The sequence below is a fragment of the Kitasatospora sp. NPDC048239 genome (genome assembly GCF_043202015.1).
Lineage (GTDB): Bacteria > Actinomycetota > Actinomycetes > Streptomycetales > Streptomycetaceae > Kitasatospora.
In genome coordinates, this window is the sequence record NZ_JBICZP010000005.1 from 64,015 (window position 1) to 178,497 (window position 114,483).

General features: G+C 71.5%; 98 protein-coding genes and 1 pseudogene (1 of these 99 only partly in view). 56 read left to right on the forward strand and 43 right to left on the reverse strand.

The annotated features are described in order from the left end of the window. Positions 1-297: 297 nt before the first annotated feature. Positions 298-660 (forward strand): YciI family protein, encoded by a 363-nt coding sequence (locus tag ACGFZP_RS15040; protein WP_392932358.1) that lies wholly within the window; start codon positions 298-300, stop codon positions 658-660. Positions 661-794: 134 nt separating this feature from the next. On the opposite strand, the gene ACGFZP_RS15045 is transcribed toward ACGFZP_RS15040, so the two are convergent. The 3 genes from ACGFZP_RS15045 to ACGFZP_RS15055 all read right to left on the reverse strand — a co-directional run bounded on the left by ACGFZP_RS15045 (position 795) and on the right by ACGFZP_RS15055 (position 4,404). Continuing rightward, positions 795-1,814, reverse strand: coding sequence for an alcohol dehydrogenase catalytic domain-containing protein (locus tag ACGFZP_RS15045; protein ID WP_392932360.1), 1,020 nt, complete (start codon positions 1,812-1,814; stop codon positions 795-797). A gap of 21 nt (positions 1,815-1,835) precedes the next feature. Further along, a complete protein-coding gene (locus ACGFZP_RS15050; RefSeq protein WP_392932362.1) occupies positions 1,836-3,068 on the reverse strand; it encodes a cytochrome P450 in 1,233 nt (410 codons plus the stop codon). Between the two features lie 157 nt (positions 3,069-3,225). Further along, positions 3,226-4,404, reverse strand: coding sequence for an acyl-CoA dehydrogenase family protein (locus tag ACGFZP_RS15055; RefSeq protein WP_392932364.1), 1,179 nt, complete (start codon positions 4,402-4,404; stop codon positions 3,226-3,228). Positions 4,405-4,658: 254 nt separating this feature from the next. On the opposite strand from ACGFZP_RS15055, the gene ACGFZP_RS15060 reads away from it, so the two are divergent. The 12 genes from ACGFZP_RS15060 to ACGFZP_RS15115 all read left to right on the forward strand — a co-directional run bounded on the left by ACGFZP_RS15060 (position 4,659) and on the right by ACGFZP_RS15115 (position 18,674). After that, positions 4,659-5,087 (forward strand): SgcJ/EcaC family oxidoreductase, encoded by a 429-nt coding sequence (locus ACGFZP_RS15060; protein ID WP_392932365.1) that lies wholly within the window; start codon positions 4,659-4,661, stop codon positions 5,085-5,087. 28 nt (positions 5,088-5,115) lie between these two features. Continuing rightward, positions 5,116-6,507 (forward strand): NAD(P)/FAD-dependent oxidoreductase, encoded by a 1,392-nt coding sequence (locus ACGFZP_RS15065; RefSeq protein ID WP_392932366.1) that lies wholly within the window; start codon positions 5,116-5,118, stop codon positions 6,505-6,507. 13 nt (positions 6,508-6,520) lie between these two features. Next, entirely contained in the window at positions 6,521-7,678 is a 1,158-nt protein-coding gene (locus tag ACGFZP_RS15070) for an epoxide hydrolase family protein (RefSeq protein ID WP_392932368.1), read from the forward strand. Positions 7,679-8,034: 356 nt separating this feature from the next. Further along, a complete protein-coding gene (locus tag ACGFZP_RS15075) occupies positions 8,035-9,543 on the forward strand; it encodes a PQQ-binding-like beta-propeller repeat protein (RefSeq protein ID WP_392932370.1) in 1,509 nt (502 codons plus the stop codon). An 808-nt stretch (positions 9,544-10,351) separates the two neighbouring features. Next, a complete protein-coding gene (locus ACGFZP_RS15080) occupies positions 10,352-11,623 on the forward strand; it encodes a PQQ-dependent sugar dehydrogenase (RefSeq protein ID WP_392932372.1) in 1,272 nt (423 codons plus the stop codon). A gap of 40 nt (positions 11,624-11,663) precedes the next feature. Further along, positions 11,664-12,827, forward strand: a complete 1,164-nt coding sequence (locus ACGFZP_RS15085) for an inositol-3-phosphate synthase (RefSeq protein ID WP_392932374.1) — start codon at positions 11,664-11,666, stop codon at positions 12,825-12,827. Then, entirely contained in the window at positions 12,824-13,708 is an 885-nt protein-coding gene (locus ACGFZP_RS15090) for an SCO3242 family prenyltransferase (protein ID WP_392932376.1), read from the forward strand. Before ACGFZP_RS15085 ends, ACGFZP_RS15090 begins: the two co-directional genes overlap by 4 nt. Further along, on the forward strand, positions 13,705-14,598 hold the full coding sequence (locus ACGFZP_RS15095) for a sugar phosphate isomerase/epimerase family protein (RefSeq protein WP_392932378.1): 894 nt from the start codon (positions 13,705-13,707) through the stop codon (positions 14,596-14,598). The genes ACGFZP_RS15090 and ACGFZP_RS15095 overlap by 4 nt, the downstream gene beginning before the upstream one ends. 2 nt (positions 14,599-14,600) lie before the next feature. Then, positions 14,601-15,308, forward strand: a complete 708-nt coding sequence (locus ACGFZP_RS15100) for an EboA domain-containing protein (RefSeq protein WP_392932380.1) — start codon at positions 14,601-14,603, stop codon at positions 15,306-15,308. Beyond that, positions 15,305-16,162 carry a TatD family hydrolase gene (locus ACGFZP_RS15105; RefSeq protein ID WP_392932382.1) on the forward strand — a complete coding sequence of 286 codons (858 nt, stop codon included), beginning with the start codon at positions 15,305-15,307 and terminating at the stop codon, positions 16,160-16,162. Before ACGFZP_RS15100 ends, ACGFZP_RS15105 begins: the two co-directional genes overlap by 4 nt. After that, positions 16,159-17,289 carry a metabolite traffic protein EboE gene (gene eboE, locus ACGFZP_RS15110; protein WP_392932384.1) on the forward strand — a complete coding sequence of 377 codons (1,131 nt, stop codon included), beginning with the start codon at positions 16,159-16,161 and terminating at the stop codon, positions 17,287-17,289. The genes ACGFZP_RS15105 and eboE overlap by 4 nt, the downstream gene beginning before the upstream one ends. Continuing rightward, positions 17,286-18,674, forward strand: coding sequence for an alkaline phosphatase family protein (locus ACGFZP_RS15115; protein ID WP_392932386.1), 1,389 nt, complete (start codon positions 17,286-17,288; stop codon positions 18,672-18,674). Before eboE ends, ACGFZP_RS15115 begins: the two co-directional genes overlap by 4 nt. Positions 18,675-18,755: 81 nt before the next feature. Here ACGFZP_RS15115 and ACGFZP_RS15120 read toward each other — a convergent pair whose 3' ends face one another. Together ACGFZP_RS15120 and ACGFZP_RS15125 are read right to left on the reverse strand one after the other, a co-directional pair. Then, positions 18,756-19,127: a cupin domain-containing protein gene (locus ACGFZP_RS15120; RefSeq protein ID WP_392932387.1), complete on the reverse strand. Its 372-nt coding sequence runs from the start codon at positions 19,125-19,127 to the stop codon at positions 18,756-18,758. Positions 19,128-19,200: 73 nt separating this feature from the next. Continuing rightward, a complete protein-coding gene (locus ACGFZP_RS15125; RefSeq protein WP_392932389.1) occupies positions 19,201-20,736 on the reverse strand; it encodes an AMP-binding protein in 1,536 nt (511 codons plus the stop codon). Positions 20,737-21,023: 287 nt separating this feature from the next. Between ACGFZP_RS15125 and ACGFZP_RS15130 the strand changes: the two genes are divergently transcribed. The 5 genes from ACGFZP_RS15130 (at position 21,024) to ACGFZP_RS15150 (ending at position 25,855) form a co-directional block, all read left to right on the forward strand. Further along, positions 21,024-22,298, forward strand: coding sequence for an MFS transporter (locus ACGFZP_RS15130; RefSeq protein WP_392932391.1), 1,275 nt, complete (start codon positions 21,024-21,026; stop codon positions 22,296-22,298). 149 nt (positions 22,299-22,447) lie between these two features. Then, positions 22,448-23,386, forward strand: a complete 939-nt coding sequence (locus ACGFZP_RS15135; RefSeq protein ID WP_392932393.1) for a TauD/TfdA family dioxygenase — start codon at positions 22,448-22,450, stop codon at positions 23,384-23,386. A gap of 21 nt (positions 23,387-23,407) precedes the next feature. Next, on the forward strand, positions 23,408-24,394 hold the full coding sequence (locus ACGFZP_RS15140; protein ID WP_392932395.1) for a class I SAM-dependent methyltransferase: 987 nt from the start codon (positions 23,408-23,410) through the stop codon (positions 24,392-24,394). 71 nt (positions 24,395-24,465) lie between these two features. After that, positions 24,466-25,182, forward strand: a complete 717-nt coding sequence (locus tag ACGFZP_RS15145; protein WP_392933457.1) for an FAD/NAD(P)-binding protein — start codon at positions 24,466-24,468, stop codon at positions 25,180-25,182. Between the two features lie 79 nt (positions 25,183-25,261). Then, positions 25,262-25,855 carry an alpha/beta hydrolase gene (locus ACGFZP_RS15150; protein ID WP_392932397.1) on the forward strand — a complete coding sequence of 198 codons (594 nt, stop codon included), beginning with the start codon at positions 25,262-25,264 and terminating at the stop codon, positions 25,853-25,855. A 186-nt stretch (positions 25,856-26,041) separates the two neighbouring features. Here ACGFZP_RS15150 and ACGFZP_RS15155 read toward each other — a convergent pair whose 3' ends face one another. Both ACGFZP_RS15155 and ACGFZP_RS15160 read right to left on the reverse strand, forming a co-directional pair. Then, complete coding sequence (locus tag ACGFZP_RS15155; protein WP_392932399.1) at positions 26,042-26,581, reverse strand: GNAT family N-acetyltransferase; 540 nt, start codon at positions 26,579-26,581, stop codon at positions 26,042-26,044. Between the two features lie 297 nt (positions 26,582-26,878). Next, positions 26,879-27,553 carry a sulfotransferase family protein gene (locus ACGFZP_RS15160; protein WP_392932401.1) on the reverse strand — a complete coding sequence of 225 codons (675 nt, stop codon included), beginning with the start codon at positions 27,551-27,553 and terminating at the stop codon, positions 26,879-26,881. A gap of 271 nt (positions 27,554-27,824) precedes the next feature. On the opposite strand from ACGFZP_RS15160, the gene ACGFZP_RS15165 reads away from it, so the two are divergent. The 15 genes from ACGFZP_RS15165 to ACGFZP_RS15235 all read left to right on the forward strand — a co-directional run bounded on the left by ACGFZP_RS15165 (position 27,825) and on the right by ACGFZP_RS15235 (position 43,648). Then, positions 27,825-28,085: an acyl carrier protein gene (locus ACGFZP_RS15165; RefSeq protein ID WP_392932402.1), complete on the forward strand. Its 261-nt coding sequence runs from the start codon at positions 27,825-27,827 to the stop codon at positions 28,083-28,085. Between the two features lie 3 nt (positions 28,086-28,088). Continuing rightward, positions 28,089-29,405, forward strand: coding sequence for a condensation domain-containing protein (locus ACGFZP_RS15170; RefSeq protein ID WP_392932403.1), 1,317 nt, complete (start codon positions 28,089-28,091; stop codon positions 29,403-29,405). Positions 29,406-29,509: 104 nt separating this feature from the next. Beyond that, on the forward strand, positions 29,510-30,412 hold the full coding sequence (locus ACGFZP_RS15175) for a phenylalanine 4-monooxygenase (RefSeq protein ID WP_392932405.1): 903 nt from the start codon (positions 29,510-29,512) through the stop codon (positions 30,410-30,412). 16 nt (positions 30,413-30,428) lie between these two features. Continuing rightward, complete coding sequence (locus tag ACGFZP_RS15180) at positions 30,429-31,361, forward strand: zinc-binding dehydrogenase (protein ID WP_392932407.1); 933 nt, start codon at positions 30,429-30,431, stop codon at positions 31,359-31,361. Positions 31,362-31,480: 119 nt separating this feature from the next. Beyond that, positions 31,481-32,752 (forward strand): ATP-grasp domain-containing protein, encoded by a 1,272-nt coding sequence (locus ACGFZP_RS15185; protein WP_392932409.1) that lies wholly within the window; start codon positions 31,481-31,483, stop codon positions 32,750-32,752. Further along, entirely contained in the window at positions 32,749-34,041 is a 1,293-nt protein-coding gene (locus ACGFZP_RS15190; RefSeq protein ID WP_392932410.1) for a type III PLP-dependent enzyme, read from the forward strand. Before ACGFZP_RS15185 ends, ACGFZP_RS15190 begins: the two co-directional genes overlap by 4 nt. Next, entirely contained in the window at positions 34,038-34,298 is a 261-nt protein-coding gene (locus ACGFZP_RS15195) for an acyl carrier protein (RefSeq protein WP_392932412.1), read from the forward strand. Before ACGFZP_RS15190 ends, ACGFZP_RS15195 begins: the two co-directional genes overlap by 4 nt. 88 nt (positions 34,299-34,386) lie before the next feature. Beyond that, positions 34,387-34,779, forward strand: coding sequence for a holo-ACP synthase (gene acpS, locus ACGFZP_RS15200; protein WP_392932414.1), 393 nt, complete (start codon positions 34,387-34,389; stop codon positions 34,777-34,779). Positions 34,780-34,858: 79 nt separating this feature from the next. Continuing rightward, entirely contained in the window at positions 34,859-35,698 is an 840-nt protein-coding gene (locus tag ACGFZP_RS15205) for a cupin-like domain-containing protein (RefSeq protein WP_392932416.1), read from the forward strand. Between the two features lie 1,045 nt (positions 35,699-36,743). After that, entirely contained in the window at positions 36,744-37,841 is a 1,098-nt protein-coding gene (locus ACGFZP_RS15210; protein ID WP_392932418.1) for a hypothetical protein, read from the forward strand. Positions 37,842-38,037: 196 nt separating this feature from the next. Continuing rightward, a complete protein-coding gene (locus tag ACGFZP_RS15215) occupies positions 38,038-38,814 on the forward strand; it encodes a hypothetical protein (protein WP_392932420.1) in 777 nt (258 codons plus the stop codon). 104 nt (positions 38,815-38,918) lie between these two features. Then, positions 38,919-39,719, forward strand: a complete 801-nt coding sequence (locus ACGFZP_RS15220; RefSeq protein ID WP_392932421.1) for an endonuclease/exonuclease/phosphatase family protein — start codon at positions 38,919-38,921, stop codon at positions 39,717-39,719. A 385-nt stretch (positions 39,720-40,104) separates the two neighbouring features. Further along, the gene (locus tag ACGFZP_RS15225; RefSeq protein ID WP_392932423.1) at positions 40,105-41,385 is read left to right on the forward strand and encodes an aspartate aminotransferase family protein; all 1,281 of its coding nucleotides are present in this window, start codon (positions 40,105-40,107) and stop codon (positions 41,383-41,385) included. 106 nt (positions 41,386-41,491) lie between these two features. Further along, complete coding sequence (locus ACGFZP_RS15230) at positions 41,492-42,190, forward strand: hypothetical protein (RefSeq protein WP_392932425.1); 699 nt, start codon at positions 41,492-41,494, stop codon at positions 42,188-42,190. A 141-nt stretch (positions 42,191-42,331) separates the two neighbouring features. Next, entirely contained in the window at positions 42,332-43,648 is a 1,317-nt protein-coding gene (locus ACGFZP_RS15235; RefSeq protein ID WP_392932426.1) for a hypothetical protein, read from the forward strand. Positions 43,649-43,678: 30 nt separating this feature from the next. Here ACGFZP_RS15235 and ACGFZP_RS15240 read toward each other — a convergent pair whose 3' ends face one another. Beyond that, a complete protein-coding gene (locus ACGFZP_RS15240; protein WP_392932428.1) occupies positions 43,679-45,010 on the reverse strand; it encodes an FAD-binding oxidoreductase in 1,332 nt (443 codons plus the stop codon). Between the two features lie 434 nt (positions 45,011-45,444). On the opposite strand from ACGFZP_RS15240, the gene ACGFZP_RS15245 reads away from it, so the two are divergent. From ACGFZP_RS15245 to ACGFZP_RS15265, 5 genes are all read left to right on the forward strand, one after another. After that, the gene (locus tag ACGFZP_RS15245; protein ID WP_392932430.1) at positions 45,445-46,452 is read left to right on the forward strand and encodes an Acg family FMN-binding oxidoreductase; all 1,008 of its coding nucleotides are present in this window, start codon (positions 45,445-45,447) and stop codon (positions 46,450-46,452) included. A gap of 491 nt (positions 46,453-46,943) precedes the next feature. Next, positions 46,944-48,317 (forward strand): NUDIX domain-containing protein, encoded by a 1,374-nt coding sequence (locus ACGFZP_RS15250; protein ID WP_392932432.1) that lies wholly within the window; start codon positions 46,944-46,946, stop codon positions 48,315-48,317. After that, positions 48,314-48,793: an NUDIX domain-containing protein gene (locus ACGFZP_RS15255; protein ID WP_392932434.1), complete on the forward strand. Its 480-nt coding sequence runs from the start codon at positions 48,314-48,316 to the stop codon at positions 48,791-48,793. Before ACGFZP_RS15250 ends, ACGFZP_RS15255 begins: the two co-directional genes overlap by 4 nt. A gap of 122 nt (positions 48,794-48,915) precedes the next feature. After that, a complete protein-coding gene (locus ACGFZP_RS15260; RefSeq protein ID WP_392932436.1) occupies positions 48,916-49,401 on the forward strand; it encodes an NUDIX domain-containing protein in 486 nt (161 codons plus the stop codon). A gap of 302 nt (positions 49,402-49,703) precedes the next feature. Continuing rightward, positions 49,704-50,267: a GNAT family N-acetyltransferase gene (locus ACGFZP_RS15265; protein ID WP_392932438.1), complete on the forward strand. Its 564-nt coding sequence runs from the start codon at positions 49,704-49,706 to the stop codon at positions 50,265-50,267. Here ACGFZP_RS15265 and ACGFZP_RS15270 read toward each other — a convergent pair. Beyond that, a complete protein-coding gene (locus tag ACGFZP_RS15270) occupies positions 50,227-50,442 on the reverse strand; it encodes a hypothetical protein (protein WP_392932440.1) in 216 nt (71 codons plus the stop codon). The genes ACGFZP_RS15265 and ACGFZP_RS15270 overlap by 41 nt on opposite strands. 104 nt (positions 50,443-50,546) lie before the next feature. Here ACGFZP_RS15270 and ACGFZP_RS15275 point away from each other — a divergent pair, with 104 nt between their 5' ends. From ACGFZP_RS15275 to ACGFZP_RS15290, 4 genes are all read left to right on the forward strand, one after another. After that, entirely contained in the window at positions 50,547-51,329 is a 783-nt protein-coding gene (locus tag ACGFZP_RS15275; RefSeq protein ID WP_392932442.1) for a PIG-L deacetylase family protein, read from the forward strand. Between the two features lie 226 nt (positions 51,330-51,555). Next, positions 51,556-52,317 carry a MerR family transcriptional regulator gene (locus ACGFZP_RS15280; RefSeq protein ID WP_392932444.1) on the forward strand — a complete coding sequence of 254 codons (762 nt, stop codon included), beginning with the start codon at positions 51,556-51,558 and terminating at the stop codon, positions 52,315-52,317. 303 nt (positions 52,318-52,620) lie between these two features. Then, a complete protein-coding gene (locus ACGFZP_RS15285) occupies positions 52,621-53,367 on the forward strand; it encodes a hypothetical protein (protein ID WP_392932446.1) in 747 nt (248 codons plus the stop codon). A 527-nt stretch (positions 53,368-53,894) separates the two neighbouring features. Next, complete coding sequence (locus ACGFZP_RS15290) at positions 53,895-55,409, forward strand: SulP family inorganic anion transporter (protein ID WP_392932448.1); 1,515 nt, start codon at positions 53,895-53,897, stop codon at positions 55,407-55,409. Between the two features lie 238 nt (positions 55,410-55,647). On the opposite strand, the gene ACGFZP_RS15295 is transcribed toward ACGFZP_RS15290, so the two are convergent. Genes ACGFZP_RS15295 through ACGFZP_RS15305 form a run of 3 tightly spaced genes read right to left on the reverse strand, consistent with a single transcriptional unit; the run spans position 55,648 to position 57,260 of the window. Next, complete coding sequence (locus ACGFZP_RS15295; RefSeq protein WP_392932449.1) at positions 55,648-56,067, reverse strand: arsenate reductase ArsC; 420 nt, start codon at positions 56,065-56,067, stop codon at positions 55,648-55,650. A gap of 45 nt (positions 56,068-56,112) precedes the next feature. After that, positions 56,113-56,886 (reverse strand): aquaporin, encoded by a 774-nt coding sequence (locus tag ACGFZP_RS15300; RefSeq protein ID WP_392932451.1) that lies wholly within the window; start codon positions 56,884-56,886, stop codon positions 56,113-56,115. Beyond that, positions 56,883-57,260: an ArsR/SmtB family transcription factor gene (locus ACGFZP_RS15305; protein ID WP_392932453.1), complete on the reverse strand. Its 378-nt coding sequence runs from the start codon at positions 57,258-57,260 to the stop codon at positions 56,883-56,885. The genes ACGFZP_RS15300 and ACGFZP_RS15305 overlap by 4 nt, the downstream gene beginning before the upstream one ends. Before the next feature lie 89 nt (positions 57,261-57,349). On the opposite strand from ACGFZP_RS15305, the gene ACGFZP_RS15310 reads away from it, so the two are divergent. Beyond that, positions 57,350-57,856, forward strand: a complete 507-nt coding sequence (locus ACGFZP_RS15310; protein WP_392932455.1) for an ArsI/CadI family heavy metal resistance metalloenzyme — start codon at positions 57,350-57,352, stop codon at positions 57,854-57,856. Positions 57,857-57,986: 130 nt separating this feature from the next. On the opposite strand, the gene ACGFZP_RS15315 is transcribed toward ACGFZP_RS15310, so the two are convergent. The 5 genes from ACGFZP_RS15315 to ACGFZP_RS15335 all read right to left on the reverse strand — a co-directional run bounded on the left by ACGFZP_RS15315 (position 57,987) and on the right by ACGFZP_RS15335 (position 64,303). Further along, positions 57,987-58,823: a hypothetical protein gene (locus tag ACGFZP_RS15315; RefSeq protein ID WP_392932457.1), complete on the reverse strand. Its 837-nt coding sequence runs from the start codon at positions 58,821-58,823 to the stop codon at positions 57,987-57,989. Positions 58,824-59,050: 227 nt separating this feature from the next. Further along, positions 59,051-61,372 (reverse strand): bifunctional polysaccharide deacetylase/glycosyltransferase family 2 protein, encoded by a 2,322-nt coding sequence (locus ACGFZP_RS15320; protein ID WP_392932459.1) that lies wholly within the window; start codon positions 61,370-61,372, stop codon positions 59,051-59,053. Between the two features lie 35 nt (positions 61,373-61,407). Next, positions 61,408-62,085, reverse strand: a complete 678-nt coding sequence (locus ACGFZP_RS15325; RefSeq protein WP_392932461.1) for a hypothetical protein — start codon at positions 62,083-62,085, stop codon at positions 61,408-61,410. Between the two features lie 605 nt (positions 62,086-62,690). After that, positions 62,691-63,140 (reverse strand): DUF3237 domain-containing protein, encoded by a 450-nt coding sequence (locus ACGFZP_RS15330; RefSeq protein WP_392932463.1) that lies wholly within the window; start codon positions 63,138-63,140, stop codon positions 62,691-62,693. Then, entirely contained in the window at positions 63,137-64,303 is a 1,167-nt protein-coding gene (locus tag ACGFZP_RS15335; RefSeq protein WP_392932464.1) for a flavin-dependent oxidoreductase, read from the reverse strand. Before ACGFZP_RS15335 ends, ACGFZP_RS15330 begins: the two co-directional genes overlap by 4 nt. A gap of 85 nt (positions 64,304-64,388) precedes the next feature. On the opposite strand from ACGFZP_RS15335, the gene ACGFZP_RS15340 reads away from it, so the two are divergent. Further along, on the forward strand, positions 64,389-64,892 hold the full coding sequence (locus ACGFZP_RS15340; RefSeq protein WP_392932466.1) for a MarR family winged helix-turn-helix transcriptional regulator: 504 nt from the start codon (positions 64,389-64,391) through the stop codon (positions 64,890-64,892). A gap of 122 nt (positions 64,893-65,014) precedes the next feature. After that, complete coding sequence (locus ACGFZP_RS15345; protein ID WP_392932468.1) at positions 65,015-66,568, forward strand: serine/threonine-protein kinase; 1,554 nt, start codon at positions 65,015-65,017, stop codon at positions 66,566-66,568. Between the two features lie 206 nt (positions 66,569-66,774). On the opposite strand, the gene ACGFZP_RS15350 is transcribed toward ACGFZP_RS15345, so the two are convergent. After that, positions 66,775-66,915 carry a hypothetical protein gene (locus tag ACGFZP_RS15350; RefSeq protein ID WP_392932470.1) on the reverse strand — a complete coding sequence of 47 codons (141 nt, stop codon included), beginning with the start codon at positions 66,913-66,915 and terminating at the stop codon, positions 66,775-66,777. 19 nt (positions 66,916-66,934) lie between these two features. Then, complete coding sequence (locus tag ACGFZP_RS15355; protein WP_352378985.1) at positions 66,935-67,552, reverse strand: recombinase family protein; 618 nt, start codon at positions 67,550-67,552, stop codon at positions 66,935-66,937. Positions 67,553-68,671: 1,119 nt separating this feature from the next. On the opposite strand from ACGFZP_RS15355, the gene ACGFZP_RS15360 reads away from it, so the two are divergent. Continuing rightward, complete coding sequence (locus ACGFZP_RS15360; RefSeq protein WP_392932472.1) at positions 68,672-71,296, forward strand: right-handed parallel beta-helix repeat-containing protein; 2,625 nt, start codon at positions 68,672-68,674, stop codon at positions 71,294-71,296. A gap of 765 nt (positions 71,297-72,061) precedes the next feature. On the opposite strand, the pseudogene ACGFZP_RS15365 reads toward ACGFZP_RS15360, so the two are convergent. Both ACGFZP_RS15365 and ACGFZP_RS15370 read right to left on the reverse strand, forming a co-directional pair. Further along, positions 72,062-75,185: pseudogene (locus ACGFZP_RS15365) on the reverse strand (Tn3 family transposase). Then, the gene (locus ACGFZP_RS15370) at positions 75,070-75,699 is read right to left on the reverse strand and encodes an NAD(P)H-binding protein (protein WP_392932474.1); all 630 of its coding nucleotides are present in this window, start codon (positions 75,697-75,699) and stop codon (positions 75,070-75,072) included. Before ACGFZP_RS15370 ends, ACGFZP_RS15365 begins: the two are co-directional and overlap by 116 nt. Before the next feature lie 125 nt (positions 75,700-75,824). Here ACGFZP_RS15370 and cpt point away from each other — a divergent pair, with 125 nt between their 5' ends. Then, a complete protein-coding gene (cpt, locus tag ACGFZP_RS15375) occupies positions 75,825-76,355 on the forward strand; it encodes a chloramphenicol phosphotransferase CPT (protein WP_392933460.1) in 531 nt (176 codons plus the stop codon). 152 nt (positions 76,356-76,507) lie between these two features. On the opposite strand, the gene ACGFZP_RS15380 is transcribed toward cpt, so the two are convergent. The 4 genes from ACGFZP_RS15380 to ACGFZP_RS15395 form a co-directional block, all read right to left on the reverse strand. Beyond that, positions 76,508-77,005: a GNAT family N-acetyltransferase gene (locus ACGFZP_RS15380; protein WP_392932477.1), complete on the reverse strand. Its 498-nt coding sequence runs from the start codon at positions 77,003-77,005 to the stop codon at positions 76,508-76,510. Then, the gene (locus tag ACGFZP_RS15385) at positions 77,002-78,327 is read right to left on the reverse strand and encodes a DUF6271 family protein (protein ID WP_392932478.1); all 1,326 of its coding nucleotides are present in this window, start codon (positions 78,325-78,327) and stop codon (positions 77,002-77,004) included. The genes ACGFZP_RS15380 and ACGFZP_RS15385 overlap by 4 nt, the downstream gene beginning before the upstream one ends. A gap of 487 nt (positions 78,328-78,814) precedes the next feature. Beyond that, positions 78,815-79,516: an aspartate/glutamate racemase family protein gene (locus ACGFZP_RS15390; RefSeq protein ID WP_392932480.1), complete on the reverse strand. Its 702-nt coding sequence runs from the start codon at positions 79,514-79,516 to the stop codon at positions 78,815-78,817. 263 nt (positions 79,517-79,779) lie between these two features. Further along, the gene (locus ACGFZP_RS15395; RefSeq protein ID WP_392932482.1) at positions 79,780-80,295 is read right to left on the reverse strand and encodes a ricin-type beta-trefoil lectin domain protein; all 516 of its coding nucleotides are present in this window, start codon (positions 80,293-80,295) and stop codon (positions 79,780-79,782) included. A 272-nt stretch (positions 80,296-80,567) separates the two neighbouring features. Here ACGFZP_RS15395 and ACGFZP_RS15400 point away from each other — a divergent pair, with 272 nt between their 5' ends. Together ACGFZP_RS15400 and ACGFZP_RS15405 are read left to right on the forward strand one after the other, a co-directional pair. Then, positions 80,568-81,476, forward strand: a complete 909-nt coding sequence (locus ACGFZP_RS15400; protein WP_392932484.1) for a hypothetical protein — start codon at positions 80,568-80,570, stop codon at positions 81,474-81,476. Positions 81,477-81,809: 333 nt separating this feature from the next. Next, the gene (locus ACGFZP_RS15405) at positions 81,810-83,675 is read left to right on the forward strand and encodes a hypothetical protein (protein ID WP_392932485.1); all 1,866 of its coding nucleotides are present in this window, start codon (positions 81,810-81,812) and stop codon (positions 83,673-83,675) included. 270 nt (positions 83,676-83,945) lie between these two features. Here ACGFZP_RS15405 and ACGFZP_RS15410 read toward each other — a convergent pair whose 3' ends face one another. From ACGFZP_RS15410 to ACGFZP_RS15450, 9 genes are all read right to left on the reverse strand, one after another. Then, positions 83,946-86,081, reverse strand: coding sequence for a SpoIIE family protein phosphatase (locus ACGFZP_RS15410; RefSeq protein ID WP_392932486.1), 2,136 nt, complete (start codon positions 86,079-86,081; stop codon positions 83,946-83,948). A gap of 341 nt (positions 86,082-86,422) precedes the next feature. After that, positions 86,423-87,640, reverse strand: a complete 1,218-nt coding sequence (locus ACGFZP_RS15415) for a M6 family metalloprotease domain-containing protein (RefSeq protein WP_392932488.1) — start codon at positions 87,638-87,640, stop codon at positions 86,423-86,425. A 161-nt stretch (positions 87,641-87,801) separates the two neighbouring features. After that, the gene (locus ACGFZP_RS15420) at positions 87,802-88,977 is read right to left on the reverse strand and encodes a M6 family metalloprotease domain-containing protein (protein ID WP_392932490.1); all 1,176 of its coding nucleotides are present in this window, start codon (positions 88,975-88,977) and stop codon (positions 87,802-87,804) included. A 25-nt stretch (positions 88,978-89,002) separates the two neighbouring features. Continuing rightward, the gene (locus ACGFZP_RS15425) at positions 89,003-90,277 is read right to left on the reverse strand and encodes an alpha/beta fold hydrolase (protein ID WP_392933462.1); all 1,275 of its coding nucleotides are present in this window, start codon (positions 90,275-90,277) and stop codon (positions 89,003-89,005) included. 2 nt (positions 90,278-90,279) lie between these two features. Beyond that, positions 90,280-91,293: an ABC transporter ATP-binding protein gene (locus ACGFZP_RS15430; RefSeq protein ID WP_392932492.1), complete on the reverse strand. Its 1,014-nt coding sequence runs from the start codon at positions 91,291-91,293 to the stop codon at positions 90,280-90,282. Then, positions 91,290-92,105 (reverse strand): ABC transporter ATP-binding protein, encoded by an 816-nt coding sequence (locus ACGFZP_RS15435; protein ID WP_392932494.1) that lies wholly within the window; start codon positions 92,103-92,105, stop codon positions 91,290-91,292. Before ACGFZP_RS15435 ends, ACGFZP_RS15430 begins: the two co-directional genes overlap by 4 nt. Beyond that, positions 92,102-93,094, reverse strand: a complete 993-nt coding sequence (locus tag ACGFZP_RS15440; protein WP_392932496.1) for an ABC transporter permease — start codon at positions 93,092-93,094, stop codon at positions 92,102-92,104. Before ACGFZP_RS15440 ends, ACGFZP_RS15435 begins: the two co-directional genes overlap by 4 nt. After that, positions 93,091-93,972 carry an ABC transporter permease gene (locus ACGFZP_RS15445; RefSeq protein ID WP_392932498.1) on the reverse strand — a complete coding sequence of 294 codons (882 nt, stop codon included), beginning with the start codon at positions 93,970-93,972 and terminating at the stop codon, positions 93,091-93,093. Before ACGFZP_RS15445 ends, ACGFZP_RS15440 begins: the two co-directional genes overlap by 4 nt. Then, positions 93,969-95,654, reverse strand: a complete 1,686-nt coding sequence (locus ACGFZP_RS15450) for an ABC transporter substrate-binding protein (RefSeq protein WP_392932500.1) — start codon at positions 95,652-95,654, stop codon at positions 93,969-93,971. Before ACGFZP_RS15450 ends, ACGFZP_RS15445 begins: the two co-directional genes overlap by 4 nt. 98 nt (positions 95,655-95,752) lie before the next feature. On the opposite strand from ACGFZP_RS15450, the gene ACGFZP_RS15455 reads away from it, so the two are divergent. Beyond that, positions 95,753-96,724: a LysR substrate-binding domain-containing protein gene (locus ACGFZP_RS15455; RefSeq protein ID WP_392932502.1), complete on the forward strand. Its 972-nt coding sequence runs from the start codon at positions 95,753-95,755 to the stop codon at positions 96,722-96,724. A 260-nt stretch (positions 96,725-96,984) separates the two neighbouring features. Here the strand turns inward: ACGFZP_RS15455 and ACGFZP_RS15460 are convergent, their stop codons facing one another. Next, complete coding sequence (locus ACGFZP_RS15460; protein ID WP_392932504.1) at positions 96,985-97,317, reverse strand: hypothetical protein; 333 nt, start codon at positions 97,315-97,317, stop codon at positions 96,985-96,987. Positions 97,318-97,861: 544 nt separating this feature from the next. Next, complete coding sequence (locus ACGFZP_RS15465; protein WP_392932506.1) at positions 97,862-98,668, reverse strand: exodeoxyribonuclease III; 807 nt, start codon at positions 98,666-98,668, stop codon at positions 97,862-97,864. A 291-nt stretch (positions 98,669-98,959) separates the two neighbouring features. Between ACGFZP_RS15465 and ACGFZP_RS15470 the strand changes: the two genes are divergently transcribed. Further along, a complete protein-coding gene (locus tag ACGFZP_RS15470) occupies positions 98,960-99,733 on the forward strand; it encodes a GntR family transcriptional regulator (protein WP_392933464.1) in 774 nt (257 codons plus the stop codon). A gap of 108 nt (positions 99,734-99,841) precedes the next feature. Here the strand turns inward: ACGFZP_RS15470 and ACGFZP_RS15475 are convergent, their stop codons facing one another. Then, positions 99,842-101,023, reverse strand: coding sequence for an ROK family protein (locus tag ACGFZP_RS15475; protein WP_392932508.1), 1,182 nt, complete (start codon positions 101,021-101,023; stop codon positions 99,842-99,844). A 500-nt stretch (positions 101,024-101,523) separates the two neighbouring features. On the opposite strand from ACGFZP_RS15475, the gene ACGFZP_RS15480 reads away from it, so the two are divergent. Both ACGFZP_RS15480 and ACGFZP_RS15485 read left to right on the forward strand, forming a co-directional pair. Next, positions 101,524-102,102, forward strand: coding sequence for a class I SAM-dependent methyltransferase (locus tag ACGFZP_RS15480; protein ID WP_392932510.1), 579 nt, complete (start codon positions 101,524-101,526; stop codon positions 102,100-102,102). Between the two features lie 253 nt (positions 102,103-102,355). Next, the gene (locus ACGFZP_RS15485) at positions 102,356-102,793 is read left to right on the forward strand and encodes a GNAT family N-acetyltransferase (RefSeq protein ID WP_392932511.1); all 438 of its coding nucleotides are present in this window, start codon (positions 102,356-102,358) and stop codon (positions 102,791-102,793) included. Between the two features lie 109 nt (positions 102,794-102,902). Here ACGFZP_RS15485 and ACGFZP_RS15490 read toward each other — a convergent pair whose 3' ends face one another. Then, a complete protein-coding gene (locus ACGFZP_RS15490; RefSeq protein ID WP_392932513.1) occupies positions 102,903-104,123 on the reverse strand; it encodes an LLM class flavin-dependent oxidoreductase in 1,221 nt (406 codons plus the stop codon). Further along, positions 104,120-105,466, reverse strand: a complete 1,347-nt coding sequence (locus ACGFZP_RS15495) for an NtaA/DmoA family FMN-dependent monooxygenase (protein WP_392932515.1) — start codon at positions 105,464-105,466, stop codon at positions 104,120-104,122. The genes ACGFZP_RS15490 and ACGFZP_RS15495 overlap by 4 nt, the downstream gene beginning before the upstream one ends. A 362-nt stretch (positions 105,467-105,828) precedes the next feature. Between ACGFZP_RS15495 and ACGFZP_RS15500 the strand changes: the two genes are divergently transcribed. Beyond that, on the forward strand, positions 105,829-106,422 hold the full coding sequence (locus ACGFZP_RS15500; protein WP_392932517.1) for a hypothetical protein: 594 nt from the start codon (positions 105,829-105,831) through the stop codon (positions 106,420-106,422). A gap of 110 nt (positions 106,423-106,532) precedes the next feature. Here the strand turns inward: ACGFZP_RS15500 and bioD are convergent, their stop codons facing one another. Genes bioD through bioB form a run of 3 tightly spaced genes read right to left on the reverse strand, consistent with a single transcriptional unit; the run spans position 106,533 to position 109,811 of the window. Further along, positions 106,533-107,270, reverse strand: a complete 738-nt coding sequence (gene bioD, locus ACGFZP_RS15505; RefSeq protein WP_392932519.1) for a dethiobiotin synthase — start codon at positions 107,268-107,270, stop codon at positions 106,533-106,535. After that, a complete protein-coding gene (locus tag ACGFZP_RS15510) occupies positions 107,267-108,568 on the reverse strand; it encodes an adenosylmethionine--8-amino-7-oxononanoate transaminase (RefSeq protein ID WP_392932521.1) in 1,302 nt (433 codons plus the stop codon). Before ACGFZP_RS15510 ends, bioD begins: the two co-directional genes overlap by 4 nt. Before the next feature lie 19 nt (positions 108,569-108,587). Beyond that, positions 108,588-109,811 carry a biotin synthase BioB gene (gene bioB / locus ACGFZP_RS15515; RefSeq protein WP_392932523.1) on the reverse strand — a complete coding sequence of 408 codons (1,224 nt, stop codon included), beginning with the start codon at positions 109,809-109,811 and terminating at the stop codon, positions 108,588-108,590. Between the two features lie 214 nt (positions 109,812-110,025). Between bioB and ACGFZP_RS15520 the strand changes: the two genes are divergently transcribed. Then, a complete protein-coding gene (locus tag ACGFZP_RS15520; RefSeq protein ID WP_392932525.1) occupies positions 110,026-110,850 on the forward strand; it encodes a hypothetical protein in 825 nt (274 codons plus the stop codon). Between the two features lie 168 nt (positions 110,851-111,018). On the opposite strand, the gene ACGFZP_RS15525 is transcribed toward ACGFZP_RS15520, so the two are convergent. Next, positions 111,019-113,511: a DEAD/DEAH box helicase gene (locus ACGFZP_RS15525; protein ID WP_392933466.1), complete on the reverse strand. Its 2,493-nt coding sequence runs from the start codon at positions 113,509-113,511 to the stop codon at positions 111,019-111,021. Between the two features lie 751 nt (positions 113,512-114,262). Here ACGFZP_RS15525 and ACGFZP_RS15530 point away from each other — a divergent pair. Next, positions 114,263-114,483 carry the 5' end (the start) of an 8-amino-7-oxononanoate synthase gene (locus ACGFZP_RS15530; protein WP_392932527.1) on the forward strand. It continues 976 nt past the right edge of the window, so the window shows 221 of its 1,197 coding nt (coding positions 1-221); it begins with the start codon at positions 114,263-114,265; its stop codon lies beyond the right edge, outside the window.

The following is a 114,483-nucleotide window of genomic DNA, read 5'->3' on the forward strand; positions in this document are numbered from 1 at the left end:
GTACCCCGGGGGGGGCCGCGGGGGGGGGGGGGGGCGCCCCGCCCCCCGCCCCCCCGGGGGGCCCCGCCCCCCCCGGGCGGGGGGGGGGGGGGGGGGGCCCCCCCGGCCCGGCCGCGCGCTTTCGTTCCCGGGCCCTTCCGCTCTCCCGCACCTGATCGCATGCCGGGCCCGGGCGGCCGGAGAGATTTCCCGGAAGTCCGCGGCCCGTGATGTCGAGGGCGGGCCGCCGGCTCCGACGTCTCCTGTGCAGGGCCCCGAAAGCGCCCCGGGGCGTCACGGCCGCAAGGAGTAGGAATCATGAAGTACATGCTGGTCATGCACATGAACCCGGTGCTCTGGAACGGCCTTTCCGAGGACGAGCAGCAGGCGGTCTACTCCGGTCACGGCGAGTACACCAGGATGCTGCGCGAGTCGGGCGAGCTGGTCACCACCCAGGCGCTGGCGGAGCCGGTGCAGAGCACGACCGTCAAGGTGCGCGACGGGGCCCAGGTGCTGAGCGAGGGCCCGTACCTGGAGCACAAGGAGTTCGTCTGCGGCTTCTACCTGGTGGACGTCGAGACCAGGGAGCGGGCGATCGAACTGGCCGCGCTGCTGCCGGACGCCCGGCACACCGGCGTCGAGGTCCGCCAGGTGATGTTCGAGCAGGGCCTGGAGATGTGACCTTGGCGGCCACCGCGAACACGGCGGCGGTGGGCCGGGCTGGAGGACAGCCCGACCCACCGCCGTGTACGGGTGTTCAGTCGGCGACCGCCGCAGGGCGGAGCCCCGGGCGCGAGAGCGCGGCCGACGGACCGTCAGACATAGCTGACGACCGCGCGGAACCGCGCCTCACCCCGGTCGACCCGGTCGAACGCCTCGGCGACCCGCTCCTTGGGATAGCTCTCGACCAGGGGCGTGACCGCCCCGGAGGCCGCCAGGTCCAGTGCCTCGGTGAGCAGGCCGAGGCCGTTGTGGGTGGCACCGACGACCTGCTGGCGCTGCGCCCAGAACGGGCTGCCGGGCGGGATGGTGAAGGAGTTGACCGGGTCGATGGAGGCCAGCACGATCCGCCCGTGCGGGCGCAGGCCCGGCAGGGTCTCGCTCGCCGTCCGGTAGGAGGTGCCGGTCACCAGGATGACGTCGGCGCCGCCGGCCTCCTTCAGCTGCTCGCCGTCGGCGACCACGTGGTCCGCGCCGAGGGTCCGGGCCAGCGGGTGCTTGTCCGCCGAGCGGGTGACGGCGACGGTCTCGAAGCCGCAGGCACGGGAGAACTGCAGGGCCAGGTGGCCGAGTCCGCCGATGCCGAGGACGGCCACCCGCTCGTGCGGCTTGGGGTCGGCGGCCCGCAGCGCGCTCCACGCGGTGTACCCGGCGCACAGCATCGGGGCGGCGACCTCGTACGACACGGCGTCCGGCAGCAGCACCGTGCTCCCGGCCGACACCGCGACGTACTCCGCGTGGCCGCCCTGGACGGTGAGGCCGGTCATCACCGACTCCGGGCAGTTCATCCCGGACTGCCCGGTGAGCGGGAGGTTGAGCCGGCAGTAGTCGCACCGGCCGCAGGTCGACTGCACCCAGGTGGTGCCGACCCGGTCGCCGACCCGGCGGGTGGTCACCCCGGGGCCGACCTCGACGACCTCCCCGGCGGCCTCGTGCCCGAGGACCACCGGGTCGAGCGGCGGGAAGGGGAAGACCCCCTGGCTGACCCAGAGGTCGTTGTGGCAGAGACCGCAGGCATGGACCCGGACCAGCACCTGGCCGGGCCCGGCCTTCGGGGTGGGGATCTCGCTGAGCTCCCAGCGGGCCTTCATCGAGGGGACGACTGCTGCCTTCATTCGCGCATCCACCCTTTCCACTCAGCGGGCCTGCGGCGTCAGCCGGACCGGCAGGGTCTGGACGCCGTTCATGATGAAGGTCACCTGCGGCGCCAACTCGTCGCCGGGCACAGCGAGTTCGATGTCGGGGAACCGCTCGAACAGCGCCGAGAGGGTGATCTCGGCCTCCATCCGGGCCAGCGGCATGCCGATGCAGCGGTAGATGCCGTGGCCGAAGGAGAGGTGCTCCTTGTTCGGCCGGGCGGCGTCGAAGGCGTCCGCGCTCTCGCCGTGCACGGTCCGGTCGCGGCCCACCGCCGCGAAGTTGATCAGCACCGGATCGCCCTTGGCGATGGTGACCCCGCCGAGCTCGACGTCCTCCACCGCGAAGCGGAACGGGAGATGGGCGACGGGGGCCTCGGCGCGGAGCGTCTCCTCGATCACGTCCGACCAGGAGACCGCGCCGCTCTTGAGCAGGGCGAGCTGGGTGGGGTGGGTGAGCAGCGCCCGGGCCGCGTTGGCGAGCAGGTTCATCACCGGCTCCGTCCCGGTGGCGAGCAACAGGTGCAGGGTGCCGACCAGTTCGGAGTCGGTCAGCCGGGAGCCGTCCTCCTCCTGGGCCTGGACCAGGTCGCTGGTGAGGTCGTCGCCGGGGTTGCGGCGCTTGGCGTCGACGAACTCCTCCATCTCCCGGTGCCACTGTGCGACGTTGGCGGCCGACTCCTCCGGGGTGATGGTGGTGTCGATGTTCACCTCGCCACCGCGCAGCAACTGGGCGCGCTCCTCGGCCGGCACCCCGAACAGGTCGCAGATCACCCGGGCCGGGACCGGACGGGCGAACCGCGTCTTGAGGTCCACCACCTCGCCGGGCTCGCAGGTGTCGAGCTCGTCCAGCAGGTCGGCGACGGCCTTCTCGACGCTGGCCCGCATGGCCTCGACCCGGCGCGGGGTGAAGGCGCTGGAGGTCAGCCGGCGCAGCCGGGTGTGGTCGGGGCCGTAGCTGGTGGTCAGGTTGTCCATCAGGACCCAGCCGATCAGCGGGAAGTCCTCGCCGATCCGGCCCTCGGCGAAGTCGGTCCAGTGCTTGCGCGGATCCTTGGAGAAGCGGTGGTCGGCCAGGGCCTGCCGGGCGAGTGCGTGGTCGGTGATCGACCAGGCGAGGGTGCCGCCGGGCAGTTCGATCCGGGACACCGGGCCGTTCGCCCGGATCCGGGCGGCCTCGGCGTGGATGTCGCATCCAGCGCGGTCGATGACGACGGGGGCATGGGGTTCCACGGGTGTCCTCCGGGGGGGCGGGCGGATACGGATACGGATACGAGTGCTGGTGCGAGCGCGAGAACGAGCGCAAGTACGAGTGCGAGTGCGAATACGGGTGCGGGCAGGCGGGTGGGCAGGGCCGGCCGGGGCGCGGCCCTGCCCACGCAGGTGCCTTCTACAGGTAGAGCGTGTTGGGTTCGAGCCCGCAGGCGATCCGCCCGTAGAGCTCGAGGTTGGTGTTGGGGTGCAGGATGGCGTGCAGGTTGAGCGTCTGGACGTCCCGCTCGATGCGCTGGATCGGCACCGTGGTGTAGATCGAGGAGCCGCCGCTGGCGGTGTTGAGGATGTCCACCGCCTCCTTGGCGCGCCGGCAGACCGCGCCGAGGTCGAGCCGGATCCGGGCGCGCTCCTCCAGCGTCCAGGCCTCGCCGGTCGGGCCCTTGGTGTCCAGCAGGGCGGCCGCGCGGTGGGCGTGGAACTCCGCCTCGTCGATCCTGGTCACCGCGTCGGCCACCTGGAGGTGCGTCAGCGGGGCCTCGGCCTGGCTCTCGTAGGAGGTGTAGCTGATCTTCCGGCCGGGGAGCCGCTCGAAGAACGCCTGCTTGGCCGCCTTGGCCAGCCCGAGCGCGGGAGCGCTGATGGTGGCGCAGGCGGTGGGCATGAACGGCGCCCGGTAGATCGGGGAGTCGGCGTTGGCCAGGGAGCGGTGCTGCCCCATCAGGACGGGCACCATCGGAAGCACCCGGGCCTCGGGGACGAACAGGTCGGCGGCGACGGTGGTCACGCTACCGGAGCCGCGGAGGCCGGTGGTGTGCCAGTCGTCGATGATCTCCAGATCGGCCAGCGGGATCGCCACCATGATCGGCTGCGGTCCTTCCGGCGTCATCAGCACCGCCGCGTTGGTGTTCCAGGAGCTCTGCAGAGCACCGGAGTTGAACGACCACTTGCCGTTCAGCACGACACCGCCCTCGGCGGGGACGGCGACCGCGGTCGGGCTCAGGATACCGCTCACCCGCACGTTGGGGGCGGCGAAGATCTCGTCCTGGACGGCGTCCGGGAACAGCCCGGCCATCCAGGAGCTGATCGCCCAGACCGACATCACCCAGGCCGTGGATCCGTCGCCACGGCCCAGTTCGGAGATCACGTCGACCACCGTGCGCATGTCGGACTCGTAACCGCCGTAGCGGGTGGGGACCCGGAGCTTGAGCAGTCCGGACTCCTCCAGCGCCGCTACGGTCTCCGGGGACAGTCGGCGGTGCCGCTCGTGCCAGTGCGCGTTCTTCTCCAGAACCGGCACCAACTCGACGGCCCGGTTGACGAGTTCTTCCCTCGACGGGGATTCCTTGGACGTCATCGGGGCTCCTCGGGAACGGGTGGCCCGGCAGTGCGGCCGACCGTCCGGGCCGCAGTCATTGATCGGCCCTGTCGAGGCTGGCAGCCGCGTGCGGCGACCGCATCTCCGGGATTGCGGCGTGGCCCGGTTCGCTCCGCCGGCCCGCCGGTCCAGCGCAATCGGGGAGATGCAGCGTGCGGGGAGCCGGTGTGAGGCTGTGCGTCATCTGGCCACGGCCATCCGCGGCCGTGGACCGCCGGATAAGGAGAAAAGCCATGTCCGCCACTCCCTCGTCCTCCTCGTCCCCCTCGCCGAGCACCGTCGAAGCCCTGCGCGCCGTCCCCGAACTCATCGTCGCCGCCTGGGCGGAGCACGATGCCGACCGGTTCGCCGAGACCTTCACCGAGGACGGGACGCTGATCCTCCCCGGGGACGTCTTCCTCACCGGCCGCGAGGAGATCCGCGGCTTCATGGCCCGCGCGTTCGCCGGCCCCTTCAAGGGCACCCGGGTCACCGGCCGGCCGGTCTCGCTCCGGACGCTGGCCGACGGGGTGGCCCTGGTGGTCACCCGGGGCGGCGTGCTGGCCCCCGGCGACACCGAGGTGTCGGCCGAGCGGGCGATCCGGGCGACCTGGGTGCTGGCCAAGGAGGGCGGCGACTGGCGGATCGCGTCCTACCAGAACACCCCCATCGCCGCCGCCTGATTCCGAGTCACGAGAGGAGGTGCCGGCGATGGGTACCCACGTCGGAGACCGTGCGGTCGTCCTCGGCGGCAGCATGGCGGGGCTGCTGGCCGCCACCGTGCTCGCCGAGTCGTTCGCGGAGGTCCTGGTCGTCGACCGGGACGAGCTGAGCGGGGTCGCCGGCCCCCGGCGTGGCGTCCCGCACGGCCGGCACGCGCACGGCCTGGTGGCCCGCGGCCAGCAGGTCCTGGAGGGCCTGTACCCCGGCCTGACCGAGGAGTTGCGGACGGCGGGCGTCCGGCCGGGCGACTTCAGCAGCGACATCCGCTGGTACTTCAACGGCTACCGGCTGGCCTCCGGCCACACCGGACTGCTGTCCGTCCCGGCGACCCGTCCGGTGCTGGAGTACCACGTCCGCGGCCGGGTCCAGGCGATACCCGGGATCACCTTCCTGGAGCAGTACGACATCCTCGGACTGGAGACCACCGCCGACCGGCGCCGGGTGACCGGCGCCCGGGTCCAGCGCCAGGGCTCCGGCTCGCCCGAGGTGCTGCACGCGGACCTGGTCCTCGACATCACCGGGCGCGGCTCGCGCACCCCGGTCTGGCTGGAGGAACTGGGCTACCCGCGCCCGGAGGAGACCAGGGTCAAGATCGACCTGGCCTACACCACCCGGCACTTCCAGCTGGACTCCGACCCGTTCGGCGACGACCTGGCGATCATTCCGGTGGCCACCCCGGCGCACCCGCGCGGAGCCTTCTTCTACCGGCTGCCCGGCGAGGACAACCGGGTCGAGCTGTCGCTCACCGGCGTCCTCGGCGACCACCCGCCCACCGACCCCGAGGGCTTCCTGGCGTACACGCGGTCGCTGCCGGTCCCGGACATCTACGAGGCGATCCGGGACGCCAAGCCGATCGACGACGCGGTGATGTTCAAGTACCCGGCCAGCGTGCGGCGCCACTACGAGCGGCTGCCGCGGTTCCCCGACGGGTTCCTGGTGATGGGCGACGCGGTGTGCAGCTTCAACCCGGTCTACGGCCAGGGGATGACCGTCGCCGGCCTCGAAGCGCTCGCCCTGCGCGACCGGCTGCGCCGCGGCGCGCTGCCGGACGCCCGGCAGTTCTTCACCGAGATCGCCACCGTCATCGACGCCCCCTGGGACTTCGCGGCCGGAGCCGACCTCGGCTACCGCGGGGTCGAGGGCCGCCGGACTCCCAAGATCCGCATGGCCAACGCCTATGTGAACCGGCTGCACCACGCGGCCACCCATGACGCCGAACTGACCGCGGCCTTCATCCGGGCCGCCGGGCTGGTCGACGCGCCCGAGTCGCTGATGCGGCCGGGCACCCTGCTGCGAGTCCTGCGGCACTCGCTGCGCCGCCCGGTCGGCGCACCGTCCGCCGCCCCGGCGCCGGCCCGGTCCGGCGAACTGTCCAGCTGAGAGGAATCGGCATATGCGTCCCTTCCGTATCGATGTTCCACAGGAAGCCCTCGACGACCTGGACCGCAGGCTCGCGGCCACCCGGTGGCCGGGCGAACTCCCCGGCACCGGCTGGCAGCGCGGTGTCCCGCAGGGCTATCTCAAGGAGCTGGCGGAGTACTGGCGCACCGGGTTCGACTGGCGCAAGACCGAGGAACACCTCAACTCCTTCCCGCAGTTCCTCACCGAGATCGACGGGGTGGACATCCACTTCGTGCACGTGCGCTCACCCGAGCCGGACGCCGTGCCGTTGATCCTCACCCACGGCTGGCCGGGATCATTCGTCGAATTCCTCGACGTGATAGGCCCGTTGACCGATCCGCGGGCCCACGGCGGCGATCCCGCCGACGCGTTCCACGTGGTCATCCCCTCGCTGCCGGGCTACGGGTTCTCCGGCCGTCCGCAGGAGACCGGCTGGGACACCGCCCGGGTCGCCCGCGCCTGGGCCGAGCTGATGCACCAGCTCGGCTACGGGCGGTACGTGGTGCAGGGCGGCGACTGGGGCATGCCGATCTCCCTGCAGCTCGGTCTGGCCGATCCGGTGCATGTCGCGGGCGTGCACGTCAACATGCTCGCCACCTTCCCGCCGCAGGACGAGGCCGCCTTCGCGCAGCTGGACGAGGCGGACCACGCCCGGCTGGCGTTCGCCATGCACTTCGAGCAGGACGGGGCCGGCTGGCGGAAGATCCAGTCCACCCGGCCGCAGACCCTCTCCTACGGTCTGACCGACTCGCCTGTTGGTCAACTTGCCTGGATCGTGGAGAAGTTCAAGGAGTGGTCGGCGGCGGAGTCGAGTCCCGAGGACGTGGTGAGCCGGGACCGGCTGCTGACCAACGTCGCGCTCTACTGGTTCACCGCCTCGGCCGGGTCCAGCGCCCAGCTCTACTACGAGTCCAACCGCCTCGACTCCGAGTTCGTCCAGACCTGGGCCGGCCCCTGGCCGCTCGCCGCGCCGGTCGGGGTCGCGGTGTTCCCCGAGGACGCCGTCCGGCCGGTTCGCCGGTGGGCCGAGGAGATCCTCCCGACGCTCGCCCACTGGTCGGAGTTCGACCGCGGCGGGCACTTCGCCGCGCTGGAGCAGCCCGAGCTGTTCGTCGGCGACGTCCGGGCCTTCGCCCGGCTGGTGCGCTGATCCCTGACCAGAGCCGACCCGACCCGATCGGACCCGACCTGTACCGGTCGGGTCCGGTCGGGTCCGACGGGTGGGCGTCCGTGGGGTGCGTGCAGTGCGTGCAGCTCGTGCGGTGAGCGCGGTGCTTGCCCTGCGCGCGGTGTGCGCGGTGTGCGCGGCGCGTGACCCCCCGACCGGCGCCCGCCCGTGGGCCCGGGCCCCTGTGCCCCGGGCCGGTGCCACCTTTCCCGACAGCCCGGCGCCGACCGGCGGCACAGGGCGGAAACGGAGTTGATGTGATCGTCAGCAGGTTCTCGAACAGCCGGTCGCGGGTGCGGCGCAAACGGCTCACACCCCGCCGCATCGGGCTCACGGCCGTGGCCGTGTTCTCCCTGGTGATCGGCCCCGCCCTCGCCGATGCACGCCCGTCGACCGCCTCGGCCGCGGACACCGCCGAACTGGGGAGGAGCCGGCACGACTGGGCCCTGTCCAACGGCGACCTGGCCAACACCAGGGCCACCACCCGGACCCCGATCAACTCCCACAACGTCAAGGACCTCAAGGTCAAGTGGCGGCTGCCGCTGGACGGCAAGCCCACCTTCGCCGGCCGGATGGCCTCCAACCCGATCGTGGTCGGCGACACCGTCTACCTGATCAACCTCGAATCGGGCGTCACCGCGGTGGACAAGGAGACCGGGAAGGTCCGCTGGAAGCACGAGTTCAACAGCCCCTCGGTCGGCCCGAACGGCGTCGCCTACGCGAACGGCCTGCTCTTCGGGACGACGTTCACCGGCGCCTTCGCGCTGGACGCGAAGACCGGCCGGACGGTGTGGACGCGGGAGCTGATCGCCGCCGGCCAGGGCGGTATCGACGTCGCCCCCCAGGTCTACGACGGCACCGTCGTGGTCAGCACCGTCCCGAGCACCTTCGGCCGGTACGTGCCGGGTTCCATGGGGACGGTCTACGCGCTGGACGCCGCCACCGGCGCGCCGAAGTGGGACTTCAACACGGTCAAGGACGGTGACCTGTGGGGCCACCCGGAGATCAACAGCGGCGGTGGCCTCTGGTACGCGCCGGCCGTCGACAGCCACGGCCGGATCTTCCTGTCCGTCGGCAACCCCTCGCCGATGCCCGGTACCCCGGAGTACCCCAACGGCAGCAGCCGGCCGGGCCCCAACCTCTACACCAACTGCCTGGTGGTGCTCGACAGCAGCACCGGAAAGCTGCTCTGGTACCAGCAGACGGCCCCGCACGACCTGCGTGACTACGACCTCCAGGACTCGCCGATCATCACCACCGCCAAGGTCGGCGGGGTGCGCACCGAAGTCGTCCTGGTGGCGGGCAAGATGGGCAAGGCCTTCGCGTACCGGGCCGACGACGGCACCCCGCTGTGGACCCTCTCGGTGGGCACCCACCTGAACGACGAGGGCCCGCTGCCGGCCGAGCCCGTCACCGTGCTGCCGGGCGTCCTCGGCGGCGTGGAGACCCCGATGGCGCTTGCGGACGGGCGCCTGTTCGTGCCGTGGGTCGACGAGCCCAACACGCTCAGCGCCACCGGCGGGTTCGGGCTGCCCGACTTCACCAAGGGCCGGGGCGGCCTCACCGCGGCCGATGCGGCCACCGGCAAGGTCCTCTGGCAGCGCAACCTGCCGCAGATGGCGCTCGGCGCCGCCACCGTGGCCAACGACGTGGTCTTCACCGCCACCTACGACGGCCAGATCTTCGGCTTCCGCACGTCCACCGGAGAGCTCCTCTGGAAGTCCACCGCACGGGCGGGCATCAACGCCTTCCCGGCCGTGAGCGGCAACCTGCTGCTGGTCGGTGCGGGCGCCCCCGGGCTCTCGGGCTCCGCGGCGGTGCCCGAGCTGATCGCGTACTCGCTCTGATCCGACCGACCGCACAGGCTCCACCGCTCGTTCGTCCGTAGCGACTTCACCACGACGGCCACCGGCCCGGCATCCCCGCCGTGCCGGTGGCCGTCGTGCGCGCGTTTCCGGCGCCCGTGGCGCGCGCTGCCGTCGGCGGTGACGCGCGCGTACCGACGAGCGTCGTGCGGGCGTCCCGGGCGTGCGTCCCGGGAGTGCCTTCCGGCTGTGCGGCCCGGTGTGGGGCCCGGGCATGCCGCGGCCGCCGGAGAATTTCCCGAACTCCCTTCCCCGGGGGATGTCGATTCCGCGCGCCCGGTGCCGACTATCCAGTGCCGGACCGAAAAATCCGGCGTCGAGGCACCCCCGTAACCTCGACGGCTCGCGGTCGTCGGGGAGGGAGTGGATGCCCGCCCCGACGACCGTCTGCCAATCGTCGGAGAGGAGAGCGCCGGACTACCGAGCGTGACGAAAGAGCCGACCGGCTGAGCCCCGGACCACCCGCGACGCCTGCCCACCCGGCCGCGGGCGGCTTCGTCGCGAGCCCCGCCGCAGCTGCGCGCCTGCGCCTCCGACTTCTCGCGCCGTGCGGTGTACCCGGGCCCTTCGGTGCCCCGCCACGCTGGCTTCCCGGGGTTGATCCACCCCCTCTGACCTGCCAGGTCACCCGTCTCCCCGGTGGTCGTCCGGCTGCTGCCCAAGCCCCGGGCGGTTCTTGACCATGCTTCGTGGACACTGCTACACATCCACCGTTGCCGACCGTAATCGACGGCGGACGGATTCCCGTGGTGAGTTCCGTGGAGGGGTCATGACATTATCACCGAACGTAGTGGCCGATGGGCTGGACTTCCCGACCAGCCTGGCCTTCGACGACGAGGGCGGGGTGTATCTGGCCGAGTCCGGACTCCCGTTCGGCGGCGCCGCCCCGGGCGGGCGGATCTGGCGGCTGACCCCCGGCGCCGGCACCTCGGAGCGGGTGCTGCTGGCCGACGGCCTGGCCGGCCCGGTGACCGGACTGCTCTGGCACCAGGGGTACCTCTACGCCTCCGAGGGCGGCGCCGGCCGGATCACCCGGATCGGCCCGGACGGTGAGCGGCGGGCCATCGTCGAGGGCATGCCCGGGCCCGGCAACTACCACCTCGACATGGCCGTCGCGGGCCCCGACGGCAAGCTGTACTTCGCCCAGGGGGCGATGTCCAACCTCGGGATCATCGGGCTGGACGCCTACGAGATCGGCTGGCTGGGGCGCCTGCCGCACTCGTACGACATCCCCGGCCTGGACGTGGTGCTCACCGGCGTCAACGTCACCACCGACGACCCGCTGGCCGGTGAGCCCGGCGCGCGGACCACCACCGGCGCCTTCGCCCCGTTCGGCACCGCGACCAAGCCCGGGCAGCAGGTGCCGGCCGGGCTGCCGTGTACCGCGGCGGTGATGCGCTGCGACCTCGACGGCGGCAACCTGGAGCTGGTGGCCTGGGGCCTGCGCAACGCCTTCGGGCTGGGATTCCTCCCGGACGGGCGGCTGCTCGCGGTCGACCAGGGCGCCGACGACCGGGGGAGCCGGCCGATCGGCAACGCCCCCGACCTGCTGTTCGAGGTCCGCCAGGGCGCCTGGTACGGGTGGCCGGACTACGTCGGCGGAGTCCCGGTGACCGACCCGGTGTTCCGCCCCGAGCGCGGTCCGCAGCCGACCTTCCTGCTGGCCGACCACGACCGGCTCCCGACCCCCGAGAAGCCGGTGCTCGACTTCGAGTCCCATGTGGCGGCCACCAAGTTCGCCGTCGCCCCGCCGAGTTCGCCGCTCGCCGGGCGGCTGGTGGTCACCCTGTTCGGCGACGAGGCCCCGATGACCATGCCCTCCGGCGGCCCGCAGCTCGGACGCGACCTGCTGCTGGTCGACCCGGCCGACTGGTCCACCGCCGGCCTGCCGGCCGGTCCGCGGCTGCACCGGCCGATCGACGTCGGGTTCGCCGCCGGCGACGGCGCGCTGCTGATCCTGGACTTCGGCCGGTTCGAGATGACCGACCACGGTGTCGAGGCCAAGGCGGGCTCCGGACGGCTGTGGCGCTGGGAGGGCTGGGACCGGCCGTCCACCGGCTGACGTGACGTCACACCACCTCTGAAACGAAGGAGTTGCAGAAATGGCAGGCAGAACCGGTCTGTGGCTGATCGGGGCACGGGGGTCCGTCGCCACCACCGCCGTCTGCGGTCTCGCCGCCTTCCGGGCCGGGCTCGTCCCGGCCACCGGCTGCGTGAGCGAGCGGCTGGAGCTCGACGACGCGGCCTTCCCCGGCTGGTCCGACCTGGTGACCGGCGGTCACGACATCGTCCACACACCGCTGGCCAAACGGGCCGAGGACCTCGCCGACGCCGGCGTGCTGCCCGGATGGCTCCCGGCGGCGGTCGCCGAGGACCTCCAGACGGCCGACCGGGAGATCCGGCCCGGCTACGACCCCGCCGACGACACGGGCAGCCAGGCCGAAGCGGTCGGGCGACTCGCCTCCGACATCGAGGACTTCCGGCGCAGCCGGAACCTGGAGCGGGTCGTGGTGGTCAACGTCTCCTCCACCGAGCCGCCGGTCACGGCGCTGCCCGAGCACACCGACCCGGCCGCCCTGGAGCGCGCCCTCGCCGAGCCGGGCCGCCGGGTGCTCCCCGCCGGTGCGCTGGCCGCCTACGCGGCCTTCTCGGCCGGCTGTCCGTACGTCGACTTCACCCCCTCGCCCGGTCTGCGGATCCCGGCGGTCACCGAACTGGCCGACCGCCGGGGTCTGCCGTATGCGGGCTGCGACGGCAAGACCGGGGAGACCCTGCTGCGCAGCGCACTGGCACCGATGTTCCTCGCCCGCGGCCTGAGCGTGCGGTCCTGGTCCGGCACCAACCTGCTCGGCGGCGGCGACGGCGCCAACCTGGGCCGGGACGGGCGCGCCGAGGGCAAGCTGGCGGCCAAGACCCGGGGCCTGGCCGCGCTGATCGGCACGGAGGCCACCGCACCGCTGCACATCGACCACGTACCGGACCTCGGCGAACGCAAGGTCGCCTGGGACTACGTCTCCTTCGAGGGCTTCCTCGGCGCGCGGATGAGCCTGCAGCTCACCTGGGACGGCTACGACTCGGCGCTGGCCGCGCCGCTGGTCCTCGACCTGGCCCGGCTGGTGGCGGGCGCCCACCGGGCCGGGGAGTCCGGACCGCTCGGCGCACTGGCGTTCTTCTTCAAGGACCCGCTCGGCAGCGACGAGCACCGGCTCGCCCAGCAGGAGCAGCAGCTGGCCGCCTGGGCGCAGCGGATCGCGGTGGCCCGATGAGTACCGCGCGCGGCCGGGGCACCGCGGGTGCCTGGGCGGAGCTGCTCCGGGCGCCGGCCGCGCTCACCGTCCTCGGCGACACCGCGGCCGGGGCGGCGGCGGCCGGGCGGCCGCTGCGGGGCCGGCGGCTCGCACTGCCGCTCGCCTCGGTCGCGCTGTACTGGTCCGGGATGGCCCTGAACGACTGGGCCGACCGGGCGCTCGACGCGGCCGAGCGGCCCGAGCGCCCGATCCCGTCCGGCCGGATCGCCCCGGCGGCGGCCCTCACCGCGGCCGCCGGGCTCAGCGGCGCCGGGCTGGCGCTGGCCGCCCTCGCGGGCGGCTCCGACGCGCTGCGGATCGCCGTCCCGCTCGCCGGGGCGGTCTGGGCCTACAACACCGTGCTGAAGCCGACCCCGGCCGCGCCCGCCGCGATGGCGGCCTGCCGAGCCCTGGACGTGCTGCTCGGCGCCGGAGCCGGGCGCTGGACGGCGGCCCGCACGCCGGCCCTCGCGATGGCCGCGCACACCTTCGGGGTGACCGCGCTGTCCCGGGGCGAGGTGCACGGCGGACGCCGCGGCGACAGCCGGCTGGCCCTGGCCACCACCCTCGCCGCCACCACCCTGAGCTGCGCGGGCCGGGCACCCTCCGGTCTGCACCGCGCGGCGGCCGGGCTCTGCGCGCTCGGCTACGCGGGCACCACCGGCCGGGCACAACTCGCCGCGGACGCCACCCCGTCCACGGCCGCGGCCGTCCGCACCGCCACCATCGCCGGGATCCACGGCATGGTGCCCCTGCAGGCCGCCCTGTGCGCGCGGCGCGGTTCGCTGCCGACCGCCGCACTGGTGCTGTCGGCCCTGGCACCGGCCCGCCGCCTCGCCACCCGGCGGAGCCCGACATGACCGCGCCCGCCCTCGGCTACGGCACCAACGGATTCTCCAACCACCGGCTCGCCGACGCGCTCCGGGTCATCGCCGACCTCGGGTACACCGCGACCGGCCTCACCCTCGACCACCACCACCTGGACCCGTACGGGCCCGACCTGGCCCGGGAGACGGAGCAACTTGGCAACCTGCTAGCGGAGTTGGGCCTGCGATGCGTCGTCGAGACCGGCGCGCGCTACCTGCTCGACCCGTACCGCAAGCACCACCCCACACTGGTCTCGGAGTCGGCCCGGCCACGGATCGACTTCCTGGTGCGCGCCGTCCGGATCGCCGAGTCGCTCGGCGCCGACTGCGTGTCCTTCTGGTCGGGCACCGCCGAGCCGGGGACCGACCCGCCCACCAACCGCCGCCGGATGATCGACCACCTCGGCCCGGTGCTGGCCGAGGCGCAGCGCCGCGGCGTCCGGCTCGGCCTCGAACCGGAGCCGGGCATGGTCGTCCAGCACCTCGACCAGGCCCTCGACCTGCGCCGGGAGCTCGGTGAGCCCGACCTGCTCGGCATCACCCTGGACGTCGGGCACTGCGTCGCCGTGGAGCCGGTCGACGCGGCCGCCTGCATCCGCCGTGCGGGCCGGCACCTGGTCAACGTCCAACTGGACGACATGCTCCCGGGGATCCACGAGCACCTGGAGTTCGGGCAGGGGCGGCTCGACCTCGCGGCCACCCTGGCCGCCCTCGACGAGACCGGCTACACCGGCGTCGCGGCCGTCGAACTGCCCCGGCACAGCCACGCCGCACCACAGACCGCACAACGGGCCATGGCAGCACTCCGCCAGGCCCGGGAGACCGTTTCCGTTCAGCAGGTGCATACGGGTGCACCGCTGTCATCCACGATCGGAGACCGTTGATCATGGCGTACCGAGAGGACCACCCCTGGCTTGCCGCCGGCACCCACGGAGGGAGCCCGGTGGCGATCGTCCACAGCCTGGAGAGCAGGTGGCTGGCCGGCGCCGAGCGGCGCATCCGGCAGCGGCCCGCCGCCATCCACGACGACTTCCCCCTGGTCGGCCGAGCGGTCGGCCGGGTGCCGGTCCGGCCGGAGACCGACCCGCAGGGGCTGGTCTTCGGCACCGTCGACGACCAGGCCCGCGCCCGGCTGCTCGCCGTGCTCTCCGAGGTGCTGGTCGCCGACGCCCTGGAGGCCGAGGTCGGACGGCTCTACCGGCACGGCGACGACGCCGAGCGGCGCGGCGTCCTGCGCGCGCTCCCACTGCTGCCGGGCTCCCTGGTGGACCTCGGACTGGAGCTGGTCGCCGACGCGCTGCGCACCAACGACCCGCGTCTGATCGCCGCGGCGATGGGCCGGTTCGCCGCCGACCACCTCGACCAGGCGCAGTGGCGGCAGGGCGTGGTGAAGTGCCTGTTCACCGGAGTGACGCTGCCCGCGGTCGCCGACCTGGTCGCCCGCACCGACTCCGAACTGCTGCGGATGGCCCGCGACCTGGCCGAGGAACGGCTGGCGGCGGGGCGGGAGATCACCCCCGACCTGCGCGCCCTGCTCGGCATGACGGTGCTGATGGCACTCGTACCGCCGCGGGCGGAGGACAGCCGGCGATGAGGATCTTCGACCCCCACATCCACATGACCTCCCGGACCACCGACGACTACCGGAACATGCACGAGGCCGGCGTCCGGGCCGTCGTCGAACCCGCCTTCTGGCTCGGCCAGCCCCGCACCGGCCTGAGCTCCTTCACCGACTACTTCGACGGCCTGATCGGCTGGGAGCGGTTCCGGGCCTCCCAGTTCGGCATCAGCCACAACTGCACGATCGCCCTCAACCCCAAGGAGGCCAACGACCCCCGCTGCGCCGAGGTGCTGGACGTCCTGCCGCGCTACCTCGGCAAGGACGGCGTGGTCGCGGTCGGCGAGATCGGCTACGACTCGATGACCAGGGCCGAGGACGAGGCGTTCGGGCTGCAGTTGCAGCTCGCGGTGGAACACGGCCTGCCGGTGCTGGTGCACACCCCGCACCGGGACAAGAAGGCCGGCACCGCCCGCACCCTCGCCGTGGTCCGGGAGTCCGGCACCGACCCCAGGACCGTCCTGGTGGACCACCTCAACGAGGTCACCGCGCCGATGGTCGCGGACTCCGGCTGCTGGCTGGGCTTCTCCATCTACCCGGACACCAAGATGGACGAGCACCGGATGGTCGCCGTGCTCAAGGAGTACGGCACGGCCCGCATCCTGGTCAACTCGGCCGCCGACTGGGGGCGTTCGGACCCGCTCACGCCGTACCGGGTCGGCCGGGCGATGCTGGCGGCCGGCTTCACCCCGGCCGAGGTGGACACCGTGCTCTGGCAGAACCCGATCGAGTTCTACCGCCGCAGCGGGCACCTCGTCCTCGACGAGGCCGCCCCCGCCGCCGACGCGGTCTCCGCCGCGGGCAACTCCGTTCAGCGGGGCGGATCATGACCCGGCTCTGCTACTCGACCAACGTCCACCCGGCGGAGGACCTGCCCGGCATCCTCCGCCAACTGGACGCCTTCGCGGCCCCGATCCGCGAGCGCACCGGCTTCGACCGACTCGGCCTCGGCCTCTGGCTGGCGGCCGGGACGGCAGCGGAACTGGCCGCCGACCCGGCCCTGCTCCGCCGGCTGCGAGCCGAGCTGACGGCCCGCGACCTCGCCGTCGTCACCCTGAACGCCTTCCCCTACGGAGGCTTCCACCAGCCGGTGGTCAAACACGCGGTGTACCGCCCCGACTGGACGGAGCCCGCCCGGGAGCGCTACACCGCCGACTGCGCCACCGTGCTGGCCGGACTGCTGCCCGACGACGCCGACGACGGCAGCCTCTCCACCCTGCCGCTGGCCTGGCGCCGGCCCTGGTCCACCGACGCCGACCACGCCGCCGAGCAGGCCCTGCGGCGGACCGAGGACACCCTGCGCACCGTCTCCGCGCGGGCCGGCCGACCGATCCGGCTGGCCGTCGAACCGGAACCGGGCTGTGTGCTCGACACCGTCGCGGACGCGGTGCGCTGGCTCGCACCCCGGGTGGACCCGGAGCACATCGGCCTCTGCCTGGACACCTGCCACCTGGCCGTCTCCTTCGCCGACCCGGCGCAGACGGTGGCCTCGATCGAGCGGGCCGGCCTCGCGGTGGTCAAGGTCCAGGCCTCGGCGGCGCTGCACGTCGACGACCCCGCCGACCCGGCCGCGCGCCGCGTGCTCGCCGACTACGCCGAACCGCGCTACCTGCACCAGGTCAGGGAGTCGGACACCTCCGGACAGGTGCTCGCCGCGGACGACCTGCCGCAGGCGCTGGACACGCTGCCCGCCCGCGGCCCCTGGCGGGTGCACTTCCACGTCCCGCTGCACGCCGCACCGCCGGCCCCGCTGCGCAGCACGACCGACGTGCTCCGCGCGGCGGTGGCAGCCGTCCGCGACCGGACGGTGGTCGAGGTGGAGACGTACACCTGGCCCGTCCTGCCCGGCGCCGAGACCGACATCGTCTCCGGCATCGCCGAGGAACTCCTCTGGGCGAGAAGCGAGTTGGCGAACGCATCGACGTTCCAGGCCGCGGACGGGACGGTGAACCGTTGAAGCCGGTGATCGTGCTGGACGTGGTCGGGCTGACACCGCGGCTGCTCCCGCACCTGCCGAACCTCGCCCGGCTGGCCCGGCGCAGCGGCCACGCACCGCTGCGCACCGTCCTGCCCGCGGTGACCTGCAGCGTGCAGTCCACGCTGCTCACCGGCAGGCTGCCGGCCGAGCACGGAATCGTCGGGAACGGCTGGTACTTCCGGGAGCTCGGCGAGATCCACCTGTGGCGCCAGCACAACCGGCTGGTCACCGCGCCGAAGGTGTGGGAGACCGCCCGCGCCCGGCAGCCCGGCTACCGGGCGGCCAACATCTGCTGGTGGTACGCCATGGGCGCCTCGACCGAACTGCTGGTCACCCCGCGGCCGGTGTACCACGCCGACGGCCGGAAGTCGCCCGACTGCTACACCCGGCCACCCGCTCTGCGCGACCAACTCACCGAGGAGCTCGGACCGTTCCCGCTGTTCCAGTACTGGGGACCGACGGCCGGACTGGCCTCCAGCCGGTGGATCATCGCCGCGGCCCGCCGGATCCTGCGCACGGAACGCCCCGACCTCCTGCTGGTCTACGTCCCGCACCTGGACTACGACCTGCAGCGCTTCGGCCCGAACTCCCGGCAGGCGCTGGCCGCCGCCCGGGCGATCGACGCGGAGCTGGCGCCGCTGCTGGACCAGGCCGAGGCGGAGGGCGCCACCGTGGTCGCGCTCAGCGAGTACGGCATCACCCCGGCGAGCCGACCGGTGGACATCAACCGCGAGCTGCGCCGGGAGGGTTGGCTCGACGTGTACACCCAGGCGGGGATGGAGTACCTGGACCCGTGGACCTCGCGGGCCTTCGCCGTCGCCGACCACCAGGTCGCCCACGTCTACGTCCCCGACGAGGCGGACCTCCCGAAGGTGCGCGACCACCTGCTCCGACTGCCGGGCGTGGACGAAGTCCTGGACCGGGCGGAGCAGGCCCGCTACGGCCTCGACCACCCCCGCTCCGGCGAGCTGGTGGCGGTGGCCGAGCCCGATGCCTGGTTCACCTACTACTACTGGCTGGACGACGCGCACGCCCCCGACTTCGCCCGGTCCGTCGAGATCCACCGCAAGCCCGGCTACGACCCGGCCGAGCTGTTCTTCGATCCGGCGGACCGCCTGGCCAAGGCCAGGGCGGCACTCGGACTGGCGCGCAAGAAGCTCGGCCTGCGCCACACCATGAACGTCGTCCCGCTGGACCCGTCCTGGGTCCGCGGCTCGCACGGCCGCCTCCCGGACTCGGCCGCCGACGGCCCCCTGCTGATCTGCACCGACCCGGCCTGGGAGACCGCCCTCGACGCCACCGGCGCGATCAACGCCAGCGACGTCGCCGGTCTCCTCCTCCGACTCCAGGGGCTGCATGCCTGACCATCCGCCACCGCACCGCACGTCCCGGCAGCCGTCAGGTCCCCGCCCATCTCCAGCAGATGGGCGCGGACCGCGGCGAGCCTACTCGGCTCCAGGGGCCTCGTCCTCGTCGATGAACCTGACATGCCGTTCGTCCCGGTCATCGAACGCCGGTGCGACGGTCAGAACCATCTCCATCGCGCCGAAGTAGTGGATGCGGGTGTTCGGCGGGACCGTGACCAGGTCGGTGGCGCCGACCTCCACCGCCTCGCCGTCCAGGTAGAACACCCCTCGACCGGCGATGACGTAATAGACGTAGGAACTTCTCACATTGTAGAACTCCTGAAAGTGCCCTCGCTCGACGTGCACGCGGACGACCGTCGCGGACGGGTCGCGCTGACGGTAGACCGTCAGGTCGATGCCGTGCTTGTGGAACCTCTCCGCCTCTTCGGCCGTGCGCCGGTATCCGGCCATCGCTCAGTTCCTCCTGATCGGCGGAGAGAGGGGTGCCGTTCTCCCGCCGCACCCCTCCCGGCCGACGCCTCGATCAATCCGGCAGATTCTCGGCCCGCTCGCGCAGTGCCAGTCGGTCCACCTTCCGGTTGGAATTCAGCGGGAACCTGTCCAGGTGGATGTACCGGCGCGGCAGTGTGCTGGCCTGCAGCACGGCGCGCATGGCGTCGGCCAACGTCGGCTCCGGAATCTCGGCGCCGGTGTAGAACGCGACCAGCTCCGTCCCGTGGGCCGTGGGCCGCGCGACGGTGACCGCGTCGCGCACCCCGTCGCACTCGCGGACCAGATGGTCGATCTCGGCCAGCTCGACGCGCCACCCGTGCACCTTCACCTGCGAGTCCATGCGGCCGATGTAGGCGAGTTCGCCGTCCGGATTCGCGCGGACCCGGTCACCGGTGCGGTACCAGCGCCGGCCGTCGAAGTCGACGAACCGTCCTTCGTCGTCGGCCGGATCGAGGTAGCCGGCAATCATCTGCGGGCCGGTGACCCACAGCTCGCCCTCCTCGGGGGACTGCTCCCCGTGTTCGGTCACCAGGCGGAAGTCGTGGCCCGCGTGCACCCTCCCGATCGGCACGGTTCCGTTGATGCCGCGCTTCACCGACTCCTCGCCGGCCCAGCGGTGGTAGGAGATGCCGATCGAGAGCTCGGTCGGCCCGTAGCGGTTCTCCAACCTGGATCCCGGTGCGGCCGCCAGCCAGTCCTCGACGTCCTGGCAGCGCAGGGCCTCCCCGCCGAAGATCGACCACTTCAGGCCGCTGAGCGCGCCCTTCTCCAGCCCGCCCATCTCCCGGGCCATCCAGATACCGCTCGGCGTGGAGTGCCAGATGGTGATCCCGTGCTCGGCGACGAACGCGGGAAGATCCCGGTACGCCGAGGGCGGCACCACCTGGATCGTCGCACCTGCACCCCAGGCGGCGAACACGTCGTGTATGCCGGGGTCGAAACTGAGGTCGTAGGTCTGGCCGAGCACGTCCTCCGGTCCGAAGTCGCACCGCCTGAAAAGCTGGTCGAAATAGTGCGCGAAACCGCCGTGCGAAACGGGGACCCCCTTCGGAATCCCCGTCGAACCCGATGTGAAGAGAACGTACGCCCGGTCCGCTTGGGTCACCTGGACCGGCGCCGTGAACTCCGGATGGGAGGCCACCGGAACGGTCGGAAACCTGTCGGCGAAGCCACCGGTGTCGAGGACGCGAAGGGGCGTCTCCTGATCGGTGACCTCCGGTAGGACCGCCAGTCCCCGCTCGTCCACGATCAGGGTGTCCAGCTCGGCCACCCTGATCATCCGACGGGTGAGCTCGGTGGGAAAGCCCGGCTGCAACGGGACCACCGTGGCGCCCGCGTACAGGACGGCCAGCAGGCCCGCATAGGAGGTGATGCTCTTGCCCGCCAGGACTCCCACCGCCCGGGGGGAGCCGTTCGCCACCAGCGACCCCGCCCAGCGCATGGCCGTGTCGTGCACCTGCTGGTAGGTGGCGAGCTCCGATCCGATCCTTACAGCGGGACGGTCCGGGGATATCTCCAAGCCCTGCAGGAACCGCTCGACCAGCGTGAGGGGCACAAGCTTTGCCATTCCCTATCCCTTGGTCGTGAATGCGTTATTCGGTATGACGATTAATTCCCTATACTCGAACCAGTAGATTACCGACCGGCCCGGCGAACCGTACTGACGCCCGGCAGGGCTCCGGCGGGTGGTGCACACCGCCATCGGTATTCGTCACCAGCCGCTGTGCGTCGGCGCGGCCGGCCGCAACTCCCGAGCCTGTCCTATGTCAGGACACGTGCACCAATCCGCCCCGCTAGCGTGCGCACATGTCCCGAGCCAGATCAGCCGTCCCGCCTTCCGCCCCTCAAAAACCGTTGGCACGCCTGCTGCGCCGGATGGCCCCGCCGTCGCCGACGGCGGGCCGGGTCAGTGCTCAGGCTCTGGTCTACGGAATCGGCACCGGCAGCTTCTTCACCGCGAACGCGGTCTTCTTCACCAAGGTTGTCGGCCTCTCCGCCGCGACGGTGGGCCTGGGCCTGACCATTGCCGGGCTCGTCACCGTCGTTGTCGCCGTGCCGCTGGGCCGGGCCGCCGACCGGGTCGGCCCGAAGGTCATGTGGGCGGCGGCGTCCCTCGCAGAGGCGGCCTGCTACCTCGCCTACCCGCAGGCCCGCGGGTTCGTCGCCTTCCTGGTGGTCGTCATAACCCTGGGAATGATCAACGTTGGCGGATCTGCGGGCTACGGCGCGTATTCACTCAACCTCTACACCGAGGAGGAGCGGATCGCGGCGCTCGCCTACAACCGGAGCGCACTGAACGCCGGGTTCACCATCGGCGCGGGGTTGGGCGGCCTGGCGCTCGCCACCGGCAGTGACACCGCCGTCCGGCTGCTCCCCGTCTTCGTCGGCCTGGTGATGCTCCTCAACGCGGTGATGATCCTCCGGCTCCCCGACACCGCCAAACCCGTTCAGGATCCCACCCGGTCCAGCGGGCGCGAGCAGCGGAAGCGGGGCGGCGCGCTGCGCAACCGGCCGTTCTTCGCCGTGTCCGTCCTGGGCGGTGTCCTGTCCACGAACCAGGTGATCCTCTCCGTGGTCATCCCGCTCTGGCTGGTCGAGGAGACCAACGCTCCGCACGTCCTGCTGGCGGGGCTGTTCGCGACCAACACCCTCATGGCGGTGACCATGCAGACCATGACCGCCCGCGGCACCCACACACTGGCGGGCGCGATCCGGGCGGCATACCGCAGCGCCGTCTGCTTCGCGGCCTCCTGCGTGGTCGTCGTGTTCACCCACGGCAGCAGCGCCGCATGGCTGACCATCGCCCTCGTCTGGCTGGCGCACATCGTCCTGACCGGTGCCGAGCTCTTCCAGGCGGCGGCGGGCTGGGGATTCACCGCGCTGCTGTCCGACCCCGCCCGCCGCGGCGAGTACCAGGGCGTCACCCAGGTCGGCCAGACCATAGGCACCGTGTGGGCGCCTGCCGTCTACACCTACCTCGCCATGAACTGGCACACGGCGGGTTGGCTGGCGATCGCCGCCATCGTCGTCCTCGCGGCCGTCGCCACCCCGCCGGTGGCCCGTGCCGCCGAACGATCGCTCGGTGCGGCCGCCGAACCCTCGCCGGCGGCGGCCGCCAGTCCCTCCTGAGTGTTTTGAATCGGAGTGACGGAGTGTCAGTGTCCGTACGCATCCGGAGGATTTGAGGCACCCATGGCGCACGACGATCTGACGCTCCGTCAGGTCCGGTGGTGCGGCGGGCTGCCCATCCAGTGATGTGCGTCAGTAGGAGGAGACAAGTGAGCGAGATTTCCCCCAAGCTGCAGGAAGAGGCCTCGATTCCTTCCTTCGAGGCTCCGACCGACTCACCGTTGCCGTGGCTGCGGGGCATGACGGCGACCATTCGCGACCACCTGCTGGTCCACGGCGCGGTCCTCGTCCACGGACTGCCGATGGACGGACCGGACCGGCTTGCCGAGGCACGGGACGCGCTGGGTATCGGCAGCTTCACGCCCACCGAGGTGTTCAACCGCCGGAGGGACTTCGGGGGCGGCGTCATCTCGCCCATCAGCTGGCCGCAGGACCGGCACATCTGCCCGATCCAGGAGAACTCCTTCAGCAGGAGGTTTCCCCCGGTGGTGCTCACCGCGTGCATCACCCCTCCGGAGGGCGATGGGCGGTCCCACCTCAGCGACGCCCGCCGGATAGCGGGCCGGCTACCCGCGCACCTCTCCGACCGTGTACGGGAGGGCGGTTGGACCATGACCCGGGCCTTCCACGGTGGATTCGGCATCGCGTGGCCGGAGGCCTTCCCGGTGACGGACCGTGCAGCGCTTGAGGAGCTCCTGGCGGCGGAGGGGATCGAGTTCGACTGGCTCCCCAACGGCACGCTGCACACGGTGCGGCGCCTGCCCGGCGTCATCAGGCACCCGGTCACCGGGGAGGAGTGCTGGTTCAACCAGCTCTCCTTCCTCAACGCCGGCAGCCTGGATCCGAACGAACGCGCCTACATGACCAGGGCCTTCGGTCGGCACCTCCCGATGAACACCTTCTTCGGGGACGGATCACCGCTGTCGGAGGAGGACGTGGCGGCCATAGACCACGCCTACGACTCGGTGAAGACCGAGCTCCCGTGGCGCCGTGGCGACCTGCTGATCACCGACAACATCATCATGGCCCAAGGCCGATCGCAGGTGGAGGGGTCCCCTGAATTCCTGGTCGCCCTGGGCGAGAACTAGCCTTATCGAAGAGAGGGAAAGATGAGTACGCAGGTCAGCAAGGCAGAAGTTGTGGTGTCGCCGGGCGAGTTCTTCCAGATCGGGGAAACACGGCGGATCAGGTCCGCCATCAGGCTCGAACTGACGGAGCACTCGTACCTCCCGAAGTCGGACGATCCGCGCGCCGACTGGGTTGCGAGCGTCGCCGTGCCTGCATTCAAGACGCTTTCCCAGATGGGATTCCTTGCACCGCGGTTCTGCACGATCGGTACGGGTGCCGGCCTGGACGCCCTGGCGGCCGTGGAGATCCTGAAGGCACGCACCGTCGGGTTCACCGACATCCACGACGACGTTCTCGAACACGCCCGGAGGAACATCCAGAGCAACCTCCTGGCGCAGGACGTCGAACTGGTCGGGGGCGTCGGCGACCTGCTCTCCCCGCTGGTGGGGACGTTGTCGGAGGTCGATGTGATCTATGAGAACCTTCCCAACATCCCGATGGCCGAGACCGACGATCTCGCCGACGGCCAGACGAGCTCGACCTTCATCCGGGAACGCAGCGAGGAGATCCCCGGTTTCGCCGAGAAGAACCTCGTCACCCTGCACTACCTGGCTCTGCAGCAGGCGTACCCGGTCCTGCGGGTCGGTGGCCGCGTGCTGTCGTCGATCGGTGCACGCATTCCGATATCGGAGATCCTGGCACTTTCCGGGGCCGCCGGTTACAACGGCAGCGTGCTGACCTACACCTGGAAGGTCCAGTCCGAACCGCACGAGGTGGTGGGCGGATTCGCCCGGTGGGAGCGGGAGGGCCTCGGTCCGTTCCACTTCTACCCGGTGAGCGTCCTGCGGGAGGCGTTCGACGGCTTGTCGCCGGCCGCCGCCGGTGCGCGGGCGCTGCAGATCGAGAGCGAGCTGGCGCCGTACGAGATCGCGGCGGTGGACGCCCTCGCCCTGGTCGAGAGCGGTGAGAAGGTCGGGCACACGGTGACGGTTCTCGATTCGGTCAAGGTTCCCGACCACGCACTCTGAGTGGCCTGAGGGAAGAATTCCATCCACGATCGTTAGGGGGGCAGGTGTACGACGTGCGAGGTCAGCGGACGGTGGTCGCTGTCGTAGGTCTTGGTGTAGCCGGTTCGCTGGCAGCGGTGCATCTATGTGACGGAGCGTCGAACCATCCCCAGGGTGTGCCGATCGAACTGCTCCTCGTCGATCCGGGCCTTGACGCCGGAGTGGTCGGGCCCGCTCCGGATCCGGGTGAGCGCCGACTTGAAACGCCCGCCGAGGACTTGAGCTGCTTCGACGGCGACGCCGAGCACTTTGCCCGTTGGCTGTGCCGGCGAGGTGAGTGTCCTTCGCGCACCGACCTGCCTCCCAGCTGGTACCGGTACCGGACCTACCTCGCGCACACCGTCGGCGAGTCGATAATCCAGGCCAACGGAATTGCCACGGTGCGGAGGATCAGGAGCCGGGTCGAGCAGTTCGGCACGACGGACGAGTCCGGGGTGGTGCTCTATCTGGACAGCGGTGAGGTCTGTCGCGTGGACTCCGTGGTGATGGCGACCGGACCGAGGTGGGCCTGGGCGAGGGTCGACGGCGATCGGTGGATGTCCCGGCCCGTCGATGGTGGCAGCCCGGACGCGGTGCCGTGCTGTGCCCAACCGGAATCCCGTGACGGTGAGATGGAAGTCGAGCCTCCTGTGTACTCCCTGTCGAACTGCCGGGACACCTGCTCCTCCGGGCCGGCGGAGCAGGTGTCGCGGTTGCGTCGGGAGGCGGAAACCGTCGCTGCCGCCGTGCTTGCGGGCAAGGCGTCGTGACGGCGATCGGACAAACCGGGCGGACCTGCCGCTCGGCAAACTCTTTCCCGGTAATGCGGCCCCGATAGACGGTTGAGAAATGACGGACGAGAACTACGAAACGCCAATTCGGGCCGCGGTGATCGCGCCCGGGAGAATCTACGGACCCGGCACTTCGCTGCTGATGTTCAACCGTGAGGCGGTGGCACGGCGCGGGGCGTTCATGTACCCGGTCGAATGGGAACTCGGCACCGGGGATCTCTTCGCCGACGACGTGGACGACATGATCACTGAGCGGGTGACCGCCGCGGTAAGAGCAGTCGCTTCGGCCGGCGCGAGCGAGACGGTGATTATCGCCAAGTCGCTCGGTACGCGGGCAGCCCCCGTGGCGGCCGAATACAATCTGCCCGCCATCTGGTTCACACCGTTCCTGGCCAGCGCGCCGGTCGCCGAGAAGACCATCGAGGCGCTGCGGCGGAGCACCGCACCCTTCCTGCTCGTCGGCGGGACGGCCGACGAGTTCTGGGACGGTGACCTCGCCCGGTCGCTCACTCCGCACGTGCTCGAGATCGAGAACGCCGATCACAGCATGTTCGTGCCCGGCCCCCTCAGGGACTCCGCCGCCGTGCTCGGCGAGGTGGCGACGGCGGTAGAGCGCTTCCTCGACGATGTCGTCTGGCCGGGCAGCCGGTGACACCGAAGGTCATGTGAAGCACCGGCCGGCGCCGGACGGGGACGCCGGCCCAGGCGGCACGGAAGACGCCCTGGCCGCGGCCGGACCGCGAGTGCTCGCGGCCCGGCCGCGGCCAGGGCGTCGACGTCCATCACGTGGAAACGCGCCGCAGCCCGGTTCTCCCGGCCCGGCGGTTCCGTCGCAGACTCAACTGGAGGGCGTGAGCGGGGAGTACATGCCGAGCCACTGTTCGGTGCCCCAGGCCTCGAAGCGCTCCACCTCGGTGAACCCCAGCTTCGCCGCGAGCCGCATCGAGCCGGTGTTGGCGCTCTGGGTGGTGAGGACCACGGGCTCGCCGGGAAGTGCGGCGGCGAGCCAGCCGAGTGCCGCCGTGCACGCCTCGGCGGCGTAGCCGAACCCCCACGCGTGGGGGAGGAACAGGTAGCCGAGATCGGCCTTTCCCGCGGCGGCCGGGCGGCGGTGCCCGGTGGCCCTCCTGAGCAGGATCTGGCCGATCATCGCCCCGTCGAGGTCGACGACGAAGCTCCCGGGCCACTGCTCGGGCACCTCGGGCAGTTCGCGCTCGAGCTCGTCACGCGGCCGGGGGCCGCCGAGGTAGGTGTTCACCTCCGGCGAGGCGAGCAGCTCGACGAACGCCGCACGGTCCCCGGCCTCGGGCCCACGGAGCACGAGCCTCTCGGTCCTGATCGGCTCAGGCGGCCACACCACGGATTCCAGATGTTCCATTTCTGCACCCTAACAAGTAGTCATTCCAACGGAGTTGATGATTCCGGTGAGCCGGAGAGGAGCCCGCTGCCGACAGCCGGGCTCCGAGACCCACAGGACCGGACCAGCCGCCTGGACATGCGGAAACGGCCCGCCCGCAAAGCCGGCGAGCCGTCACGGCCGGACCGAGGCCACGCCCGGTCGGCTCCGGGTGCCGACCCGGTCCGGAGCCGACCCGGTCCGGAGCCGACCCGGTCCGAAGCCGACCCGGTCCGGAGCCGACCCGGTCCGAAGCCGACCCGGTCCGAAGCGGCGAAGCTACAGGTTCATCCCCTGCAGGACCCTCAGCAGGCTGTCGACCTGGTACTCGTTGAACACGGCGGAACCGTTGACGTGCGGCAGCGGGGTCTCCGGGACGGGGACCTCCAGGAAGGCGCAGAGCGGCTCCCAGCCGTCCTTCGGGGACCACTCCAGAAGTCGGTCCGCCGGGATGTGCGCGCGGACCTCCTCGATGTGCCGCTGCATCCCCGCGGCCACCGTGTCCTCGTCGAAGACCTCCGGGTCGGGCCCGAACAGCTCGGCCCGGGCGTACATGCCCCGCAGCATCCGGGCGTTCCGGCGCATCTCGGGATCGGCGGCCTCCACGGCCGCTGCCAGGTGGCGAGCCACCGTGTCGCCGTACGTGAGGCCCCAGATGGTGTCCCGTATGCTGCGGGCCCACGAGTGGCCGTCCCGCACGCTGAGCAGGACCTTCGCGTCCGGATAGGCCTCGGCCAGCTCCCGGTAGTAGAACGATGCCGGGTAGTCGACCGCTGCCGAGTATCCGGCGAATATCGCCGCCCAGTCGGGGTTGCCCTCGTACGCGGCCAGCCACTGGTTCCGATCGGCGGAGACCGTGTTCATGTGATAGCAGGGGCCGTATCCCAGCATTTCAAGCGCGATCTTCTGAGTCAGTGTCGCCGTGCGCGGCAGGCCTGCCCCGATCAGTTTCATGTGACCTACTTTACGTTCAGGGTGAGAATTAAGGCGATGATCTACCCCTGCCCTCCGGACCCGGCATCAGCCGGTGGCCGGAGGTGGCGATGCCAGGCATAGTAGGCGACGCACATGAATATGCGTACTGACAGGTGCCAGTATCGGAAATGGCCCCACCGGCGGATTCGCGATGCCGGCCTGATCCTGACTGTTGTCAGTACATGTGCATCGCGCCGCTCGGTAGTTTCCTTTCCAGGCATTCCGATGTGGGTCTACGTTATGGGGAGAGATGTCAGAGCGTACTGAAATCCTGACCAGGATCTGGCGACAGGTCCTCGGTAGGCCCGACCTCGACGAGAACTCCGACCTCCTCGACAACGACGGAACCTCGTTGCACATGTTGCAGATCGTCGGTGAGGTCCACCGGACCCTCGGCGTCGATGTGAAGCTGCGTGAGGTGTTCACCCACACCTCGCCGCGGAGCCTCTCGGACTTCCTTGAGGGCAGGCCGGGGCGCGAATCGGCCGACTCGCATGACATCAGTGCCTGAGGCATGCGGCCGCCGCGCACCCATGGGCCGTCGGTGACACCGCCCCGGGGCAAGAACTCCCTCGGGCCGACTTCGCTTTCCGAAAAGGCAAGGCTGACCGGGGAGTTCGCCGACTGGAACAATCTGGTGCACCGGGCGGTGTGGATAACCGGAGAACTGGACACAGCCGCGGTTCGCGAGGCGTGGCGGCGAGTCTGTCGGCGTCACGACGTCCTGCGCAGGACGTACGTCTCGGCAGACGAGGCATGCACGCACGACGACGTCCTGAGCGAGGTGGAGTTCCACACCGCGGAGACGGACGAGGACGCGATCGAGCTGATGCGCCGCTTCCTCGGGACCCCGTTCAGCCTGGACGGCCCGGGATTCGCACGCATCGCCATCGTGCAGCGCGGCGAGCGGAGGCATCTCTTCGGGATCGCGATGGATCACATCATCACCGACCTGATCTCCTGGCTCCGCATCAAGGCGGATTTCCGGGAGTTCTATGACCGGGCCCTGGCCGGCGAGGACGGCGAGGACGGCGACCTGGCGGAGGCGGGCAGCTACCAGGATTTCGCCTCGGAGCAGCGCCGTCTGTTCTCCAGTGCATGGGGAGAGGAGCGCAGGGCGTTCTGGAGCTCCTACACCCGGGAGTTCGGCGCCTATCCGCCTCGCTTCCTGGCCGATGCGGAGCACACCGGCGGGTACCGGCACGCGGTGGTCACCAGAGACCTTCCGGCGGATGCCAGGGCCCGGGTGCACGCACTCTCCCGGCAGGCCCGGGTAACACCCTTCGCGGTGGTCTCCTCGGGTGTGCTCGCGGGTGTGCGGGAGGTTGCCGGCGATCCGACGGCAGGGATCTCCGTTGCCCACCACGGGCGCGGGCTGCCAGGGACCTCGCAGACCGCGGGGCTGTTCGTCCAAACCGTGCCGCTGCACCTCGGACGCCGGTCCGCGAGTCCGCTCGAAACGGTCCGGCAGGTGTCCGACCGAACCCATGACGTCTTCGAGTACGCCCTTCCGCTCACCGTTGCGGGAATGTCGTGGAACGAGACGCTGACGGCGGCCGACCAGGAGGCCGCAGGACTCTACGTCGAACTGAACGAGTACCCGAGGTCCACGTACTACACCCCGCTGTTCACCGGTACCGGGGCGGAGTACGTCGAACTGAGCCTGCCCGGGGACAAGATCTGGACCGAGACCGTGGCCGTCTCATGGAACCTGTACGAAACAGGGCCGCAGCTCGTCGCGGACTACAACGCGAACTACCTCCCGGGTGCGGCGGTGGAGGAGCTCCTCGGGGCAGCCGAGAGGTTCGTGCTCTCGGCGACCAGGATTTAGCCGCAATACCAATACCAGCACCCTGATATCTCCCGAACCTCGGCTCGGAAGTCCTGGCAATTAACAGGACCGGGGTCTGACGCGATAAGGCTACGGTGTCCGACATGGCGGATCAATCTACTGACGTGACGATGCGGGGGCGGCGGCCGGGGCCGGCGCTTATCGACAACAATGACGGCGAAATATCGGTGACCTTGCCTGAGGCCCACCCCGGGTATGGCGATCAGCGATACATCGAGCGCCGCGAGTGGATCGCCGCCGCGGCGATCCACGCCCGGCCCGGGGACCCGGCCTCGCACGTCGTGTACTCGGGCGACGACCGTCGGGTCTGGCAGCTGGTGAGAGAGGAACTGCACGACCTCCACCAGCGCCACGCGAGTTCGGTGTACCTGGAATCACTGAGCACGCTCGGTCTTCCGTCGCACCGGCCACCGCAACTTCGTGACGTTTCGGACACGATCGAGAAGGCGACCGGGTTCCGAATGACGCCGGTCGCCGGAAGCGTCTCGGCCAGGGGATTCTACGAGAGTCTCGCCGACCGGAACTTCCGGTCCACCCAGTACATTCGCCATGTCTCACGGCCCGGTTTCTCTCCGGAACCGGACATGATCCACGAGGTCGTCGGACACGGCCCACATCTGGTGAACGAGCGCTGGGCGCAGCTGTATCAACTCGCCGGAGACGCCGTGCGGCGCCTGCAGAACTCCGAGGTCGTGGAGCTCGTCTCGCGGATCTTCTGGTTCGGCGTGGAGTGCGGGCTGGTGCGGGAGGGGGGCGAGGTCAAGGTGTGGGGGGCGAGCCTCCTGTCCTCCGTCAGGGAGCTCCGGCAGTTCCAGAACACCGACATCAGGCCGCTGGACCTGGCTGCCATGGCGAATCAGGACTACGATTCGCACGCCCATCAGCCGGTGCTCTTCGTGGCGGATTCACACGCCCGTCTGGAGGATTTCCTCGGCGAGTTTTTCACGACGGTCGAAGACGATTCGACTTACGCGGTCAAATTCTGAGGGTGGGATCTTTTTCATGAAGGCTGTCATTCGGAACTCCGAGTGCACCGAGCTCGGCGACGTCCCTGAGCCGCTGCGACCGTCCGGTTGGGTCAGGCTCCGAGTGCTGCTGGCGGCGATCTGTCGCACGGACGTCCAGGCGGCAACCGGGCTGCTTCCGCTGGGGGGTACGAGGGTCCTCGGCCACGAGGTGGTCGGGGAGGTGGTCGAATCCGACCCGACGAGCAGCCACCGGCCCGGGGACCGCGTGGCGGTGGCGCTGCCGCTGATCCCGTGCGGCGACTGCAAGGCGTGCGCGGACGGCACCCGCTGTGCTCACCGGCTCATGCTCGGCGTCGACATCGACGGTGCGTTCGCCGAGCAGGTGGTCGTGCCCGAGGCGAGCCTGTGCGCCGTGCCGGCGGACCTGCCGTTGGCGCGGGCCGCCTGCGTGGAACCGATCGCCGCGATGTCCGCGGTGCTCGGGGCCCCGATCCGGCCCGAGGAGCGGGGACTGGTGCTGGGCTCGGGGCGGATCTCCGACCTCACGACCCGGGTCCTTCGCGCCCGCGGCTTCTCCGACGTCGAGACGGCCCCGGCCCTGGGCCTGGGCCTCGCGGGGGACGAAGTCGCCCACGGGTACTACGACTTCGTGATCGAGGCCGCCGGCACCGACGAGGCGCTCGACCTGGCGCTTCGGTCGGTCCGGCCGGGCGGCGTGGTCGTGTTGAAGAGCCGCCCGGCAGTGCCGCTCACGCTGGACGTGACCAGGGCCGTCCGCAACGACGTGACACTGGCCGCGGTCTCCTACAACGTGCTCGACGACGTCGTGAGGCTGGCCGGCGAACTCGAGATGGACGACCTCCTGGGCCCGGTCTACCCGCTGGAGAGGTTCGACGAGGCGCTGGCCGCCAGCCTGGACCAGCCGCTGGGGTCCAAGATCTTCCTTGCTCCGGACAGGGCCTGGTAGTACCCGTCAGGTCCGCAGAGTTCCGGCACCGAGGAGTTGCAGTGGGTTTCGCCGATCGATTGAAGCGCGATCTCGTCGGAGACGGGAACGCGCGGTTCGTCTATCTCAACAATTTCGAAGTGGAACGCAGTTGGGCCGCAGGTGAACCCAAGCTGCCGGGGGCGGGCATCGCCTTCGCGACGGCGACGGTCAACCGCATGGAGGAGATGGGCGTACTGCTCGCCGAGGACTCCGACATCGTGCTGCTGAAGTCGCCGATGGACCGCGACTACGCCGCATACCTGCGGCGGGTCGAGGCCTCGTCGAGTGAGGTGGTCGCGGTCGAGAGGTCGCTGCCGACGCGTACCGTCACGGAGGACGCGCTGGAGTCGCCCGGGACGCTGGATCTCCTGCGCGGGTTGGCGGACGGCCGTACCTACCTGATGCCGATGGGAATCTCCGCAGCCGAGGAGCGGCTCGCCGAAGCCGTCGGCCTGCCACTGGCCGGCCCGTCGGCCGAGGTCTGCAAGCGGGTGAACGGCAAGATATACAGCCGTCGCCTCGCCGACTCGCTCGGGCTGGCCGCCGTGCCGGGGCAGGTGTGCGAGCGGGTGGCCGACCTGGCCGGCGCCGTCCACGCGCAGATCGCCCGCGGCGGCCGGGCGGTCGTGAAGGAGTCGCTGGGCGTCTCCGGGCGCGGCATGGTGGTGCTGCCGGACCAGGCCGCCGCGGACCGGCTGCTCCGGCTGATCGGCCGTCGCGGCGCGCAGGCGCGGGCGGACATGGTGGTCGAGTCCTGGATCGAGGATGCCAGTGATCTCAACTACCAGTTCCTGGTGAGCCGTTCCGGAGAGGTCCGGTTCGAGGCGGTGAAGGAGGCGGTCCTGCACAACAACGTGCACCAGGGGCACCGTTTCCCGGTGCCGCTCTCCGAGGAGCACCTCGCCAGGCTGCACGAGTCGGCTCGGCTGATCGGCCGCGCGCTGTATGCGGACGGCTACTTCGGGGTGGTCGGAGTGGACGCCATGATCGGCCCGGACGGGACGTTGTACCCGTGCCTGGAGATCAACGCCCGGTTCAACATGTCGACGTACCAGAGCCGGATCGCCGAGCGATTCGTCCCCGACGGACGGCACGCCATCGCCGCGACCTTCAACCTGAAGCTGTCGAGGGCGCACTCCTTCGCGGAGGTGGCCGAGGCCCTCGGCCACTCCATGTTCAACGGTACCGACGTTCCGGGCGTGCTGATCAACAACTTCGCCACCCTGAACGCCGGGGTCGGCTCCGGGGCCGGACCGTTCCACGGGCGTGTCTACGGCATTTGCATCGCCGCCGACGCCGACTCGGCGCTCGCCCTGCGGGGCCGGGCCGAGGAGCGTCTGCGCACCCTGGTGGAGAGTGGGAGCTCATGAAGATCCAAGGCATCGCCTACACCGAGCTGGCGGAGCGCTTCGGCACGCCGTTCTACGTGTACGACGGTGATGTGCTGCTGCGGCGCCTGTCGGAGTTGTCCACGGCGCTGCATCCCGCGCTCGACATCTTCTTCTCGCTGAAGTCGAACCCGAACGTCAGCGTGTTCGGCACCCTGAGGGAGGGCGGAGCGCACGCGGAGGTGTCCTCGCTGCTGGAGCTGCGTACCGCGCTGCTGGCCGGCGCCCGTCCGCAGGACATCATCTTTCTCGGACCGGGCAAGAGCGAGCAGGAGTTGGACGCCTGCCTGCGGGCCGGGATCTACGCCGTCGTCGCCGAGTCGTTCGACGAGGTGGACCGGATCGAGCAGCTGGCGGCCGAGCAGGGTGTCCGGCAGCGCGTCCTGCTGCGGATCAACCCGGCCTTCCTGGTCAGCGGATCCCGGCTGACCATGGGTGGCAAGCCGCGGCAGTTCGGCATCGACGAGGCTCAGGTGCTAGCCGCAGGGGACCTGACATCGCGCTACCGGCATGTCGAACTGGCCGGCATCCACGTCTACATGGGCACCCGGATCCTCGAAGCCGAGGTGATCGGAAAGAACACCCGCCATGTGCTGGAGCTGGCCGATCGGGTGGCGGCGGCCACCGGAATCCCCCTGGAGGCGGTCGACATCGGCGGCGGACTGGGGGTCGCCTACTTCGAGGGGGAGGCGGACCTCGACCCGGCCTCGCTGGCCAGGGAGATCAACCCGCTGATCGAGGAGTTCACGCAGCGCCACCCGGACACCCGGCTGCTGATGGAGTCGGGCCGCTATCTGACCGCTCCGGCCGGCGTCTACGTCGTGTCGGTGCGCTACGTGAAGGAGTCGATGGGGGAGCTGTTCGCCGTCGCGGACGGCGGCACGAACCACCACATGGCCGCGGTCGGCATCGGCTCGTTCGCCAAGCGCAACTTCCCGGTGCGGCTGCTCAACCGCGGGTCCGGCGACGACGAGCTGCAGAGCTGGAACGTCACCGGCCCGCTCTGCACGCCCAACGACACCCTGCTCAAGCGTGCCGCGTTGCCGCCGCTGCGGGTGGGCGACCTCCTGGGCGTCACCCGGTCGGGTGCCTACGGCCCCTCGGCCTCACCCGGCCTCTTCCTGGGCCACGGCTTTCCTGCGGAGGTCCTCGTCCGGGACGGCGAGGCACACCTCGTGCGGAGTCGTGATCTGCCCGATGACATGTTGCGTCAACAACACCTGTACAGCCGGCTCGCACCGTCGGCCGGAACAAGAAATGAGGTCTCGTGAACCGCGAGCAGATCGTCGAGCACGTCCGCGTCGCGCTCTCCAACGTACTCAACCGGGAGATCGCGCAGTTGACCGAGGACGTCCGCCTTGTCGAGGACCTCTCCCTGGACTCCACCAGCGTCATCGAGCTGCTGATGGCCCTCGAGGACACCATCGGCGTGGAGTTGGACGTGGAGGACCTGCAACCCGAGGTGTTCCAGACGGTCGGGAGCCTGGCCGACTACCTGGGGAAAGGGGTCTCGGGCGTGGCTGCCTGAAGCCCGCCGGAGGCCGTTGGATGACCGTGACCGAAACTGCCGCACCGGCGCTGTCCCGGATGCGCGTCGCCAGGGGGAGGGGGCCGGCATGAGGGTCGGCGTCGACCTGCTTGCCATCGAGAGGTTCGCCCGGATCGCCCGGCACGACCGCTACCGCTCACTGGTGTTCACCGAGGCGGAGCTCGCGCAGGCCGCCACTCTGGGACCGGAACGCAGCGTGGAGCGCCTGGCCGGCCGCTTCTGCGTCAAGGAGGCGACCTGCAAGGTCCTTGGGCGGGGCTTCTGGCAGGGGATCCGCTGGCGGGACATCGAGGTGCTCGGCGATCCGTGGGGCAGACCCGTCGTCACGCTGAGCGGCGGCGCCCGGAAGGTCGCCGCCGAACTCGGCCTGGCCGAAGTGGTGGTGACACTCACGCACCAGGCCGGCCTCGTGGTGGCGGTGGCGGTGGCGTTGGTCGACGACCGAGGAGGACGCGGATGACGGTCCTGCGGGCCGTGGGCACCGTCCGCCGACCTGCTCGACCGCTGTCCAGCCGTCCTTCACCCCAGGGGAGTCCTCAGTGACCGATCGCAGCCTGATGTCCAGCATTGATCAGAAAGAGTTCATCGAAAGCCATCTGGCCAGGAACGAACCGCTCGTCGCACGGGACTGCTTTCCGCGGACGGGGCCGCTGGCTTCGCCGCGGAAGCTGGATCTGCTGGCGCAGAGGTTCGGATCCTGCCGTGTCCCGGTCTTCGACGCCCTGTTTGAAATGCAGCACACGGTCGGGTTCGGCGACTACGTGTCCATGGTGGAGGGCGGGCGACCCTGCGACGAGCCCATTCCTTACGTACGCTGGTATGCCAGGCAGCGCCATTTTCAGATGATCTGCGCTGACGGGGCATTCGCGGAGCTGGCGGAAAGCTGGGCGGCTCCTTCCTGGCTGCCTTCGGCGAACTACGTGTTTCCGCCCATCGAGGAGAATGCGGATCCGGTGAGGGACGGCTTTCCCGCCAAGGGCATCTTCGTCTGCGCCGCCGGCGGACGCACCCGCCTGCACGTGGATCCATGGGCGAGCGATGCCGTCCTCTGCCAGGTCACCGGGGAGAAGCGCCTTGTCCTGTACCCTCCGGACGCGGCGGAGTTCCTGTCGGACGGGGAGGCCGTGGTCGACCTGGACCACCCGGATGACGTGCGGTTCCCTGGATGGCGGGCGGTCCGTCCCGTCATGGATGTGACACTTTCTCCGGGGGACGCCATCTTCATCCCCGCCGGATGGTTCCATGCGGCCGTCGCCCTCACGCCCAGCGTTTCCATCACATGGAACTTCGTACACGAGGTGAATGCCGACCGGTTCGCCGCGTATCTTGAATCCGGTGGTTCGACGGACCCGACCGTGAGGTACTTTCGCGCGACCTGAGGTCGGCGATCCGAGGCCGGCGACCTGACCGGCGATCTGAAGCTGGCAACCTGCGTCGCAGGTCATGCGACCGGCTGATCCGCAGTTCCGTCCGGGGCTGCGGCGCCGGCAATTTTCCATGCTCCGATTCTTCGAGGCGCGAAGCGCGGGAGGGCGGCCGCCGCGCATCCGTTGGGGCGGGCGCTGGTGGAGTCGCCGACGGGGCGGTGGGCCGATGGCGCTCGGCGGTCGGGAGGCCGGGCCGGGGCGCGGAGCCGACTCCACTCGCAGTCCGTCCGCACTGCCGGCGCCGTCCGGTGCGCGAGCAGGGGCTTCGGTGCCGCGAGTCGACAACGGCTGAAACGAGCCGGTCTGCTCGGTCCGACCACAGGTCGTCGTGCGGCCCCGTTCGCCCTTTGGCGGTACTGCGCGTCTGGCCGCGTCCGTGGCCGTCGACGGGGTGGTTGGCGGGGTTGTCGGCGGCCCGGGAGTGCAGTACCGGCGGCGATCGCCGGTGAACGCCCAGGCACGACGACCGGCTCCGGTGGGTCGACGGACTGGGCCGTAGCCGAACGGGACGCCCGAGGCCGGGAACCCTGGAGTCAGTGGCCGAGATCGTCTGCTGACGGAGGATCAGTACGAAATCCCGTTGACGATGTTCAAGGGTAAACACTAGTGTAATTTCACATGGCATATGTCACGTGGCTGTCGGGCCGGGTGGTCATCGTGCACGCAGGGGGGGCGAACAGCATGTGCAGGGAACGTGCCGCACGCGTCGTCGGGGCGGATCCAGCGGCGGTGGTGGAGGCCTTCGGGCTGGTCGCGGCGACTGCCGGGGGACCGTCTCGGGGCTGCCCGAATCGACGGCCCGGAGGAAACGGCCGTGGTGACACCGGGGCATCGGGCTGACCCGCAGTACGCCGACGAATCACCCCCGCCAGCCGATCTTCCTGCTGCCGACGCCGTACGCGCGCCATTCGTCGGCGCCGCCGCACCGATGCCGGAGTTTCTCCGCGCACACCCGGCCCCCGCAGCAGTCCCACCCGAGAGGAGCTTCCGGTTTCCCATGGCACGTGACAACCAGACCGCCGGTCAGGGCGGTTCCACCGTGTCCGTCGATCTCATCCCGAGTCTGGGCCCGGTGGACGCCGGCCAGTTCGACGGGCTGGACGGTTCGGCAGGCGCGTCCGGGTGCTACCACCGTATGGTGCAACGCGAGTTCGACGGCCGCTGGAGGATGCAGTACGCCCGGGCGACCGACGGGGAGCGGCTCCTGGCGGTGCTTCCGCTGTACACGCCCCGCGGCAGGTTCTGGGCGAACCCCGCCTACGATCCGGCCAGATGGCCCCTCCCGGCGGGCGCCACGGACGGCGCCGGCACCGACCCCGGCTCGTATGTGCTGGTCGGCGGCAATGCCGATCTCCGCTCGGCGACCTACGTGAGCGGCAGCCTGCGGGACGGTCCCTCCTTCGAGCAGGTGCTCACGGCAGCGGCCAGCGCGGCCGCGGCCGACGACCGCGGCATGCTCTTCCCCTACGTGTACCGGGAGTTGAGGGATCTCCTCGACCGCTCGTCGGGAGGCCGCATCGTCTGGGCGCCGCTGGGGCGGGAGGCGCACTTCGTGGATGCCATGGCGGACGACGGCGAGCAGCGCTACGGATCACGGGTCAGGCGGGTCCTGCGCCGCGACCGGAACCTGATGGAGCAGCAGCAGGTGGCCACTGCGGTGCGCTCCTGGCCGGAGGTCGCGCACACGGCGGCCGAGGTGATCGCCCGGCACAACACCGGCAAGGGAATCCCCGACCACCCGGAGTTCGTCCGCATGCGCTACGCCGAGTGGCTCGACTGCGAGTCGGTCGAGCTCGTCGTCTTCACCGCTCGCGCCGGCGGCGTGGAGGGTGTGGCCACCGCGCTGAGGTGGCGCGACCAACTGGACGTCCACGAGATCGCGTTGACCGGGGAGGAGAGCCCTGACAGGCTCGCCGCCTATGTGAGTCTCCTGTTCCACCAGCCGGTCCGGTTCGGGCGGACCCACGGGCTGAAGCATCTCCGGGGCGGACTGAAGGCGGCTACGGCCAAAGGCATGCGCGGCGCCGCCTTCAAGGAACTCCACGGCGGGATTCTGAGCGCCTCCGCCACCAGAGAGCTCGCGAGCAGGCTCTAGGCCGTGTCTGACGGTTCCGGCCGGGCGCGCGATGCCGGGCCGGAGCCATGGGAGGACACCGGCACTACGGCAGCAGCTTCATGACGGTTGATCAGATCTGCCATCGGCCGGCCATCGCGGTGGATGCGACGCAGGGCCGACGCCGGGTCAACCTTGGAACTCCCGTGAGGGATCGAGGACGAGGAAGGTGCTCTTCATGCAGACTGGGATTGAAACCGATGTAGAGGTGATCGTGACCTGGCGGAAGAAGGGCCGCCACCCCGGTGACCCCGGCGTCACGGAGCGCAGCAGCCTGAAGGGCGGCGATCGACTGAACTTCGGCATATCGAAGTTCAGCGGCAGACTTCAGCCCGATGCCAAGCCCAGTATCGGCGCGTTCGAGGTCTCCGGACATCACCTCCTCTTCTCGAACCTCACCGCCAGTACCACCTTCGCCATCGAGAACCTGGAAGGCGGAACGGAGCTGGTCAAGGCGCGCCCCCGCCAGCTGGGCATGGTGATCCCGTTCGAAATCTCGCGCATTCTGATCCCCTCGGGCACCAACATCAGCGAGCTCACCGTCTTCGCGCCCCCGCCGGTCCTGCTCGGGTCCGACCAGGCTGCCGCGTACGCCGAGTCCGCGATCTCCAATCTGGACATGGCGAGCAAGTACTTCGCCGTTCTCGTCGCGCTGTGCGAGCCGCGTCTGCGCGGTTCCTCCATGGCGGCGGTGCCCTCCGCCCAGGAGGTGGTCAAGCGGTTGAAGGGCACCAGGCAGTTCAGGGATGCGAACCGCAGCAGCATCAACTACCACATCGACTACCTGACGGACCGCAAGCTGCCGGTCGGCCAGTGGGCCAAGTACGTGGACGAGGGCCGTATGCACTCCAAACGTGAGGCCCTGGTGGCGTTCGCGCTCCGGTTCGACCTGGTCCGAGAGGAGCACCTCGGTCTGCTCCCCGATCTCAAGTACTCAAGTGCGCCGCGTTCCTGAGGCGATGGCCTCCCGCCGTGCGGCATCCTCGTCGCCGACAGGTGCGCTGCACGCCGGCCGGGCGCGGGTCCACAAAGGTTCTCCACTCCAGACGGGATGGACTCATGAAGCCTGCACTTCTGAAGGTCGGGACCTGGAACATCGGGGGCGGAATCCTCGGCAGGTCCCATCAGCGGGGCGTGAACCCGTCGCTCGACTACTTCGCGTCGGTCCTGGAGGCGTGCCGGCCCGATGTGGTCTGCCTGCAGGAGGCCCACGACTACCACGGGCGCCGGGCGAGCCAGACGGAGTGGCTGGCGGGGCGACTGGGGCATCCGTACTTCGCCTCGTTCCCGACGAGCAGGTCCCACATGGCGGAGGACGCCTCCCTGGCGCTCGGGATCGTCTCCCGGTTCCCGATCCGGGGCGCTGTGTACAGGCGGTTTCCCAATCCCGGGCTTCAGGTGGTCGGCCCGAACGGTGACGACTGGACGCTGCACGACAAGGGTTATGTCGTCGGGCAGTTGGAGCTGGGCGGCGGGCTTCTCGGACTGGTCAACGGGCACTGCTTTCCGCTGCACCACTTCGGCGTGAGCCCGACCGAGCCGATGTTCGCCCGGATGTGGGACATGCTGACGGCCGACCTGCTGGCCGCCGGCGAGGCCGGTCCGGCAGTCGCCGCCGTCGACCTGAACCACGCGCGGGTGGGGGACCTGCTGGCCGAAGTCCTGCGGCCGGGTCGATATTTCAGCGCATTCGACGGAACCCCCACAACACCCCAGGGCGTACAGAAGGACCACATTCTCTACGGGCATTCGATCCGGCTGCTCACCACGACGGTGGCGGCCACCAGATCCGACCACTCGTATTGCCAGGCGAGCTTTTCCTGGGTGGACCCGGTAGGTGGCGGCGAACACCGCATCTGAATGATGCCAATCAGGTGGCGGCGGGGTTGGGGAGATCCGACGGCCCGAACGCACCGCTGGTCGTCGACCCGGCACCAGGCGAATCCTGCGACGGTTCCGACACCGCGCACAACCTAGCATGATCGATTCAATCAGGTCAGGCCTTCCGTCCTGTTACCTGTTGGGACTTCGGGGAGCCGGGGTTCAGGCAGACTGGGTTTGAGTTGCAACGGGAACGAGTGCGCCAGGTTCTTCCCGGCCACGGGACGGCCTACCCGTACGCACACCGCGGAGCGCACCGTGCGCGGAGCCCGGGCGTCGGCGTCACCCGGTCCGCACGGCAATTCCAAGCTTTCCTGAACGGGAACCCGAAGTCCCGACGACCCGTCCCCTGGAGTGTTCAGACATGCAGAATTCCACTTCAACGAGTTCGCTGTGGCGGCCTTGGACGTCGATCGCCCAACAGGCCAACTCCATGCGGATCGTCGAGGCGAAGGGCAATCGCGTCCGCGACGCGGAGGGCAGGTGGTACCTCGACGGCATCTCCGGCGTCCTGAACGCGTCCTGCGGGCACGGACATCCGCGGCTGATCGAGGCCGCGACCCGGCAGTTCCAGCAGCTCGTCCACTACGACCCCATGGTGTCGAGCCATGACCCCGCCGAGACGCTGACCGCGCGGCTGGCGGACCTCCTGCCGGGCGGGTTGAACGAGACCGTCCTGCTCAACAGCGGTTCGGAGGCCACCGAGGCGGCCCTCAGGATCGCGCTGCAGTACTGGCGCAACAACGGCGAGAACCGCAACCGGGTCATCACCTTCGAGGCGGCCTACCACGGCACCACCTACCTGGCCCAGCAGCTCTCGGGGCTGCCGTTCACGGTGAGCGAGTGGGCCCCGCCCTTCCCGATCGACCACGTCTCCCTGCCCGCGTCGCCCCGCGAGATGCGCACCGAAGCGGGCGCCGAGGCGCTGATCGGGCTGTTCGCCAAGGCACTTGAGGCCGGCCCGCCCGCCGCGGCGGTCATGGTCGAACCGCTGCTGGGCCTCGGCGGCTGCGTCGTGCTCCCGGCCGGATTCCTCGCCGGACTCCGGGAGTTGTGCGACCGGCACGGAGCGCTGCTCATCCTCGACGAGGTGTTCTGCGGATTCGGCCGCACCGGCCGGATGTTCGGCTTCGACCACGACGGGATCACGCCGGACATCGTCACCATGAGCAAGGGCATCAGCGGCGGGTACCTCCCGCTGGCCGCCGTGACGGTCACCTCGTCGATCAAGGAGACCTTCGTCCGGGAGCCGGTCGCCCAGGGGCTCCGCTACGGGCACACGACGGGCGGCCACGCCGTCGCGGCCGCCGTCGGGAACGCCGTGCTCGACGTGATGGCGGACGAGCGGCTGGTGGAGAACTCGGCGGCCCAGGGCGCCACGCTGCTGGAGGGGCTGCGGAAGCTCGAGTCGAGCCCGCTGATCGCCGACGTCCGCGGACTCGGGCTGGTGATCGCCATCGAGGCCGATGCTCCGGAGTCCGCCGCCGCCATCGCGGAGGCCGCGGCCCGGGCCGGGGTGATGACGCGTCACGAGCGCGGCGTGATCCGGATCGCACCGCCGTTGACGCTCACCGACGAGGACACGGCGGAGATCCTCCAGAAGATCGGAACCGCCGTCGAGGCGGCGGCCGCAGCACACCGTTGACCCGAAGGCTCTGCCTTCCCGTACCCATCGATCCGTCGGATCACCAGTATCCGCAAAGGGGGAAGAGGCCATGATGCGGGCTTCGTCAGAGGCAACCCTGCAAGAAGTGAAGGACCAGCTGGAACGGGTCGTGGACAGTGGAGGCGGCACGACCTTCCAAGGGTCGGAGTCGGTCGTCCGCCGTCTTTCCGAGCCCGGGGAACTGCGGGCTCTGATCGGTCGGATCATCGCTGATGAGGCCGCCCTTGCCGACATGGCCGCCCGCTCCTACTACCATGCGAACAACTTCCTGAAGGTCGTCCTGCTGGCCGGCGACAAGAACCCCTGGAAGCTGCGCCTCCACCTGTGGCATCCACAACCGGACGCCTCGGGGACCATCACGGAGGACATCCACTCGCATCGTTGGGACTTCACGACCGCGCTCGTGGTCGGCGAGTACTTCGCCCAGGAGTTCAAGATCGGCCCCGGCGCCGACTACCACCACTACCGGTACCTGCCGATCGGGCAGGGGAAGACCTTCTCCCTGGAGGCGCAGGGCAAGGAGCAGTTGTACGCCGCGTTCGAGGCGGTCCTGCCGGCAGGAACGATCTACCACATCAACCACGAGATTCTGCACTGCATCTCGCGATCCGCCGGAAAGGCCGCAGCGTCACTCGTCCTGCAACTGCCCGCGGTGGAGGACTTCACGAACGTCTACCGGACTTCGCCGGTCGGCGCGCAGGCCAAGACCGAGATCGAGGTGCAGCGGCCGACCGTCGGCCAGCTGCGGGACGAGCTGACGCTCTTCCTGACCTGGATCGCCTGACCTGGAAGGCCTGGCCTGGATCACCTGGCCTGGACCGCTTGACCCGGACCGCCTGACCCGGGCCGCCTGGTCTCGGCCGGCTTTCGCGCCACGGCCGAACGCCCGTCGCCCACCCTGAGAACCGGCACGGAGAGTGTGCAGATGCAGCAGTCCCGCGAGATGTCCTCCCCTGAGCACGATCGGGGTCCGGTGGAGCAGCTCGGCCAGGCGCCCGGCGCCGAAGCAGCCCGATTGTTCAGAACCGCCGCACAGCGCCGGGACCTTACCGGGAGCGATCTGGCCCTGGCCCGTGCGGCGCGGGAGGAGATCAAGCAGCGCGCACGCAGGATCTCCGAACTGGTCGAGAAGGTCGAGGGGCTCCCGCTGACCGCGGAGGAGTGCTCCGTTCTGCGGCCGCCCTTCGGTCGCGCCACCCACCTGCCCAGTCCCGATCGCCCGTATGTACACCTGGCCGTTCACACGGGACAGGGCGGCGTGAGCGTCACGCCGGTCTGGGCGGCGGCGGACGGCGGGAACGTGGTCATCAGCACGGTGGAGAACAGGATCAAGGCCAGGGCGACGGCTCTCGATCCGATGGTCGCGCTGTCCGTTCCGGCCGGCGTAGGGAGCCAGATCTGCTACGAGGTGGGCGGCTTCGTCAAGCAGTCGCCGGACCGGGAGCGCTCGTTGATCCGCACCCTGGCCGGCCTGTACAGCAAGCCGAAGGTCGGCGAGCAGTCGGACGGGAACTACACGAGCTGGGACCAGCGCGAACAGAACGAGCGGCTTCGGCTGGAGGTGCTGGCCTACCGGGTGCGCAACGAACTCGGGGACGATCCGGTGTCCCGGTCGGCTCCCTACGTCCGGGCGCTGGCACCGAGGTTCAGCGACGACGACCCGGATCGATCGCCCCGGCGAGGCCCGCACGACGCGTTCTGGGGGCCGGACGAGGGCTACGGGGACGACGAGCCGGAACTGCGCGGGGCCCGGGACGAGTTGGCGATCCTCGGTGTGGCACGCCAGGGGAGGGGGGACAAGTACCGCTCGCTGAGCCCCACTTACGGACACCTCGCCTGCTTCGACCGCCAGGGCCTCCTGCGCTGTCGCCAGATCGGATTCGAGGTGATCGACATCGAGGGGGAGGCTCGAATCTCGTTCCTCGCCCGGAGGGGCGACTCCGACCTGCTTCGGAGGAACCCTGCCGTGGCCGTGTCCGTCGCGAAGTACGACAGCGGGAGCGTCTGGCTGCAGTCCCAGGGAGTGGTTCGGCTGCACGACGATCCGGATCTCCTCCAGGAGGCGATCCGGCGCCTGGAGAGCCGGTACAGCCGGGTCCACCATCGACTGGCACTCGACCTGGACTCGCCCGAGCGCACCGCTGGGGACCACGTGCTGGTGACCCTCTCCCACCAGAGGCTCAGCAGTCGGTACCGGGAGACGGAGCGGTCACTGCGCTCCGCCGGCACGCACGTGAAGTGAGGCGGCGCGAGGTCGCAGGCGTCGCTCGGTCTACTGCACCGGGTCGCCGAGGTAGCCGGGAAAGCGGCCCTCGGGGTCGCGGGCGGCGCGGATCCGCTGGAACGTCGACCAGGCCGCGTCGGACATGGCGCGGTCGGGTCGGACGGTGAAGTCGCTGTCGCCCAGGTAGCAGCCGGCCGAGTGCGGTGCGACGCGGGCCATGGTGCCGTCCAGCCAGGAGCGGCACCGGGCGTCCTCCGCCGGGGTTTCGCCGATCACGTAGGCGGCGAAGTACAGGTCCGTGGACACGGAGATTGCCATGTCCGGCAGTTGACGAGCCATCAGGGGGGTGAAGTCGCCCAGGACGGTGAACGTCTTGGCGGTGGGCAGCTCGCTGAAGGCGGGTACCAGCGCCGGGACCAGCTCCGCGGTCGAGCCGGTGAGGAAGGCGTTGTCCGCGAAGTAGCGGTGGTGATCGGGATTGCCCCGCAGCTGCTCCGCGTTGAGGTCGGCGAAGTCCACCGGCCGGGCCACCGTGGCGGCGAGGGCCCGGCCGGCCGCCGGGCAGTCTCCGAGCGCGGCAAGCGAGGCCGGGCCGCCGTCGAACGAGACCGCGTCGATGACCAGCACCGGGCGGTCGGAGCCGGGCGGGGTGCAGCCGACGGCGGCCAGTTCCACGGACGGCGGCACGTCGCGGCGCGCCGTGAGGTACCAGTCCAGCACCTCCGGGGCGAGCTCGGCGGGGTAGACGTGGTTGGAACGGGTGAGCTGCCGGAACCGGGGGCGCGTGCGCAGCCGGAACTCGGTGACCACACCGAAGAAACCGGGGCCGGAGCCGCGTGCCGCCCAGAACAGGTCGGCGTTCTCGGTCTCGGAGCACCGCACCTGCTCGCCGGTCGCGGTGACCACGTCCATGGACTCGATGGACTCCGCGGCCCAGCCCCAACCGCGGCAGTTCCAGCCGATGCCGCCCTGCAGCAGGAACCCGCCCAGGCCCACGGTGGGCGCATGGCCCACGGCGAAGAACCGGTCGTGGCGGGCGAGATACGGGTCCAGGTCCAGCCCGCCGCGCACCGCCGGGCCGACCGCCACGACTGCGTCGGCGGGATCGTAGGACATCCCGGTGAACCGGGCAAGGTCGATCAGCAGGGTGTCCTCGCGCAGTGACCAGGCGGCCCAACTGTGCCCTCCGGAGCGGACCGCGACCTTCCAGCCCTCTGCCGCAGCCAGCTTCACTCCGGCCACCACGTCGGCGGTGTCGGCGGCGCGCAGTACCGCCGCAGGCCGCCGCGAGGGGCGCCGCCGGTTGAAGATCCGCGAGGTCGTGGCGGCGGCGAAGCCCGCGTCACCGCTCCGCCAGAACGCTCCGGTGAAAGCCGTCATCAGTATCGATCGCCCAATCGGTCCGTACGCACCGCAGACCAGTAGTCACAGGTTCAGGAGAAGGAGCGCGCCACGCGGTGTCGCGCGGACGAGGCTCCTCACGGGTGCCGCGTGACCTCTGATGGCAATCCGGTCGGGTGCGGCGGAACCGTAGGCTACTGATCGGCCTGCCGCGCAGGTACTGACATGAGCCAGGACGGCGTCGCCGTTCCCGAGTGGCGGGTCGGACCGGAGGCGGCGACCGAGGCGGGACCATCGGACCCCTGGCCAGGGCCATCGGCCTCTCGCCGACCGTTCGGCCCCGGGTGCAGGATGGAGGGAGAACCCGGGGCTTCGCAGGGGCCGCGCGGCCCCGCCGACACCCCGGGTGCGGTTCTCACGCCGGTGCGGGCCCGCCCGCCCCGAAGGCGGGCCTGCGGGGAAGGACATCCACCATGACCGCGCCACCGCTCACCGCGGACGAGTTCCACCTGCTGGCCGCAGCCGCCGGTGCGGCCCCGTCGCTGCACAACAGCCAGCCGTGGCTCTTCCGGCCGACGCCGGACGTCCGTGGCCTGGCCGTCCACCTCGACCCGACCAGGGGCGTGCCGACGACCGACCCCGACGGCCGGGCGCTGCACGTGTCGGTCGGCGCCGCCGTCCTCAACCTCCGGATCGCCGCCGGGCGCCTCGGCCGAGAGCCACGGGTACGGCTGCTGCCGGACCAGAGCCAGCCCTACCTGGCAGCCGAGGTCGACCTCTCCCGGCTTGCCCCGGCCCCGGCTCCCCCCGGCCGCGACCTCTACCCGGCGATCTCGCTGCGCCACTCCAGCCGTCAGCCGTTTGCCGACCGCGACGTGCCGGAGGCCGTCATCGGCGAACTCCTCTCGGCCGCCGAAGCCGAGGGAGTCGTGCTGGACGTGCTGGAGGAGGCCGCCGTACGCCGGGTCCTGGAGCTCACGGCCGAGGCCGAGCGCCGCACCGCCGCCGACCTGGCCCGCCTGAGCGAGACCCGCAGCTGGCTGCGGGCGGAGCCGGCGGCCACCGACGGCATCCCGTTCGACGTGCTCGGCCCGCTGGACCACGACGCCCGGGTACCCGTCCGGAGCTTCACCGGCAGCCCGCCCGGTCCCGCGGTCCACACCGAGCGCTTCGAGGCACTGCCGCAGGTCGCCACCCTCTCCACCCGTACCGACCTCCCGGTGGACTGGCTGAAGGCGGGCCAGGCGATGGAACGGGTCTGGCTGCTGGCGACCGCCCACGGACTGCGTGCCTCGGTCCTCCACCAGGCCGTCGAGTGGCCTGACACCCGGTGGCGACTGCGCGACCCGTCCCAGGGGCCGGGCCACGTGCAGCTGGTGCTGCGCCTCGGATACGGTCCGCCCGGACCTGCGACGCCGCGCCGCCCGATCTCCGAGATCCTCACAACGCCGGACGGCCGAGCGGCGGGGGACGAGCGGTAACGGTGAGGGACGAACGCGTCTGCCGACCGAAACCTCGACGCGCAGCTCACCAGCCGAACGGGTGAATCCGGCGACGGCTGCGCGCTGCGCAACCTCCTCACCCGCGGGAGCCCGTTCGAGCTCCTCGACCCGGCGCGGGTCGAGGAGCTCGAACGGGCTCCCGCCCGTCTGCGCACTGGGATCCGCCACCCCGCCCGCCCCCTCCGCAGCCGACCGGGGGAGGCCTCGGCCGTGCCCGCGAGGTGCTCGAAACGTCCCTTTTCGGTTGGGGCTCGCCCGGCGGAAATCCGCTTGAACGCCGAAGTCGAACAGCAGCATCATCAGTCGCCACCCACCCGCGTGAGGTCGTCCAACTCGACCTCCTGAAAGCACACTTGCCGCACCGGATGTCGACGGCCGACGTCCCGTGCTCGAACACCCCGGCCACCGGTACCGTCCCGGCCGGCCGACCGAACGGCCATGCCCGCCCGCGACCACGAGGAGTCCCATCAGTGATCGACTTCGAGGTGCTCACCGAACTCGCCCTCCGCGAGGGCGTCCAGAGGGTCGGCGTCGGCGTCGTGGTGCGCGACGCCTCGGGCCGGGTCCTGATGATCCGCCGCGCCGCGCACGACGTCCTGCCCGGCCTGTGGGAGTACCCGGGCGGCGGCCGGGAGCACGGCGAAACGGTCGAGGCCGGTGCGGCGCGCGAACTCGCGGAGGAGACCGGACTCGCCGGATGCCCGCTGGAGTACCTGCGGTATCTCGACTTCACCAGCCGGGACGGCCACCGGGTACGGCAGTTCGTCTTCACCACGGTCGTGTCGGACGGCACCGAGGTCGTCCTCTCCCCGGAGCACGACGGCCACCAGTGGGCGAGTCCGGACGCCCTGCCGCCGACGGGGGAGGGGCAGCAGGAGGTCGTCGCCTGGCTCACCCGGCGCCTGGCGATCCCGGGCTGGCGGCCCGTCGGCGGCTACCTCACCACGATCGCCCGCCCCAGCTCCTACGGCAGCTTCCTGATCACCGACCCCGAGGGCCGCACCCTCGGCATGCGCTCGACCATCAACCCGGCGGTCTGGAACTTCCCCGGCGGCAACGTCGAGCACGGCCAAACCCCCTTCACCACCGCGCTGATCGAGGCCGAGGAGGAGCTGGGTCTCGACCTCGCCGTCGAGAACCCCGAGGTCATCGCCCGCAGGCGCCTGCTCGCGGCCGTCCACGAGCAGGCCGATACCGAGTACCCCGTACCGGTCTGCGGGTACGTCTTCGACGGCGGCGTCCTCACCCCCGAGCAGCAGGGCCGGATCCGCCTCGACCCGGCGGAGCACACCGAGTGGCGCTTCGAGAGCGCCCACGACTGGTGCGCGCTCATGGAACCGGCCCGCTACCAGCGGCTCCTCCAGGTCCTGCGCGCCCACCGCTCCGGCGTCCCCCTCTATCTGGAACGCCCCGCGCCCCAGAGCGAGTTCGAGGGCGTGATGGTGTTCGTCACCGACGCCCGCGGCCGGCTGCTGATGCACCATCGCGACCGGAACCCCGGCATCGCGTGGCCCGGTCACTGGACTCCGATCGGCGGCTGGCGCGAGGGGCAGGAGGCGCCGGAGGAGACCGCGGCGCGCGAGGTCCTGGAGGAGGCCGGCCTCACCGTCTCCGGGCTGCGACCGGTACGGGGGCCGCAACACGACCTGGTGCACCCCCTCACCAGGGTCCTGCACGCCGTCTGGGACGGCCCCGAGTCGGATCTGCGGCTCGGCGACGAGGGCCTGGCCGTGCGGATGGTCCCCCTCGACGAAGTCCTACAGCTCAAGGTCCCGCCCTACATGCGGCACTACCTGCCGAGGCTCGCCGCCGGGACCGACCGGCCGCCCGGGAGGACGGCGTGAGCCCGAACGCCGCCGTGCCCCGCCCCGCCGGCGCCGATCCGCTGACCCTGGTTGTCGGCGTCCACCTCCTCCTGACCGACGACGGCAGGGTGCTGCTCGGCCTGCGCCGCAACACCACCTACGCCGCCGGGATGTGGCACCTGCCGGCCGGCCACATGGAGCGGGGCGAACCGGTCACCCGCTCGATGTGCCGCGAGGCCGAGGAGGAACTCGGCATCACCCTCGCCGAGGACGACCTCGACCTCGTCCACACCCTGCACCACCTCGACGCCGACGACGGCCGCAGCCGCCTCCAACTCTTCTTCCGCCCCACCCGCTACCAGGGGCGGATCCGCAATGCCGAGCCGCACAAGTGCGGACAGCTGCGCTGGTGGCCGCTCGACGGGCTGCCGGCCGACACCGTGCCCTACACCGCCCACGCGCTCGGCGAGATCGCCCGCGGCAGCGCGCTGTCGACGGTCGGGTGGACGGCGTGAGCGCCCCCCCGGTTCCGGAGGACGCGGAGGTCCTCGGCCACGCCCGCACAGTCCCCGCCCTGCTCGGCCGGCCCTCGCCGCCCTGTGAACACCCCCGCCGTCCCTACAGGTTGGAGTCCGTCATGCAGTCACTACGCCAGGCCGTCTGCGTCATCGTCCACGACCGGCGGGCCCAGCAGGTCGCCTGCCTCCGGTACGCGAACGACAGCTGGTGCACGACACCCGTGTGGACGGTCCCCGGCGGCAAGGTCGAGGAGGGCGAGCGCCTGGACGAGGCAGCCGCCCGCGAGCTGCGGGAGGAGGTCGGCCTCACCGTCGCCCCCGACCAGCTGCGCCTGGTCCACACCATCCAGGTCAAGGCCGGCTGGGACGGCACGGGACCGTTCCTGCTCTCCGTGTTCGCCGCCACCAGCTGGGACGGCGAACTGACGAACGTGGAGCCGGACAAGCACCTCGGCGCGGAGTGGAAGCCTGCCGGCGCGCTGCCCGCGCCGATGTTCCCCACCTCGCACACCGCCCTCACCGCCTACCTCGGCGGCGAGAACCGGGGCTTCTCCACCCACGGCTGGGACACCACCGTGGACCCGCGCGCCCTGGTCGGAGCCTGAGATGCCCGGCCGCCACCGCCGACCGCCCCCACCGAACCAGGCCGTCCTGCCGGCCGACGCCGATCTGCGACTGCGCGCCATCGCCCAGGGCCGCACCATCGCCGACGAAGGCGTCGCCACCCTCCCCGGCGCCGCACACCCCTACGCCTACCGCACCCTCTACCGGCCGGACGGGCGGGTCGAGCGGCTCCTGGAACGCCTGGCCCCCGGGCCGCGACCGCCCTGCTCGCCGAGCGCCAACCCGCCGGCCGGGAGTCGATCGGCCTGCGCACCGCCGGCCTCGACCTGCTGCGGGGCTTCGAGTGTGGAGCGCCGTCTCCGAGTACCCGCTCGACGACCTGCCCCGCCTCCTGATGGCCACCCACCCCACCCCGCAGGAGAATGCGACGATGACCACCACCTTGGCCCGCCCCGCCGTACCCGCGGACGCCGACGAGCTGCTGCGCCTCCGCGTCACGGCCCTCGACGGAGCCCAGCTCACCGACGACTGGCGCTCGACCTTCCGCGACGACATGCGCGAACGCCTGGGCGCCGACCCGAGCCTGCTCGCCTACGTCGTCCCCGCCGATGCGCACACACTCGCCTCCTGCGCCATCGGCATCGTCTACCGCGGATACCGCGGCCCCACCCACCCCAGCGGACTCTGGGGCCGGATCCACACGGTCTCCACCGACCCCGCCCACCGGCGCCGCGGCCACGCCCGCGCCGTCACCGACGCGCTCATCGAAGCCCTCAAGGCGGCCGGATGCACCTTGATCGAACTGCGCGCCACCGAGGCCGGCGCCCCGCTCTACCGGTCCCTCGGCTTTGACCCCCTCGACGGCTTCATGACCCTGCGGCCCGGCCCCGAAGGGTGGGCGCGGTGAGCCGACGACTCGCGCCGGCCGACCAGACCCGTTCCTCCCGGCCTTCGGGCACGATCTGCCGCAGCTCCGCGCGGTGGATGATCCACACGCGGAAGTAGACCTGTTCCTGGTCCATCACGAACAGCTGCACGAACTCAGGGCGCTCCCAGGCGAGACCGAGTCGCGGAACCTGCACGACCCCACCGGTCGGTAGCGGGCCTCCCGCCTCCTACCTCCTGCAGTCCGCCCAGCCTGTCCTGTCCTGCCCGCCCGCGCCGGTGCTGGCGCCGCCGCCCACCGATGAGGAGAACCGCCGTGTCCCAACCGCCCTCCCTGCTCGCCGTGGTCGCGCACCCGGACGACGAGTCGCTCCTCGTCGGCGGCACCCTTGCCCGGCATGCCGCCGGCGGGGCCCGGACGGCGGTGGTCACCGCCACGTGGGCTCCGGACAGCCACCGGGCCGGCGAACTCGCAGAGGCCCTGCGCATCCTCGGGGCGGGCGAGCCGAGGATGCTCGGCCACGCCGACCACCGCATTCCGCAGTCCGCGCCCGGCCGGCCCAGGCTGTGCGACGTGCCACTCGACGAGGTCGTCGAGGGGATCGTGCGGCACATCCGCGAGGTCCGGCCCGCCATCGTGCTCACCCACGACCCGTACGGCCAGCTGACCGGGCACCCTGACCACCGGCAGACCAACCGTGCCACCCTGCTGGCCGTCGCCGCCGCCGGACTCGAACACCTCTACCCGGAAGCCGGGGACCCCTGGCAGCCCCACGCCCTCCACATGGCCACCCACCCGCACTCGGCGCTCGCCGACCTCGGCCCCCTCCTGGAGAGCGTCGGCAAGAAGACCCTCAGCGTCCCGGACGGTCTGGTCGACCTGACCTGCGACGTGAGTCCGTGGGCGGCTCAGAAGTGGGCCGCCATCTCGGCCCACCGCAGCGAGGTCGAACGCGCGCGCCCGCTCCCCGGCATCCTGACCCGCCTGCCCGAGGACGTCCGCCACCGGATCATCGCAACCGAGCACTTCATGACCTCCACCCCCCACGGCCGGCTCCGCCCCGGGCAGCCCGCTGCACCCTAGGCACCTCCGGGGGTACCACCGGTGCCTGCACCGGAGCGCCGACCGACTGCCCGCACCCGAACCCGGCCGCTGCGACGGCGCCCTGGACTCCGGCAGGCAGCGCGGTGGAAGCGGACCACGCAACGAGGTGGGCTGTGGGGGTTGAAGTTGTCGCTGCGGCAGCTTCTACCGTCGTGGACAGGGCCGGACAGTCCGGCCCGGTGAGGCGGTCGTGAGGGGTACGGCGATGGAGTGGTCGATCGCGGAGGTCGCTCGGATGTCGGGTGTGACCGCGCGGACCTTGCGGCACTACGGCGAGATCGGCCTGCTGGTGCCCGCCCGGATCGGGGTGAGCGGCCACCGCTACTACGAGGAGCCCCAGCTGCTGCTGCTTCAGCAGATCCTCGTGCTGCGGGCGCTGGGCATGGGGCTGCCGGCGATCGGCCGGGTCCTGGTCGAGCAGGTCGACGAGGTGGAGGCCCTGCGCGATCACCACCGGCGGCTTCTCGCCGAGCGGGACCGGCTCGACGCCCTGGTCGGCACCGTCTGTCGCACGATCGCGGAACTGGAACAGTCCAGAAAGGACGGCACATCCATGACCACCATCAACCGCCCGGAGAACCTGTTCGAGGGCATCCTTCCCTCCGCGTACGAGGAGAGCCTGCGGGACTTCCCCGAGCACGCCGAGGAGGCCGCCCGCAGGGTCGCCGCGATGAGCCCGGAGCAGGTCGAGGCCGGCCAGCGTGAGCGTACGGCGCAGATGATCCGGCTGGCCGAGCTGATGGCCGCGGGCCTGCCGGTCGACGCCGAGCCCGTGCAGGCCGAGGCCGACGCCCAGTACCGGGCCCTGACCGCACTGCGCAGGGTCTCCGCTGCGGAGTACCGCGCCATCGGTCGCTCCTGTGTCGACAACGACGCGTGGCGCGCCGCCTACGAGGCGATCGCACCGGGCCTGGCCGAGTACCAGCGCGACGCCATCGAGGCCTACACCGCCGCCCGGCTGGACTGACCCGGGGGCCGGCCGCCCGTAAGGCCAAGGCCGCCCGTAGGGCCAAGCCGCCCGTAGGGCCAAGCCGCCCGGCCTTGGCCGCAGAGGGAGGGGAGGGCGGGGGCGCCCGGACGTGGTCTGTCCGGGCGCCCCCGCCGAGCGTTTCGGCCCCGCCGGGGGGAGGAGAACGGCCGGGTCTGCGACTCCCTGTCGTTCAGGTGAAGATTCCACGCGAGCTCCAGGACGCCCGGGGGTCCGGGAAGACATCGCGAGTGACAGGCCGCTCGCCCGGAGCGGCCCCACCGGACCACGGAGACCTCCCCGATGCGCCCACTTCCCCGCCCCGCCGCACTCCTCGCCGCCGCCCTGTCCACCACCGCCCTGTGCGCCACCGTCCTGGCCGGCCCGGCGCCCGTCGCCGCCGCGCAACCTGCGGCCAGCCGGTACCTGAACGTGCACCAGTGCGTCTTCGACGCCTTCCTGCCGACGAGCTTCGACCTCCTGACCACCGTCCTCCCCAGCCGGGACGGGCGCTTCACCGCCGGGACGAACGTCTCCGGCACCGCGGACGCGACCCCCTCCTGCGGCCCGGGGGACGGGACCTACGAGAGGAACGTCTACTCGGCGGCCGAGGGCTACGACCTGACGGCGGGCCGCTATCTGAACCTGCACCAGTGCGTGTTCTTCGGCGACTACGACCAGACCCACCTCACAACGCTGGTGGCGACCACGGACTTCAAGTTCACCGCCGGCACCAACGTCTCCAACACCCGTGACTCCAGCCCGAGATGCGGCAGCGGGGGCGGCGTCTACGACCCCATCCCCCTGCTGTCGAGCGCCACGCCGCTGGACCTCGCCGCCGGCCGGTACCTGAACCTGCACCAGTGCATGTACTACGCCAACGGCCGCCGCGACCACTTCACGACGGTCGCCGCGAGCGGGGACGGACGGTTCAAGGCGGGGACGAACATCTCCAACACCCCGGACACGACGCCCTCCTGCGGCCCCGGCGACGGCCTGTACCAGCTCGTCCCCCTGCTCTCGGGTGTCAAGGCCATCCCCGTGAGCTGAGCCCGACGACCCCGGCGCCGTGGCACCTGCCCCGATGGCACCGGACCAGCTGCCATCGGGGCAGGTGCCACCGCAGGCGACCGCCTCACCGGGCTACCGGTCGGTGAGCGCCCGGCTCGACACCCTCCCGGACGCTCCTACGTCCGGGAGGTCCCGGGCCGCCTGCTCGCTCCGGCCTCCTCGTCGTGCCGGACGGGACGCACGGGATAGAGTTGCGGGGCCAGGCGGGCTGCCCGCCGCGCCCGAGCCCACGGCCGTGCGAGTCGCGCGGGCCCGGTGCCCCGTCCGGGCGATGGCGCCCTTCGCGAAGATCCGTCGGTAGGAGAAGAAGCGTGCGCACGCCCCAGGCGCCCGGCGACGCAGCCTGCCCGCCGTGACCTGCCCCGCGCCCTGAGCCCTCCGGCCGTCCGGACGGCCCTCTCGACTTCCGCCCGCGCCGTCGGGCGATCCGCGGGATTCCGCTCTGGCCTTCCGCGCCCCGTCCCAGCCGCGCGCCCCTGCCGGGTCGCGCCGCCCGAGCACGACAGGTGACCACCGCCTTGCACACCGCCCCGCCCACCGCCTCCGCGCGCCTGCGCGCCCTGCGTCCCGACTGGCTGGACGACCCCAGGGTCTGGCGAACCGAGGTCCTGGCCGGCCTGGTCGTCGCACTGGCGCTGATCCCCGAGGCGATCTCGTTCTCGGTCATCGCCGGGGTCGACCCGGCGGTGGGCCTGTTCGCCTCGTTCACCATGGCCGTGACCATCTCGATCGTCGGCGGCCGGCGGGCGATGATCTCCGCCGCGACCGGCGCGGTCGCCCTGGTCATCGGCCCGCTCAACCGGGAGCACGGCTTCGGCTACCTGGTCGCGGCCGTCATCCTGGCCGGAGCGGTCCAGATCGCGCTCGGCGCGCTCGGCGTCGCGAAGCTCATGCGGTTCGTACCGCGCTCGGTGATGGTCGGCTTCGTCAACGCGCTCGCCATCCTGATCTTCATGGCCCAGATCCCCGAGATGCACGACGTGCCCTGGGCCGTCTACCCGCTGCTCGCCGCCGGCCTGGCGCTGATGGTGTTCTTCCCGAAGGTCACCAGGGCGATCCCGGCGCCGCTGGTCTCCATCGTCATCCTCACCGTCGTCACCGTGGCCGCCGGCATCGCGGTGCCGACCGTCGGCGACAAGGGCGAGCTGCCGTCCGCGCTGCCGCTGCCGGGTCTGCCCGATGTGCCGTTCACCGTGGACACCCTCACCACCGTCGCCCCGTACGCGCTCGCCATGGCCCTGGTCGGTCTGATGGAGTCGCTGATGACCGCCAAGCTCGTCGACGAGATCACCGACACCCGCTCCAACAAGACCCGCGAGTCGATCGGCCAGGGCATCGCGAACATCGTCACCGGCCTCCTCGGCGGTATGGGCGGCTGCGCGATGATCGGGCAGACGATGATCAACGTGAAGGTGTCCGGCGCGCGGACCCGTCTGTCCACCTTCCTGGCGGGCGCGTTCCTGATGGTGCTGTGCGTCGTCTTCGGCCCGGTCGTCTCCGACATCCCGATGGCCGCCCTGGTCGCCGTCATGGTGATGGTCACCTTCGCGACCTTCGACTGGCACTCCATCGCCCCCGCGACGCTGCGGCGGATGCCGGTCGGCGAGATCGCCGTCATGGTGATCACGGTTGTCGGTGTCGTCGCCACCGGCAACCTCGCCGTCGGTGTCGTGGTCGGCTCGATCACCGCCATGGCGATCTTCGCCAAGCGCGTCGCCCATCTGGTCGACGTCTCCGCCGTCACCGACCCCGACGGCGCCGGCGTGGTCTACACGGTCACCGGTGCGCTCTTCTTCGTCTCCAGCAACGACCTCCTCACCCGGTTCGACTTCGGCGGCGACCCCGCCAGGGTCGTCATCGACCTCACCGGCGCCCACGTCTGGGACGCCTCCTCGGTCGCCGCCCTGGACGCCGTCACCGCCAAGTACGAGCAGCGCGGCAAGACCGTCGAGATCATCGGCCTCAACCAGCACAGCGCGCGCATCCACCAGAGCCTCAGCGGTCAGCTCACCAGCCACTGACCAGCCACTGACCGCTCCCGCCGCGTCGTCGTGACGCCGCGACGACGTGACGCCGCGACGACGTGACGCCGCGACGACGGGGGCGCTCGTCCCCCGGCCCCGTGCCGGGCTGCGGTGGTCTCCGGGCTGATGCCGCGCTACACGGTCCCGGCAGCGTCGTCGCCGCCGATCCCGGCCTGGTGGACCGCCGACACCTGCTCGGCGTGCCGGGGGAGCACCGTCGTGCCGGTCACGGCGCTCATGCCGTGAGCTGGACGCCGAGGTCGGCGAGCAGGCCGCGGACGCGCCGCTCGATCTCGTCGCGGATCGGGCGGACGGCCGCGACGCCCTGGCCGGCCGGGTCGTCCAGCTTCCAGTCCAGGTACCGCTTGCCGGGGAAGTACGGGCAGGCGTCGCCGCAGCCCATGGTGATCACCACGTCGGAGGACTGCACCGCCTCGACGGTCAGGACCTTCGGGGTCTCGGCGGAGATGTCGATGCCCACCTCGGCGAGGGCCTCGACCACGGCCGGGTTCACGGTGTCCGCGGGAGCGGACCCGGCGGAGCGGACCTGTACCCGGTCGCCGCCGATGCGGGTGAGGAACGCGGCGGCCATCTGGGAGCGCCCCGCGTTGTGGACGCAGACGAACAGCACGGACGGAACAGCGGGAGCACGCACGGCACGGTCCTTCGGGGCTCAGGGGCAGACAGGGGAAGGGCGGGTTCAGCGGGTGGCCGAGGCGGCCGGGGTGGCCGAGGCGGCCGGGGTGGCGGGGGCGGGCGGGGCCGGCTGCGGGACGGCGGCCGCCACCGGGGCCGGGCGGCCGAACAGCACCGCGACCAGGCCGAGGCCCACGGCCAGGCCGACGAGCTGGGCGGCGACGAACGGCGCGACGGAGGCGGGGGCGATGCCGGCGAAGGTGTCGGTGAACGCCCGTCCGATCGTCACGGCCGGGTTGGCGAAGGAGGTGGAGGAGGTGAACCAGTAGGCGGCGCCGATGTAGGAGGCGACCGCCGCCGGGGCGAAGCGCTCGCGGCCGGTCCGGGCGAGCCCGAGGACCAGCAGGACCAGGCCGGTGGTCGCGACGACCTCGCCCAGCCACAGATGTCCGGCGAAGCGGTCGTGGGTGGACCAGGCGACGAGCGGCCGGTCGAACATCGCGTCGGCGAGCACCGCACCGGCGATCGCCCCCGCGGTCTGGGCGAGGGCGTAGACCGCGACCTCCCCCGGGCCGGGCCCGCTCCCGGTCCGGCGGCCGGTCCACCAGGCGGCCAGGGTGACGACCGGGTTGAAGTGGGCGCCGGAGAGCGGGCCGAGCAGCAGGATCAGCACGCCCAGACCGAAGACGGTCGCCAGCGAGTTGGCCAGCAACTGCAGGCCGACGTCCTGGGACAGCCCGGCGGCCTGGATGCCGGAGCCGACCACGACCGCGACCAGCGCGGCGGTCCCGACCAGCTCGGCGGCCGCCCGGCGGCCCAGCGCAGCAGTGTCCGTCATCTCGGGTCTCCGGCGGTGGCCGGGGCGTCGAGCAGGGCGGACAGCCTGGCCAGGGCGGCGGGCAGCACCCAGTAGTAGACCCAGGTCCCCCGGCGCTCGGAGCCGACCAGGCCGGCTTCGCGCAGGATCCTGAGGTGGTGGGAGATCGTCGGCTGGGACACGGCGAACGGCCCGGTCAGGTCGCAGACGCAGGCCTCGCCGCCCTCGTACGAGGCGATCAGCGACAGCAGCCGCAGCCGCACCGGGTCGGACAGGGCCTTGAACATCCTCGCCAGGTCCACGGCGGCCGCCTCGCCGAGCGGTTCGCGGACCATCGGCGAGCAGCACGCGCTCGCGTCGTCCTGCCTGAGCACCTCGAGTTCCAGATTCGACATGCGTCTATGTTGACAGCCATCTATTCCGAGAGGCAAGGTCGCTGTATCGACAACCGTCGAATCAAGGTTCTCGGATCGGGGAGACCGCCATGTCCCGCGTTCAGCTCGCCCTTCGCGTCGCCGACCTCGAGGGGTCCATCGCCTTCTACTCCAGGCTCTTCGGTACCGAGCCCGCGAAGCGCCGACCCGGCTACGCGAACTTCGCCATCGCCGAGCCCCCGCTCAAGCTCGTCCTCATCGAGGGTGAGGCCGGGCAGGACACCCGACTCGACCACCTCGGCGTCGAGGTCTCCACGACCGGGGAAGTCACGGCGGCCACCGCCCGGTTCAAGGGCGCCGGCCTCGCCACCGTCGAGGAGAACGACACCTCCTGCTGCTACGCCCTTCAGGACAAGGTCTGGCTCCACGGCCCCGGCCGGGAGCCCTGGGAGGTCTATGTCGTCAAGGCCGACGCCGACACGCTCGACAAGGCGGTCGGCGCGCCGGAGTCCTGCTGCGGCACCACCGCCTGCGGTACCTCCGATGAGCGGGCCCTGGACCCGGCCCGGACCCCGGCCGCGGCGAAGACCGCCGCCGGCTGTGCCTGCGGTGGCTGAACGGGTGGCCGAGGGATACGACACCTCGGAAGGCGGTGTCCGAGGCGGATGTGCGGCGGTCCGCTGGACCCGCCGGTGACCACAGGCCGGGTGGCCCGTCCTGTGGTCACCGCGCCCGGGGGCGGTCAGGTCAGTGCTGACCGGCCCGGCGGCGACGCATGACCAGGACGGCGCCCACCCCGAGCAGCGCGAGGGCTGCGGTCAGGGTCAGGCCGATGTTCGCCCCGGTCGAGGCGAGGCTGCCCGTACCGCTCACCGCCGTGGAGGCGGAGGGCGAGGCCGAGTGGTCGGCGGCCGCACCGGCCGTGGAGCCGGTCGAGGAGGCGGGCGCCACGGTGGGGCTGGAGGACGCCCCGGTGGTGGCCGCAGCCGACGCCGACAGGGACGCCGACGCCGACGCCGACGCCGACGCCGACGCCGACGGAGAGGCGGAGGCGGAGGGCGACTTGGACCCGGACGGCGACGGGCTGGTGGTGGCGCTCGGCGACGTGGATATCCCCGGCGTGGTGGGCGTCGAGGTCGCCCGCGTGGACGGCGTGGGGCTCGGGGAGGTGCTGACGGCCGGGCAGGTGTGCGAGAGGTTGAACCACTTCACCTCGCCGCCCTGGACCTCGGCGCTGGCCGACGTCAGCTTGGCACCCGGAGCCGACCCGACATAGGCGTGCTTGGTGGTGGGCGGCCCGAAGGCGGTGATCACCTGCGGGGTGCCGTTGTCGAAGGCGACCGTGAGCTTGACGAAGTCCGTCGAGTTGCCCGGGAGGACGAAGTGCCAGCCGTCCTGATTGGTGCCGATGCTCCCGCACTTCGCCTCGTGCTCGCCGAAACCGGCAGCGGTGAGGGGAAGGTCCTGGTGGACCGGGACGGTGTAGGTGCCGGCGGTGGCGAAGGCCGAGGGCGCCGCGGGAAGGATCATGAGACTGGCGGCCGCTGCCGTGAACACGGCGCGGGTGGTGAGAGAAGCGCGCATGGTGACCGTTCGCTGTCAGTGATGGAGGGTGAGAGCGGGCCTGGCCGGCGGGGCCGGCGTCGGACGTCTCTCATGCCCCTCAGCGCCGCCGCGGGTCCGGGTGTCACACCCCGGAGCCAAACTTTCCGGATCGATATCCGCGCCGCCGGTGGACGACTCCCCGGCCGCCCCGACCCGGGGTACCCGTCCGGCTCCCGCGTCCCGGGTGGCCGCGGCGCGTCGAGGCCTCAGCCGGAGCCCCCGCGGGCCGGGTCGCGGGGCGGGTACGCGCCCGGATCCGGGGCGGGCCAGGGCATGCCGGGCAGGCCGGTGTGCAGCCCCGGCCCGGTGCCGGCGGGCGCCGCGGCGTGGGCCTCGCGGGTCCACGCGTCGGCGAGTTCGAGGCCGGCCGGTACCGACGGGCCCGCGGGTGCCGGGCGCGCGCCGCCCGGCACCCGCAGGCTGCCGTACCGCTCCATCCGCTGCCAGCGCAGCCGGGACCCGGCGACGGCGGTGAAGACCGACTGGATGACGACCAGGTACATCAACTGGCGGTAGACGAACTGCTGGAGCGGCAGGCTCCAGAGCGGTCCGGCCCGCTCCTTGTCCAGCCGGAAGGCATAGAGGCCCATCAGTACCTGGAGCAGCAGGAAAGCGCCCCACAGGCCGATGATCCGCACCGGGTCGAGGAAGATCAGGCCGTACACGGCGAAGACGTCCACGGCGGGGGCGAGCAGCGGCAGCAGGACCTGGAACATCAGCAGGTAGAGGAGGCCCCGCCGGCCGAGCTTGCCGGCCTGCCCCCGCTGCACGAGCGCCCCGCGGTGCTTCCACATCGCCTGCAGGGTGCCGTAGCACCAGCGGTAGCGCTGCTTCCACAGGGCGCCGAGCGAGGCCGGTGCCTCCGTCCAGGCTTTCGCCCGCTCCTCGTAGACGACGCGCCAGCCGTCCCGGCACAGGGCCATGGTGAGATCGGTGTCCTCGGCGAGGGTGATGTCGCTGACGCCGCCGACCCGCAGCAGGGCCTCGCGGCGGAACGCGCCGACGGCGCCGGGGACGGTGGGCATGCACTCGGCGAGGTCGAAGAGCCTGCGGTCGAGGTTGAAACCGACGACGTACTCGATGTGCTGCCAGCGGCCGAGCAGGCCGCCGCGATTGACGACCTTGGCATTGCCCGAGACGGCGCCGACCCGGCGGTGGGCGAAGGGCTGGACGATCATGCGGACGGCGTCCGGTTCGAAGACGGTGTCGCCGTCGACCATCACCAGCAGGTTGTTCGAGGCGGCGGCGATCCCGGTGTTGAGCGCGGCCGGCTTGCCGGCGTTCTGCTGGCGGATGACCCGGACCCCGGGCAGGTTCAGGGCCTCGACGAGGTCGGCGGTGCCGTCGGTGGAGCCGTCGTCGACGACGATGATCTCCACCGGGTGGTCGGACGCCAGCAGGGAGCGGACGGCGGCCTCGATGCCCGCGCTCTCGTTGTACGCCGGCACGATCACGCTCACCTCCTCGGTGATCGGCCTGCCCCAGGCCTTGCGGCGGGTGCGCACGTGGCGTCTGGCCGCCACGAGAACGGCGACGGCGCGCAGAACGCTGATCGCGCCGGCCGCCCAGAGCAGCCAGGAGAGTCCCTGCAGCAGCAGGTCGCTGGTGCGTAGCGCGGTGATGAGGGCGAGTCCCTGCCAGTGGTCGGTGCCGGTGGCCGGTCGCTCGGCGGTGGTGAGGCCGACCGCGTCGGCGACCGTGGCGAAGCGGAACCCGGCGGTGGTGAGCTTCGGGATGAGCTGGTCCAGGGCGGCGACGGTCTGACCGCGGTCGCCGCCCGCGTCGTGCATGAGCAGGATCTGGCCGTCGGTGCCCTCGGGGGTGGCGTTGGCGACGATGCGGTCGACGCCGGGCCGGCGCCAGTCCTCGCTGTCCCGGGTCGTCAGGACGGTGAGGTAGCCCTCCCGGCCGGCCCGGACGATGCTGCTCCAGCCGGCGTCGTCCAGTGCGTCGCCGGTGGAGGAGTACGGCGGGCGCAGCAGCGGTGTGGTGACGCCGGTGGCCCCGGCGATGGCGAGCTGGCTCTCGCGCAGCTCCAGGGACTGCCGCCACGCGGGTGCGGTGCCCAGGTCGGTGTGGGTGAAGGTGTGCAGGCCGATCTGGTGGCCTTCGGCGACGATCCGCCGGGCCAGGTCGGGGTGGGCGGCGACCTGGGTGCCGACGGTGAAGAAGGTGGCGTGGACGTGGTGGCGCTGCAGGACGTCGAGGATCTTCGGGGTCCACACGGGGTCCGGGCCATCGTCGAAGGTCAGGGCGACGGTGTGGGCGGCGGGTGCCACGGTGCGGGTGGCGTCGCTCCCGATGACCGGGCCGCCGGTGGTGATCTGCCGGGGGACGCCGTCGGCCGGACCGTGTGCCCGGGGTGCGCCGTCGGCCCTGCCGTCGAACATGTGCTGGGTGTAGCCCTGGATCAGCAGGGCGGCGGCGAGGGTGGCGACGAGGGCGGTCAGCAGCAGCCAGTGGGTGCGCAGCGGGACGTTGCGGACGGTGCCGCGCCTGCCCCGGCGTCGGCGGCGGTTGTTCGACAAGGGAGGTGCTACCTGCCTGGTTCGGAAGGGGCGGGTCACGGGTGGGTGGTCGGCTTGCCGCTCTGGCCGGGTGCGGCGGAGGAGCGGCCGTGTTTGGTGGCGGTGTCCGTCGGCGGGCCGGCGGCGCCGGAGGTGGGGGCGGCCTGGCCGGCGCCCGGTACCGGTGTCGGCGTCGCCTCCGCAGCGCCGGGGCTGCGGGAGCCGGTTCCCGGTACCGCGGGCGTGGTTTGCGGTGGGGCGGCCGGCGGCTTCGTCGCGCCGGCCTTGGTCTGGCTCGCGCGCGGGGACGGCGGGGTGGGCACGGGGGCCGGAGGGGCGGGCTCGGGGGCCGGCGGGGTGCTCGGGGCGGGCTGGGGCGCCTGCGCCGAGGGCAGGAAAGGCGACTGGATGGTGGGGCCGCCGAGCAGTGAGCTGATCAGCAGGACGAAGTAGGCGGCGGCGGGAACGACGAGCACGCGGCCCACGCGGCGGACGCGCCGCTGGCGCCGGCCGGAGGAGTCGACGAAGACGGGGCGGGGCTCGGAGACGTCCGCCGGGCCTGCTCCCGCCCCCGGCAGGGTGCTCTCGCACGGTGGCGCGTCCTCGTACGGCGGGGTGCTCTCGTAGGCCGGCGCGTCCTCGTACGGCGGGGTGCTCTCGTACGGCGGCGCGTCCTCGTACGGGTGCGGGATCAGCACCGTGTCCTCGGCCGCCGGATGGGGGAGTCGTTGCATCGCTGGATGGCCTCTGTGGGTGGGGACGGGCTTGGACCGGTACCGACGAGCCGAACGGACCGGGTCGGCCGCGCCCTGGCCGTCCGGAGCCGGGCGGCCGCACGGGTGCCGCCCGGTGGGCGGCGGGAGGGCTGTGCGGCCGTCGGACGGACTGCCCGGCGGGGGTCCGGGCCGGTCGGCCGGCCGCACGGTGCTCGTCTCGGTTGTTTCAGCGCCGCGGGCTCCACGGGTGTCACTCCTGGCAGGGGATTCACCGTGAACGAGTGCCCGGGGGTGGTCCGTCTCCCGGGCTGCTCGGGATCCGGGGTACCGGGGGCGGCCAGGAGCGCCGGTCTCCGGCTCGGCCCGGAGTCCTGGCTCGGACACCGGTCGCGCAGCAGGTCGCAGTGAGCGGGAAGGCCCCGCCTCCCGGCCGTGCTGACCGTCGTCGGTCCGGACCGAACCGCCCCGGTCGGTGAGCGCCGGCGCTGGGCCGGCCGGCCACGTCCGCCCTCGGGTGCGCCCGCGCGGGTGCCGATGTCCCCGCACGTCGCCGTTCCCGCACGTCGCCTCGGGTGGCCCCCGCCTCCAGACGGGGGCCACCCGCAGAAGGACGGGCGGCGGCGCTATGCCAGGGTGTAGGCCTCGTAGCGGACGGCCTCGGGGGTACGGGCACCCGATGCCACGGCCAGGGTGCGGTTGAGCCACCGGTAGCCCTCGTCCCCGGTCTCGAAGCGGCAGAAGAGCCGGAAGTAGTACTCGGCGGGGTCCACCGCCTCTCCTTCGGCCAACCTCCGCAGGACATCGGGCGGGCCGTGGCGTACGCCGCTGGTGGAGAGGTAGAGGTGCGCGCCGTCGTGCGTGCGCAGGGTGTAGCGGGTGTCGATGCTGGCCATGCCGTCGGGATGCAGCACCTGCCAGTCCGCGCCGCCCGGCAGGATCACCCCGGACAACCGCGGTCCCTCGAAGGTTCCGCCGACGATGTTGATCACCCGGCGCCTGCCCCAGTGCGAGTCGCCGAGGTCGAGGACCGGGTCCAGTTCGACCTCGAAGGCGGCCAGGCGCTCCAGCTTCACCGCACGCTCCAGGACGCGCGCTCGTTGAGCAGGGCCGGATCGAAGCCTGCGGTGCGCTTGTACGCAGCGGCGATCTCCGCCCGCTCCGCGAGCGGGACGACCTGTTCGATGTCGTCGAAGCCGCCGGGCGCCCGCTCGTGGGCGAGCCGCATGACGACCTCGGGGCCCTGGCGTCGGTTGGCGAGTTGGAGGGCCGTGGTGGCGGGTCTGCGGATCTCCTCGTACGCGGCGGCGGACCCGGTCGTGGCGAGCGAGTGGGCGAGCACCCGCGCGTCGATGATCGCCTGGGACGCCCCGTTGGACCCGATCGGGTACATGGCGTGTGCGGCGTCTCCCAGTAGGACGACGTCGTCCCTGGTCCAGGACGGGAGGGGATCGCGGTCCACCATCGGGTACTCGAAGGCCGCCTCGGCTCCCGTGATGATCCCCGGCACGTCCAGCCAGTCGAACCGCCAGTCCGCGAAGTGCGCCACGACCGTGGCCAGGTCGGCGGGGCGGTTCCAGGTCCCGCGCTCGGGCGGTTCGCCGTCCAGCGGCCGCTCGGCGATCCAGTTGATCAGCCGTCCGTCCCCGATCGGGTAGGCGACGAACTTCTGTGAGCCGTCCCCAGCCATGATCATGGACCGGCCGGTCAGGAACGGTGCGCCGTACGTCGTGCCCCGCCACAGCACCAGGCCGTTCCACGGCGGTGCCCCCTCGCCGGGGAAGAGCGCGGCCCGGACGGCCGAGTGGATCCCGTCGGCGCCGACGAGCAGGTCGGAGTCGTGGCGCAGACCGGGGATCCGGCTCCCGGTCCGGACCGCTTGCGCGCCCAGGCGCTCGCGGACGGCGTCCAGAAGCAGCATCTGCAGCCTGCCCCGGTGCACCGAGTACTGCGGCCACCGGTAGCCGGCGCCGAGCCCGCGCGGTTCGGACCAGATCGCCTGGCCGTGCCGGTTGTAGTAGGCCAGCTCGGCGGTGGGGACGCCGATCGCGGCCAGCCGGTCGGCCAGGCCGAGCTCGGTCAACTCCCTTACCGCGTGCGGAAGGAGGTTGATCCCGACGCCGAGCGGACGGATCGCCTGGGTCGCCTCGTGAATGACGACGTCGTCGAATCCGGCCGCATGCAGGCTGAGCGCGGTGGCGAGCCCGCCGATACCGCCTCCGGCGATGGTGATCCGCACAGTGCTCTCCAGGTTGATTGTTATGGCCGTGATTGTTATGGCCGTAACAATCTCCTGCCGGGCCGCCATGCGCAAGACTCTGTCCGTGAACCGACCAGATCTCAGCTACGCCGCCTACGCTCGCGACCGGCTGGCGGGCATGCCGCCGCCGGCCGACCCGGAGGCCTTCGCGCTCGGCTACCACCTGCTGCACCTGTCCTACCTGGTCGTCGCCGACCTGGAGGGCCGCATCCACCGCCCACGCGGCTGGACGCTCCCCGGGTTCAGGCTGATGTTCAAACTCTGGCTGCTCGGCCCCACGCAGCCCGCCAGGCTTGCCGAGATCTCGGCGATGTCCCGCTCGGCGGTCACCAACGCCGTCAACACCCTCGAACGGGACGCCCTGGTCGAGCGCAGGCCACTCCCGGACGACCGGCGTGCTGTCGTCGTCGCCCTCACCGCCGCCGGCGAGGCCGCCGTCCGGGAGGCGTTCGCCGAGCAGACCCGCCGCGAGCAGCAGTGGTTCGCCCCGCTCGACGCCGAGGAGCGGGCCACCCTCACCGACCTGCTGACCCGCGTCCTCGCCGCACGGCCCGAGGACGCCGTCTGAGGTTTCGGCGCGGTACTGCAGGCGCTTGCCGGTCTGCCGGCCTGTTGGTACGTGGACCGGCAACAGGGCACCGGGTGGGGCGCAGAGGCGCTGTCAGGGAGGTTCCTGGTCGGATATCGTGCATGACCATGTCTATGCAGGGGGAGTTAGACCACGGTCGTTACGTCCTCGACCGTGAGCCGATCGCGTCGGGCGGAATGGGGACCGTGTGGCGTGGCTATGACCGGAAGCTGAAGCGGGCCGTCGCCGTGAAGGAGCTTCGGTTCGCCGAGGGGCTGAGTGGGCACGAGCGTGCCCGGCAGCGGGCGCGGGTGATGGTCGAGGCACAGGCTGCTGCTCGTCTGGATCACCCGGGGATCGTGCCGGTTTACGACGTGATCGAGGATGACGGTCGTCCGTGGATCGTCATGCGCCTGGTGCCCGGGCGCTCTCTGGCGCAGGAGGTGGAGGCGTCGGGGGCGCTGAGTCCGCAGCGAACGGCCGAGATCGGGCTGGAGATCCTCGCGGCGCTGGAGGCCGCCCACACCGAAGGCATCCTGCACCGGGATGTGAAGCCGCAGAACGTGCTCCTGGACTCCGACGGCAAGGCACTGCTGACGGACTTCGGAATCGCCTCCGTCATGGATACCACTCAGCCCCTGACCGCGACGGGAGCGGTGGTGGGCACGGTGGGCTACATGGCCCCGGAACGGCTGTCAGGATCCGGGGTGGGACCCAAGGCGGATTTGTGGTCACTCGGCGCAACGCTGTACTTCGTTGTCGAGGGGCGACCGGCCTACAACGCCGATGATGCCGTTGCCATGATCGCCGCGGTCGTGTCCCGTGACCCTGAGCCGATGCACAGGGCCGGTGCGCTCGCGCCCGCCATCACGGGGTTGCTGATTCGCGATGTCGGCACTCGCTGGGACACGGCGGCGGCCAAGGCGTACCTGCAAGCGGTCGTCGCCGGCAGCCCGGACCTCGCCACGATGGCGCTTCTTCCACCGGGTTCGGAGGCGCCGACCAAGCCGGCCCCTCGTGCACCGCGCGGCGAGGACCTCCCGCCGTCCGCGCCCGGGGATGCCGCCGGCCCCAGGCGCCCGCTCCGTCGACGCGGACTGAGATGGCTGGCGACCTCCGTGGCAGCTGCGGTGCTTGCTGCCGGAGGGGTGGCAGTCGGCATGCGGCTGAACAGCGGACACGGCCAGGCCGCCTCGCACGGAACGCCCTCGGCCTCGGCCCCTGAGACCAACAAGTTCGTCGCGGCGCCCAAGATCTGCCAATCAGGCCTGTTGAGCACGGGTCACATCGGCAAGTTCATGGCGCGGGTGCAGGCGAGCAGCGACTCGGTCGACACCGTGGCGGTGAACCAATGCGAGTTCAACGGCGCCGACGGCTCCAGTCTGCGCGTGAACATCATGGTGCACGGCAACGTCAAGTCCGCCGCAGACCTCCTCCAGGAAGAACCCGAAGCCGCTGAAGGATGGGGCGGCAGGACGACCCCGAAGCCTGTCGCGCTCGGGGACCAAGCGGACGTCACGTCGACCAGCAGCATCGTGGAAGCCCGCGTCCGGATCAGCAACCTCACCATCGACATCCGCAAGATCCACGGCTACGGCTCGGTGGAAGACGTGACGGGCTTCGTTCGCGAGGTCGTGGCAGCGGCAGAAGCAGAGGCCCGGTCGGCTGCCCGGTAGTGCTGCAGCCTCACGCTTCCAAGATCGTCCCACTGCACTCCTTCGGGGCAGAGCGCCTGGACACCACCACCCCCGGCTGCCGCTCGGCCTCAACCGCCTGGTTGCGCCCGGCGGCAAGGTCCGTCGGCCGGGGATCGCCACGCTGCGCGACCGTGCCGCGCAGGGTGGGCCGCGTCGGCCGCCGACAGCCCGCGGTCGGTGCGGTGTCAGTCGGCGATGCCGACCGCGTGGCCGATCGTCGTGGGGTCGGCGAGGGTGCGGAGCATGAAGGGCGCGACGGAGGCGCGGGGGATCTTGCCGCCGCCGCGCAGGTTGCGGTCCAGGGGTGCCGGTAAGAACGCTGTCACCAGCCGCAAACGGCGGTGATCAGTCCTCTGACCTGGTGGGTTGGGGCAGTTCCGGCGTGCTCGTCGCCTCAGCGAGTGCGAGGCGACCACCCTTGAGTTCGGGCACGTAGTTGTAGATGGTGTTGCGGGAGACGCCGAGGAGCTTGGCGATCGAGGTGACGGTGTTCTCCGGGCGGGCGAGTAGGTCGCGGGCGTGACGTACCTGCTCCTCGGTCATCGCCGGCGGGCGGCCGAGTCGGGCGCCGCGGGCGCGGGCGGCGTCCAAGCCCTCATTGGTGCCTTGCACGATGAGTTCGCGGATGAACTCCGCCAGGGCCGCGAACACGTGGAAGACCAGGCGCCCGCCGGGCGTGGTCGTGTCGAGCGCCTCGTGCAGCGAGGTGAAGCCGACGCCGCGCTTGCGCAGGCCGGACACGATCGCGATGAGGTCCTGGATAGAACGGCCGAGCCGGTCCAGCGACGGGACGACGAGGGTGTCACCCTCGCGCAGGTAGTCGAGGGCCTTCCACAGTTCCTCGCGTTCGGCGTTCTTGCCGGACTTTTTGTCGGAGAAGATCCGGATGCACCTTGCTTCGGTGAGTGCGTGGATCTGCCGGTCGAGCAACTGTCCCTTGGTGGACACGCGTGCGTATCCCACGAGGCTGCCGGTCCGTACGGCCGGAACGGGAGCGAGGAGATCGGCGGCGTCGTCATCCTGGGGTGGCTGCACCTGCCAGATCGTACAGAAAAGGGTGCCCCTCAAGTTCTTGAGCACATCAACTTTCTGACACCGTTCTATGAGCATGATCCGGCGTCGATCCGGTCACGCGCCGACCACTTATCGATCTTGCTCATCAATCGGTCGATTGGTGAGCAAGACTCGGTTCAGTCTTCGAGGCAGTGTGCAAGGTGGAGCAGATCTGCCAGGTACGGCACCGGCCCGTCGAATCCTGGGAGGGGACATGGAGCGGCTGGGTCCAGTGGGCGGGGCGGGGGTTGCATCCAATCCGTAGTACGCCTCCGCGAGGTCTTTGCCTCACGCCGCAAGTCCAGCCCGCCGAACGCCGTGGCATTACCCACGGCCGCCTCATGCCGTGGGCCGCCTGAACTGCCGGGCGGCAGCGCGCACATGTATGCGTCTCAGCGTGGTACGCCGTTCGGCGGGACATCGGGCGGCTACGGCTGGCCAGCGGCCCCACCCGCAGTCGGCCCTCTCGCACATGGCTTTGAAGATCGCCTCTCGAAGCAGGCGGCCCGGATCTCAACTCCCACGCCGGGATGGCGACCTGGCGCAACCTGGCCATCGGTGCCCGCCGTCTGCCCGCAAGACCGCCACGGCTTCCGCCCCTCAGCACAATGCCCGCGATGCCCGCCGGCCGCTCACCCGTGCTCGGACTCATGTGATTACGAACCGAACATCGAGCACCTCTGTCGAAGCCCTGCGGCGAGAGCCTGTACCGTCTTCGAGTCGAACTGGCCGGACGCGCCAAGCCGGGACGTGTAAGAGGGGGCCTGAGTTCATGGAAACGAGGGCGTTGCGTACGGGCGCGTTGACGTCGCCCTTTGCGGTGCCAGACCAGGGCAGTGGTGCGCGATCTCAAATCGCCAAGACGGCTTGGCGCGCCTATCCTTAGAGGAGGTGTCCATAGAGGATTCAGTGATGCCTCTGGCGCCGATTAGCGCGGACCATCGCCTGGCCTGCCGAGGCCGCTCCCCGAACTGACATGTTCCCTGGACCTGTGTTTGCCAACGAAGTCTCCACGGAAGAGAAGCTCCGATGGACGTCGTCATTGTCACCATGAAAGCCGCACAGAAGGTCACAGCCGGCCAGGCGGTCCGCATCAGCAAATCACCGGCCACCCCCGGATCACCGGCCGTCAGCCCTGCCGTCGTCCCTGCTGTCCCGCAGAGCGACAACCCCAACCCCAACCCCAACCCCAGCGACGAGACGTTGCAGGCGTTACACACCCTTCCGTTCTTTGGGATTGCTCTGCAGACGGCGTCCGCCAAGGCGAAGGTCGATGTTCAAATAGGCGGTGCTGTTTTCCAAATAGATGGCGTTGCTTTCGGCGGCCTGGGCCCCGGAAAGCCTGGCGCGGTTGGCGTCAACAGTTCGGGAAAACTCGTGCGCGCTAATGCCGTGCGCGATGACGATCCGAAAAAAGTCTGCATCAGCGCTCCGAATTGGATCGGTGATTGTGACGCTTCGGGCATGGTGACAATCCGGCCCCGCCGCGACACGCGGCTGAACGTGCTCGATTTCGGAGCGGCAGGGGACGGAACGGCCGATGACCCCGATGACACGGACGCGCTCCAAGATGCCCTGGACTGCGCAATGCGACTCGGAAAGATGACGGATAACCCGTTGTCCGACGGCAAAGTCGTCTACCTTCCTCCGGGCGACTACGTGATTAAGAAGCCTCTTGTCGTCTCGAACGGTTGCATTCTAGAGGGAGCCGGCTTCGGCTTCAGAGGAACTTCCCGAATAATCGCGAATGTTAAAAGCGGCGATTTCAACCTTTCCACCAGGACTAATCCACCCCAACATGACCCTCCGGGTATCGGAGGTAGTATCGGTCAAGTCGGAGCAACAGGCGCCGGGGAGACCGTTTATTGCGCAATTGCCCTGAACGGCTATTCGACCGGATCGCCCGATCGCGGTCGTGCTGACTATGCTGTGCTTCGCCAGTTCACCCTCGAGTCGAAACCCCTACAAGGGAGGGGTGCCCCCGATCCCCATCAGACCCCGCAGATGGACGGCGTACGAGTTCTGGCGGGCGGCACGTGGATCGAGAAGGTGCGGATCGCTGGCTTCAGGCGTAACGGAATAACGATATACGCAAGCTACCCGAGAGCTGGCTTCACGCCGGAAGTTAATGCCAACCTCACACAGATACGCGATTGCCTTATCTATGGCAATGGCCAGCATGGGCTCGACATCGGCAGCAAGGGTAACGAAAATACCAATACCATGCTGGTCGTGAATGTTTCTGCCACAGATAATGGGCGTGATGGAATTCATGACAATTCGTTTTTGGGCTGCACCTTCGTTTCGTGCCACACGGACGCAAACAAGCATCGCAACATCAGCTGCGAGCGCGGTAGTTCTCCGGCGTTCTCCGTGTATGTCGGTTGCTACGCCGAGGGGAATGCACCAGCGGTATTCAAGGGAGGGCATATCGCTGTAGTCGGAGGGGACATGGACATCACCCCGGACTCAACGTACTGGGGCTACGGCCCCGTCCGTGGAGGACAAGGACCCTCTGCCCTGAAAGTGACAAATAACTTCTCCCCGGTGAAATTGTATCGGATCGTCTCCGGTGGGATCGATATAGATGTGGGCGAGCGGACGACACCGCCCGACCCCCCACCAAGGAACCCACCCCTCCCACCCTACCCCGCACAAGGGTACCTATTTGAAGCAAAAGTCGGCGGGCATACTCTCGGAGCTAGTGCGGCAAACCCGACCGGCATGCCTCCTAAGTGGTCCACAGATGTCCCAACGAAAGGGAGCGTGACAGAAGATGGCGAGGTGAGATGGGAGTGCTTGGGTCCATGCCCGCCTGGGGTCGTAACGTCCAACACCCTCGGAAGTAATGTGGATTCCACGATCATTCAGGATATTCAGTCCATGATGGTGGACGGCAAGTTGCATCCCGTCGCGGGGGATTCTCTCTTCCGTACCCAAGTCCAGGTATCTCCGGATTCTGATGACCCTCGTATCGGCAGGATTGAAACGTCCCTTCTGAGTGATGGGCAGCCTTTCCATACGTACTATCAAACCGCGTACGGAAACGGTCCGCGCCCCGGCGCTCTGATGCTTCCGGAAGCGTGGATTGGACAACCTGATCACGGTGAGCGCCGAATCGGTGTTGTTTATGGCGGAAATCCGTACACTACTACTGTGGGTAGCTGCGACTTCTACAGCCCGGGTGATCTGATCCTCAATGCCCTCAGGGATGCAACGCGCGATGGCCCGATCGGGTGGGCGGTGGCGGCTGCGTGTGGGTGGGGGTCAGCGCCCCATTGTGATCCCTGGGCTCCCGGGAAGCACTACAGCATAGGGCAAACCGTCAAGCCGACGCCCCTGCCGCCCGCCAATCGCTTCGTGTATCGACTGAAGGCGTACAAGACCCAAGGCCCGTTGAACCCGCACGACAATATCTCCGGTCAAGATCCGCCTCACTGGAGCCAAACTGTTGGTGATACGACTGAGGACAATTGCCTAGAGTGGGAGACGCTCTATGACTTGGATGTTCCCGAAAACAAATGGTGCATTGAACCTATTCCACAGGGCGTGGCAGGTCAGAAGAAATCGACCGCGACGGACATTGGCCAGCTGAGGAATGATTTCAACGCACTTCTTGACAAGCTGAGAGCGGCGCACCTGTTGGGAGAGTAAGCGGAGGCGGACGGGACTGCTACCGGGGATGCCGAATCTCATCGACTCCGCCATTGAGTGAGCTGAGTGTGGTTAACGTTGACGGCGCAGCGGGCCGGTGGCACTTCGAAGGCGGAGCGTGTTCCAGTATGACTCTTGTGTCGCCAACTATGCGAGCACGCGAGCGTCGTGACGGTGGGACACTACGGGGAAACGCATAACTATTCCACGGCTGAGCAGGCCGGCACGGTCAGTGCCGCCTCTCGCGGCTTCGCTAAGCGTCTGGCGGGCGGTTGCGGGCAGGCCGCACCAATACACGAGAAGGCTCTCCGCATCAGGCGGCGGACGGAGTATCGGTCGAGCGTTTGGTCGGCCGAGGCGTTTGGGGGGAAGCTGGCTGCAACGCACGAGGCTCCCGCGCCGTTCGAGGAGCCCATGAGGTGTACCGGCGCCTGATGGGCTCCGTCGACCCCGATCAGGTCATCACGGCCGACCACGCCCCGCGCGATGTCGACGGCGCCCGAGACGTCGGACAGGTCCGCATGCGCATGGATCGGCCACACACTGCGCGCCGAAGCCGACATCGTTGTTGCCCGCAGCGCACCGTGGTCCAGGCCTACGAACTCGCGGTCGCCGCCGAACATGCCTCATCCACGCCGTCCCCCGGCTGACTGCCGCCACCGGCCACACCGCTTAGACCGAGGGCCACGGCAAACCAGACGTAGTGCTCGCCCACCACACCGAGGTCTGAACCCCGACAACCCTCCAGGTTCAGGAATCGGGCACTCACGGAGCCGTGCGGCTCAGCACCGGCTGTTCGACGGCCGCAGCGGTGCGAGGGCGGGGAACCGTCGAGCCCGCAGTGAGGTTCAGGCGGGTGTCCATGTCGAGGTCTACCTCCCCGTACGGGCGGATGTGGGACCAGAACAGCGGGGTCAGGCCGCGCCGGTCGGCGGGTGTGAGAAGTGCGGCCCACTCCGGTTCGTCGAGGATGTCCTGGAGCATGAGGGTGTTCACGTAGACCAGCGCGGACTGGAGAATCCGCAGGCAGAGGACGAACATTTCCTGCTCGTCGCGCCGGTTCGAGGCGATCTCTCCGCCCTTGCCGTAGGCGATCACGGAGTTGGCGCCGTTGGAGGACTCCATGACGTTCAGACCTTCCTCGATCTCCCGCTGGAGGTCTCGCAACCTGAGGTAGCGGGCCGCGAAGATGGTCTTCTGCGCACGGCCGACCTCCAGCATCGCCGCGTACGTGGGGTGGGAGGCGTTGCGGGTGAAGCGGCGCAAGATCGCCTCGGTGGACGCGGTACGGGTACGGATCGCGGTCGCGTACTTGATCATCTGGTCGTACTGCTGGGTGATGAGTTCCCAGCGGATCGGGCGGGTCGGTGCCGGGGTCAGCTGCGGGTAGGTGTCCGGTTCACCGGCCGCCGGCCGGTACAGCTTGACCTTGTTGATCCGCTTGATACGCGGCAGCAGGTCGAAGTTCAGCAGCCTCGTGATGCCGAACCCGATTTCCGACTGGCCGTGCGAGTCCGTGTAGTTCGCTTCCACGTCCATGGTGGTGGCGTGCCGCATGGCGCCCTCGATCATCGCGGCGACCTCGGAGGCGGTGCAGTTGATCAGCTGGGAGTGGATGGCCAGGGACTTCTTCTCCACGCCAGTAGATGAGCACCCCGCGGCCGCCGTAGCGCGAGTGCCACTCGGTGAACAGGTTCTGGTCGTACGCGCGCACGTGCGTGGAGTCGGAGGCGACCGCGGTCGAGCCCTGTCCCCACAACTCGGTGCTGCGGGCGGTGAAGGTGGCGTTCGCGATCTGGATGGCGATGGCGCGGGCGCCCTCAGCGGACAGATACCGGCGCCGCACGTACCGCAGCTCGTCCTCGGTGTGCCCGTGGCCGCCGGACGCCACGGCCTTGATCCCGGTGTTCGTGCCGTACGCGTAGATGACCAGCAGCAGGCGCTCCGCCGGCACCGCCGGAGAGAGGCTGCCACCTCCGGACACGGAGGTGACCGCGTCCAGGCAGCCGGTCCGCAGCACCGCTTCCTTCAACATGTCGACGAGCGGCACGACGCCCCACCGGCGCTGTACCTCGCCCTTGATCCTGCGCAGGTTGCGCGGCTCGGGCTGGGCCTCGGCCGCCGTCAGCCGGATCGCCCCGGACTTCCGCTCAGCGATGTCCAGCCAGGACAGCTTCGGCATCCCGTCGTTGAGCAGGGTCAGCTCGGTGGTCATCTGCTCGCGCAGTTCGTTGACGAACACCGCCGGATCCAGCGGCTTGCGCAGCTCCCGGTAGTTCGCCACCCGCCGGGCCTCGAAGTCCTGCGGCAGGTCCTCATCCGGGTTGCGCCACTTGTCGGCGCCGACCACCCAGATCTCCTTGCACTTAAGCTGATCGCGTAGGGCCTGGAAGGCGACGACCTCGTAGACCATGCGCACCACCCGGCGCCGGCCCCGCTTGTCGGTGCGGTGCACGACCTCCGCCCAGTCCCCGCCCATCGCCTTGTGGACCGGCACCGTCTCGCCCAGCGGGTAGTACGTCGTGTTCCCGGCGCTCGCGTACCTGGCCACCAGCGTCAGGGCCTCGATCACGGGCTGGTGGGCGTGGTTGGAGGAGCGGAACTCCAGCACGTCCAGCAGCTTGATCAGCCCGCGCCGGTAGTGGTTGGTGTACGACGCCTTCAACGTCGTCTGCACGGTCCGCCGGTAGACCGGGCCGCGGGTCTTGAACTCGTGCACCAGCTCCCGCAGCGTCGCCTCGCCCCCGGACACCGCCGGGAACACGACCTGGCGGACCGTCCCCTCCGGGGTGCCAAGCGACGCCTCGGCGAGCTTGAAGAGGATGTTCTCCTTGCCCGACACCTTCTTGAACGCGTTGATGAGCTGCTCGGTGACCTTCCTCTCCGCCGCCCCGATCCGGTGCACCGTGGAGACAAGCAGCTCCACCAGCGTGTCGGTGATTTCCCGCTCCCGCTCGTGCAGCAGTGCGGCCAGCAAGGTCACCCGCAGCGGCACCGGGTGCGTCCGCAGATGGGAAGGCGACTCCACCGCGGCCCGCGCCCGCCAGCCGGCCACCACCTTCGGCGCGACGTCGATGAACAGATCCGGCGGCAGCCCGATCGCCCGCACCGTCAGCAGCTTGTCGATCTCGGTGAGCATCGTCTCCAGGCTCACGTTGCCCGGAGCCTCCTTGACCTTCGCCAGTACCGGTGGCGCGTCCTCGCCCTCCATACCACCGCCCGCGGGTCCGGCGTCGTCCTGGTCGGCGCCGGCCACCAGAGCCACGATCCGCTGCACGCCCTCCACGGTCAGCCGGGAGGAGATCAGGGCCGTCAAAGACTCCTCGGCCGCCCGCAGGGCAGCCCCCACGATGCGGTCGCACCGGCCGGTCGTAGGCGGCTCGATGCTCTCCTCGCGACAACGGGCCAACAGTTCCACCCGAACCTGCTCGGGCCTGCGTTCCCTGCGCGCGACGTTCTCGGCCAGATACGCCGTCAGCTTCTCCGCGTCCGCGACGCTGCACTCACGGAAGCCGAGGTGCTCTCGGATCTGCGCGCGGTGGTACTCGACCGTGCGGCCTGCCCAGTCGTAGGACTCCGGCTCCGAGGCGGGAACCTGCACCTGACGGGCGACGAACTCCACGGCCTCACCGGGCAGCTCTGCCCGGTTCCGGGGAAACCGGCCGGACCGCGTATAGAACTTCAGCAGCACGGCGAAGCCCAGTCGCGTCGCACCGCGCTTGCCGGACACGAGCACCTGCTCGTCCTTCAACAGCGTCCAGTGCTCGACAAGTTCATCCAGGTCCAACGGAGTACGGGCCACGATCGCCGATCGTCCTCCGCAGAGCTTCACCCACCGCAGCCGTACGGCCCCGGACCCACCCACACGGGTGACGCCCAGCAAGATCACCGCCGTTTGCGGCTGGTGGCAGCGTTCTTGCCGGCGCCCCGTCCAGGGCGGTGCGGTAGGTGGTGGTCAGCGGTCGGTCGGTGAGTTGGGGCGGGCGGATGCTGGTCCAGGCCAGGCCGCTGTCGGCGGCGGCGTGCCCGGCCTCCTTGTTGCGGTCCCCGCGGTACCGGGACGGCTGCTCGTTCAGCGGGTCGTCCACATTGAGCGCGGACAGCGCCACCACCTTGCGCACGCCCCGCTCCCGGGCCAGTGCCACCAGGGCGGACGCGCCGCCACCGACCGCGCGCGGGTGGAGGAGGAGCGCGGTCGCACCCTCCAGGGCGGGGGCGGAGCGCAGCCGGTCCGTCGGCCGGGTCCACCCGGGGGCGTGCTGCCGTTCGGCGTGGCCTCGGACATCGGGGACCCCTCTCGTTGCACACCCTGAGAGTGGTGGCAGCGGGAGAGTGTGACATCCGTCCGACCCGGGCCCTGGTGCGCGGTGCCCGACGGAAGGCGAGTCGCCTTCCCGTCCCACCGGCCCGGCCCTCTGCTGTCCTCCGCCCCGGCCGGCACCCTGTTGCCGGGTTGCGGGCAGGCGGGTGCAGGGTCCGCGAAAATCCGTTTCGAGTGTTGCCCCGGTGCTTCTACTGTGGCGCGGTGATGACTCAGGTGATCGTTCTCAACGGTGGGTCCAGCTCGGGGAAGTCCGGGATCGTCCGGTGTCTGCAGGCGGTCCTGCCGGACCCGTGGCTGGCCCTCGGGACAGACGTGCTGGTCGAGGCTATGCCGGCGTCCATGCAGGCGTCGGACGGCGGTATCGAGTTCGCTCCGGACGGTGGGGTGGTCGTCGGGCCGGAGTTCCGAACTCTGGAGGCGGCATGGATCGAGGGGGTCGCCGCGATGGCCCGTGCGGGCGCCCGGGTCATCCTCGACGAGGTCTTCCTCGGCGGAGCGGACTCACAGCAACGATGGCAGAAGGCCTTGGACGGCCTGCGGGTGCTGTGGGTCGGCGTCAGGTGTGACGGGGCGGTCGCCGCGGGCCGTGAGGTGGCACGGGGCGACCGGATCATCGGGATGGCCGCCTCCCAGGCGGACGTGGTCCACCAGGGCGTGGCCTACGACCTGGAGGTGGACACCGCGCAGGCCGAGTCGATGGAGTGCGCACGGGCCATCGCCGGGCATGTCAGATGATCAACGGCCTGGCCGGGAGCGGCACGGCCTGGCCTGGAACGGCACGGCACGGCGGGCGGGCCGGCCGGCGGGCTGACCGCACTCGACCACTGAGCGCATCACACCCGTTCGTCCGGTCCGAACGAGCGTGATGCGCTCAGGCGCCCCGCAGGTCAGTGCACCGGCATCGACATGTAGACCGCACGACGCCCGTAGGACGCGGGGACGGCCACCTCCCGGTGCGAGCGGTAGCCGATGATCCGCAGCAGGATGTCCGCCCCGCGCACCGCGACCATCGAGATCCGCTCGAACCCCAGCTCCTTCGCCCGTGCCTGGAAGTACCGCATGAACTCCAGCGCGACCTCCCGGCCGCGCAGGTCCTCGGCGATCACCAGGTCGTGCACGTGCAGGTTGTCCGACTCGAACGCGGCGGCCTCCGCCTGGGCGAGGTCCGGGCAGCGCAGCGGCGGGTACGGCAGGCTCAGCAGGTAGCCGCGGACCGTGCCGTGCTGCTCCAGCACGAAGCAGGTCTCCGGCGAGCCGAGGGCGCGGGACTGCAGTGCCTCCCGGCCCTCCGACAGGCCGTCGGCCGCGTAGGCGTCGTGTTCCAGCGCGACCACGGCGTCCCAGTCGGCGTCGGTCAGCCGCCGGATCAGGATGTCCTCGATCACCCGGCCGTCCCGTCCACGCCGGGGTGGAGGCCGTCCGCGCGGGCGGCGGCGACCATGCCGGCCCAGGCGCCCACCAGCACCGCCCAGCGCTCGGCGTCCTCCTGCGCCTCGTCCATGAGCTGCTGCCGCTTCCCGGCCACCACGTCGGCGAGTTCGGCGTACTTGCCGCCCAGCTTGCGGTAGGAGCGGTCCAGGACGTCCAGGCAGTGCTCGTTCCCGGCCCGGTCCCAGTCGACGCTGCCCCGCACCAGGTCGAGGATCGGCTCGACCTTCAGCCCGTGCTGCTCGTCCAGCAGCCCGCGGCCGTGGTCGATCATCCCGCCGTAGACCGGGTACAGGTACAGCATCGAGAGCAGGAACTTGACGAACCGCATCTGGTACGAGATGAAGCCGGCGCCGGTGCGGCGCTCGGGCGTGTAGTAGTTGACGATGTGGCGGTTGTGGACGACACCGGGCGACTGCGAGTGGACCAGCGCGTGCAGCAGGGCGTAGTCGCAGCCGATGGTCTCGATCGAGGGCAGCAGCGGCAGCACCTCGTAGGCCCGGTGGTCCAGGGCGATGTTGCACATGTAGACGTTCCAGATGTCGGGCACGCCCAGGACGGACTCGTCGACGTCGAACGGCTCGGCGCCGACGCCCTTGAAGGAGAGGTCCACCATCGCGTCCCGCTCCTCGTCCGACCACACCGGCGGGGTCCACAGGCGCACCAGGTCGCGGTAGACGGCCGGGTCCAGTTCGAGGATCTCGCCGATGTCCACGTTGAGTTCGCCGATGAAGGAGCCGCTGACCAGCATCACCGGCATGTCGGCGTCCGCCGGGTCGAGTTCGGAGCGGGTCACGACGGCCGCCGCCTCGCCGGCCGGCCGGCCGATCGAGAGCAGCTCGTGGTGGATCGGGAAGACCTTCTCGCCGTCGACGACCTGGAAGTCGGCGTCGTCGTTGCGCAGGTGCGTCGAGGTGCAGCCCAGGGCGGCCGCGGCGAGGAAGAGCCGGTTGACGCAGGAACCGTACGCGACGGCCGGCGGAAGCATCAGGTCGAGCAGCAGCTCGGGGTCGGCGGCGCCGGACTGCTCGGCCGCCCGGCGCAGGAATTCCCGCTGCTGGTCGTTGCCGAGGTGGTGGACGAACACGCCGGGCGTGGGGGCCAGCGCGGCCACGGCGTCCGCGTTCTTCGCGAACTCGGCGGCGTCGGTGGTGTCGAGGACGAGGAGGTGCACCTCGACCCCGAAGGTCTCGACGGCGTAGGCCGCCTCCTCGGCGAGGTCCACGATGGTGCCGGGGCAGGAACGCATGGTGGGCAGGGCGAGGCAGACACGTTGCATGGTGTGGGAATCTCCGTCTGATCGTCAGATCCATGCGCCCGTCCGAGGATCAAGGCATGGCAACGCCGCATGGCTCACTCAAAGCCGCGGTGAGGTAGTCGAGTTGAGGGGTCGGTGAGTCCCGTGCGGTGTCGGTGCCGGGTTGCGGGGCTCCGCCGGACTCATCTGGATGACCCTGCTTCACCACGGTGGACTAGACCAACTTTGGTGTCAACGGGATGCTTTCAGGGATCGGGCGGCGCACGCCGACACTGCCCGATTGGGCAGGCGCCGCTGCCCTCGCGCGAACCTCGGCGAACCTCGGCGGGGCTCGCGGGGCGGGGCCGTCGGGCGGGTCCGGGGCTGCGGTCCGTGCGTCGGAGGTGCGCGGCGGCCCGGCTTCAGGGCCTGGGGTCGTGGGCCCCGGGCGGCAGGCCCGAGGGTCGATGATCAGGGCCGCGAGCTGCGTGGGCGATCTGCCGGCACCCGCAGCGTCACCTCCGCAGAGTCACCCTCCGCCGACCGCGAGCGCCGCCTCGACGGCGGCCTCGGCGTGCAGGCGGGCGGTCGGGAAGAGCGGCACGGAGCTGTCCTCGGCGCCGACCAGCAGCTCGATCTCGGTGCAGCCGAGGATCACGCCCTCGGCGCCGGCCGCGACCAGCTCCCCGATCACCCGCCGGTACTCCGAGCGCGACTCCTCACGGACGACGCCCAGGCAGAGCTCCTGGTAGATCACCCGGTGGACGAGGGCGCGCCCGTCCGCGTCGGGGGTGAGGACGGTGAGGCCGCTCGCCTCCAGTCGCCCCCGGTGGAAGTCCTGCTCCATCGTGAACGCCGTCCCCAGTAGGCCGACCCTGCGCAGCCCGGCGGTTCGGACGGCGGCGGCGGTCGCGTCGGCGAGGTGGAGCAGCGGTACGGAGACGGCCGCCTCGACCTGGTCGGCCACCCGGTGCATGGTGTTCGTGCAGATCAGCAGCAGCTCGGCGCCGGCCGCCTCCAGGGAGCGCGCCGCGTCGGCGAGGACCGCGCCGGCCTCGGCCCAGCGGCCCTCCGCCTGGAGGCGTTCGATGTCGGCGAAGTCGACGGAGTAGAGCACCAGCCGGGCGGAGTGCAGTCCGCCGAGCCGCTCACGGGTGAGCTGGTTGAGCGTCCGGTAGTACTCGGCGGTGGACTCCCAGCTCATGCCGCCGATCAGGCCCAGTGTCTTCATGGGGCATATATAAACACCTCTGGGCTTCATCGGAAAAGCTATAAGGAATGCTTTCACCTCTTCGTTGCCCGGCTACCAGGCCTCGGCTGGTGCGCCGCCCCGGGTGGAATCCCGGTGGAATCCCGGGAGGGGAACCTCCCCGGGGCGGCGACCTCCAGTCGGAGCGACGGGACCGACCTGACCTGGGCGAAGTGGCCCCGGTCGGCAGCCCCGGGCCCACCGGCCTCGTGGAGGCGCGGTGGACAGCTCGGTTGCGGCGGAGGCTAGCCGTTGTGCGGGATGCGCGGCGGGGCGAAGGACCACTGCTGGGCCGCCGTGTAGTTGCAGGTGAAGATCTGCAGCTGGGTGCTGTCCTGCATGCTGCCGCCGGGGACGTCCAGGCACTTGTTGGACTGCGGGTTGATCAGGACGTTGCCCTCGTACCGGACCCACCGCTGGGCGTCGCTGCCGTTGCAGTCCCACAGCTGGACCCTGGTGCCGTCCGCCGTGCCGCTCCCGGCGACGTCCAGACACTTGCCGAGCGCGGACAGGGTCATGCCGATCCCGTCCGGCTTGTCGGTCCCGGTCCACGTCTGGGCGCCCGAGGCGTTGCAGGAGTAGATCTGCACCGGGGTCCCGTTGGCGCTGTTGCTACTGCGGACGTCCATGCACTTGTTGTTGTCGAAGACGCTGATCGTGCCGAACGAGTCGGCGCTGGCCGTCCCCGGGAGGGCCGCGACGGCGATCGCCGCAGCCGCCAGCGCGGCCCAGGCGTGGCTCTTCCGCATGAGGTTCCTCATGGTTTCCGTCCTCTCTCGAACCTTCGCGCCGACCTGTCGCCGACGCTCGACGAGGATCGTGGCCGAGGCCCGTGGACGTCCGGTGGACACGGCTGTTGACGGACTGTCTACGGCCGCCGGTTAGGCCCGGCGGGGCGGACCTGACAGGCCGCACCACCCAGGACATGTGCCGCCGGCCGCGAAGGAGGCCGGGGCCGACGTAAATGCTTTCGAAGGATGAGGGTGTTTCGTGAAAGTGTTCTCCCTGCTCATCCCCCTTTTCCGGAGACACTGTGACGATCCGCCGTACCACCCTGACCACCGCCGCCACGCTGCTCGCCCTGTCCGCCGTGGCCGCCTGCGACGACGGCGACGACGCGCAGTCCGCACCGCCGGCCGCCAGTGCCCCGGCCACCGCCGGCGCCACCGCGAGTCCCACCGTGATCCCCGCCGTGAGCGCGAGTGCCACGCCGACCGCGGCGCAGCCCGCGTCCAGCCCCACCACCACGCCGACCGCGGCGGGTGGCACCGGCGCCCCGGTCGACGCCACCGGGGCGTTCGACCCCGCGGTGGCACTGGCCCAGGCCGACCGGACGCCGTACGCCGCCACCGAGACCATGAAGACGACCGCGACGGCGGACGGCCAGGGGACGGTGATCACCCAGACCGGCCGGATCAACTTCTACACCCCGACCCGTGAGGGCCGGATCGAAACGAAGATGACGATCGGCGACGGCGGCGAGCCGACGATCTGGATGGAGTCGGTCAACACCGGCTCGGCCGTCTTCATGCGGGACAAGAGCACGCCGGGCAGCTCTTGGAGCCCGACGGACACCGGCGGCGAGAAGACCTCCTCGGACGACGACGGCGCCGCCTACGCCAAGGCGCTCGCCGAAGCCGGGCCCGCCGCCCGCAAGGGGATGGAGCAGAAGAACGGCGTCCCGGCCTACCACCTCGGCGCCCGCCTGACGGCCGACCAGATCAAGGCCATCGACCCCGGGGAGCACCAGAAGATGGTCGAGAAGGGCGTCGGCGCCAAGGACTACGACATCTGGATCGACCACGCCGGCCGCATCCTGGCCCAGAAGCAGTCCATGAAGGTGCCCCGCGGCGGTACGACCGTCACCTCCGTCATCACCGTGAACTACACCGACTTCGGGCCCCGCGAGACCTTCCCCGCGCCGACCGCCGCCGCCGGCTGACCGGCAGCACCCCGCTGCGCCGCCCGCCCGACCACCCCACCCGGTCGGGCGGCCCAGCCACGCAGGCGCGACGGTCGTGTCGGTTCCTAGTGCTTCGGCCAGCCCTTCACCCGCTGGCCGATCCGCAAACTCGTCGCGGCGTTGAAGCTTGTCGGGAGTGAGCAAGTGGCAGGTGTACAGGGCTTCTGTCGCCACCCGGTGATCTGGAGAAGCAGTGGCGGTGTCGTCATGGTCCCTTGCTCTCGGTCGCGTGTGCCAGAGCATCGCGCAGTTCACCCGAACGGGGAATTCGCGCGGGGAGGGCGGCGATTGGCGGCGGGGTAGGGAGGGGATATGGAATCCTCTGCCGACCTGTACGGCGATCCGGGTGAGCCGCACCTCTCCTATCCGGCTCGCCGGAATCCGTATGCCGACACCGTCCGGACCGAGCACCGGAGTTGGGTCGACCACCACGGCTTGGTCCCGGGGATCGGGGTGGAGCAGGCTGCCTGGTGCCACCCTGACGCCCCACCGGACGAACTGGCCCTGATGGCCGCCTGGTACAGCTGGGCTGTGCAGCCCGCGGACACCCCCAAGGAGCCTCTGGACCGGGCGCGCGCCGATCTCCTGCCCCGAACCACGGAGGGCCGCACCGCCGACTGGTGCCGCCGTTTCGCCGAGTGCACAGACAGGCTGGGCGACCGTCATCCGGACCCGGGCGACCTTCCCCCCGGCGACCTCCTCGCCCACCTGGACGCCCGCCGCCCGTTCGCCGCCTGGGCCGCCACCTTGGTCGAGCGCGCCACCGGGCACCGGCCGTCCTTACCTGCCGTGGCCGCCTTCGCGGACGCCGCCGTGCTGCTGGCCGACCTGCTCGACGGGCAGGCCCCGAACGCCGTCCGGGTGCTCGGTGAACTACTGCGCTGCGAGCGGCGCACCGCTGCCCGGTACGCCGACCGGCTCCGTACCGCCCGGCTGCACCAATTCGAACACAGCGGCGCCGACCAGGGGCTGCGGGACTGGCTGGCCGGCCATCGCGAACTGCACCTGCGCCGCGTGGGCCGCCGTCCCGCGCCGGGCGGCCTGAACGGCCTGGGCAGCTCCGCCGCGCGGCTGGCCGGGCAGTACGCGCCGGTGCTGCCCGAACAGCCGTCCGCCGCGGCCTCCCCGGGCTATCCCTTCGCCCTGCCACCCTTCCGACTGCCCTGGCCCGCCCGGCTCAACCCGCATCTGGAACAGGCCCGTCAGGAGGCCAAGGACTGGGCCCGTGAGGTTGGCCTGCTGGCCCCGGTGACCGCGCCGCCCGGCCCGCCGATCTGGACCGGGCCAGGCTTCGACAGCGACGACTGGCCGTTGTTCGCCGCCCTCACCCATCCTGACGCCTCCGCCCGGCAGCTCACGCTGGTCGCCCAATGGGATGTGTGCCTGTTGGCCCTCGACGACCATTTCGTCACCGCATACAAGCTCCCGCGCGACCTGGCGGGGGCACGTGCCTTCACTGCCCGGGTCCCCCTCTTCATGCCCCTGGACGACGAGGCGGTCCCGTCCCCCGCCAACCAGATCGAGCACGCGCTCGCCGAGCTCTGGGCCCGCACCGCACCGGACATGCCCCCGACCCTGCGATGCCGCTTCCCGGCCCACGTCGTCGACTTCGTCGCAGCCAACCTGGAGGAACTGGACGCCATCGCGCAGCAGCGCGTCCCTGACCCGGTGCACTATCTGGAATTCCGCCGGGCCAGCGCCGGAACGGACCTCTCGATCGGCCTCACCGGGAACCGGCCGCCCTCCACCGATGCGCTGCGCAGGCTGGAGGACGCCTTCGCCGACAGTGTCGGGCTGCGCAACGACATCTACTCCTACCGCAAGGAGATCGACGAGGAACGCGAGGTCAGCAACGCGGTCCTGGCCGTGCGCCGCCTTCTCGGCGGAAGCCTCCAGCAGGCCGTGGACGTCACGTACCGGCTCTTCGAGCAGCGCGTCGCCGAGTTCCAGCGGATCGCCGACCAGGAGCTGGGGAGCGAGCACGCCTCCTACGTGGCCGCGCTCCAGGACTGGATGGCCGGTGACAACGAGTGGTACCGGCGCACAGGCCGCTACCGCGCGGGGAGCAGCCGGTCGCTGTTCCCGTTCCGGGTTCCCGCCGTACCGTGCGGCCTGACGCAGGGCCTGACGCAGGGCCTGGCGGCAGGGCCGGAGCTGCTGGGTCACAGCGCCCGGTAGCCCGGCGCGCAGAACGAAACGGCTCACGCCCCCAGGCCGGCCGCCGACAACCCGTCGGGCGGCCGGCCTGTCGTGTTCAGCGGCTTCCCTCGCTCCACAGCGGGCGACGAGTCCACAGCACCATCGAGGCAGGAGGACGGAAGGTGGGGCATTCGGACATCAACTTCTCCGAGGGGCGGACGGCCGACTCGCCGGGCTCCGGCGCCGGGTCGGTGTGTGGCGGCCACGTGGATTGACGAGTGGCCGCACATGTGGACTGCCATCAGATGGTCAACGCGCCAGCGGGAATTCGCACCAGACGTTCTTGCCGCTGCCGAGTGGCTCCACGCCCCAGCTCCCGGTGAGGGCATCCACCAGCAGCAGGCCGCGGCCGGAGGTGGCGGTCTCGCCGGGGGCCCGGCGGCGCGGCAGGACGCTGGAGCGGTCCTGGACCTCCAGGTGGATGCAGGGGGTGGTTCCGGTCCGTAGTTCCATGGTGAGCAGTGCGCCCCCGTCGGTGTGGACCAGGGCGTTGGTGATCAGTTCGTCCGCCGTGAGTTCGATGTCGGACAGGAAGTCGGCCGCACCCCACGCGGTCAGGGCCTGGCGGAGCATGGCCCGGGTCGCCGCCAGCCCTTCCGGATCGGCCTGGTGGACGTGCTGGGTCATCTGCCGGGTGGCGTAGGTACCGGACACAGCTGCGCGGTGCAGCAGCAGGAGCGCCATGTCGTCGCTGCTGCCGAGGCGGCTCGGGTGGCCGCCGCAGAGGTGGTCGGCGAGCGCCTCGGTGTCGAGCGGGCCGGCGCGCATGGCGGCGGCGAGGGCTTCGATGCCGTCCGCGATGTCCCGACCGGGGTGTTCGACCATTCCGTCGGTGCACAGAAGCAGGGTGTCCGCGGGGTTGAGGTCGAGGCGGGTCTCGGGGTAGCCGTCCTGGCCGAACACCGTGGCCACGCCGAGCGGCAGGCCACCGCGGACGCTGGCCCAGCTGGTACGGCCGGTGCTGTGCCGCACGAGTGGTTCGAGGTGGCCGGCCCGCACCAGGAGCAGTGTTCCGGTCTCCAGGTTGGCGTCGACGTAGATACAGGTCGCGGACCGCTCGGTGTCGAGATCGGCGAGGAACCTGGACGCGCGGGCCATGACCGTGGCGGGAGTGTGCCCCTCGGTGGCGTAGGCCCGCAGAGCGATCCTCAACTGACCCATGATGGCGGCCGCGTGGCTGTCATGTCCCTCCACGTCGCCGACCACGAGACCCACCCGCCGACCCGGCAGAGGGATAACGTCGTACCAGTCCCCGCCCACCTCGCGTCCGCTGCGGCCGGCGCGGTAGCGGACGGCCACCTCGCCGCCGTTGATCTCGGGGATGCGGCGCGGCAGCATGGTGGTCTGGAGGGTGGTCGCGAATTCGCGTTCCTGGTCGAAGAGCATGGCGCGTTGCAGGGACTGCGCGACAGCGCTGCTGAGCGCGATGCAGATGTTGCGGTCCTCGGTGCTGAAGTGGTGCCTGTCCCGGTAGAACAGGCCCAGCGCGCCGATGGAGCGGGCCTGGGCGGCCAGGGGCAGGAAGGCCGCTGCCTCGATCCCCATCTCCTCGGCGTAGGGCAGGAGGCGGGGGTAGCGGCTGGTGAGCTCCTTCCTGGTGCTGACGAATCGCGCGCGCCGGGTGAGCACGGCCTCGGACAGCGGCAGCCCGTCCCCCAGGTGGGTCAGCGACAGGTCGTCCTGGGCCCTGAGCTCCGCCGACGGTTGCTCGGTCACGGCGACGAGGCACATGACGCCCCCGTCCACCAGCCCGAGGGCAAGCCCGTCCGCCCCGAAGCGTCGCAGCCCTTCGCTGTCGGTCAGCACGTTGGTCACGTCGCGGACGGTGATGGCGCGGGCGAGGGCTTCGGTGGTGGCGCGCACGGAGTCGGTCTGGCGGCGCCGGTCAGCGGCGAGCGTGCGCATCCCCTCGGCATGGGCCAGCTCCTCCTCGGCGTTGCGGACGATTCCGACGATGCGGTACGGGTGCCCTTGCGGGTCGCGCAGGATGCGCCCCTGCGTGTGGGCCCAGCGCAGCGTTCCGTCGCGGCAGACCAGGCGGAAGTAGGACGCGAAGGTCAGGTGTCCCTCCCGTAGTGCGAGCGATACGGCCTCGTCGAGCCGGTCGCTGTCCGTCGGCAGCACCCTGGCGGAGAGTGACGCGGGCACTCCGTCGAACTCGTCGGCCTGTAGGTCGAACACTTCCAGGCCGACGTCGTCGAGGTGGTATGTGCCCCTGTCGAGGTCCCAGTCGAAGCTGCCCATGCCGTTGAGCGCCAGCCGGTCGTTGGCCGCGGTCGGCTCGGTGTCACCGGGGGAGCCCGACGACGGCGAAGCAGCACGGGCGGACAGGGGGCGGGTGATCTCGGGGTCGTAGCCGCCCGGAGACCTGGACGTGTTCGCCATGGCTGGGCTCCCGTCCGATCGATGGCCCGCTGCCGGATCATCCGCGACAGGCTTGCCGCCGCCGTGTGGTCACGGAGAGTGGCGTGCGCGTGCGACAACGAAGCGCCTGAGTGCTCCGCCGCCCGCGCCGGGTCCGTTCCTGGAACGCCTGGTCAGTCTATCCACGGGGCGACGGCTAGGCATCGACGCGTGAGCCGTGGTTCAGGCCTTCTCGACCCCACGTGAGGTGGGCGCCCTCGCCGGCCGCACCCCGGGCAGACCGTCGGAGCGTTACTGCCGGTAATTGCACGTCAGTTCTTCGGCATCGAATCCGGACCGAGCCGCCCGGGCGCGCGCGGGGATCACCAGCTGCTGATCTGGACGGTGTCCCCGTAGGCGCTGCCCTGGCGGACGGAGATCTGGACGCGGGCGGACCAGTCGGTGAAGCTCTGGCCCGGGCGGTGGGCGGCCAGGTCGAGCGGGCTGCACCCCGGTGGCGGCGAGGCGCCCGGGTTGCCGTTGATCACCCGGACCGGGCCGTCGCCGGTCCGGACGGAGGTGTCGACGCGGTAGATCAGCACGCCGGTGGAGCAGGGGTTCGGGTCGGTGTAGGCGGCGCGGCGGGACTCGACGACGTACGCGGCGGTGGCACTGGTGCGGATCACCCCGATCTTGGTTCCGCCGGTGTACTCCACCGCCGTGAGATCGACGTCGGTCCAGCCGGGGCCGGGGAGGCAGGCGATCTGGCTGTCGTCGATCCAGCCCAGTTTCCACAGCTCCCAGCCCAGGTACTGCGGTGCCCGGCCGCCGACCTTGCCCATCAGGTCCCAGCCGCCGACGTAGGCGTGCTGGTCGGTGCCGGTGAAGGCGTAGAGGTCGGGCAGGCCGAAGGTGTGGCCGGTCTCGTGGTCGGCGATCTTCGGGCCCCAGTACCACATGTCCTGACCGAAGGTCACCGCCCACCTGATGCGGGTGCCGCCCACGGTCACGCCCGCGGTGGTGGGGTCGTAGACGTAGGTGGGCGTGAAGCTGATCGCCGAGGCGGACTTCGGCGGGACGACGTACACCAGGTCGTACCGGGAGAAGTCGGTGTACGGTGCGGCGGCCTGCACGGCGTCGCGCACGTACGCCTCGTGCTGCTCGAAGCCGATGCCGCGCTGGAAGCCGTACGAGGTGGAGGGCTTCGGCATGCGCAGCCAGCGGTCCAGCGGGCTGATGGCCAGCCAGGTGCGGCCGTAGGAGGCCTGCCACATCCAGTCCGCGGCGGGGGTGAGCTGGGCGGTGTAGGGCTGGGTGGGGCCGTCGGCGGGGGCGTCGGGGAAGTCGACGAAGAGCGTGAGCACGCGCTTGGTGCCGAGTGGTTGCTGGAAGCGGACGCGGTCGGTGCCGTGGCCTTCGTCGGTCCAGCCGGTGGTGCCGGCGAGGGCGCAGGCGGAGGCCGGGGCCGGGACGGTGGCGGCGACGGCCGGGCGGGCGGGGGCGACGAGAAGGACGAGCGCGCCGACGACGGCGAGCAGGGCGACCGGCGGGCGGAGCGCTCTGGTGGAGGCTCGCCAGGGGGATCTGAAGAGGGTTCGCACAGTGGTGTTCCTCCTGGGGGCGAGGACGGTGAGGGGAAGGCCCGGCCGGGGAGCGAGAGCCCCCGGCCGGGCCGGGTCGCGTCGTGCGGAGGCGGGTGGTAGGGCACCCGGAAGGCCGCCCGCACGGCGCGGGCTCGGGGTGTGTCCGAGGAGCGCGCGGGTCAGCCGGTCCGGGTGACCGTCACGGTGTCGGAGAGCGGGCCCTGGTGGCCGACCTCGATCCGGACGCCGGTGGCGGGGTCGGTGAAGGACTCGCCGGCCCGGTGGGCCGCCATGTCGAGCGGCCGGCAGCCCGAGGGCGGTGTGGCCTCCGGGTTGCCGTTGATCACCCGGACCGGGCCGTCGCCGGTCCGGACGGAGGTGTCGACGTGGTAGATCAGGACACCGGACGAGCACGCGGACGCGTCGCCGCCGACGGCGCGGCGGGACTCGGCGACGTACGCGGTGGTCTCGCCGGTGCGGACCACCGCGATCTTGGTGCCGCCGGGGCGTTCGACCGCCCGCAGGCGGACGGTACGGCTGCCGGTGGTGGGCAGGCAGGCGACCTGGCGGTCGTCGATCCACCCCAGCTTCCAGCGCTCCCAGCCGAGATGCTGCGGTGCCGGACCCGAGATGAGGCCCATCACGTCCCAGCCGCCGACATGGCGGTGGGCGTCGGTGCCGTCGAAGGCGTAGAGGTCGGGCAGGCCGAAGGTGTGCGAGGTCTCGTGGGCGGCGACCTCGGGGCCCCAGCGGTACATGTCCTGGCCGAAGGTGACCGCCCATTTGATCCGCGTGCCGCCCGCCACGATGCCGGGGGCGGCCGGGTCGTACAGGTAGGTGGGCGAGAAGGTGATGGCGGAGGCTGATCTGGTCGGGACGATGTAGAGCAGGTCGTACCGGGAGAAGTCGACGTCCGGGCCGGCGGCCTCGACGGCCTGGCGCACGTACGCCTCGTGCTGTTCGAAGCCGATACCGCGCTGGAAGCCGTAGGAGCCGGAATCCTGCGGCAGGTGGAGCCAGCGGTTGAGCGGGGTGATGGCGAGGCGGGTGCGGCCGTAGGATTCCTGCCTCGTCCAGTCGGCGGCCGGGGCGAGTTGGTGGTAGTAGTCGCCGAGTTCGCCGGTGGCCGGGGCGTCGGGGAAGTCGACGAAGAGCATCAGCACGTGCTTGGTGCCGAGCGGCTGCTGGAACTGCGTGCGGTCGGTGTCGTGGCCCTCGTCGGTCCAGCCGGTGCGGCCGGGCAGGGCGCAGGCGGCGGCGGAAGCGGTGGGGGAGGACGCGCTGGGGGAGGGGGACGCGGCGGCGACCAGCGGGAGGGCCAGCGCCAGGGCAGCGGCGAGGAGGCGGGGGTTCAAGACGGTTCTCCCATCGAGGGTTTGCTCAGGCCCGGCCGGAGGCCAGGTCCATCAGGCGCGCGAGGACCCGCCCGCCGGAGGCGGTCACACCGTCGTGCTCCCACTCGTTGGTGACCCAGGCGCGCAGGCTGCCGACCGCGCGGGCGGTGCGCAGGGACAGGCCGGCGTCCACGTACATGTCGTCGTGGTAGACGGCGGCGGCAACCGGGACCCGGTTGGCGGCGAGCCGGGCCGGGTCGTACAGCTCGGGCCAGTCGGTGCGTGCGGCGAGCAGGTCGGCGGCCTCGGCGAACGGGCGCAGGCCGGCGACCTCCCGGAACATCCAGGGGTAGATCATCTCGCCGGTGAGCATGAGCGGGTCGGCATCCTCGGCGAACGCGGGGTGGGCGGCCAGGGCGCGTTCGGCGGCCCAGCCGGTGGCGGTGGCGCCGCGGCCGTAGATGGACTCCTGGAGAACGGCGAAGAGCGGGTTGTCGGTGAAGGAGGTCAGCTGCATGACCTGCTGGAGGAAGGTGGCGGTGGGGGCGCCGTCGGCGCCGAGGGCCTCGTCGAGCAGCCAGTGCAGGCGGGCGGAGCCGTCACCCATGCCGAGCATGAGGCCGAGGGTGCGCAGGCGGCGTGCGGTGAGCCGGTCGCCGTCCGGGAGGTGGACCGGGTGGCGGTCGAGCAGGTCCGCGAGGTGTCGCAGCAGCGGGCGGTCGCCGGGATGGCGGAGATAGTGGGAGGTGAGCCGCTCGCGCACCCGGGGATAGGTGGCGGCGTACACGTCGTCGGCGGTGGCGTCGAGGCCCGGCAGGCCGCCCGTGATGTAGCAGGCGCGCAGGCCCGCGGGCGCGAAGGAGAGGTAGCTGAGGGTGACGAAGCCGCCGTAGCTCTGGCCGAGCGTCTCCCACGGTCGGTCGCCGCAGAGTTGACGTCTGATCAGTTCGGCGTCGGCGACGATCGAGTCGGCCCGGTGCAGCGCCAGGTGATCGGCCAGGCGGTGGGCCGGGCCGAGGCCGGCCGCCGCGCGGGCGGTGACGGGGGTGGAACGGCCGGTGCCGCGCTGGTCGAGCAGCAGTACCCGGTGGGTCTTCAGGGCGTGGTCGAGCCAGCCGCCGGTGTTCACCGGGCGCGGTGACTTCCCTCCCGGCCCGCCCTGGAGGTAGAGCAGCCAGGGCAGTTGGCGCCCGGCGCGAACCGGGTCGGCCAGCTCGCGGGCGAAGACCTCGATGGTTACGCCGCCGGGGTCGGCGTGGTCGAGCGGCACGGTGAAGGCGTGGTCGGTCACCGCGAGCCCGGGCAGGCGGTGTCTGGTCAGGATCACTGGTGCGACTCCGGGTGGTGACAGGCGACTTCGTGGCCCGGCGCGATCTCCCGCAGGGCGGGTCGCTCGGCGGCGCAGCGGTCGTCGGCTTTCGGGCAGCGGGTGCGGAAGCGGCAGCCGCTGGGCGGGTTCAGTGGGCTGGGCAGGTCGCCGCGGAGCACGATGCGCTCGCGGCCGCGCTCGGCGTCCGGGTCGGGCAGCGGTACGGCGGACAGCAGGGCGCGGGTGTAGGGGTGGGCCGGCGTGGCGAACAGGGAGTCGCGGTCGGCGGTCTCGACGACGGACCCGAGGTACATGACGGCGATCCGGGTGCTGATCTGCCGGACGGCGCCGAGGTCGTGGGCGATGAACAGGTAGGCGAGACCGTACTGGTCCTGGAGGTCCTTGAGCAGGTTGAGGATCTGGGCCTGCACCGAGACGTCGAGGGCGGAGACCGGCTCGTCGCACACCACCAGCTTCGGCCGCAGGGCCAACGCGCGGGCGATGCCGATGCGTTGGGCCTGGCCGCCGGAGAATTCGTGCGGGTGGCGGTCGGCGTGTTCGGCCTTGAGCCCGACCCGTTCCAGGAGCCGTTCCACCGGCTCGTCGGGTTCCAGCCCCTGGTAGGCGAAGGGCGAGGCGAGGATCCGGCGGACGCTCTGGCGGGGGTTGAGCGAGGAGAGCGGGTCCTGGAAGACCATCTGGAGTTCGCGGCGGACCGGGCGCAGCCGGCGTTCGTCGAGGTCGTCGAGGTCCTGCCCGGCGAATCGGATGGTGCCGGAGGTCGGCCGCTCCAGCCGGGTGAGCAGGCGGGCCACGGTGGACTTGCCGCAGCCGGACTCGCCGACCAGGCCGAGGGTTTCGCCCGGGCCGACCCGCAGCGAGACGCCGTCGACGGCGGTGACGTGTCCGGTGAGGCGCCGGGTGAGGCCGTGCCGGACGGGGAAGCGTTTGACGAGGCTGCGGGTTTCGAGCAGAGGGGTTGCGAGCAAGGGGGTGTCCGGCTTGGGAGTTTCCAGCGGGTGGCTCATGAGCTCGCCTCCAGGGTGGGCAGCCGGTGCGGCAGCGGCCCGTCGACGCGCGGCACGCAGGCGAGCAGGCCCCGGGTGTAGGCCTCCTGCGGCCGGTGGAAGACGTCGTGGACGGTGCCGCGTTCGACCGCGCGGCCGTCGTGCATCACGACGACCTGGTCCGCGAGTCCGGCGACCACGCCCATGTCGTGGGTGATCAGCATGATCGCGGTACCGGCCTCCTGCCGCAGCTCGCGCAGCAGGTCGAGGATCTGGGCCTGGACGGTGACGTCGAGCGCGGTGGTCGGCTCGTCGGCGATCAGCAGGTCCGGCTCCAGGCACAGCGCCATCGCGATCATCACCCGCTGGCGCATCCCGCCGGAGAACTCGTGCGGGTAGGAGCGGGCGCGCCGTTCGGGCTCGGGGATGCCGACGCGCTCCAGCATCCGGACGGCGACCCGGTGGGCCGCTTTCCGCCCGGCCCGGTGGTGGGCCCGGTAGGCCTCGGCGATCTGGAAGGCCACCGGGTAGTACGGGTTGAGGCAGGACAGCGGGTCCTGGAAGACCATGGCGATCCGGTTGCCGCGCAGGCGGCGCAGGGAACGTTGGTCCATGCCCGTCAACTCGCGTCCTTCGAAGCGGATTTCGGCGCTGACCCGGGCATCGCGGGGCAGTAGCCCGAGCACGGCGAGGCTGGTGACGGACTTGCCGCTGCCGGACTCCCCGACCACGCCGAGCACCTGCCCGGCCGCGAGGTCGAGGTCGAGTCCGTCGACGGCACGGACACCGGAGGCGAAGTCGACCGTCAGGTCTCGTACGGTGAGGAGGGTCATCCGACGGCCCTCACTCTCGGGTCGAGCACGGCGTGGACGAGGTCGACCATCAGGTTGGCGAGCACCACGAAGCCGGCGGCGAACAGCGTCACGCCGAGGATCACCGGCTGGTCGGCGCCCGCGATGGCGTCGGCGGCGAGCTTGCCGACACCGGGCAGGCCGAACACCGACTCGGTGATGAGCGCACCGCCGAGCAGGGCGCCGAGGTCCATGCCGAAGATCGTCACGATCGGCATCAGCGCGGGTCGCAGCGCATGGCGCCGTACCACGGTGACCTCGGCCAGGCCCTTGGCGCGCGCCGTGCGGACGTAGTTCTGGCCGAGGCTCTCCAGCATCTCGCTGCGGGTGACCCGGGCGTACACGCCGGCGTAGAGCATGGCCAGGGTGATCCAGGGCATCACCATCGACTGCGCCCAGCCGGCCGGGTCCTCGGTGAGTGGGACGGCCGTCGGGTAGGGCAGCACGTTCAGCTCGACCACCAGCAGGTACTGGAGCACCAGCGCGGTGAAGTAGACCGGCAGCGAGACACCGCCGAGGGCAGCCGTCATCGCGGCGCGGTCCCAGAGGCTGCCGCGCCGCAGCGCGGACACCACGCCCGCCGCCACGCCGACGGCCAGCCACAGCAGGGCTGCGCCGACGGCGATGGAGACGCTGACGGGCAGCCGGCCGGTCAGCATCCGCCAGACCGGCTGGTTCGTCTGGAAGCTGAAGCCCAGGCAGGGGAACGGGCACTGGACGGCCTGCGCGCCGTTGCCGTAGCTGCGGCCGGTGACGATGCCGCCGAGGTAGTCCCCGAACTGGGCGAGCGGGGAGCGGTCCAGGCCGAGGGTGGCACGGATCGCGGCGAGCCGTTCGGGGCTGCAGGCCTTGCCGCAGGCGCCCTGGGCCGGATCGGCGGGCATCAGGTAGAAGATCGCGAAGGTGATGGCGCAGATCACCAGCAGGACGAGTGCGGTGACGACCAGTCTTCGCAGCAGGTAGAGGATCATCGTGGTGTGCTCCGGGGGTCGAGCGTGTCGCGCACGGCGTCGCCCAGCACGTTGAACGCGAGCACGGTGACGAACAGTAGGACGCCGGGGACGAGGAAGTAGGCGGGGTCGGCGGCGTACCAGGGCACGGCGGTGGCGATCATCTGCCCCCAGGAGGGCGTCGGCGGTTGCACGCCCACGCCGAGGAAGGACAGTCCGGCCTCGGTGGCGACGCAGGCCGGGATCGACATCGTCGCCACCACCAGCACCGGTCCGGTCAGGTTGGGCAGTACCTCGCGCAGCAGCAGGGTCCGCCGGGACGCGCCGAGCACCCGGGCCGCCGCCACGAACTCGCTGCGGGCGAGCACCATCGCCTGCCCGCGCACGATCCGCCCCACGTACGGCCAGCCGAAGAACCCGAGCACCACGACCAGCAGCAGCCGGCGGTCGGCACCGGGCGCGGCCGAGATCAGCGCGATCATGAAGATCAGGCTGGGGAAGGACATCAGCAGGTCCATCAGCCGGCCGATGACGGTGTCGGTCCAACCGCCGAGGAAGCCGGCGAGCAGGCCGAGTGCGGTGCCGAGGACGAGGGACACGGTGGTGGCCAGGACGGCGATCAGCAGGGAGACCCGCGCGCCGTACACCACCCGGGCGAGCACGTCCCGGCCGTTGACGGGCTCCACACCCAGCCAGTGCTCGGCGCTGATCCCGCCCGCGACCCCGCGTGGCAGTCCGCCGAGCGCCGGGTCCACCGCCTCGCCGTGGAAGGCCGTCGGGGAGCTGCCGGCCAGCCAGGTGATCAGCGGGGCGGCGAGTGCGGTGAGCACCAGCAGGGCAACCGCGGTCAGCGCCAGCGCCGCCGAGCGCTGGGCCAGCAGCTTTCGCAGGACGGTCACTTCCGCAGCCCCAGCGAGACGAGGTCGAGCCGGCCGACGAAGGCGGTGTGCCCGTACGCGCCGGTCACGTTCGGTCCGACCAGGACGGCGGCCCGGTCCCAGAGGAAGGGGACGACGGGGGCGTCCCGCATGATCCGCTTGGCGAGCTCGCCGTACGCGCTCTGCGCGGTGGCCGGGTCGCCCACGGCCGCGATCTCGTCCAGCCGGGCGTCGACGTCGGGGGAGTCGTACTGGGCGCGGTTGTTGTTGCCCTCGGGCGTGATCAGCCGGCCGTCGAACAGGATCGGCAGGTAGGTGGAGGCGCCCGGCCAGTCCGGTGTCCAGCCGTCGATCACCAGGTCGTGCTGCCGGGCGGGGCTGCCGACCGTGCTGTAGAAGGCCGAGGAGCTGATCTCGTTGATCTTCACGGTGATGCCGGCCCGGGCGAGCGAGGCCTGCACCGCCTCGCCCTGTGCCTTGCCGCCGGCGGTGGCCGGGGTGTCGAGGGTGAGCTCCAGGCCGGAGGCGTGACCGGCCTCGGCGAGCAGGGCCTTGGCCTTGTCCGGGTCGCCCTTGCCGTCCTTGCTCGGGTACGGGTCCTCGGGGGCCGCGCCGATCAGGGTGGGGGGCAGCAAGGTGGTGGCGAGGTCTCCCGCGATCGGGCCGCCGCGGGTGGTGCGCAGGGCGTCCTTGTCCAGCGCGAACGCGATGGCCTGCCGCACCCGGACGTCGTCCAGCGGCCGGTGCCCGGTGTTGATGCCGAGGAAGCGGGTGTTGATGGACTCGCCGGTGACCAGGCGCTTCTTCAGCTGCGGGTCGTTCATCACCCGTCCGACCGAGGCCGGACCGATCGGCTCCAGCGCGACGGCGTCGGCGTCCTCGCCCTGACCGGCGATCAGCCGCTGGTCGACCACCGCGGGGTCGAGGTTGAGGTCGATGACGACCTTGTCCGGCAGGCCCTTGCGGACGCTGTCGGTGGCCCGGTCCCACGCGGGGTTGCGGACCAGGGTGAGCCGCTTCTTGGGCTCGAAGGTGTCGATCCGGTACGGGCCGGAGGAGAACGGGCGGTTGTCGTAGCCCACGCCGGTGTCCTTGTCCTGCGGCACCGGGGCGAACATCGGCAGCGATACGGCGGAACCGAAGTCGGCCACCGGGCGGTTGAGCCGGAAGACGATGGTCCGCTCGTCCGGGGTCTCGATCGACGCGAGCCCGGCCGGGTCCTTGTACGGCCCCTTGTACGTTTCGCCGCCCGCCAGCCAGAGCCGGGCGTACGGCGGGCCCTCGGGCAGTTCGGCGGCGAAAGTGCGCTCGACGCCGTACTTGACGTCCTTGCTGGTGACGGGCCGGCCGTCCTCGAACTTCACGCCCTCCTTGAGGGTGAAGGTCCAGGTCCGCGCGCCGTCGGCGGGGCGACCGGTGTCGGTGGCCAGGTCCGGGACGATCTGCCCGCCGGCCTGCCCGGGGGCGGGGGCGAACGTGGTGAGCGTCCGGTAGACGAGCCGGCCCACGTCCTGGGTGGAGGTGACGTAGGCTCGGGCCGGGTCCAGGTGCTCCAGGTCGATGCTGGAGAGGACGTGCAGGGTCCCGCCCGGCGCCGGGGTGGCGTCCGCGGCCGCACCGCTGCCGTCCGGCCCGCCACAGGCGGCCGCCGACAGCAGTCCGAGGGCCGCGGTCAGGGCGCATGCGGCTCTTCGTGTCCTCATGTGTCCCCCTTCTGTGCGATATGACATTTCACATGTGGGACAAGATTGGGCTGCCCGGACCCCTTTCGGGAGCTCTCAGCTGCCCATAACATCCGCTTATGGAGCTTGAAATACGGCATCTGCGGATGATCTGCGCCATCGCCGAGACCGGCAGCCTCACCCGTGCCGCCGCCTCGCTCCGGCTCACCCAGCCGGGCCTCAGCGCCCAACTGCGGCGGATCGAGAGCATGTTGGGCGGCCCGCTGTTCGACCGCCGACCCACCGGCGCCGTCCCGACCGCCTTCGGCGAGACCGTGCTCACCCGCGCCCGCGCCGTCCTCCCCACCGTCGACGAGCTGCTGAACGCCTCCACCCTGGCCGCCCGCACCGACAGCTCGACCTCCCGCATCCGGATCGGGTCCGTCAACGCCCCGCTGCTCGGCGGGCTGATAACCGCACTGCGCACCCACCGACCCGGGACGCGGATCGCCTCCCGCGCCCAGGGCTCGTCCGTTCCCCTGATCGACGACCTCGCGCACGGGCGCCTCGACGCCGCCGTGGTCGGCGACTGCCCCGGCTACGAGCTGCCCGCGCGGCCGGGGGTGGTCCTGCGGCCGGTGGTCACCGAGCCCGTGTTCGTCGCCCTGCCGGCCGGCCACCGCCTCGCCGCCCGGCCGGAGGTCCACCTGGGCGAACTGGAGGACGAGGACTGGGTCTCACCGCGCCCGGACGACGACCGGGTCCGCGAGTACTGGTCCACCACCTTCCATGCGACCGGCCACCGGATGCGCACCGTCCACGAGGCGGAGGGGCGGCTGCTGCTCGAACTGGTCCGCAGCGGGCACGCGGTGAGTCTGTGCCAGGCCACCTTCGAGGAGGTGCCGGGCATCGCCGTACGGCCCATCGCCGGCGACCCGCTCTGGTACCGGCACCTGATCGCCTGGCACCAGGCGGGTCAGCTGGCCGCCCTGGACACGGCACTCGTCGAGCACGCGCGCGCGGCCCACCGGGTCGCGGCCGAGCGCAGCTCGGCGTACCAGCGGTGGCTCCGCGTCGCCGGGGACCGATGCACGGCGGCGGCCACGGGCTGACCCCGCCCGAGGCGGAGGACCTTGCGGGCGTTCCGGGAACGCGGCCGGCGGGTCACCGGCGGCGACTGCCCGCCGGCCCGGCAGGTGCGCCTGCCAGTGTTACCGGGGGATGCCCAGTCCACTGGCCAGGTGGGCCGGTTCCTCCCGGTAGAGCTTGTCCGGGCTGCTCGTCCGCGACCGAGGGCGATGCTCGGGTCGGCTCGCGCGTAGGGGGGCTCGGACGTCGTCCGGGCCGGCCCCTGCCACCCTTCTCGGCGCGCTCATCCAGCCGCGTACTGCTCAACCCGTCCACCGTCGTTGCAGAGGGACAGCAGGACACCGAGGACGGTCGCGGTGGTGAGGATGCCCCGGTGGTCCAGATGGACGGTGCCCGCGTCCACGACGTTCCACGGCTCATGGACGACCGGCGTGGTCAGCCGCAGGTGGGCCGAGGCGGGCCAGGAGCCGTCGCCGTTCCGCCGGTCGGGGAGGCTCCTGAGCGGCTCGTGCGGTGCGGGGAAGCGCAGGGCGAGCCGGCAGCGCAGGAGGAGCGCCGTCTCGAAGGCGCCGTCGGGCACGTAGTGGCGCACCGCCGCGCGGGTCGGTTCGAGCATTCGGTCCGCCACCGGCCGGCGGTGCGGCCCGGTGAGGAGGTCGAGGGACGACGCTGTCGGGTAGAGCGGAGTCAGCCACCAGTACGGGCTGTCCGATGAGGAGTGGGGCAAGCACGCACAGGGCCTGGAGCAGCCCGCCCTGTGCTGAGCGGACCACTACGGGTTCTGACGCAAGTGGTCTGACCGGTGGCGGTGGGTCACAGGTACTTTGGCCGGTCAGACTCCTGGTCCGGCTCCGATCGCTGACCGTTGCGCGGCTCGACATCGTCCGGCTTTCGGTGGGCGAGCCCGATTGGTGGAGGGCCTCGGCAGCCACCGGGCGGCGGGGTGAACCCCGGCGTCCGGTGGCTGCCCAGCGGCGGTGACCACCCGCTGGCCGACACGGCGACGGCAGGCTGAGCCGAGGGCGCCCCTGCGGCGACGCCTTCGCGCTTGCCCGGCTGGTCGTTGCAGTAGGGCAAGCCGGGGCCCCAAGCACGCTTCATGGGAATCGAGCCGAGCCGACGGTGGCCAGTCAGACCTTGCGGATGGAGTAGCGACGCTGCTAGTCGTTGTCGAAGTCGAACACGGCCGTGACGGGTGCGTGGTCGCTCCAGCGCTCCGCATGGGTGGCTGCGCGTTCGACGTAGGCCTTGATGGCGGTGTCCGCGAGTTTCCGGGTGGCCATCAGGTAGTCGATGCGCCAGCCGGAGTCGTTGTCGAAGGCGCGGCCGCGGTAGGACCACCAGGTGTAGGGGCCGGTGCGGTCGGGGTGGAGGGCGCGGACGACGTCGACGTAGCCGGTCTCGTCGTGGACGCGGGAGAGCCAGGCCCGCTCCTCGGGGAGGAAGCCGGCGGCCTTCTGGTTGGCCTTCCAGTTCTTGAGGTCCTCGGGGCGGTGGGCGATGTTCCAGTCGCCGCAGACCACGACCTCCCGGCCCTCGGCGGCGGCGCGGGTGCGCAGCTTGCCGAGGTGGACCAGGAACTCGGCCATGAAGCGTTCCTTTTCCTCCTGGCGTTCGGTGCCGACCTCACCGGAGGGGAGATAGAGGCTGGCCACGGTCAGCCCGGGAAGGTCGATTTCTACATACCTGCCCGAATTGTCGAATTCGGCTGACTCGAAACCGATCGTCGTCCGCACCGGCTCCTGTCGGGAAAGCACTGCCACTCCGGCCCGGCCCTTGGCGGCGGCCGGTGCCCAGACCGCGTGCCAGCCATCCAGGTCGCGCAGTTCGGCGGGCAGCTGTCCGGGCTCGGAGCGCACCTCCTGCAGGCAGACCACGTCCGCCTCGGTGGCCGCCAGCCACTCGACGAAGCCCTTCTTGGCCGCTGCCCGGATTCCGTTCACGTTCACACTCGTCACCACGATCACCCGGGAAGCCTACCCAGCGGGGGCCGCCCGGGTGGAAACGGCGCGGCGGGCGTGTGGCCTGCGGCGGGGGCGTTTGAGGTGACGTGAACGCGGCATGAATCCCCGCGACATCCTCACCAACCCCCGTCATTGGTCTTGACCATCTCCGGATGCAGCCCCTAGTGTCACTTACTGCAAGGACCTTTAATAAAGAAGGACGGATAAAGCCCGCTCTCCCACCTGCCGCAACAGCGGACAGCGGGCCGGATCCGCCCATCTTTCGGCAGGGCGGACAAACGGGTGGAGGCCATGGTGGGGACGACAGGACAGCTCGCGGCGGTACCGGAACCGAAGTACTGGCACCTGCGTACGGTGCTGCTCCGCGCCATCGACACGGAGTTCTCCACCGGTCAGGTCCTCCCCAACGAGCGCGAGCTCTCCGCCCGCTTCGGGGTGGCCCGGGCCACGCTGCGCCAGGCGCTCGACCAGCTGGAGCTGGAGGGCCGCCTGGTCCGCCGCCGGGGCATCGGCACCCTGATCGCCGCCCCCCGGGTCGGCGTCCCGGTCAACCGGCACGAGGAGGGCTGGCCGGGTACCGCCCGCAGCCAGGCCTGGCGCACGGTCGACTGCACCACCGCCCCCGCGACCGCCCGACTGGCCAAGGGCCTCGGCATCGCGGAGGGGGCCACCGTGCACACCGTCCGCCGGGTCCGCATGGTGCAGGGCCAGAACATGGCCACCGAGTCGCTGCACGTGCCGGCCTCCGCCCTGCCGCACCTGCCGGGCTTTCGCGCCGAGAGCGACCGGGCCCGTTCGGTGCTGCGCCAGCTGGAGCGCCTGGAGGTCGACGGCGAGTCCCGCGCGGTCGAGCTCGGTGTCGCCGAGGCTGAGGAGGCCTCCCTGCTGGAGCGCCCGCCCGGCACGCCCGTCCTGGTGATGACCACCCAGTACGCCGCCGCCGGCCGCCTGGTCGCCCTCTCGGTCTCCACCTACCGGGCGGACACCTGCAAGCTCACCTTCGGTGAGACCGGCCTCGTCGAGGTCACCCCCGTCGGTGCGACCTCCGAGGTCCGCACCGCCTCCTGAACCATTTGCCGCACACCCTCAGGCCAAGGCCCGGACGCTCAACGAGCGCCCGGGCCTTGGCCGTTGTGCGGGCCATCGGGAGCGAGGGGCGGGCGGGCCGCCCGGGCCTCAGGCCCGGGCGGCGGCGCCGGTCGGGGGGTCGACGGCGAAGAGCTGCTCCTCGACGTGGTCCAGGGCGACCCGGAGGGCGCCCATCGCGACCACCTCGGAGCCGAGGGCGGCCAGCGCCACCTCGGGGGCGCGCAGGGTGAAGCGGGAGAGGCGCTCGCGCAGCGGCTCCAGGACGCCGTCCAGACCGGCCGCCCAGCCGCCGACCACCACCAGCTGGGGGTCGATCGCCAGCACCAGGGCCGCCACGTCGTGCACCAGCCGGGCGAGGAAGCGGTCCATCGCGACCCGGGCCACCTCGTCGCCCTCGCGGGCCAGCCGCAGGACGCGGGCCACCGCGGCCTCGTCCAGCGGGTCCAGCGGCTTGCCGGTGGTGGACAGCAGACGCTCGGGGGTCACCTCCTGGCCGAGCAGGTGGAGGGCGCCGATCTCGCCGGCGGCGCCGCCGAAACCGCGGTGCAGCCGCCCGTTGATCAGTGAGCCCGCGCCGGGGCTGAGCCCGGCCATCACGAACACGACGTCGTCCGCGCCGACCGCCGCGCCCTGCCAGTGTTCGGCGATCGCGGCCAGGTTGGCGTCGTTCTCGATCAGCACCGGGCAGCGGAACGAGCGGCGCAGCCGCGCTCCCAGGTCCAGACCGGTCCAGCCGGGCATCGCGGTGCCGAGCTGCACGGTGCCGTCCCGGTCCACGATGCCGGGGGTGCCGACGCCGACCGCCCACAGGTTGTCGCGGGAGATCCCGGCCTTGCGCAGCACCTCGGCGACCACGGTACGGACGGCGGTCAGCCGCTCCTCCGCGTCCAGGCCCTCGTCGACCGGTCTGAAGTGACTGCCGACCACCTCGCCGGTGAGGTCGGCGAGGACGACGCGGATGTCGTGCACCCCGATCTCCACGGCGAGGATGTGCCCCGCCTCGGCGCGGAACCGGAACCACCGGGCCGGGCGGCCGCGCTGGCGGCCCCCGCCGGGCTGGCCGCCGTTCTGCGGCTGGTCGACCTCGGCGACCAGGCCGGTCTCGACCAGGCCCTCGATGACGCCCTCCACCGTGGGCCGGGACAGTCCGGTGTCCCCGACCAGTTGAGTGAGGGTCACCGAGTGTCCGGCCCGCAGTGCCCTCAGCGTGACCGCGGCGTTGATCCGCCGAAGCAGCGAGGAGTCCCCTCCGGTGAGCCGATCCGCCAAGATGCTGCCCTTCGCCGTTCGCGCGACTGCCCTGGCGCGCGGTGCCGAGTGCGCGGGATCCACCGAATGGTCCGCGAGAATCCGCCGCCCGGAACGCGGGCACGGCAGCGCTGGGCCGCCTGCGCCAAGGCCGGAGGGCATGTGCCGGATGCTACCCGGGCCCGGGCCCGGCGGGCGAGCATCTTCGCAGCTCATCCAGGCTTCGGTATCGAAATGGTACGCATCGTCTGGCGCTGCGTGATCCTGCCCGCCGGATCGCCGGGCGGGCGGCCGACGGCAGGCCGAGAGTGGGCCGGCGGCAGGTTGATGACGGGTCGGCGGTGGACCTACGGCGGAGCCGACGGCGGGCCGGGGCGGGTCGGGCGGAGCTCTATGCTGCGGGCATGCTGAACGAGACGCGCGCGGTTCACCCGGGCGCAAGCACTGTGTCGGACCAAGGCTTCGTCCGGAGTGAGACCCGTCCGGCTCTCGTTCCCTTCGTCCCCGAGATCAGCCTCCACATGGCCGACGACGCCATCGCCCTGTGGGAGACGACGGAGTCGGCCCGCGGCGAGATCGGCCTTCCGCCGCCGTTCTGGGCGTTCGCCTGGGCCGGGGGGATGGGCGTCGCCCGCTATGTGCTCGACCACCCGGAGGTGGTGGCCGGGCGGACCGTGCTCGACCTGGCGGCCGGCTCCGGACTGGTCGGGATCGCGGCGGCGCTGCGGGGGGCCTCGGCCGTCCGGGCCGCGGAGATCGACCCGCTCGCGGTGGCGGCCATCGCGGTCAACGCCGAGGAGAACGGCGTCCGGGTGGACGCGTCGGTCGAGGATCTGCTCGACGGGGACGGCGGGCCGGCCGAGGTGGTCCTGGCTGGGGACGTGTTCTACGAGCGGGAGATGGCCGCCCGGTTCCTGCCGTTCCTGGAGCGGGCCCAGGCCAGGGGGGCCGTGGTGATCGTCGGAGACCCGGGGCGGGCCTACCTGCCGCGCGGGCGGTTCACCGCGCTGGCCGTCTATCAGGTACCGGTCGTCGCCGACCTGGAGGACGCCGCCGTCAAGGCCACCACCGTCTGGGAGCTCGCCCGCCGGGAGGGCTGAGGGCCCCGGCCCTAGGCCGTGTCTGACAGTTCCCGCCGGGCGCGCGATGCCGGGCAGCCTCCCCCAGCCTCCGGCCGGGAGGTGCCCCCACCGCATCTACTCCCTCCTCCGCCTTGCGACGCACGCACCCCGACGCCGCCCCGCCCGCCCTCCGGGCGAACGACGGGGGCTTGAAGACAGGCCCTTGGCCGCGGACCGTCCGGCCCGCGAAATTCCCGGCCGCCGGGCGGACGGCCCTGGTAGACACGCCCGCATGACCGACGACATCGTGCTGCGCACCGCCACCCCCGACGAGGTCCCCGCCGTGCTCGCCCTCTGGGCCCGGGCCGCCAAGGGCACCAGCATCACGGACGACGCCGACGGCGTGGCCGCGCTGCTCGCCCGGGATCCGGAGTGCCTGATCGTCGCGACCCGGGCCGGTGGCGGCGGGGCCCTCCTCGGCACCGTCATCGCGGGGTGGGACGGCTGGCGCTGTCACCTCTACCGGCTCGCCGTCGACCCGGACCACCGCCGCCAGGGCATCGGTGCCGCGCTGCTGGCGGCCGCCGAGGACCGCTTCGCCGCCCTGGGCGGGCGTCGTGCGGACGCCATGGTGCTCGACGACAACCCGCTCGGGCAGCGCACCTGGACGGCGGCCGGCTATGGGCCGCAACCGGCCTGGACCCGCTGGGTGAAGCCGTTGTCCGCCTGATGCCCGATGCCTGACGCGTCCGGCGTGATGCCAGGTGCCTGACGCCGACCGGCCCGCCCACTGACGCCTCGGCACCCCGGGCCCGGTACCCCGCTCGGCTTTGGCCGACCTACACCCGGGCCGACCGGGCCGCCGCATAGCGGCCGACCGGGCGGGTGAGGCCGAGGTGCCCGCGGAGGGTGTCCGCCGTGTACGCCTCCCGGAAGGCGCCGCGGCGCCGCAGCTCCGGGACCAGCGCGCGGGTGACGGCGGTCAGGTCGTGCGGCAGCTCGCCGGGGCGCAGGCGGAACCCGTCCAGGCCGGCCGCCTGCCAGTCGAGCAGCAGGTCGGCGAGCTCGGACGGCGTACCGGTGAACACCTCCGCGTCGGAGGCGAGCGGTGCGCCGTCCAGTTCGTCCAGGCGTTCCTTGCGCCGGGAGGCGGCGCCGGGCCGCTCGTCCAGGAAGACCAGCAGGTCGGCGAACGCCCGCAGCGGCAGGGAGTCGGGGCGGCCGACGGCGGCCCTGGCCGCGGCGACCTCGGCGAGGACGGCCGCCGCGCCCGCGCGCGAGTGCGGCGTCACGAAGACGAGGTCGGCACCCTTCGCGGCGAGTTGGTAGGGGATGCCGGCATGTGCGAGGACGGCGACCGGCGGCTGGCCCTGCGGCGGGCGCGGGGTGATGGACGGGCCGCGCACGCTGAAGTGCTCGCCGGTGAAGTCGACCGGGTGGAGCCGGGCGCGGTCGACGAACCGGCCGGTGGCGCTGTCGCGGATCTCCGCGTCGTCGTCCCAGCTGTCCCAGAGCCGCCGGACCACCTCGACCACGTCGGCGGCCTCGTCGAAGAGCGGGCGCAGCCGCCCGGCGACGAGCTCGGGGTCGCGGATGTCGTCCCGGGTGAGCTGCGGGGTCCGGCGGCGCCCGAAGTGCGCGGAGTCGTCGGCGCGGGCGGAGAGCTGCGGGCGCCAGCCGGCCCGGCCCCGGCTGGCGAAGTCGAGGGTGGCGATGGCGGTGGAGAGGTGGAACGGCTCGGTGTGGGTGACGTTGGTGGTCGGGACGAGTCCGATCCGCGAGGTCAGTGGCGCCACCCGGCTCGCCACCAGGACGGCGTCCAGGCGGCCGCGGACCTGGTCGGTCCGGTCGTCCGGTCCGGTGAGGTCGGCGGACTGCAGGGCCAGGGCGTCCTCGAAGGTGACGAGGTCGAGCAGGCCGTGCTCGGCCTCGGCGACCAGGTCGGCCCAGTAGCCGGCGGTGAACAGCGCGCCCGGTCGGGCGCCGTCCGCGCGCCAGGCGGCGGGGTGCCAGCCGGCGCCGTCCAGGGCGACGGCGAGGTGCAGGGGCTGCTGGCTCATGAGGCCGGGGCCTCCTTCCGGGCGGCGGTCAGACCGAGGTGGTCGCGGAGGGTCGTGCCGGTGTAGTCGGTGCGGTACACGCCCTTCTCCTGGAGCAGCGGGACGACCCGGTCGACCAGGTCGTCCAGCCCGCCGGGGATCAGGTGCGGGGCGATGACGAAGCCGTCGGAGCCGTCGCTCTGCACGAACTCGTCCATCGCGTCGGCGACTTCGCGGGGCGTTCCGATGAAGGTCTGCCGTCCGGTGACCTCGGTGACCAGCTCCCGCAGGCTCAGCCCGCGTTCCTCGGCGAGCTCACGCCACTGCCGGGCGGTCGCCGCCCGGTCGGTGCGGAACAGGGCGTGGCCCTTGAGCAGCAGGCTGTCCGGGTCCGGGTCGACGTCGGGCAGCGGCCCGTCCGGGTCGTGGGAGGACAGATCCCGGCCCCAGACCGCCTCCAGGTAGGCGATCGCCGTCTCCGGTCCGACCTGGGCGCGGCGGATCTCGGCGGCGCGCTCGTGCGCCTCCTCGGTGGTGTCGCCGATGACGTAGGTGACGGCGGGCAGGATCTTCAGGTCCTCCGGCGAGCGGCCGTACGCGGCGAGCCGGCCCTTGACGTCCCGGTAGAACTCCCGGGCCTCGGTGAGCCTGCCGTGCCGGCTGAAGATGACGTCCGCGTCGGAGGCGGCGAACTCCCGCCCCTCCGGGGACTCGCCCGCCTGGATGACCACCGGGTGGCCCTGCGGCGGGCGCGGGGTGTTGAACCGGCCCGCGATGTCGAAGTGCGCTCCCCGGTGGGCGAACCCGCCAGCCCCGGCCCGGACGAAGCGGCCGGCGGCCTGGTCCGCGAGGACGTCGTCCGCCGCCCAGCTGTCCCACAACTCCCGTGCGGTCCGCAGGAATTCTGCGGCCCTGGTGTAGCGGTCGGACTCCGCGAGGAACCCGCCCCGGCGGAAGTTCTCGCCGGTGAACTCGTCGAAGCTGGTCACCACGTTCCAGGCCGCCCGGCCCTCGCTCAGGTGGTCCAGCGCGGCCAGCCGCCGCGCCACCTCGTACGGTTCGTTGAACGTGGAGTTGACGGTGGCGGCGAGTCCGAGCCGCGAGGTCACGGCGGCCAGGGCGCTCAGTACGGTCAGCGACTCCGGCCGCCCGACCACGTCGAGTTCGTAGACTTCGCCCTTGTGTTCGCGCAGTCGAAGCCCCTCCGCGAGGAAGAAGAAGTCGAACCGCCCCCGCTCGGCCGTCTGCGCGAAGCGGAGGAAGGAGTCGAAGTCGATCTGACTGCGGGCCTCGGGATGGGACCAGACGGTGGTGTTCCCGATGCCGGGGAAGAACGCGGCGAGGTGGATCTGCTTACCGGGCACGACGGTTGATCGCCTCCTGGGGTCCGAGGTGAGGACCCGCCCATCCTGTGCACGGCCGCAGGCGGGGGGCAACGGATGCAATCAACTGTTCACGGGCGGAAACGCCGCGTCCGGCCGGGTTGTCCGGGGGTCACACGGTGGGCGCGGGAGGGGCCGTGAGCCTCGGCCGCCGGCAGGGGCCGAGGCGGTGTCGGAGCCTCGCCGATCCCGCGCTCGGAGCCTGCCGAGCCACCTGGTGACGTCTGCTCAACTCCCGTGGTCACCGGGTGAGTCAGGGTGTGCCGACCAGGCTGTCGGAGGGGGCGGGTACGCTGGGCGGACTTCTCCGGGTGCGGACCGGGGACACGGCCAGCGGGGGGACCATGACAGAGCACGCCACGGGTACGACACCGGCGCGGCGCGGCGGTACGGCCGGGCTCGCGGCGGGCGCCCTCGCGCTGCTGCTCGCGGCCACCGGCTGCAGCAGCGCCGGGACCACCGCGGCGCCCTCCCGCTCGGCGGCACCGGCACCGCCCACCACCGGGGCACCCGCCACGCCATCGGCCTCCTCCGTACCGCAGTCGACGCCCACGCAGTCGACGCCCCCGCCCGTCGTCCCGCCCGTCCTGCCGTCCGCGTCGGTGGAGCCGTCGGCGCCCAGCGATCCCGTCCCCGTGATCTACGGCTGCACGGGGGACCCGCTCTCGGAGCCGAGGTCCTTCCCCGTGGGGTGCGGCGCCGGCACCGGGCAGTTGGACGGGCTGACCTGGAAGGACTGGGGCGGGCTGGCCGCCACCGGCACGGGTCGGCTGTGGCAGACCACGGCGGCCGGCGGCGTGGCCGCCTACCCCGCCACGGTGACGCTCGGCGGCCTGGCCGGCGGCGACTACACCACCATGCGGATCTCCGCGCCCAAGGCGGACAAGGCGAACCTCGAACTCGCCCTCGCCAAGACCGGCCCGACGCTCAAGGGCTGACGCCCGCGGCCGACGGTCCAGACGCTCAACGCTCAACGCTCAACGCTCAAAGCGGGCGGCGCCGGGGCACGCACCCCGGCGCCGAACCCCGACGCCGCACCCGCCGCCGACTACTGCGGCCGCTGCGCCCGGGCGAACTCCACCGCGTCCCACCGGCCGCCGAGCGCCGGGGCCAGCGAGTCGAGCGCCCGCGCGGGGAAGCCGGCCGCCACGGCGGCACCCGAGGGGAGCGCCCCGAGCAGCGGCGCGCCCGCCGAGCGGGGCAGGTCGGCGAGGTTGCAGCGGTCGGCCAGGCCGGGGGAGTCGGGCCAGGCACCGATGACCACGCCGAGCAGGTCCAGCCCGCGGGCGGTCAGCGCCTCCGCGGTCAGCGCCGTGGTGTTGAGCGTGCCGAGGCCCGCCGTCGCGACCAGCAGCACCTGGGCCGGCAGACCGAGGCCCAGCACCGCCCGCGCCTGGTCGGCGAGGGTGTGGCCCTCGTCGTCGTAGCGGACCAGCAGGCCCCCGGCGCCCTCGACCAGCACGAGGTCGTGCCCGGCGGCGAGCTCGGCGACGGCCTGGGCCACCTCGGCGGGCGAGACGGTCGGCCGACCGGCCCGGCGGGCGGCGGTGTCCGGGGCCAGCGGCTCGGGGTAGCGGGCGAGTTCGCGGGTGGTCAGCGGGGCGCCGACCAGCCGGACCACCTCGTCCGCGTCGCCCCGCTCGTGGGGGGTGACGCCCGTCTGGCCCGGCTTGAGCACGGCGACCTTCAGGCCGCCCTGCAGCGCGGCCGAGGCGACCGCGGCCGTGGTGACGGTCTTGCCGACCTCGGTGCCCGTGCCGGTGACGAACAGGATCCGCGCGCTCATCCGGCCACCGCCGCAGCGGTCACGGCGGCGCCGATCCGGGCCACGTCCTCGTCGCCGGTCACATAGGGCGGCATGGTGTAGATCAGGTCGCGGAACGGTCGCAGCCAGACGCCCTCCCGGGCGGCCGCCTCGGTGGCGGCCACCACGTCCACCGGGTGGTCCAACTGCACCACGCCGATCGCGCCCTGGACCCGCACGTCCTTCACCCCCGGCAGCTCCGCGGCCCCGGCCAGGCCCTCCCGGAGCCCGGCGCCGACCCGCTTCACCTCGACCTCCCAGTCCTGCCCGAGCAGCAGGTCGAGCGAGGCGTTGGCGACCGCCGCCGCCAGCGGGTTGCCCATGAACGTGGGCCCGTGCGCCAGCACCGGCATCTCGCCCCGGCTGATCCCGTCCGCGATCTCACCGGTGCACAGCGCCGCGGCCAGCGTCAGGTAGCCGCCGGTCAGCGCCTTGCCCAGGCACATCACGTCCGGTGAGACCCCGGCGTGGTCCGCCGCGAACAGCGCGCCGCTGCGCCCGAAGCCGGTGGCGATCTCGTCGAAGACGAGCAGCACGCCGTGGCGGTCGCACAGGTCGCGCAGCATCCGCAGGTAGGCGGGGGAGTGGAACTGCATCCCGCCCGCGCCCTGCACCACCGGCTCGACGATCACGGCCGCCAGCTCGTCGGCGTGGCGCTCCACCAACTCCTCGAAGCGGGCCGCGTACCCGGCGTCCAGCGGCGCGTCGAAGCCGGCCGGCGGCTGCGGCGCGAAGAGCTGGTCGGGCAGCACGCCGCCCCACAGGTGGTGCATGCCGCCCTGCGGGTCGCAGACCGACATCGGGTGGAAGGTGTCCCCGTGGTAGCCGCCGCGCCAGGTGAGCAGCCGGCGCTTCTCCGGCCGGCCGATGGACTGCCAGTACTGCAGGCACATCTTCATCGCGACCTCGACGGCCACCGAGCCGGAGTCGGACAGGAAGACGTGCTGGAGCGGTTCCGGCGTGATCTCCACCAGCCGGGCGGCCAGCCGGACGGCGGGCTCGTGGGTGAGCCCGCCGAACATCACATGGCTCATCCGGCCCAGCTGGTCGCGCACCGCCTCGTCCAGCACCGGGTGCCGGTAGCCGTGGATGGCCGCCCACCAGGACGACATCCCGTCGACCAGTTCCCGGTGCCCCGCGACGGGTTGGGCGAGCCGGAGCCGCACGCCGGACGCGGACTCGACCACGTACGGGGTGACGGTGCCGGGCATCGGCCCGTACGGGTGCCAGACGTGGGCCCGGTCGAGGGCGAGCAGGGTGTCTGCGGACAGCTGAGCCATGATGGATTCCCCGGGGTGGTCAGGCGTTGGGTGCCAGCTCGGTGCCGGCCCCGCGACGGCGGACCCGGACCAGGTCGCTGCGCAGCCCGTCACCGGCGGCCTCGGCGGCTTCCTCGGTACCGGCCGGCTCGGCCGCCTCGTCGACGGTGCCACCGCAGCCGGTGGTCGCGGCGCCGTGCCCGCCGCAGGGCCCGCAGCCGCCGCCCGTCCCGCAGGAGTCGCCCGCGGCGGCCACGTCGGACCGGTGGCGGGGCAGGGTCGCCTCGCCGGCGCCCTCCACCTCGAAGCCGGCGTCCTTGATCATGTCGAGGTCGGCCTGGCCGGCCTGGCCCTCGCTGGTCAGGTAGTCGCCGAGGAAGATCGAGTTGGCGATGTGCAGGCCCAGCGGCTGCATCGAGCGCAGGTGGACCTCGCGGCCGCCCGCGATCCGCACCTCGACGTCCGGGCAGACGAACCGGACCATCGCCAGGATGCGCAGGCAGCGCTGCGGGGTGAGGTTCCACTCCTTGGCCAGCGGGGTGCCCTCGAACGGGATCAGGAAGTTCACCGGCACCGAGTCGGAGCCCAGCTCGCGCAGCGCGAAGACCACGTCGACCAGGTCCTCGTCGGTCTCGCCCATGCCCGCGATCAGGCCCGAGCAGGCAGACAGGCCCGCGCCGTGGGCCTTCTGCACGGTGTCCACCCGGTCCGCGTAGGTGTGGGTGGTGGTGATGCCGCCGTAGGTGCCCTCGGAGGTGTTGAGGTTGTGGTTGTAGGCGTCGGCGCCGGCCGCCTTCAGCCGCTCCGCCTGGTTGTCGGAGAGCAGGCCGAGGCAGGCGCAGATCTCGACCGCCGGGTCGGCGTCCTTGATGGCGGCGATGGTGTCGGTCACCCGGTCGATGTCACGGTCCGTCGGGCCGCGGCCGCTGGCCACCAGGCAGACCCGCTTGGCACCGCCGGAGACCCCGGCGCGGGCCGCGTCGGCGGCCTGGTCCGGCTTCAGCCAGGTGTACTTGAGGATCTCGGCCTTCGAGCCCAGGCGCTGCGAACAGTACGAGCAGTCCTCCGGGCAGAGCCCGCTCTTCAGGTTCACGAGGTAGTTGAGCTTGACCCGGCGGCCGAACCACTGCCGGCGCACCCGCCCGGCGGCCGCGACCACGTCCAGCAGCTCGTCGTCGGTGGTGGCGAGGACGGCCAGGGCTTCTTCCCGGGTGGGGACGTCCCCGCGCAGGCCCTTGGCGGTGAGGGTATCGAGCAGATCCATGGGCTCGATCCTGCCTGCTGGCCGTCGGCCGACGCCAGAGGAAACCCACCAGAAGATCCCCGGGAGGATGTGCGAGTTGTCACAGCTCCGAAGCTCACGGTAGTGGTGCAGGTCACGTCCGTGTCCACGGTGGCTACCGGTGGGTAGCGCGAGTGATCGCCAACGGCCATCCCCCGTGATCTCCACCACCCGCGCACTGCTTAGAATCTGCGCCATGACCACGCAGGGGGAGCGCACCCCGTCACCGGGAGACCACGGGACCGAGCAGCCGGCCGGGGCGTACCGGTCCAGGAGACTCAGCGCCCGCCGAACCGTGGGCTGGATCGTCGTGGTGGGCGTGGTGGCGGCCGGAGGCTGGATCATCACCCGGCCCACGCCCGGCGACTTCATACCCGGCCTCGGCCCGTCCAGCAAGGAGGCGACCAGGACGCCGCCGGTGGTCGGCAGCCCGCCGCCGCGGACCGTGACCGACCCCGAGGGCCTCAACGTCGACGTCTACTTCCCGGCCCAGCGGCCGGTCGAGGTCGGCGCCTACAAGGGCAAGCGCTCCGGCGTCCGACAGGGCCAGAACTGCGCCGAGGCGCTTCAGGACCGCACCCAGGACCCGCTGCGCGACACCGGCTGCCAGGGCTACCTCACCGTCAGTTTCACCGGCCAGGACAAGCCGGTGCTGAGCAGCGTGACCGTGCTGCGGTTCGGTGACGAGGCGTCCGCCGCGAAGGCCGCGCAGGCCCTGCAGGCCAAGCCGGGTGCACTGGCGTTCATCCTCCCGGACGCCACCACCGCCCCGGCCCAGCCGGCCGGCAGCGCCAGGACCGGCTCGGAGCCGCGGGTCGAGGCCGTCCGCTACTACGTGACCGTCGCCAGCTCGCGGCTCGCCGACGCCCACAGCGCCGCCGCCGCGCCCGCCGCGACCGCCACCGGGACGACCCCGCTCAGCGTGCCGCCGAGCACCGCGCCCGCCGGTTCGGAGCAGATGCTGGAGGAGGCCACCCGCGCGATCTCGTACGCGGCGGGCGCGCCGTTCATCTGGATGTGACGCCAGGACCGGTCCGGCGCCGGTCCGTTGCCGCTCCGGCAGCCTCGGGGGCCTGCCCGGCGGCCTTGCGGTCCGGAGCGGTACCGCTCCGGACCCGGCCGGGGCCCGTGTGCCACGGACCCCGGCCCCGGTCCAGGCCCCGTCCGGTCGGACGGGGCCGACGGCGGCTCAGCCGTCCAGCCGGTCCACCGCGGTGACCCGCAGCACCGCGCGGCCCTCCTCGTCCGACCCGTACAGGTCGACCTCGGCGCTGATGCCCCAGTCGTGGTCGCCCTCCGGGTCGTCGAAGATCTGCCGGACCTTCCAGGAGGAGTCCTCCTCCTCGATCAGCAGCATCTTCGGGCCGCGCGCGTTCGGGCCGGTGCCGAGGTCGTCGTACTCGTCCCAGTACCCGTCCATGGCGTCCGCCCAGCGGTCCGCGTCCCAGCCGTACTCGCCGTCCAGCGCGGCCAGCGCGTCGTAGTGCTCCAGCGCGACCAGCTCCACCCGGCGGAACATCTCGTTGCGCACCAGCACCCGGAACGCCCGGGCGTTGGCCGTCACCGGCGCCGGCTTGTCGTCCAGGGCGACCTCGGCCGCCTGCGGCTCGGTCGGGTTGGCCAGCTGCTCCCACTCGTCCAGCAGGCTGGAGTCGACCTGGCGGACCAGCTCGCCGAGCCAGGCGATGACGTCCTTGAGGTCGTCGGTCTTGATGTCCTCGGGGACGGTCTGCTCCAGCGCCTTGTAGGCGCCGGCCAGGTAGCGCAGGACGATGCCCTCGGTGCGGGCCAGGTCGTAGTGGCCGACGTAGTCGGTGAAGGTCATCGCCCGCTCGTACAGGTCGCGGACGACGGACTTCGGGCGCAGCTCGTGGTCGCCGATCCACGGGTGTGCCCGGCGGTACACCTCGTAGGCGTGGGTGAGCAGCTCCTCCAGGGGCTTCGGGTAGGTGATGTCCTGGAGCCGCTCCATCCGCTCCTCGTACTCGATGCCGTCGCGCTTCATCTCCCCGATGGCCTCGCCGCGCTCCTTGTTCTGCTGCGAGGCGAGGATCTGGCGCGGGTCGTCGAGGGTGGCCTCGACCACGGAGACGACGTCCATCGCGTACGAGGGCGAGGTCGGGTCGAGCAGCTCGAAGGCGGCCAGCGCGAAGGTGGAGAGCGGCTGGTTGAGCGCGAAGTTCTCCTGGAGGTCCAGGGTGAGGCGGACGATCCGGCCCTCGGCGTCGGGCTCCGGCAGCCGCTCCACGATGCCGCCCTCCAGCAGCGAGCGGTAGATGGCGATGGTGGAGCGGATGTGCCGGCGCTGGGCGGCGCGGTCCTCGTGGTTGTCGGTGAGCAGCTTGCGCATCGCCTCGAAGGCGTTGCCCGGGCGGCCGATGACGGCCAGCAGCATCGCGTGGGTCACCTTGAAGCGGGAGACCAGCGGCTCGGGGTCGGCGCCGATCAGCCGGTCGAAGGTCTCCTCGGTCCAGCCGACGAAGCCCTCGGGGGCCTTCTTGCGGACGACCTTGCGCTTCTTCTTCGGGTCGTCGCCGGCCTTGGCGACCGCCCGGTCGTTCTCGATCACGTGCTCGGGCGCCTGGGCGACCACCTGCCCGACGGTGTCGAACCCGGCGCGGCCCGCGCGGCCCGCGATCTGGTGGAACTCGCGGGCGCGCAGCACCCGGACCCGCACGCCGTCGTACTTGGACAGCGCGGTGAACAGCACCGTGCGGATCGGCACGTTGACACCGACGCCGAGCGTGTCCGTCCCGCAGATCACCTTCAACAGGCCTGCCTGCGCGAGCCGTTCGACCAGCCGGCGGTACTTGGGCAGCATGCCCGCGTGGTGCACGCCGATGCCGTGGCGCACGTAACGGGACAGGTTGCGGCCGAACTTGGTGGTGAAGCGGAAGTTGCCGATCAGGTCGGCGATGGCTTCCTTCTCCGCCTTCGAGCACATGTTGATGCTCATCAGCGACTGCGCCCGCTCCACCGCCTCCTTCTGCGTGAAGTGCACGACGTAGACGGGCGCCTGCCCCGTCTTCAGCAGCTCCTCCAGGGTGTCGTGGAGGGTGGTGCGGCGGTACTCGTAGAACAGCGGGACGGGCCGGGTGGCCGAGCGGACCACCGTGGTGGGCCGGCCGGTGCGGCGGGTGAGGTCCTCCTCGAAGCGGCGGACGTCGCCGAGGGTCGCGGACATCAGCAGGAACTGCGCCTGCGGGAGCTCCAGCAGCGGGATCTGCCAGGCCCAGCCGCGGTCCGGCTCCGCGTAGAAGTGGAACTCGTCCATGACCACCTGGCCGATGTCGGCCCTGGGCCCGTCGTGCAGCGCGATCTGCGCCAGCACCTCGGCGGTGCAGCAGATGATCGGCGCGGTCGGGTTGACGCTCGCGTCGCCGGTCATCATGCCGACCTGCTCGGTGCCGAACATCTTGCACAGGTCGAAGAACTTCTCCGAGACCAGCGCCTTGATCGGCGCGGTGTAGAAGGTCCGCTTGCCCTCCGCCAGCGCGGCGAAGTGCGCTCCCGCCGCCACCAGGCTCTTGCCCGACCCGGTCGGCGTCGCCAGGATGACGTTGTTCCCCGACACCAGCTCGATCAGCGCCTCCTCCTGAGCCGGGTACAGCGTGATCCCGCGCTCCTCCGCCCAGGCGGCGAACGTCTCGTACAGCGCGTCGGGGGTGGCGGGCTTCGGCATCAGGTCTAGGAGGTTCACCCGGCTATCTTGCCTGCTCGCGTGCACCCCGGGCAAAGCCCCGGGCAAAGCCGGGGCCTCTGCCCGGGGCCGGTCACCGGGCCGGAACGCCGGTCACCGGGCCGGAACGGCGGGCGGGGCGTCCGCCGGGGCGAGACCCTCGCAGTGCTCGCCGGCGATCGCCTTCTACACGGTCCGCCAGGCGACGGCCACGTGCGAGGCCCGCAGCCCGTCGGCGCCGGTGCCCGCGGCGGCGGTGCCGGTGACCCGCGCCCGGCGGTGGTGGTCCTCGGCCCCGGCCCGCGTAGTCGCACCGGTACAGCAGGTCGACCCCCGCGTCGGGGCGGATCCAGCCGGTGATGCCCGCTCCGGCGGCCAGCGGCCGCGGCGGCTGGTCAGGCCGGTCGGCCGTACCGATACGGGCCTCCTCGAACGCGGCCTGGTCGGATCGCCCCACGCCGACGCCCAGGACCTTCCTGCCGTGCGAGGTGTCCCGGCGGACGGACGGAGGTCTGGAGACCGGCGGCGTTGTTCCCGGCCTGCCGGATCATTCCGGGGTTCGCCTTGACGGTCTGCCCGCCGGCGGGCGCCGGGACGGTGACCGGGGCCGTGCTGCCGGCCGCTGCCGCGGCCAGGTCCGGGAACTGCTTCTTCGCCGCGTCGGTCAGGCTTCCCGAGCCGTGTGAATGCCCATTCGGGCGTGTGCCGCGGCGCACATTGCCCGCCCCGCGCCCGGCATGCCAGAGTGCCGCTCATGGCCCACCGCACCGCGCCCGAACCGTCCGCAGCCGCCCAGGCGGCCCCCGCCCCGGCCGCCGTCTTCGACTGGCTCGACGAGGCGGCCGAGCTGCGCGCGGGAGCCGGCCTCACCCGGACGCTGCGCAGCCGCCCCGCCGAGGACCAGGTGGTGGACCTCGCGGGCAACGACTACCTCGGGCTCACCCGCCACCCCGCCGTCACCCGGGCCGCCGCCGA

Bases quoted from the DNA above. Each gene is read 5' to 3' on its own strand.
- ACGFZP_RS15040 (WP_392932358.1), top strand. From the start codon at position 298: ATGAAGTACATGCTGGTCATGCACATGAACCCGGTGCTCTGGAACGGC.
- ACGFZP_RS15045 (WP_392932360.1), bottom strand. From the start codon at position 1,814: ATGAAGGCAGCAGTCGTCCCCTCGATGAAGGCCCGCTGGGAGCTCAGC.
- ACGFZP_RS15055 (WP_392932364.1), bottom strand. From the start codon at position 4,404: ATGACGTCCAAGGAATCCCCGTCGAGGGAAGAACTCGTCAACCGGGCC.
- ACGFZP_RS15060 (WP_392932365.1), top strand. From the start codon at position 4,659: ATGTCCGCCACTCCCTCGTCCTCCTCGTCCCCCTCGCCGAGCACCGTC.
- ACGFZP_RS15065 (WP_392932366.1), top strand. From the start codon at position 5,116: ATGGGTACCCACGTCGGAGACCGTGCGGTCGTCCTCGGCGGCAGCATG.
- ACGFZP_RS15070 (WP_392932368.1), top strand. From the start codon at position 6,521: ATGCGTCCCTTCCGTATCGATGTTCCACAGGAAGCCCTCGACGACCTG.
- ACGFZP_RS15085 (WP_392932374.1), top strand. From the start codon at position 11,664: ATGGCAGGCAGAACCGGTCTGTGGCTGATCGGGGCACGGGGGTCCGTC.
- ACGFZP_RS15090 (WP_392932376.1), top strand. From the start codon at position 12,824: ATGAGTACCGCGCGCGGCCGGGGCACCGCGGGTGCCTGGGCGGAGCTG.
- ACGFZP_RS15095 (WP_392932378.1), top strand. From the start codon at position 13,705: ATGACCGCGCCCGCCCTCGGCTACGGCACCAACGGATTCTCCAACCAC.
- ACGFZP_RS15100 (WP_392932380.1), top strand. From the start codon at position 14,601: ATGGCGTACCGAGAGGACCACCCCTGGCTTGCCGCCGGCACCCACGGA.
- ACGFZP_RS15105 (WP_392932382.1), top strand. From the start codon at position 15,305: ATGAGGATCTTCGACCCCCACATCCACATGACCTCCCGGACCACCGAC.
- eboE (WP_392932384.1), top strand. From the start codon at position 16,159: ATGACCCGGCTCTGCTACTCGACCAACGTCCACCCGGCGGAGGACCTG.
- ACGFZP_RS15120 (WP_392932387.1), bottom strand. From the start codon at position 19,127: ATGGCCGGATACCGGCGCACGGCCGAAGAGGCGGAGAGGTTCCACAAG.
- ACGFZP_RS15125 (WP_392932389.1), bottom strand. From the start codon at position 20,736: ATGGCAAAGCTTGTGCCCCTCACGCTGGTCGAGCGGTTCCTGCAGGGC.
- ACGFZP_RS15140 (WP_392932395.1), top strand. From the start codon at position 23,408: ATGAGTACGCAGGTCAGCAAGGCAGAAGTTGTGGTGTCGCCGGGCGAG.
- ACGFZP_RS15150 (WP_392932397.1), top strand. From the start codon at position 25,262: ATGACGGACGAGAACTACGAAACGCCAATTCGGGCCGCGGTGATCGCG.
- ACGFZP_RS15155 (WP_392932399.1), bottom strand. From the start codon at position 26,581: ATGGAACATCTGGAATCCGTGGTGTGGCCGCCTGAGCCGATCAGGACC.
- ACGFZP_RS15160 (WP_392932401.1), bottom strand. From the start codon at position 27,553: ATGAAACTGATCGGGGCAGGCCTGCCGCGCACGGCGACACTGACTCAG.
- ACGFZP_RS15165 (WP_392932402.1), top strand. From the start codon at position 27,825: ATGTCAGAGCGTACTGAAATCCTGACCAGGATCTGGCGACAGGTCCTC.
- ACGFZP_RS15170 (WP_392932403.1), top strand. From the start codon at position 28,089: ATGCGGCCGCCGCGCACCCATGGGCCGTCGGTGACACCGCCCCGGGGC.
- ACGFZP_RS15175 (WP_392932405.1), top strand. From the start codon at position 29,510: ATGGCGGATCAATCTACTGACGTGACGATGCGGGGGCGGCGGCCGGGG.
- ACGFZP_RS15180 (WP_392932407.1), top strand. From the start codon at position 30,429: ATGAAGGCTGTCATTCGGAACTCCGAGTGCACCGAGCTCGGCGACGTC.
- ACGFZP_RS15190 (WP_392932410.1), top strand. From the start codon at position 32,749: ATGAAGATCCAAGGCATCGCCTACACCGAGCTGGCGGAGCGCTTCGGC.
- acpS (WP_392932414.1), top strand. From the start codon at position 34,387: ATGAGGGTCGGCGTCGACCTGCTTGCCATCGAGAGGTTCGCCCGGATC.
- ACGFZP_RS15210 (WP_392932418.1), top strand. From the start codon at position 36,744: ATGGCACGTGACAACCAGACCGCCGGTCAGGGCGGTTCCACCGTGTCC.
- ACGFZP_RS15215 (WP_392932420.1), top strand. From the start codon at position 38,038: ATGCAGACTGGGATTGAAACCGATGTAGAGGTGATCGTGACCTGGCGG.
- ACGFZP_RS15220 (WP_392932421.1), top strand. From the start codon at position 38,919: ATGAAGCCTGCACTTCTGAAGGTCGGGACCTGGAACATCGGGGGCGGA.
- ACGFZP_RS15225 (WP_392932423.1), top strand. From the start codon at position 40,105: ATGCAGAATTCCACTTCAACGAGTTCGCTGTGGCGGCCTTGGACGTCG.
- ACGFZP_RS15235 (WP_392932426.1), top strand. From the start codon at position 42,332: ATGCAGCAGTCCCGCGAGATGTCCTCCCCTGAGCACGATCGGGGTCCG.
- ACGFZP_RS15240 (WP_392932428.1), bottom strand. From the start codon at position 45,010: ATGACGGCTTTCACCGGAGCGTTCTGGCGGAGCGGTGACGCGGGCTTC.
- ACGFZP_RS15245 (WP_392932430.1), top strand. From the start codon at position 45,445: ATGACCGCGCCACCGCTCACCGCGGACGAGTTCCACCTGCTGGCCGCA.
- ACGFZP_RS15260 (WP_392932436.1), top strand. From the start codon at position 48,916: ATGCAGTCACTACGCCAGGCCGTCTGCGTCATCGTCCACGACCGGCGG.
- ACGFZP_RS15275 (WP_392932442.1), top strand. From the start codon at position 50,547: ATGAGGAGAACCGCCGTGTCCCAACCGCCCTCCCTGCTCGCCGTGGTC.
- ACGFZP_RS15280 (WP_392932444.1), top strand. From the start codon at position 51,556: ATGGAGTGGTCGATCGCGGAGGTCGCTCGGATGTCGGGTGTGACCGCG.
- ACGFZP_RS15285 (WP_392932446.1), top strand. From the start codon at position 52,621: ATGCGCCCACTTCCCCGCCCCGCCGCACTCCTCGCCGCCGCCCTGTCC.
- ACGFZP_RS15300 (WP_392932451.1), bottom strand. From the start codon at position 56,886: ATGACGGACACTGCTGCGCTGGGCCGCCGGGCGGCCGCCGAGCTGGTC.
- ACGFZP_RS15305 (WP_392932453.1), bottom strand. From the start codon at position 57,260: ATGTCGAATCTGGAACTCGAGGTGCTCAGGCAGGACGACGCGAGCGCG.
- ACGFZP_RS15310 (WP_392932455.1), top strand. From the start codon at position 57,350: ATGTCCCGCGTTCAGCTCGCCCTTCGCGTCGCCGACCTCGAGGGGTCC.
- ACGFZP_RS15315 (WP_392932457.1), bottom strand. From the start codon at position 58,823: ATGCGCGCTTCTCTCACCACCCGCGCCGTGTTCACGGCAGCGGCCGCC.
- ACGFZP_RS15325 (WP_392932461.1), bottom strand. From the start codon at position 62,085: ATGCAACGACTCCCCCATCCGGCGGCCGAGGACACGGTGCTGATCCCG.
- ACGFZP_RS15345 (WP_392932468.1), top strand. From the start codon at position 65,015: ATGACCATGTCTATGCAGGGGGAGTTAGACCACGGTCGTTACGTCCTC.
- ACGFZP_RS15360 (WP_392932472.1), top strand. From the start codon at position 68,672: ATGGACGTCGTCATTGTCACCATGAAAGCCGCACAGAAGGTCACAGCC.
- cpt (WP_392933460.1), top strand. From the start codon at position 75,825: ATGACTCAGGTGATCGTTCTCAACGGTGGGTCCAGCTCGGGGAAGTCC.
- ACGFZP_RS15385 (WP_392932478.1), bottom strand. From the start codon at position 78,327: ATGCAACGTGTCTGCCTCGCCCTGCCCACCATGCGTTCCTGCCCCGGC.
- ACGFZP_RS15390 (WP_392932480.1), bottom strand. From the start codon at position 79,516: ATGAAGACACTGGGCCTGATCGGCGGCATGAGCTGGGAGTCCACCGCC.
- ACGFZP_RS15395 (WP_392932482.1), bottom strand. From the start codon at position 80,295: ATGAGGAACCTCATGCGGAAGAGCCACGCCTGGGCCGCGCTGGCGGCT.
- ACGFZP_RS15405 (WP_392932485.1), top strand. From the start codon at position 81,810: ATGGAATCCTCTGCCGACCTGTACGGCGATCCGGGTGAGCCGCACCTC.
- ACGFZP_RS15410 (WP_392932486.1), bottom strand. From the start codon at position 86,081: ATGGCGAACACGTCCAGGTCTCCGGGCGGCTACGACCCCGAGATCACC.
- ACGFZP_RS15430 (WP_392932492.1), bottom strand. From the start codon at position 91,293: ATGAGCCACCCGCTGGAAACTCCCAAGCCGGACACCCCCTTGCTCGCA.
- ACGFZP_RS15435 (WP_392932494.1), bottom strand. From the start codon at position 92,105: ATGACCCTCCTCACCGTACGAGACCTGACGGTCGACTTCGCCTCCGGT.
- ACGFZP_RS15440 (WP_392932496.1), bottom strand. From the start codon at position 93,094: ATGATCCTCTACCTGCTGCGAAGACTGGTCGTCACCGCACTCGTCCTG.
- ACGFZP_RS15450 (WP_392932500.1), bottom strand. From the start codon at position 95,654: ATGAGGACACGAAGAGCCGCATGCGCCCTGACCGCGGCCCTCGGACTG.
- ACGFZP_RS15455 (WP_392932502.1), top strand. From the start codon at position 95,753: ATGGAGCTTGAAATACGGCATCTGCGGATGATCTGCGCCATCGCCGAG.
- ACGFZP_RS15460 (WP_392932504.1), bottom strand. From the start codon at position 97,317: ATGCTCGAACCGACCCGCGCGGCGGTGCGCCACTACGTGCCCGACGGC.
- ACGFZP_RS15480 (WP_392932510.1), top strand. From the start codon at position 101,524: ATGGCCGACGACGCCATCGCCCTGTGGGAGACGACGGAGTCGGCCCGC.
- ACGFZP_RS15485 (WP_392932511.1), top strand. From the start codon at position 102,356: ATGACCGACGACATCGTGCTGCGCACCGCCACCCCCGACGAGGTCCCC.
- ACGFZP_RS15490 (WP_392932513.1), bottom strand. From the start codon at position 104,123: ATGAGCCAGCAGCCCCTGCACCTCGCCGTCGCCCTGGACGGCGCCGGC.
- ACGFZP_RS15500 (WP_392932517.1), top strand. From the start codon at position 105,829: ATGACAGAGCACGCCACGGGTACGACACCGGCGCGGCGCGGCGGTACG.
- bioD (WP_392932519.1), bottom strand. From the start codon at position 107,270: ATGAGCGCGCGGATCCTGTTCGTCACCGGCACGGGCACCGAGGTCGGC.
- ACGFZP_RS15510 (WP_392932521.1), bottom strand. From the start codon at position 108,568: ATGGCTCAGCTGTCCGCAGACACCCTGCTCGCCCTCGACCGGGCCCAC.
- bioB (WP_392932523.1), bottom strand. From the start codon at position 109,811: ATGGATCTGCTCGATACCCTCACCGCCAAGGGCCTGCGCGGGGACGTC.
- ACGFZP_RS15520 (WP_392932525.1), top strand. From the start codon at position 110,026: ATGACCACGCAGGGGGAGCGCACCCCGTCACCGGGAGACCACGGGACC.
- ACGFZP_RS15525 (WP_392933466.1), bottom strand. From the start codon at position 113,511: ATGCCGAAGCCCGCCACCCCCGACGCGCTGTACGAGACGTTCGCCGCC.